This window comes from Marinobacter adhaerens HP15 (genome assembly GCF_000166295.1).
GTDB classification, from domain to species: Bacteria; Pseudomonadota; Gammaproteobacteria; order Pseudomonadales; family Oleiphilaceae; genus Marinobacter; species Marinobacter adhaerens.
Genome location: NC_017506.1, coordinates 3200708 through 3316050 on the forward strand (window position 1 = coordinate 3200708; position 115343 = coordinate 3316050).

Sequence of the window (115343 nt, forward strand, 5' to 3'; positions counted from 1 at the left end):
TTTGGGATCCTGCTCCAGCGCCATTTCGAGATCCTTGATCGGTGGCAGCTCGGCAGACTGCCGGAGAAACTTCAGGCGGGCCGCCAACTGCTTTGCCTGGTGCTGCATCTTCTCCTCCGGCGGAAGGCTTTCCAGTACCTGTTCAGCCGTCTCAAGATCACCCATCTCCGCTTTCAGCTGGGCAAGATCAATCAGTACCTTCAGGTTCTCGGGATCCTCCTGGTTCATCTGCGACAGGATGGCCAGCGCTCCCTCAACATCGCCCTCTTCCCAGATCCGATGGGCCTTGTCATACGGATCCTCCTTTGGCGCTTCAACATGCTTGTCCAGAACCTTGCGGATTTCGTTTTCCGGCAGCGCACCGTTAAACCCATCCACCGCCTGGCCATTCTTGACCAGAATGACCGTTGGCAGACTGCGCACACCAAGGCTGGAGGTAAGCTGCTCCTGCTCGTCGGCGTTCACCTTGGCAAGCATGAACGCGCCCTGGTAATCCTCAGCGAGTTTTTCCAGCAAGGGCATCAACTGCTTGCACGGAGCGCACCACTCAGCCCAGACATCGACCAGAACGGGTGTGCTGGCAGAGGCTTCCATCACCTTCTGCTGAAAGTTTTCCATGGTGGCGTCAAAAATATACGGAGAGTTGCTCATGCAAGGCACCTGAAAAGTCGTATGAATCATCGGAAACTGCCAGAGACATGGGGCCAACTCCCGGAAATTCAAGCGCCAACAGCGCCAACCCAACTCCTTGAAATCACCGTATCTGCCGTTACATAGCTAATAAGCAACGCCCCGGGGCAATGACGCAGCAGCCCGTCCCGGGCAGATTCACAACCTTTCCGGATGGATACTCGCGGCATGAATGATGAGACGCAAAACGATTCACTAGAGGAATTCGAAGAGGACGTGACCGAATATATCGGCAAGGACGAGCACAGCAAGAGCCTTGCCCTGCCCCAGCAGATGATGCCCCGGCGCATGTACGTGCTGCCGGTTTCGAACCGTCCGTTTTTCCCGGCCCAGGTGCAGCCTGTGGTGGTCAACCAGAATCCGTGGCAGGAAACCCTGAAGCGGGTCGGCGAAACCGACCACAAGGTCATGGGTATCTGTTTTGTGGAAGAAGAGGATGCGGAGGCAGGCGTACCTTCCAGCGAACAGCTGGAGACCGTCGGCTGCGCCGTGCGCGTACATCATGCCCAGAATGAAAGCGGCAAGGTTCAGTTCATCGCCCAGGGGCTTCAACGCTTTAGGATTGTCCAATGGTTGCGCCGCAAACCGCCGTACCTGGTTGAAGTGGAATATCCGGCAGAACCGGAAGAAGAGGCAGACGAACTCAAGGCCTACACCCTCGCCATTATCAGCGCGATCAAGGAACTGCTGCGCACCAATCCGCTGTACGGCGAGGAGGTAAAACAGTACCTGTCCCGGTTCGGACCGGATGACAGTTCTCCGCTTGCCGACTTTGGCGCCTCGATGACCAGCGCTCCGGGTAACGAATTGCAGGATGTGCTGGACACCGTTCCCCTGCTCCGCCGCATGGAAAAAGTCCTGCTCCTGATGCGCAAGGAACAGGAAGTCGCTCGGCTGCAGTCGGAAATCAGCGAAGAGGTTAACGCCAAGGTACAGAAGCACCAGCGCGAGTTCTTCCTGAAGGAACAGCTCAAGGTCATCCAGCGTGAGCTGGGCATGGCCAAGGACGACAAGACCGCAGACGTGGAGCGTTTCGAGCAGCGCATGGCAGAGCTGCAACCGCCCGAGGCTGTGCAGGAGCGTTTCCGGGATGAACTCGAAAAACTGCAGGTGCTGGAACAGGGCTCCCCGGAATATGGCGTTACCCGTAACTATCTGGACTGGCTGACCCAGGTTCCCTGGGGCATTCACTCGGAAGACCACTTCGATCTGGCCGAAGCACGGCGGATACTCGACCGCGATCACGACGGCCTCGACGATGTGAAAGACCGAATCATCGAATTTCTGGCGGAAGGAACGTTCAAGGGCGAGGTCAGCGGTTCGATCCTCTTGCTGGTAGGCCCACCTGGCGTTGGCAAAACGTCCATAGGCCATTCCGTGGCGGACGCACTGGGCCGGAAATTCTACCGCTTCAGCGTGGGCGGCATGCGTGATGAAGCCGAAATCAAGGGCCACCGTCGGACCTACATCGGCGCCATGCCGGGCAAGTTTGTTCAGGCGCTGAAGGATTCCAAGGTTGCGAACCCGGTGATCATGCTGGACGAGATCGACAAGATCGGCGCTTCCTTCCAGGGTGACCCGGCATCCGCCCTGCTGGAAACGCTGGACCCGGAACAGAACCGGGATTTTCTTGATCACTATCTCGATGTTCGTATGGACCTCTCCAAGGTTCTGTTCATCTGCACGGCCAACCAGCTGGACACGATTCCGCGGCCGTTGCTGGACCGCATGGATGTCATTCGTCTGTCCGGCTACATCGCGGAAGAAAAGCTGGCCATCGCCAAGCACTTCCTGCTTCCCAGGCTGCTGAAGCGGGCGGGGCTGCTGAAAAAGCAGCTCAACATCACGGACGCAGCGATCAAGCAGGTTATTGAGGGCTATGCGCGAGAGGCGGGCGTGCGGAGCCTGGAAAAACTCCTGCACAAGATACTCCGCAAGGGGATCGTGAAGCTGCTGGAAAATCCGGACCAGCCGGTCAAGGTGGGCGTGTCGGATCTGCAGAGTTATCTGGGGCAGCCTTCGTTCAAGAAAGAGAAATCCCTGAAAGGTACCGGCGTTGTCACTGGCCTGGCCTGGACCGCCATGGGCGGGGCCACCCTGAGCATCGAGGCCTCCAGGATTCACAGCTCGCAACGCGGCTTCAAACTGACGGGCCAGCTGGGTGATGTCATGAAGGAGTCCGCAGAAATCGCCTACAGCTATGTGTCCTCAAACCTCAAGCGCTTCAAAGGCGACCCGACTTTCTTCGACAAGTCCTTCGTGCACTTGCACGTGCCCGAAGGCGCCACGCCGAAGGATGGCCCCAGTGCCGGCGTCACCATGGCAACCGCCCTGCTGTCGATCGCACGACGGGAAGCACCGCAGCAGAACATCGCCATGACCGGGGAGCTGACCCTGACCGGACAGGTGCTGCCGGTGGGCGGTATTCGCGAGAAAGTGATTGCGGCGCGGCGACAGAAAATCAGCAATCTGATCCTGCCGGAAGCAAATCGGGGCGATTACGAGGAGCTGCCGGAGTACCTGAAGGAAGGCCTGGTGGTGAACTTTGCCAAGCATTACAGCGATGTTTTCCAGGTGTGCTTCGGCAATAAGCCGAGGAAAGGGTCTTCGGTGCACTAATAGCAGGAGAAAGCCTGGCTCATTGAGGTCAGGCTTTTTCCTTCCATCCGTCATCCTTGAGAACTGACCCAACGGTCAGCACCGGTGATGCATCAATATCATCGGCATCCATCATGTTGGCCACCCGCTGAAGCGAGGCCAGAATCATGGTTTGCTCCCATTCCGCCAGGCTCTGGAATTTCTGAATGAAATCCTCCTGCAACGGATTGGGCGCCCGGGCCAGAAGATCTGCGCCTTCCTCGGTCAGGTGCGCGTGAACCTTACGTTTGTCCTGGGTGCTGCGTACCCGATAAACCAGTTTCCGATGCTCCAGGCGATCCAGGATGGTGGTAACCGTCGCCTGGCTGAGGCTGACCTTTTCCGCAATGGTGCCGATAGTCACCTCGCCCAGATCCCGAATCGTTCTCATGATCAGCAGCTGGGGCCCCGTGAGCCCGGCATGCTTGCTGAGGCGCTTCGAATGAAGGTCCGTCGCCCGGATAACCCGCCTGAGAGCCACCAGTACATCTTCATAACTGTTCACAGCAATACTCCGATTCGGTCATGGGAATTTCTTTATACCCCTAACTATTAGAGGTCTTTGCACCCGTGATTGCAAGTCAGGGAGATTCCCGGCATTTTTTCAGCCGTCCACTATGCTAAGGTTTCCCACTTGTTCCACTTACGACAGACGGACGGAATGCGCCCGATGATCAAGTATTTCCTGCCTTTTCTTTTGATGACAACATTTACTGGCACCCTCCTCGCCCAGGAAAAACTGGGGCCAGAGAAAGAGCTCACTGCAGAGGATCTGGAAGAGAGCATCAAAACGCTGGACGAACCCATGTATACGCCCTTTGTGGAGCTGTACCTGCTGGAAGAAAGCAAAGCGTTGCGCAAGGAAATGCAGAATACCCGGGCAGAGCTGATCGAAAAGGTGGTCGACAAGGAGCTGTCGGTAGCGGATAAAACCATGTCCTATGCCACAGACACCGTCACCTATTTTTTCTACCTGATCGCTGGCGCCACCTCTATTCTCGTTGTTATCGGCTGGAACTCCATCCGGGATATGCGCAATCAGCTGACCAGCCTGGCCGAAAAACGGGTCAACGAGCTGGTGATCGAGTATGAGCAGCGGCTTGAGTTCATCGAGGACCAGCTCAAGCAGAAATCCGACATCATTCACCAGAACCAGGCCGAGATCGAGCGCACCAACGAAGTGCATTCCCTGTGGCTGAAAGCCAGCCAGGAAACCTCACAGCAGAACAAGATTTCCGCCTACGACCAGATTCTGGATCTTCGCCCGGATGATGTGGAAGCTCTGAGCTACAAGGCCGACGCTGTCCTGGAAATGCAGGAACCGTTGTGGGCAATCAGTCTCTGCCAACGCGCGCTGAAGCTTGCACCGGATAATGGCCACGCGCACTATCAGCTGGCATGCGCCTATGCGGAAATCGGCCGCTGGGAAGACGCAGTCAGTACGTTGAAGAAAGCTATTGAAATTTCCGAGGCATACCGCGACGATGCTTCCGTAGACGTGAGTTTTGACCAGCTCCGCGAACATGAGAGCTTCCGGGCGCTGGTCTCAGAGGATGAAGAAGACGGCAGGGACGCGTGACAACGTTCAGAGCGGCACGGGTTTTGCCTTTGCAGACAGGCCCGTGTTCCGGAGCAAACTCCAGAGCCATCTGCTTGACAAGCAGTGAGGTGTGGTGTTTGTTTAACTCTCTGAGAACACAAGAATAACCCTGAAATAAAACAGGACAGACTCAATGAGAACTTCAGTAAAAAAACTCGTAACCGCTGTTAGTACTTCCGTCGCCCTGATGGGTGCCGGCCACGCCGCCGCAGAAATCCAGATCGGTATCGCCGGCCCCATGACTGGCCCCGTTGCCCAGTATGGTGACATGCAATTCTCTGGCGCCCGCATGGCGATCGAGCAGATCAACGCCAATGGCGGTGTCATGGGCGAAGAGCTCGTTGCCGTTGAATACGACGACGTGTGTGACCCGAAGCAGGCCGTAACGGTTGCCAACAGCCTGGTCAACGATGGCGTTCGTTTCGTAATTGGCCACCTGTGCTCCAGCTCTACCCAGCCCGCATCTGACATCTACGAAGATGAAGGCATCCTGATGGTGACGCCGGCTTCCACCAGCCCGGAAATTACCGAGCGTGGCTATGAGCTGGTATTCCGTACCATCGGCCTGGACAGCATGCAGGGCCCGGTCGCGGCTCGTTACATTGCTTCCCAGAACCCGGAACGCGTTGCTATTGTTCACGACAAGCAGCAGTACGGTGAAGGTATTGCCACCGCTGTTCGTGACACCCTGAAGGACGCTGGCGTTGAAATCGCCATGTTTGAAGGCATCACCGCCGGTGACAAGGACTTCTCATCACTGGTCACCAAGCTCAAGCAGGCCGATGTGGATTACGTCTACTACGGCGGTTACCACCCGGAACTGGGCCTGATCCTGCGCCAGGCAAACTCTGCTGACCTGGATGCCCGTTTCATGGGCCCCGAAGGCGTGGGTAACAAGGACATCAACACCATCGCCGGCGAAGCCGCCGAAGGTCTACTGGTAACCCTGCCACCGGCGTTCGACCAGAAAGCCGAAAACCAGGCGCTGGTGAAGGCGTTCGAAGACAAGGGTGAAGATCCTTCCGGTCCGTTCGTTCTGACCTCCTACACCGCTGTCCAGTTGGTCGCCGAAGGCATTGAAGCCGCTGGCTCTACCGATCCGTTCGATGTTGCCGCTGCGCTGCGCGAAGGCACCTTCCAGACTCCGATCGGCACCGTTGAATACGACAAGGCCGGCGACATGAAGTCATTCGAGTTTGTTGTGTACGAATGGCATTCAGATGGAAGCAAAACTCCGGTAAACTAAGCCAAATCGTTAACAAACGGTAATCATGAGAACACCTTCTCACCGCGATCCGGGAGAAGGTGTTTTTCTAGGCTCCTGTTGATCCTCCCCCACTTCCTGCCCGGATATCCCGGACACGGGGTGTGGTAGCGGAGGGAGCAGGCTTTCGGAGTCCCATAACAATGCAAGACCTCCTTTATTTCTCACAGCAGCTCATTAACGGGCTGACGATCGGGAGCACTTACGCCCTGATCGCCATCGGCTACACGATGGTTTACGGCATCATCGGCATGATCAACTTTGCCCATGGTGAAATCTATATGATCGGTGCCTACACGGCGCTGATTGCCATTACCGGCCTCGCCGCTCTTGGCATTGCCTGGTTGCCACTGATCCTGATCGTCGCACTGCTGTGTGCCATGATCGTCTCCAGCTCCATGGGCTGGGCAGTGGAACGGGTGGCCTACCGGCCCGTGCGGGGGCGTCACCGCCTGATCCCGCTGATCTCTGCCATCGGCATGTCCATCTTCCTGCAGAACTACGTTCACCTGGCACAGGGATCCCGCAACATTGGTTTCCCGGCCCTGATCGACGGTGGTTTCAACTTCGGTTCCGGTGACGGTTTCCAGATGTCCCTGTCCTATATGCAGATCACCATCTTCATCACCACACTGATCTGTATGACAGCCCTGTCCCTGTTTATATCCCGTTCGCGGACTGGCCGCGCCTGCCGGGCGGTGTCACAGGACCTGGGTATGGCCAACCTGCTGGGCATCGACACCAACCGGATCATCTCGGCAACCTTTGTGATCGGTGCGGCACTGGCAGCCGTTGCCGGCCTGCTTCTGGGCATGTACTACGGTTCGGTTGATCCTCTGTTCGGCTTCATTGCCGGCTTGAAAGCCTTTACCGCAGCGGTACTTGGCGGCATTGGCAGCATACCCGGCGCGATGCTGGGCGGACTGATACTGGGCGTGGCAGAGAGCATGACCTCCGGCTACCTCAGCGGTGAGTACAAGGATGTGATCTCGTTCAGCCTGCTGATTCTGATTCTGCTGTTCAAACCCACCGGCCTGCTCGGCAAACCGGAGGTTGAGAAGATCTGATGGCTGCTAACAATTTCAGACACGCGCTCTTTTGCGCGTTCATTACACTGATCATTTCCTACCCGATCATTGGCTTCAATCTTGAGGCCCAGGGCATCAACGTGACCCTGACCGGCGCCGATGCCAGCACCATCGTGATGGTATTGTTCGCGGCGGTGATCGTATTCCTGTTCCAGATGTTCCGGGAACAGATCATGGGGGGCCTGAAGAGCATTCCCCATCCTCTGCCTCAATCCAACAAGGAGCCGATGGCGGAAAACCGCCGCGCAAAGATCGAATCCTGGGTACTGACCGGCATCGTGGTTCTCGCCCTGTTCTGGCCGTTCTTCGTGTCACGCGGTGCGGTGGATCTCGCGACCCTGGTGCTGATCTACATCATGCTGGCCCTTGGCCTGAACGTGGTGGTTGGCCTGGCCGGGCTGCTGGACCTTGGCTATGTGGCGTTCTACGCCGTGGGCGCCTACACCTTTGCCCTGCTCTCCCAGTACACCGGCATTTCGTTCTGGCTGGCGCTGCCTATTGGTGCTCTGCTTGCCGCATTGTTCGGTCTGGTGTTGGGCTTTCCGGTACTCCGGTTGCGGGGGGATTATCTGGCCATCGTAACCCTCGGGTTTGGCGAGATCATCCGGATACTTCTGAACAACTGGACGACGCTGACTGGTGGCCCCAACGGCATTGGTGGCATCCCCGATCCAACCCTGTTCGGCATGGAATTCGGGCGCCGGGTGAAGGAAGAGGGCAACACCTCGTTCCACGAAACCTTCGGCATCGCCTACAGCGGTGAACACAAGGTTATCTTCCTGTACCTCATTGCCCTGGTTCTGGCGGTATTCACCGCGCTCGTAATCCGTCGATTCATGCGGATGCCCGTGGGCCGGGCCTGGGAAGCACTGCGGGAAGACGAGATCGCTGCCCGCTCCCTGGGTCTCAGCCGCACCGCAGTGAAGCTGTCCGCCTTTACCATTGGCGCCTTCTTTGCCGGTTTCGCCGGCACTGTGTTCGCCTCCAAGCAGGGCTTCATCAGCCCGGAATCGTTTGTCTTCCTGGAGTCTGCCATCATCCTGGCGATCGTGGTTCTCGGCGGCATGGGTTCCCAGATCGGCGTGGTACTGGCAGCAATCGCTGTCACCATCCTGCCGGAACTGGCCCGTGAGTTCTCCGAATACCGCATGCTGATCTTCGGTGCCGCCATGGTGCTGATGATGGTCTGGCGTCCGCAGGGCCTGATGCCCATGCGCCGCATTCATATTGAACTGAAAAGGCAGGAGTGACAGACGATGCTTGAAGTACAGAATCTGTCCATGCGCTTTGGCGGCCTGCTGGCGGTAGACGAAGTGTCTCTGGACGTTCAGGAACACGAGATTGTGTCCATCATCGGCCCCAACGGGGCTGGAAAAACCACTGTATTCAACTGCATGAGCGGTTTTTACAAGCCCACGGGCGGGAAGATCCTATTCGAGGGCAAGGAAGTACAGGGCAAGCCTGACTACAAGATCTCCCGTCTGGGGATGGTTCGCACCTTCCAGCATGTCCGGCTGTTCAGCCAGATGACGGTGGTGGAAAACCTGCTCGTGGCACAACATCGCCACCTGAACACCAACCTGATTTCCGGCCTCATCCAGACACCCAGTTACCGGAAGAAAGAGCAGAAATCCCTGGACCGGGCCGCCTACTGGCTGGATCGGGTAGGCCTGCTCGACATGGCCAACCGGGAGGCTGGCAACCTGGCCTATGGCCAGCAACGGCGCCTGGAGATTGCCCGCTGCATGGTCACCGAGCCCAAGCTGTTAATGCTCGACGAGCCGGCAGCCGGCCTCAACCCGGCGGAAACCAAGGAACTCAACCAGCTGATTATCAGCCTGAAAGAGGACTACAACGTTTCCGTAGTGCTGATTGAGCACGACATGAGCCTGGTAATGGATATTTCCGACCGCATCAACGTCATCAACCAGGGCCGCCCCCTGGCCAGTGGCACACCGGAAGAAATCCGCCAGAACGACGACGTGATCAAAGCATATCTGGGCGAGGCCTGAGGTAAACACATGCTAGTACTAGAAGATGTCCATACCCACTACGGCAAGATCGAGGCCTTGCACGGGGTGTCTGTCGAAGTCAAAAAGGGTGAGATCGTCTCGCTGATCGGCGCCAACGGCGCCGGCAAGACCACGCTGCTGATGACCGTCTGCGGTAACCCCCGGGCCAGTTCAGGACGCATTTTCCTGGAGGGCCGGGAAATCACCAACGAATCCACGGCGCAGATCATGCGCTCCGGCATCGCCATTGTTCCGGAGGGGCGTCGGGTGTTCTCGGGCCTGACCGTGGAGGAAAACCTCCATATGGGTGGTTTCTTCAACACCAAGGCCGAAATCCGCAAGAGCCAGGAGCACGTCTACGAGCTCTTCCCGCGCCTCAAGGAACGTGAACATCAGCGTGCCGGCACCATGTCTGGCGGCGAGCAGCAAATGCTGGCTATCGGGCGGGCACTGATGAGCAGGCCAGAGATGATCATCCTTGATGAACCATCACTGGGCCTGGCGCCGCTGATCATCAAGCAGATCTTTGAGATCATCGGCCAGCTTCGCGAGGAAGGCATTACGGTTTTCCTCGTCGAGCAGAATGCCCACCAGGCCCTCAACCTGGCAGACCGGGGTTACGTGCTGGAAACCGGAAAGATTCGCCTGCACGACACGGGTAAGAATCTGCTCAACAACCCGGATGTCCAGAACGCCTATCTGGGCGGCTGATCCTGGATCCTTGCCTCGAAGCATAAAACCGGAGCATGCACGCTGCTCCGGTTTTTTTGGGCTAAATCAAATACTCACCAATCTTTAAACTTGCGTTGGCTGGATTTCAACTATACTCAGATCAACGGTCAACCTGTCTCCACAAGACCAGTCAGGGCCGTTTTCGCAATGCTGCTCCACGTCAGGGGCAGCATTGTGTATTGCGACGACAGCTTTAAACCACAGGAAGGAGTGGATAATGAAAAAACTGATCGCAGGTGCAATTCTTCTTGGTGCCTCTTCTATGGCCTTTGCCCAACCGGGCTGTGGCGTCGGTGCCATGATCTGGAAAGGACAATCCGGCATTGCCCCCCACGTACTCGCTGCAACCACCAACGGTACCTTTGGTAACCAGACGTTTGGTATGACCACAGGCACCCTTGGCTGCCAGACCAACCAGTCTGTTCAGTCCATGGCCATGTACATGGACAGCAACATCGACAAGGTGGCCCGGGACATGTCCCGCGGTTCCGGTGAGAACCTGGACACCCTGGCAGTGCTTCTGGGCGTCGACGAAGCTGACCGGGACACCTTCCGCAAGGTGCTGCAGGACAACTTTGCCACCATTTTCCCGAACTCTGACACCACCTCCGGTGAAGCCGTGGACGCCATCGTCGCGCTCCTGGAGCAAAACGAGTCACTCAGCAAATACGTAGCAGCCTGATCCAGGCTCCTTGAAGGGACTCTCATGCGCCAGGGACGGCGCATCGTTCCATTCTCTACCCTGTTCAACCCCGGATGCAGCACCAACCCATGGGCAACATGCTTCGCATTGGGCCAGCCCTGATCTGGCTTGCAGTCAGCCTGCCGACCCAGGCCAATTCGCCTGAACACGCAACCGAGCTCCATCTCGACCCTGCCTGGCTTACACTCATTCATTATCAACCCGACAGGTTTGGTAGCGGATATACCAGCCAGGCCGACGATCCGGCCTTTTTCCTGAGCGAAAATGGCAAGCACTCCCCCCGGGCAGAGCTCAAGGCCACCCTGGATGCTATCCAGAAAGACGGGGAAGGCGACGACCACGCCCTCTGCCGCTTCCCGGCACGGGCAACCTGGCTCAGTCAGCAACTTGATCTGTCGCTACCGGAGATCGAGTGTCCCGGCTTCCAGGAATGGTCGGAAACATTGAACACCGAGACGGTGACCCTGGTGTTTGCCGCCTCTTATCTCAACAGCCCGTCTTCCATGTTCGGGCACACGTTTCTGCGCCTGGACCCACCCCAGGATGACGACGAAACCAACCTGCTGCTGGCCAACACGATCTCCTATGCCGCTGATGCCGCCGCCCACGACAGTGAACTGCTGTTCGCGTACAAGGGCATTTTCGGCGGCTATCCCGGCATCACTACGGTCCAGCCGTACTACGAGAAAATTCGGCTTTACTCCGACATCGAACATCGTGACCTGTGGGAGTACAAACTGAATCTCACCCAGGATGAAGTGGACCTGATGATCGCCCATGCCTGGGAGATCAGGGACCGGAATTTCGATTACTACTTCTTCGACGAGAACTGTGCCTATCGCCTTTTGGCGCTGATAGACATTGCCCGCCCGGGCACGGACCTTTTGGGGGAAGTAAGCACTCACGCCATTCCGTCGGACACGGTTCGCTGGGTGGTCGACAAGGATCTGGTCAGCGAAGTCTACTACCGGCCTTCTGCTGCCACATCGGTGGCCTACAGTCTCTCAACCCTGCCTGACGATCAACAGACCCTTGCGGCAGCGGTCGCCAACGGATATGTAGCCGCTGATGGTAGCGAAGTGAAGTCACTGCCAGCCGAGCAACGAGCACATGTTCTGGACGCCACTTACGATTATGTTCGATACAAGAGCGAGGCCGACGGTTGGCCCCGTGAAATCGCCGCACCACTCTCCCATGACCTGTTGAGAGAGCGCAGCCAGATCAGCGACGTCGCACCGCCCGAGGAACCACCAGAACCGGTAGTTCGGGATGATCAGGGCCACGACACCTTCCGCCTGAGCCTCGGAGCAGGCCAGCAGGCACACAGGGAATTCACCCAGTTGACCCTGCGCCCGGCCTACCACGATGTGCTGGACCCGCCGGCCGGCTACCGTACCGGTGCCCAGCTGCAGTTCCTCCGACTCGACGCGCGCCTGTATACCGACAACGACGAACTTCAACTGGAACAGCTTACCGGCGTGGAAATCCGCTCCCTGAGCCCGCGGAACGCCTTTTTCTCTCCACTGTCCTGGCAGGTAGGTTTTGGTGGCCGCCGCACGGATACTGGCAACGATCGGGTCCTGACGCCCTACCTTGAGGGCGGAGCTGGCGGCAGCTGGCGCCTTGGCAACCAGACCCAGGCCTTTGCCATCGCCACCGCCGACCTGGAGATCGACGACGACCTGCGCCGAGGCTACGATGCTGCCCCGGGCGCCGACATCGGCCTGCTCCATCAGAACAACCAGTTCAGCCTGCTCGCCGGTGCCAAAACCAAGGCCTGGATCGTCAGCAGCCAACACCGCCAGGATCAGCTTTACGCCAAAGCCAACTGGCATATCGGCCGCGAGTTCAGTCTGTTTGCCGAGTTCACCCGGGAAGACCACTACGACAGGTATCAAAGCCTATGGCACGCCGGAATCCACGCGTATTTCTGACCACCACCACGGCCCGGCTAAGCGGGCTTCTGGTTGCGCTTCTGCTGCTATCCGGTTGCAGCAGCGTCTTCTTCTACCCGGATCGGGTGACTTACATCACCCCGGACCGACTGAACCTCGAATACGAAGACATCTACCTCGACACGGCCGACGGCGAAACCCTCCATGGCTGGTGGCTGCCCGCAGAAGCCCCTGAGAACAACGCCAGGGGCACAGTCTATTTCCTGCATGGCAACGCCCAGAACGTCAGCAGCCACATCCTCAACGTAGCGTGGCTGCCCGAGAAAGGCTACAACGTCTTTACCATCGACTACCGGGGCTACGGCAAATCCACCGGTGACCCGGACATCGAAGGCGCGCTGCACGACGTGGAAACCGGCCTGCGTTGGCTGGCCCAAAAACCTGACGTGACCGACCGCCCCCTATACATCCTCGGCCAGAGCCTCGGCGGCGGTCTCGGAATCGCCCTGGCCAGTGAATGGATTCAGAGGGAGGAACAGCCCCGGCTGGACGGTGTAATCCTGGATGGTACCTTCTCCGGCTTTCGCAAGATCGCCCGGGAGAAATTAGGTGGGTTCTGGCTTACCTGGCCGTTGCAGATTCCGCTAAGCTGGACGATTCCTGATGACTACGAGGGCCTGGACCATATTCCCAGAATCAGCCCGGTGCCGGTCATGGTGATCCACAGCGTTCGGGACGGGATTATTCCCTTTCATCATGGAGAGGCGCTGTTTGAGGCAGCACAGGAGCCCAAAGAGTTCTTGCAGACGGATACGCCTCACGGGGCGACGTTTGTTATTCCCGGGTACCGGAGAGAGGTGCTTCGCTTCATGAATGCTGGGCGATAGAGTGTGGGCGGCTGTTGGGTTTCCCTTTTCAAAAGTGTTGAGGGCCAAGGACGGCCCGAAACAAGCGCACATGGATGTGCTCGTAGCGTCTTTTGAAAAGGGAAACCCAACAGCCGCTTGCAACCAAGCCAAGCGCAATAAAAAACCCGCCAATCCAAAAGAAAGGCGGGTTTTTATCAAGCCCGAAAACGATCAGGCAGAGAAATCGGTCGGCTGATCGCCTTCCTTGATTTCCTTCATGGACAGCTTCACACGACCACGGTTGTCCACATCCAGCACCTTCACCAGAACTTCCTGACCTTCGCTCAGCTCGTCAGTCACGTTCTCGATGCGGCGATCAGAGATCTGGGAAATGTGCACCAGACCATCCTTGCCAGGCAGGATGTTAACGAAGGCACCGAAGTCCACAATGCGCTCTACGCGGCCCTTGTAGATGGCACCCACTTCAATCTCGGCCGTGATTTCCTTGACCCGGTTAACCGCCGCCTGGGCAGCTTCCTGGTTGTCGGCGTAGATCTTCACGTTGCCATCATCATCCAGATCGATGGAGGCGCCGGTCTCGTCACAGATCGCGCGGATAACAGAACCGCCCTTACCGATAACGTCGCGGATTTTCTCCGGATTGATCTTGATGGTGGTGATGCTCGGCGCACGGGCAGACAGCTCGGCACGGGGCTCGGAGATCACCTTGTTCATCTCGCCCAGGATATGCAGACGCGCAGCGTGAGCCTGCTCGAGAGCGATTTCCATGATCTCGTCGGTGATGCCGTTGATCTTGATATCCATCTGCAGGGCGGTCACGCCCTCCTGGGTACCGGCCACCTTGAAGTCCATGTCGCCCAGGTGATCTTCGTCACCCAGGATATCAGTCAGAACCGCGAACTTGTCGCCTTCCTTGACCAGACCCATGGCAATACCGGCAACCGGTGCCTTGATGGGTACACCCGCGTCCATCAGCGCCAGACTGGAACCACAGACAGAGGCCATGGAGCTGGAACCGTTGGACTCGGTGATCTCGGAAACCGCGCGGATGGCGTACGGGAATTCTTCGAGGGTCGGCATAACAGCCAGAACACCACGCTTGGCCAGACGACCGTGACCAACTTCGCGGCGGCCCGGGGTGCCTACACGGCCAGCTTCACCTACGGAGTACGGAGGGAAGTTGTAGTGGAACAGGAACGGATCCTTGCGCTCGCCTTCCAGTGCATCAATGATCTGCACATCACGGGACGTACCCAGAGTAGTGGTCACGATGGCCTGGGTTTCGCCACGGGTAAACAGGGCGGAACCGTGTACGCTGGGCAGAACACCGACTTCAATTTCGATCGGACGGACAGTCTTGTTGTCACGACCATCGATCCGCGGCTTGCCATCAATGACCTGCTGGCGAACCACACTCTTCTCGATCTTGCCGAAGTACTTTTTGACTTCGTCTTCGGAAGGCTGGCCTTCCTCTTCACCGGCCAGTTTCTCAACGGCAGCGGCTTTTACTTCGCCCAGACGCTCGTAGCGGGCCATTTTGTCACGGATGCCGTAGGCTTCCTCGATAGCACCGGCAAAGTCGGCCTTGATGGCATTCAGCAGCTCGGTGTTCTCGGCGGCCGGCTGCCAGTCCCAACGGGGCTTGCCGATTTCAGCAGCAAATTCCTTGATGGCGGTAACCGCTGTCTGCATTTCCTGATGACCATAAAGCACGCCGCCCAGCATCTGGTCTTCGGTCAGGCCTTTGGCTTCGGATTCAACCATCAGAACCGCATCTTCAGTACCGGCAACGACCATATCCAGCAGGGAGGTCTGCAGTTCTTCAAACGTCGGGTTCAGGAAGTAACCGCGCTCGTTGGTGTAACCGACGCGGGACGCACCGATGGGGCCATCGAACGGAATACCGGAGATGGACAGAGCGGCAGACGCCGCCAGCATCGCCGCAATATCCGGGTCCTGGTTCTTGCTGGAGGACATGACCGTGGTGATGACCTGAACTTCGTTCATGAAGCCGTTCGGGAACAGCGGACGAATCGGACGGTCGATCAGGCGTGAGGTCAGCGTTTCCTTTTCGGAAGGACGACCTTCGCGCTTGAAGAAGCCACCGGGGATTTTGCCCACGGCGTATGTCTTCTCGAAGTAGTTCACGGTCAGCGGGAAGAACGGCTGGCCGGGCTTGGCTTCTTTGGCGCCAACAACGGTGCCGAGAACGGAAATATCATCCACGGTTACCAGTACGGAACCGGTTGCCTGACGGGCAATACGGCCGGTCTCCAGAGTGACGGTTTTGCCGCCAAGCTCAAATGATTTCTTGAAAGGTTTCAGATCCACAAAAAACTCCTGGTCTATCTGTTCCAGATTGATTCGTTCCGGGCGCCCCTGCGCTCGAACCATAGTTCTGCAGATGATGTGCTGTGGTCTGAAGAGCAACCCGTCTGAAAGCTAACAGGCTGTTGCAAAACCCCGGTCTGGGAGGCGGCAGTTCCGGAGGCCGCCAGGCCCGGGCTTTTCAACAACCTGCTATCAATTTCGGCTTTCCATTACGACAGGGAATCCTTCGAACACACAGACAATCCAACTGCAGTGGGAAAAAACACAACCAGCAGTCCCCGCGAGGAGGACTGCTGGTTGACGACTGCCGCCGGACGTACCGGCACAGCCCTCAGGTCGTAAAGACCCGGATTAGCGACGCAGACCCAGACGCTGGATGAGCTCCAGGTAACGATCGGCGTTCTTGCGCTTGAGGTAGTCCAGCAGCTTACGACGCTGGTTTACCATCCGGATCAGGCCGCGGCGGGAATGGTGATCCTGCTTGTTGGCCTTGAAGTGATCCTGCAGCTTGTTGATGTTCGCGCTCAGCAGTGCCACCTGAACTTCAGGGGAACCGGTATCGCCATCACCTTGCTGAAAATCCTTAACGATCTGTGCTTTCTCGTTGGCAGAAAGTGCCATAACTCACCTCATTGTTTGCGATGCTTTCGAATACGGCCGAACCGCGCATCTCTACAGCCCGGCTAGACAGCGACGCGCCTAACGCTTTCCGCTGCTTTTCACCAGTCGGCGTGGGACCAGATTGGTCTGCTCGCCTTCCGGGAATGCTTCTGCAAGCCCGACGAAGCTTTCGTTAGCGCTCTCATTCGCATAGAGACGCACGAACCCGTCGTAAGCCTGACCCGGTATTCTAACCGGTTGTCCGTTCAAGATCGATACCAGCGCCTGCCCCGCCAGACGGTGCTCGGGGAACATGGACAGCGCGGCATCCGGTGCCACGAGGAGACCATCAAGGCTTTCACCCCGCTCACGCATCGCCTCCAGATCACTCACAGCATGGGCATCGGCCAGGGTGAACCCGGACGCCATGGTACGGCGCAGCGCCGTCACATGGGCTCCGCAGCCCAGGGCTTCACCGATATCCTCAACCAGTGAGCGAATGTACGTACCCTTGGTGCAGCTGACCGCGATATCCAGTTCATTCTCGCGAATATCCAGGAGCGTCAGTTCGTAAATGGTCACCGGCCTTGCCGGACGTTCCACCTCGATACCTTCGCGAGCATATTCGTAAAGCGGACGCCCTTTGTGCTTGAGCGCCGAGTACATGGAGGGAACCTGTTGGATATCACCCCGGAAACCGTCAAGTAACGGCTCCAACACCTCGGCGGTGAGACCGGCCGGTACCGGTTTCTCGGCAACGACGGCGCCCTCACTGTCACCGGTTTCGGTTCGGACTCCGAGCCGGGCGGTGGCAATGTAGGCCTTGTCGCTGTCGAGCATCATCTGGGAGAACTTGGTGGCCTCACCGAAGCAAAGCGGCAGCACGCCCGTCGCCAGGGGATCAAGAGCACCGGTGTGGCCCGCCTTGGCGGCCCCGAACAGGCGCTTCACCTGCTGCAGGATGCCGTTGGAGGTAACACCTGCCGGCTTGTCGATAACGAGGATACCGTTAACGTCACGGCCTTTGCGTCTGCGGCTCAAGCGTTACGCTCCGGGTCATCCTGATCATCGTCGGTGCGGTCAACGGCCGGCTTGTCGCCGACCGCTTCCCGAATGAGGCTATCCATCTTGCGGCTGTATCCCTGCAGCGTATCGAAGTGGAAACGCAACTGTGGCACAACCCGCAGCTTCATTGCGCGACCTACCTGGCCCCGCAGAAAGCCCGAGGCTTTGTTGAGCACCGCAATCGATTCCCGGACCTCCGGAGACTCTTCCGTCAGTTCTTCGGTGGAAAGCAGGGAAACATAGATATCGGCGTAGCCAAGATCACGACTGACCTTGACTGCGTTGACCGTGACCATACCCACCCGCGGGTCTTTGACTTCCCGCTGGATGAGCTGGGCCAGTTCCCGTTGCATCTGATCGCCGATGCGATCAATACGACTGAACTCTCTTGGCATCAGGCCCCCGTGGACTCAAGCTTGCGCTCGACCCGGACGCGATCGAAGACCTCGATCTGGTCGCCGACTTTCACGTCGTAACCCTTAACACCAATACCGCATTCCATGCCGTTACGGACTTCAGGTACGTCGTCCTTGAAGCGACGCAGGGATTCCAGCTCGCCTTCAAAGATAACCACGTTGTCCCGCAGAACCCGGATCGGCTTGTTACGGTAAACCGTGCCTTCAGTAACCATGCAACCGGCCACCTGACCAAACTTCGGCGAACGGAACACATCACGCACGTCGGCGATGCCAACAATATCTTCGCGGAATTCCGGTGCGAGCATGCCAGTCAGGGCTGCTTTCACATCATCAATCAGGTTATAGATGATGCTGTAGTAGCGCAGATCCAGACCTTCCTGCTCAACCAGGCGCTTGGACGCTGTGTCGGCACGGACGTTGAAACCGAAGATAACCGCATTGGTTGCCATGGCCAGACTGACGTCGGTCTCGGCAATACCGCCAACACCGGACGACACGATCTTGACCTGGACCTCATCGTTACCCAGGTCCTGCAAGGCCTTGGTGATGGCTTCCAGCGAACCCCGAACGTCGGTCTTGAGCACAACATTGAGGGTTTTGACCTCGTCCTTGCCCATGTTCTCGAACAGGTTCTCAAGCTTGGCGGCCTGCTGACGCTGGAGACGCTGCTCCCGCTCGCGGCTCTGACGGAACTCGGCCAGCTCTTTGGCCTTCTTCTCGTCAGCAACGGCGAAGAACTCGTCACCGGCATCCGGTGTTCCGTTCAGACCGAGGATCTCGACCGGAATAGACGGGCCTGCTTCCTTGACCTGCTTGCCGGCTTCATCGGTCATCGCCCGGACCTTACCGAAGTAGGAACCGGCCACAACCATGTCGCCCTGACGCAGGGTACCGTTCTGTACCAGGACAGTCGCAACGGAACCGCGGCCACGCTCAAGGCTGGATTCTACGACCACGCCCTTGGCAGGCGCATCGGTTGCCGCCTCAAGCTCGAGCACTTCTGCCTGAAGCAACAACGCCTCCAGCAGATCTTCAATGCCCTCACCGGTGTGTGCTGAAACAGGCACGAACTGAACGTCACCGCCCCAGTCTTCCGGGATGACTTCCATACCCGCCAACTCGGTCTTGACGCGATCGGGATCGGCCTCTTCCTTGTCCATCTTGTTGATGGCAACAACGATCGGCACCCCGGCGGAGCGCGCGTGCTGGACGGCTTCCTTGGTCTGTGGCATCACGCCGTCATCTGCGGCAACCACCAGGACAACGATATCCGTGCACTGGGCACCGCGGGCACGCATGGCGGTAAAGGCCGCGTGGCCCGGGGTATCCAGGAAGGACACCATGCCGTGATCCGTTTCTACGTGATAAGCACCAATGTGCTGGGTAATACCACCAGACTCACCGGAGGCCACCTTGGTACGACGGATGTAGTCCAGCAGGGAGGTCTTACCGTGGTCAACGTGACCCATCACGCTCACAACCGGAGCCCGCTTGGTCTTTTCGCCGCCCTCGAAGGAGAATTCGCTCAGAACCTCTTCCTCGAACGCATCGTCGCTGACTGTCTTGGCTTTATGACCCAATTCCTCGGTCACCAGAACGGCAGTTTCCTGGTCCAGTGCCTGGTTGATGGTGGCCATGACGCCCATGCCCATCAGGGTCTTGATAACATCAGCCGATTTGACTGCCATACGCTGGGCAAGGTCACCGACAGATATCGTTTCCGGAATCTCTACTTCTCTGACCATTGGTTTGGTCGGCCTCTCGAAAGCATGACGCTTCTCTTTGGGTTTCTTTTTCGCACGCAGCGGCTTGCGCAGCGTGGTCTCTTCCTCATCCTCGGAGATAACCAGCGGCTCTTCCACCGGACGACTGCGAGGACCACGATGGCCTGCCTGCTTCTTCTTCGGCTTGCCCTCTTCAATCTCGTCGCCGCGCTCGCGAACTTTTTCTTTCTTTTTCTTGGGCTTGCGGTCCTTGCCATCGCCCTCGGGCGGCGGCATCGGCATATCTTCCGGAGCGGGAACCGGCTCGGGCTCAGGCTCCGGCTCTTTCTTCGGCTCGGCCTTCTCTGCCTGCTCCGGCTGCTCTGCAGTCGCTGCCTCTGCGGGCTTCTCTGCTTCCGGCTGCTGGGCCTGCTCGGCCGCTACCTTTGGCGCCTCTTCCACCGGTGCCTGCTCCGGCTGCTGCTCAGCTAACGACTCTTCCGGTTTCGGCGCTTCAGCCTCAGGCTGCAATTCAGCCCGTTTGATGTAGGTACGGCGCTTGCGAACCTCAACATTGACGGTCTTTGCCTTGCCAGCCTTGAGCGTCGTAGTGGTCTTGCGCTTCAGGGTAATCTTGCGCGGTTCGGCGTCGGCCTCACCGTGAGTCTTTCTCAAATAGGCCAGCAACTGCTGCTTCTCATCGCTGGAGACAGAATCATTCTCGGAGCGGGCTTTCAGGCCAGCCTCCACAATCTGCTTCAGCAAACGATCCACGGGAGCGCCTACATCTTCGGCCAGTTGTTTTACCGTTACTTCAGCCATACTGGTCCTCCTCCCGAATTAAGCCTGGTCTTCAAACCAGGGGGCACGTGCAGTCATGATAAGCTGACCGGCACGCTCTTCATCCATACCTTCAATCTCGAGCAGATCGCCAACCGACTGCTCTGCCAGATCTTCCATGGTGCGCACACCCATGCCGGCCAGCTTGAAGGCCAGGCTACGGTCCATGCCATCCATTCCCAGAAGATCCTCTGCCGGCTCAGCGCCTTCGAGCGCTTCCTCGCTTGCCAGGGCCTGGTTCAGCAGGACGTCCTTGGCGCGACGGCGCAGCTCGGTGACGGTTTCCTCGTCAAAACCTTCGATCGCCAGCATCTCTTCCATTGGCACATAGGCCACCTCTTCAATGGAGGTAAACCCTTCCTCGATCAGTACACCGGCAAATTCTTCATCAACGTCCAGATTGCCAGTGAAATGCTCGACAAGCCGGCTGTATTCCTGCTCCTGACGCTCACCGGCTTCTTCCTCCGTCATCACGTTCAGGGTCCAGCCGGTCAGATCGGTGGCCAGGCGAACGTTCTGACCGTTACGGCCGATTGCCTGGGCCAGGTTGTCTTCCGCCACAGCCACTTCCATGGTGTGCCGGTCTTCATCCATAACGATGGACGCCACTTCTGCAGGCGCCATGGCATTGATCACCAGCTGGGCCGGGTTGTCGTCCCACAACACGATATCAACGCGCTCACCGCCCAGCTCATTGGACACGGCCTGAACCCGGGAGCCACGCATACCAACACAGGCGCCAACGGGATCAATACGGCGATCGTTCGTCTTCACCGCAATCTTGGCCCGGGAACCGGGATCACGGGCAGCGCCGCGGATTTCGATCAGATCTTCAGCAATCTCGGGCACTTCGATGCGGAACAGCTCGATCAGCATCTGCGGAGAGGTGCGGCTGAGAATCAACTGGGGACCGCGGTGATCCGTACGGATCTCCAGCAGCAGCGAACGCACCCTGTCACCCATCCGGAACGTCTCGCGGGGGATCAGGAATTCGCGGGGCAGCAGCGCCTCGGCATTGGCACCCAGATCGACAATCACGTTGTCGCGAGTAACCTTCTTGACGGTACCCGACACCAGCTCACCTACGCGGTCGCGGTAGCTGTCCACAATCTTGGTGCGTTCAGCTTCACGAACCTTCTGGAAGATAATCTGCTTGGCAGCCTGGGCGCCAATGCGGCCAAAGGCTTCGGATTCGATTTTCTCCTCGTGGATATCGCCGGGCTTCAGGGCCGGGTCGATTTCTTCGGCTTCCTGCAGGGTGAGCTCGGTGCCCAGTGCAGGAACGGCATCGTTGTCCACCACCAGCCAGCGGCGGAAGGTTTCGTATTCGCCGGTTTTCCGGTCGATTGATACGCGGATATCCGCCTCTTCGTCTTCAAAGCGTTTTTTGGCAGCGGTGGCCAGTGCCAGCTCGATCGCTTCAAAAATCACATCCTTCTCGACACCTTTCTCGTTCGAGACGGATTCAACCACCAGCAAGATCTCTTTACTCATGGGATTGCCCTGCCCTTAAAATCAACTGTGCGTCCACGGACTTTATTCAAATCGTTCACTCAAACACCGGCACGATGTGGGCTTTTTCAATGCTGTCGAATGGCAGCAGATACTCGTGATCATCAACGACCACAACCACATCATCACCTTCCACGCCTTTGATCAGCCCCTGAAACTTCCGGCGACCTTCAAATGCCATCCGGAGACGAATCTGAACCTGGTGACCAACAAAGGCCTCGTATTGCTCTAGACGAAACAGCGGGCGATCCATCCCCGGGGATGAGACCTCCAGTGTGTATTCGGTCTGGATGGGATCTTCCACATCCATCACACCGCTGATCTGGCGACTGACTTTCTCACAGTCGTCGACTCCGATGCCGTTTTCGGCATCGTCAATAAACACCCGTAACAGGGAATGATGGCCCTGCGAGCGGAATTCAATGCCCCAGAACTCATACCCCAGACCTTCCACCACGGGCTGAAGAATGTCTTCCAGTTGCTTAAGCTTGGCTGACAAGTTGTGCCTTCTCCGTTATCAATTTACCGGCCCCAAAAACAAAAAAAGGGCTGTTTTATCAGCCCTTTTTATGCACCAGGGCCCTTTGCGCCAGGCCCCTTAATCAAAAAGCCCCTGACAATGGGGCCTTTTGTTGCAAGAACTCGCAGGAAACAAACCGGTGTACCGCTTCCTGCTGACAGACACCTGGCCTGCCAGAAACCCGCCAGCACCACGCGGCAGGTCCCAATATCCGCCGGAGTATAGAGACGCCGGACAGACTGGTCAAGGACTGACCAAAAAAAACGGCCTGGAAACTCCAAGCCGTTTTTCTTCTAATATGGTGCCCGGGGCCGGACTCGAACCGGCACGGCTTTCGCCACTACCCCCTCAAGATAGCGTGTCTACCAGTTTCACCACCCGGGCAACATTCTTACTCGAGTTCAGGGAGATCAGACTCCCCACCCTCGGCTTCGCTGGCTGCGGCTTCGCCATTGTCAGCAGCGGTATCAGCAGGGGCGGCGCTGCTGGATTCCTGAACAACAGGAATACCGGCTTCGCCTGCCACTTCGGCACGCTGCTTGGCAAAAATCGCCAGCGAGAAACTTGTTACAAAAAATACAACTGCGAGCAGAGTCGTGAAGCGGGTGAGAAAGCTACCGCTACCCTGACTACCAAACACAGTCTGCGATGCACCACCACCAAAGGCAGCGCCGGCATCTGCGCCTTTGCCTTGCTGGATCAGCACCAGACCCACCAGCGCCACCGCGATCACCACGTGCACAACGACTACCAGCGTTTCTACCCAATCCATAACGACTCTCGCGAACCTTTAAATTCAGGTACCCGCCGGAACACTCCGGCAAATACTTACAAAATCTTCTGCTTTGAGCGACGCTCCGCCGATCAAACCGCCGTCAATATCCGGCTCGGCAAAAAGAGCGGCTGCATTATCCGCTTTTACACTGCCCCCGTAAAGGAGGGAAATCTCATTGGCCGGCGCGCCCATCTCTGAAAGCACCTGCCGAATCGACGCATGCATTGCCTGCGCGTCCTGTGCCGTAGCGGTTTTACCTGTTCCGATCGCCCAGACAGGCTCATAGGCAACCACTACACGCTGCCACTGCTCGCTTGCGACCGTCGCAAGGCCGGCCTTTACCTGGGCGGCAACAACGGTCTCGGCCTTACCAGCCTCACGCTCTTCCAGGGTTTCACCAACACAAACCATGGCCTGGAGCCCGGAAGCGAGAATGCGACCGACTTTTTCGGCCACTGCAGCGTCTGTCTCAGCGAAGAGCTGGCGACGTTCGGAATGACCCACCAAGGCGTATTGACAGCCCTGATCCAACGCCATGTCCGCGGAAATCTCACCGGTGTAGGCTCCGGACGCCCATTGCGCCACGTTCTGAACACCGACCGACAGCACATCGCCTGCGCTGGCAACCACGTCCGGGACGTAAATAGCGGGAGGAATAATAACAACCTCAACGCCATTATCAAGAGAAGCCGCCTGGGATCGCACATCGCTTACCAGCGTTTGTGCCAGGTCTTTCGACCCGTTCATTTTCCAGTTTCCGGCTACAATCTTCCGACGCATAACAGTTCCCGAACGTTAGGGAGGGCGAACTATACAGCACTCCCTCCCGGCAGACAACCGCCTGAAAACACAAAATTAAGCGGTGGATTTCTCCACAACTTTTGCCAGTTCCTCGACTACCCGAAGAATCTCGCTGGCGTCCTGCCCCTCCGCCATCACACGGATCAGCGGCTCTGTGCCAGAGGCCCTCAACAGAATCCTGCCGGAACTGCCCAGCTCGGTTTCGGCCTTGCGCACCGCAGCTACGATATCATCACGACTGAACGGATCGAAACGCTGCGCCACCCGAACGTTGATCATTTTCTGGGGGAGCTTGCTCATCCCCTTCCGCAGATCCGCAAGGGTTTTCCCGGACTTCCACACTGAAAGGAGGACCTGCAGCGCCGAAACAATACCATCACCGGTACTGGTGCAGTCGCGGATAACCATGTGACCGGAGCCTTCGCCACCCAGAACCCAGTTGTTGGCGAGCAGCCGCTCCATCACGTATCGGTCGCCGACTTTTGCACGCTCGAACTCGATTCCGATTTCATTCAAAGCAAGCTCGACACCCAGATTGGTCATCAGCGTGCCGACCACCCCGCCTTTCAGGCGATCCTCGGCAAAGCGTTGGGAGGCGATGACGTAGAGCAGCTCATCGCCGTCCACCTCGGATCCGTCCCGATCCACCATCAGAACCCGATCACCATCCCCATCGAAGGCGATCCCCAGATCAGCGTTTTTTTCGATCACTGCTGCCTTGAGAGCCTGCAGATGAGTGGAGCCAACGTTAAGGTTGATATTGAGTCCATCGGGATCGCCACCGATAACCGAAACCTTGGCCCCAAGCTCCCGAAATACCTTGGGCGCCACGTGATAGGTGGCGCCATGGGCACAGTCCAATACGATATTCATGCCGTCGAGCGTAAACTCATTGGGCACAGTGCTCTTGCAGAATTCCACGTACCGGCCCGGTGCGTCGTCAACGCGGGACGCCTTGCCAAGCTCGGTCGGGCCACAAACCTCAATGGGCTTGTCCAGCCAGCGCTCGATCTCGGCTTCAAGAGCATCGTCCAGCTTGGTGCCGGCCGCCGAGAAGAACTTGATGCCGTTGTCGTGGTGGGGATTGTGGGAGGCGCTGATCACAATGCCGGCCGAAGCGCGGAAAGTGCGAGTCAGGTAAGCGATTGCCGGCGTTGGCATCGGACCGAGCAGCTTTACATCCACACCCGCCGCCGCAAGGCCAGCCTCGAGGGCCGACTCAAACATATAACCGGACAGGCGGGTATCCTTGCCGATCAGTACGCTGTTGCGCTGACCATCGCGCTTGAAGGCCTGGCCCGCAGCCCAGCCAAGTTTCAGCATGAACTCCGGCGTTATCGGAAATTCACCCACGTGCCCGCGAATACCGTCCGTACCAAAGTACTTTCTCTCGGACATTAACCTGCCTCCTTCACTGCCGCCACCACGCGGATAGCGTCCACTGTTTCCCTGACATCGTGCACACGAATAATACTGGCACCCTTCATGGCCGCTATTGTCGCGGCCGCAAGGCTCGCAGGCAACCTTTCATTCACCTCACGGCCAGTGATATGGCCCAACATGGACTTCCTGGAAACACCAACAAGCAGGGGATGCCCCAGGATATGCATCTGCTCAAGGGAGGCCAGCAACTGCAGGTTATGTTCGAGGCTTTTCCCGAAACCGAAGCCGGGATCAAGCAGGATGTTTTCAGGGCGAATCCCGGCGTGCTCTGCAACGCGGATGCGCTCGGTCAGAAAAGCACTGACTTCCCGACGCACATTCCGGTACTCGGGGCGATCCTGCATGGTATCCGGCTCCCCCTGGATGTGCATGATGCAAACCGGTATGCCCGCTTTTGCAGCCACTTCCGGAGCACCGTCACGTTGCAGTGCCCGCACATCATTGATCAGGCCGGCCCCGAGTTTTGCCGTCTCAGCCATCACTTCCGGCGCACTGGTGTCTACCGAGATAACCGCATCGAGCTCCCGGGCTGCCGCCTCAACCACCGGGCAGACCCGGTCCAGCTCTTCCTGCAACGACACGGGCGTGGCGCCCGGGCGCGTAGATTCGCCACCGATGTCGATAAACGTGGCGCCATCGGCAACCATCTGCCTGGCCCGGACGAGAGCCGCATCCGGCCGGTTGAATTGGCCACCATCGGAAAACGAATCCGGTGTTACATTCAGAACGCCCATCACGTGGCAGCGGGACATATCCAGTTCCCGCCCGGCAAAATTCATTTTCATGGCAAACCTTTTTTCACAATGACAAAAACAAACGCCGCCCGGAATCCGGGCGGCGCAGGGAACTACACTCTTTTTATAACCAAAAGCTGCTAGCCGTCAGTGTTCTCCGGCCGGCCGGCCAACGCCGGGATGACGACCGTCATCGGAAGCCTTTGGCTCCGGCGCCGTCTCAGGCTCGTCGGCCTTGACGCCACCAGCGGGACCACTGTCTCCCCAACCTTTCGGCGGGCGAGGTGTGCGCCCTTCCATGATGTCATCAATCTGGTGACGGTCGATGGTTTCGTACTTCATCAACGCGTCGGCCATCATGTCGAGCTTGTCCCGGTTATCGACCAGAATCTGCTTGGCTTTTTCGTAGCAGCTGTCGATGATGTTGCGAACTTCCTCATCGATGCGCTGGGCCGTTTCCGGTGAGTACACCGTCTGGGACTGACCCGCAGACCTGCCGAGGAACGGCTCTTCGCTGTCGGTATCATACTGCAGCGGGCCCAGCTTCTCGGACAGCCCCCAACGGGTCACCATGTTGCGGGCCAGACTGGTCGCGCGCTCGATGTCGTTCGACGCACCGGTCGTCACACCATCAAAGCCCAGCGTCAGTTCTTCCGCGATGCGACCACCGAACAGACTGCAGATCGAGCTGATCAGGAAGCGCTTGCTATGGCTGTACTTGTCTTCCTCGGGGAGGAACATGGTGACACCCAGGGCGCGGCCGCGCGGAATGATGCTCACCTTGTACACCGGATCATGCTCCGGCATCAGACGACCCACAATAGCGTGGCCAGACTCATGGTAAGCCGTATTCCGCTTTTCTTTCTCGCTCATCACCATGGACTTGCGCTCGGCGCCCATCATGATCTTGTCTTTGGCAAGCTCGAACTCTTCCATGGACACTAGACGCTGGTTGCGACGGGCCGCGAAGAGCGCCGCCTCGTTGACCAGGTTTGCGAGGTCCGCACCGGAGAATCCGGGCGTGCCACGAGCAATCAGAACCGGCTCTACGCCATCCGCCAGGGGCACTTTCTTCATGTGCACCTTGAGGATCTGCTCACGACCAATGATGTCTGGCAGGCCAACAACAACCTGACGGTCGAAACGGCCCGGGCGCAACAGTGCCGGGTCGAGAACGTCGGGACGGTTGGTAGCGGCAATTACGATAACGCCTTCATTACCCTCAAAACCGTCCATCTCAACGAGCAGCTGGTTGAGAGTCTGTTCACGCTCGTCATGACCGCCACCCATGCCCGCGCCACGGTGGCGACCAACAGCATCGATCTCGTCGATGAAGATAATGCAGGGGCTTTGCTTCTTGGCCTGTTCGAACATGTCACGAACCCGGGAAGCACCCACGCCCACGAACATTTCGACAAAGTCAGAACCGGAGATGGAGAAGAACGGCACCTTGGCTTCGCCGGCAATAGCCTTGGCGAGAAGGGTCTTACCGGTACCCGGCTGACCAACCATCAGGACACCCTTGGGGATGCTGCCGCCAAGACGCTGGAATTTGCTGGGATCCCGCAGGAAATCCACCAGTTCCTTAACATCTTCCTTGGCTTCATCAACACCGGCCACGTCCGCGAAAGTGGTCTTGATCTGATCTTCGCTCATCAGACGCGCTTTGCTCTTACCGAACGACATGGGGCCTTTGCCGCCACCGCCGCCCTGCATCTGGCGCATGAAGAACACAAACAGTGCGATGATGATCAGTATCGGGAACGCGGCTACCAGAAGCTGTGTCCACAGGCTCTGGCGCTCAGGCTCCTTACCGATGACCTCAACGTTGTTCGCGAGCAGATCGTCCATCAGCTTGTTGTCAGACACCTGAGGACGGATTGTCTGGAACTGGGAGCCGTCACCACGGGTACCCTGAACCTGCAACCCATCGATTGTGACCTGACGGACCTGGCCTTCCTGGACCATCTCCACAAACTGGGAATAGTTGACTTGTTGGCCGGTGGTGGTGGGAGAAAAGTTCTGAAACACCATCAGCAGCACGGCGGCTATAATTAGCCAGAGAACCAGATTTTTTGCCATATCGTTCAAGGATCATCACCTGTGAATTGTAGGGTTAACCTTTCGCAAAGCACCCTTTTCTGACACCTTACACCAATTGTACGCCCGTCCACCAGAAACGGCCCATCCGTATCGGCCACACACAGCGCACAGTTTTTTAATGAAAAGTCGCCTTAACCTTCATATTGGGCGCCATATCTGAAATTACAACAGCAACCCTCAATACGCCCCCATTTCCGCGAACCTTTTGACCCTTGCCACCCGGGTTGGTTCCTTCTGGTTGCCGACCCCACGTCGATACGTGTTAACGGCCATTCTTACAGCGGAACGATCTGTTACAATTCGACGATTATACGTTCAAGTCAGCCTTTCCGCCGCTGACCTTTTGTTAATTGCACCAATAAAGAGATTACATCATGAGTCTTTCACCGGAACAGCGCCGGGAATACCGGGCGATTGCCCACAACCTCAAGCCCGTCATCATTGTTGGCGACAAAGGCCTTTCCGAGGGACTGCAGGAAGAACTCGAGCGCGCACTGAATGATCATGAGCTGATCAAGATCAAGGTGGCGAGCCAGGACCGGGAAACCCGGCACGAGGCGATCACCGCGCTGTGCGAATCCTCTGGCGCAGAGCTCGTCCAGACCATCGGCAAGATCGCCGTCATACTGCGCCGGGCCAAAAAGCCGAACCCCAAGCTCTCCAACCTGTTGCGCCACAAACACTGATCCGCCCGGACCCCAAAAACAGAAAAGCCGGCTCGGGAAACCCCAGCCGGCTTTTTTCGTTCAGCACAGACGAAATCAGATGTACTCGACCTGCTCAATCTCGTATTCCACGGTACCGGAAGGCACGCGAATGGCGACCACATCACCCTCGCTCTTGCCTACCAGCGCCCGCGCAATCGGTGAGGAAATCGACAGCTTGCCTGCCTTGATATCCGCCTCATCCTCACCAACGATCTTGTAGATCACCTGTTCGTCCGTATCCATGTTAAGCAGGTGTACCGTGGTGCCGAAGATCACCTTGCCGGTATTCTCGATGGTGGTCACATCGATTACCTGAGCGGCTGAAAGCTTGCCCTCGATTTCCTGGATACGGCCTTCAATAAAGCTCTGCTGCTCGCGGGCAGCATGATATTCAGCGTTCTCTTTCAGGTCGCCGTGCTCCCGGGCATCGGCAATCGCCGCAATAACCCGGGGACGATCCTCGGACTTCAGCTTCTGAAGCTCCTCGCGGAGGCGGGTCTCGCCCGCCTTTGTCATCGGTACTCTGTCAGCCATAGTCTCACTTTCCTGCGTGAAGATCCTGGAGGCGGCGTACAGTGCGCTCCGGGCCGAACTTGATGGCCCGGCAGAAGGCTTCGCCGCCCGCCAGTGTTGTTGTGTAGGTTACCTTGGTCTGCAACGCCGACTGGCGAATCTGGGCCGAGTCGGAAATGGCCTTGCGACCTTCAGTGGTATTGATGATCAGCTGAACCTGTCCGTTCTTGATGGCGTCCACAATATGCGGACGGCCTTCACGGACCTTGTTCACCCGATCAACCTCGATTCCAGCCTCTTTCAGGGCCTTGGCGGTGCCGGTGGTAGCCACAAGCTTGAAGCCGGCGTCGACCAGATCTCGGGCCACTTTTGCGGCGCCGGGCTTGTCAACATCCCGCACAGACATGAACGCAGTGCCCTTGGCCGGCAGACGCTCACCAACAGCCAACGCGGCTTTGGCGAAGGCTTCATCGAAGCTGTCGCCGAGGCCCATGACCTCACCGGTCGATTTCATTTCCGGCCCAAGGATCGGATCCACCGCCGGGAATTTGTTGAACGGGAACACCGACTCTTTCACCGCATAATAGCTGGGGATGATTTCCTGGGTGAACTCCAGCTCTTTGAGGGTCTTGCCAGCCATCACCCGGGCCGCCACCTTGGCCAGGGACACACCAATGGCCTTGGACACGAACGGCACGGTACGCGAGGCCCGAGGGTTGACTTCGATCACGTAGATCTCGCCGTCCTGCCAGGCCAGCTGCACGTTCATCAGGCCGACCACATCCAGCTCAATGGCCATCTTCTTGACGGCATCGCGCATTTCGTCCTGAACCTGCTGGGACAGGGTGTACGGCGGCAGTGAACAGGCGGAGTCACCGGAGTGAACGCCGGCCTGCTCAATGTGCTGCATGATGCCACCAATCACTACGTCTTTACCGTCGGAGATGGCGTCGATGTCCACCTCGATGGCGGCGTTCAGGAAGTGGTCCAGCAGCACCGGGCTGTCGTTCGAGACCAGCACTGCGTTGCGCATGTAGCGAACCAGCTCTTCCTCGTCGTAGACGATTTCCATGGCACGACCGCCCAGCACGTAAGACGGACGCACCACCAGCGGGTAGCCAATTTCCCGGGCCGCCAGGATGCCTTCCTCATGGCTGCGCACGGTGGCGTTTTCCGGCTGTTTCAGGCCCAGGCGGGTAATCATCTGCTGGAACCGTTCCCGGTCCTCGGCACGGTCAATGGCGTCCGGGCTGGTGCCGATGATGGGTACGCCAGCCGCTTCCAGGCCGCGGGCCAGTTTCAGCGGGGTCTGGCCACCGTACTGGACAATCACGCCCTTGGGCTTCTCGACGTGAATGATTTCCAGCACGTCTTCCAGCGTAATCGGCTCGAAGTACAACCGGTCGGAGGTGTCGTAGTCGGTGGACACGGTCTCCGGGTTGCAGTTGATCATAATGGTTTCGTAGCCGTCTTCACGCATGGCCAGGGCCGCGTGCACACAGCAGTAATCGAACTCGATGCCCTGACCGATCCGGTTGGGGCCGCCACCGATCACCACGATCTTCTCGCGGTCGCTGGCGTCCGACTCGCACTCTTCCTCATAGGTGGAGTACATGTAGGCGGTGTCGGAAGCAAATTCGGCGGCGCAGGTATCCACGCGCTTGTACACCGGGCGGATATCCAGATCGTGGCGCAGCTTGCGCAGGCTCACCTCGGAGATGCCCAGCAGTTTCGCCAGGCGGGCATCGGAGAAGCCCTTGCGCTTGAGACGGAACAGGGTGGCCTGGTCAATGTCGGCCTTGCCGGCACTCTTCAGCGCCTGCTCTTCCCTGATCAGGTCCTCGATCTGCACCAGGTACCAGGGATCCACGTGGGTATGCTCGTGCAGGTCCTCAACCGTCATTCCCGCCCGGAAAGCGTCGCCGATGTACCAGATGCGGTCGGCACCGGGCACGTTCAGTTCGCGGGTCAGGGTTTCCCGGGAATTCTCGGAATCCAGGTCTTCGAGTTTCTCGTCAAAACCTTCGGAGCCCACTTCCAGACCGCGCAGGGCTTTCTGCAGGGATTCCTGGAAGGTGCGGCCTATGGCCATGACCTCACCCACGGATTTCATCTGGGTGGTCAGGCGGGCGTCGGCCTGGGGGAATTTCTCGAAGGTGAACCGGGGGATCTTGGTGACCACGTAGTCGATGGACGGCTCGAACGAGGCCGGGGTGACGCCACCGGTAATTTCGTTGCGCAGTTCGTCCAGGGTGTAGCCCACCGCCAGTTTCGCGGCGACCTTGGCGATCGGGAAGCCGGTGGCCTTGGAGGCCAGCGCCGAGGAGCGGGACACCCGGGGGTTCATCTCGATGACGACCATGCGGCCGGTGTCCGGATTCATGCCGAACTGCACGTTGGAGCCGCCGGTTTCCACACCGATTTCACGCAGGACCGCCAACGAGGCGTTCCGCATGATCTGGTATTCCTTGTCGGTGAGGGTCTGGGCCGGGGCCACGGTGATGGAGTCACCGGTGTGCACACCCATGGCGTCGAAGTTCTCGATGGCGCAGACAATGATGCAGTTGTCGTTTTTGTCCCGGACAACTTCCATCTCGTACTCTTTCCAGCCGATCAGGGATTCGTCGATCAGCAGTTCGTTGGTCGGGGACAGGTCCAGACCACGGGTACAGATTTCCTCGAACTCGTCGCGGTTGTAGGCGATACCGCCGCCGGAGCCGCCCATGGTGAAGGAGGGGCGGATGATGCACGGGAAGCCGATGTCGTCAGCCACTTTCCAGGCTTCTTCCATGGAGTGGGCGATGGTGGCCCGCGGACACTCGAGGCCGATCTTCTTCATGGCCTTGTCGAAGCGGTCCCGGTCTTCGGCTTTATCAATGGTGTCGGCGTTGGCGCCGATCATTTCCACTCCGTGCTTTTCCAGAATGCCGTGGCGCTCGAGGTCGAGGGCGCAGTTCAGCGCGGTCTGGCCGCCCATGGTGGGCAAGAGCGCATCCGGCTGCTCTTTCTCGATGATCTTCTCGACGGTCTTCCAGGTGATCGGCTCGATGTAGGTGGCATCGGCCATGACCGGGTCGGTCATGATGGTTGCCGGGTTGGAGTTAACCAGAATAACCCGGTAACCCTCTTCGCGCAGCGCCTTGCAGGCCTGGGCTCCGGAGTAATCAAACTCGCACGCCTGCCCGATCACGATGGGGCCGGCGCCCAGGATCAGGATGCTTTGGATGTCGGTACGTTTTGGCATGTCTTGGTAAACCTGTCAGCAACTTTTGAATTCTGGCAGCGCAACACGCGGCGCCCGTGAGTTTTCCGTGGCGATCGGTCTCAGGCCGATCGCGCCTCCATCAGGCGGATAAACTCGTCAAACAGCGGGGCCACATCATGGGGGCCGGGGCTGGCTTCCGGGTGGCCCTGGAAGCTGTAGGCCGGCTTGTCGGTCCGGCGAATGCCCTGCAGGGTGCCGTCAAACAGGGACTTGTGAGTCGCCTCGACATTGGCCGGCAGAGTTGCCTCATCCACGGCAAACCCGTGGTTCTGGCTGGTGATCATCACCGTGCCGGTGGCGATTTCCTGAACCGGATGGTTGGCTCCGTGGTGGCCATGCCCCATCTTCATGGTCTTGGCACCGCTGGCCAGGGCCAGCAACTGGTGCCCCAGGCAGATACCAAACACCGGAATCTCGGTTTCCAGCACTTCCTTGATGGCGGTGATGGCGTAATCACAGGGCTCGGGGTCCCCGGGGCCATTGGACAGGAACACACCGTCCGGGTTCATCGCCAGAACCTCGGAGGCCGGAGTCTGCGCCGGCACCACGGTGATGTCGCAGCCGCGGGACGCGAGCATGCGAAGGATGTTCAGCTTGACGCCATAATCCCAGGCAACCACCTTGAACCGTGATTCCTCACGCTCACCGTAACCCTCTTCGAGGGTCCACTCGGTCTCTTTCCAGGACCAGGTCTTGTCGGAGGTAACCTCTTTTGCCAGATCCATACCCTTGAGGCCCGGGAAGGCTTTTGCCAGTTCCAGAGCCCGCTCGGCAGTGGCGTTTTCACCGGCAACGATGGCACCGTTCTGGGAGCCCTTGTCCCGGAGGATGCGGGTCAGACGGCGGGTATCAATGTCGGCGATCCCAACAATGTTGTTGCTTCGCAGGTAATCGTCCAGAGTTCCCTTGCTACGCCAGCTGCTGGCCAGCAGAGGCAGATCGCGGATGATCAGGCCGGCGGCCTGGATGCGGTCTGACTCGACGTCTTCTTCGTTCACACCGGTGTTACCGATATGCGGGTAAGTCAGGGTCACGATCTGGCGGGAGTAGGACGGGTCGGTCAGGATTTCCTGGTAGCCGGTCATGGCGGTGTTGAACACCACTTCGCCGCTGGTTTCTCCGTCAGCGCCGATGGCTGTGCCGTAGAACAGGCTTCCGTCTGCGAGTGCAAGGATTGCTGGTGTGCTCAAGGCTTGTATCCTCATCGAGTGGCGTATCGGTTCGTCACGAACAGGAACGCAAGCGCAAATTCAGGTTGCAAAAAAGCGAGACGGAGTCTTAACTCGGTCCCGCTTTTTCAGAATCTTTGTGCAAAGGTACGCTTGGTGCAGTCAAACCGCCTTATTGTAAAAAATATGGCGCTTTGTGTCCACGAGAAATGGCCTCACTTGAGGTCCAGCACGTCCTGCATATCATAAAGCCCGGCCGGCTTATCCTTCAGCCATAAAGCGGCCCGCATGGCACCCTTGGCAAAGGTCATCCGGCTGCTGGCCTTATGTGTCACCTCGATACGCTCACCCTCGGTGGCGAACAAGACGGTGTGATCACCGACCACATCACCCGCCCGAATCGTTTCGAAACCGATTTCCTTGCGGGTTCGCTCGCCGGTGAAGCCCTCACGACCATAGACGGCACACTCTTTCAGGTCACGACCGAGGGCATCGGCAACAACTTCACCCATGCGCAGGGCCGTTCCCGAGGGCGCGTCTTTCTTGTGGCGGTGATGGGCCTCGATAATTTCCACGTCGTAGTCGTCACCCAGGGTTGCGGCGGCGGTGCGCAGCAGGTTGAGGACGACGTTAACGCCCACGCTCATGTTGGGCGCAAACACTACGGCCGTGGACTCGGCGGCCAGAGCCAGTTGCTGCTTTTCGGCGTCGGACATGCCGGTAGTGCCGATCACGAGCATCTTGCCGTTGGCCTTGCAGAACTCGGCGTTTTCCAGAGTCAGGTCCGGGAAGGTAAAGTCGACAAGCACATCGAAATCATCCTTCACATCGGCCAGGCTGCCGGCCATTTTGACGCCGGTTTTGCCGATCCCGGTCATTTCGCCGGCATCGGCGCCAATCAGGCTACTGCCGGGCTCGACCACGGCGGCACCCAGCTCGAGACCCTCAGTGCCGTCAACGGCTTCAATCAGGACTTTTCCCATGCGCCCGGCGGCGCCGATGATTGCTACCCTCATGCTCGCGTTCCTTCTTGTCGCGCCGATCAGAATTTCATTTCGTCGAAGAAGCTTTTCACACCTTCAAACCAGGAGGTCTTCTTCGGGCCGTGCTCTGTGCCGTTACTGGCATCCAGAGTTTTCTGGAACTCTTCCAGCAGCTCTTTCTGGCGCTTGGTCAGATTCACCGGCGTTTCCACGATCACACGGCACAGCAAGTCACCAGCAGGACCGCCACGAACCGGGCTGACACCCTTGTTACGCAGGCGGAACAGCTTGCCGGTCTGGGTTTCCGGTGGAATCTTCAGTTTCACCCGGCCATCCAATGTCGGCACCTCGAGCTCTCCACCCAGGGAGGCATCAACAATGCTGATGGGAACTTCGCAATAGAGGTTGCGGCCATCGCGGGTAAAGATGGAATGCTCCCGCACGGCTATCTGCACATACAGATCTCCGGGAGGACCACCATCGACGCCCATCTCGCCTTCACCAGAAAGGCGAATACGGTCGCCGGTGTCAACGCCGGGCGGCACCTTGACCGAGAGTGTTTTCTCTTCCTGAACCCTGCCCTGACCGTGACAGGCCTTACAGGGGTTCTTGATGATCTGGCCGGAGCCCCGACAGGTCGGACAGGCCTGCTGTACGGTAAAGAAGCCCTGCTGCATGCGCACCTGCCCCATACCCTTACAGGTACTGCAGGTTTCCGGGCGGGAACCTTTCTCGGCGCCGCTGCCGTCGCATACTTCACATTCGCGATGCCCCGGGATCTTGATCTGGACCGTCTTGCCTTTCACGGCCTCTTCCAGATCCAGCTCCAGGGTGTAGCGCAGGTCCGCACCCCGGGTGTTGCGGCCACGACCGCCGCCACCAAAGATGTCGCCGAATACATCGCCGAAGATATCCGAGAAGCTGGCACCGCCGCCTCCGAATCCGCCGCCACCGGCCTGACCGTCAACGCCGGCGTGGCCGAACTGGTCGTAGGCAGCCCGCTTGGACGGCTCTGCCAGTACTTCGTAGGCTTCGCTGGCCTCCTTGAATTTGTTCTCGGCTTCGGTGTCGTCCGGGTTACGGTCGGGGTGGTACTTCATGGCGAGCTTTCGGTAGGCTCGCTTGATTTCCTTCTCGTCCGCGTCCCGGGAAATCCCGAGAATCTCGTAATAATCGCGCTTGGCCATGCTTTTAAAACCCTGTTTTTAAACGCGGAAAACGCGGGGATCTCCCCGCGTTTTCCAACTACCTGATGTACGTCAGATTTATCGCTTGTCGTCGTCTTTGACTTCTTCGAACTCAGCGTCGACAGCATCGTCAGACTTCTGGCCCTGGGCTTCTTCCTGCCCACCGGCTTGCTGGGTCTGATCCGCCTGATCTGCATACATCTTCTGGGCCAGCTCGGAAGAGACCTCGGTCAGCTTCTGAGTCTTGGCTTCGATGTCTTCCTTGTCGGAACCTTCCAGAGCGGTTTCGAGCTCCTTGATGGACGCTTCGATGGACTCTTTCTCGCTGTCGCTGACCTTGTCACCGGCTTCGTTCAATGTCTTGCGAACGGCGTGAACCATCGCGTCGCCCTGGTTGCGAACCTGGACAAGCTCTTCGAACTTGCGATCTTCCTCGGCGTTGGCCTCGGCGTCCTGCACCATCTTCTCGATTTCGTCATCGTTCAGACCGGAAGAGGCCTTGATCACGATTGACTGCTCTTTACCGGTCGCCTTGTCTTTGGCAGACACGTTCAGGATACCGTTAGCGTCGATATCGAAGGTGACTTCAATCTGCGGCACACCACGCGCTGCCGGCGGAATATCAGCCAGATCGAAACGGCCCAGCGATTTGTTCTGGGCAGCCTGCTTACGCTCACCCTGAACCACGTGAATGGTTACCGCGGTCTGGTTGTCGTCCGCTGTGGAGAACGTCTGCGACTTCTTGGTCGGAATCGTGGTGTTCTTGTCGATCAGCGGAGTTGCCACACCGCCCATGGTTTCGATACCCAGGGTCAGCGGGGTTACGTCCAGCAGCAGAACGTCTTTCACATCACCGGAGAGAACGGCCGCCTGGATGGCAGCACCCATCGCCACAGCTTCGTCCGGGTTAACGTCCTTGCGAGCTTCTTTGCCGAAGAACTCTTTCACTTTTTCCTGCACCAGCGGCATGCGGGTCTGACCGCCGACCAGGATGACCTCGTCGACTTCGCCTGCCTTCATGCCTGCGTCCTGCAGCGCCACTTTACACGGCTCGAGGCTGCGCTGAACCAGGTCTTCTACCAGAGATTCCAGCTTGGCACGGGTCAGCTTCACGTTCATGTGCTTGGGACCAGACGCGTCTGCGGTGATGTACGGCAGGTTAACGTCGGTCTGCTGGCTGCTGGAAAGCTCGATCTTGGCTTTCTCGCCCGCTTCTTTCAGACGCTGCATCGCCAGGGAATCGCCGCGCAGGTCGATACCGCTGTCTTTCTTGAACTGGTCTGCCAGGTACTCGATGATCTTCAGGTCGAAGTCTTCACCACCGAGGAAGGTGTCACCGTTGGTGGCCAGAACCTCGAACTGGTGCTCACCGTCAACATCGGCAATTTCGATGATGGACAGGTCAAAGGTACCACCGCCAAGGTCATATACCGCCACGGTACGATCGCCGCTCTTCTTGTCCAGGCCATAAGCCAGGGCTGCTGCGGTCGGCTCGTTGATGATCCGCTTCACTTCCAGACCGGCGATCTTGCCTGCATCTTTGGTAGCCTGACGCTGGCTGTCGTTGAAGTAGGCCGGAACAGTGATGACGGCTTCGGTCACTTTTTCGCCCAGGTAGTCTTCTGCAGTCTTCTTCATCTTCTTGAGAACTTCTGCAGACACCTGCGGCGGCGCCATTTTCTCGCCCTTCACTTCAACCCAGGCATCACCGTTGTCTGCCTTGGCAATCTTGTAGGGCACCATCTTGATGTCTTTCTGGACCACATCGTCTTCAAAACGACGACCGATCAGACGCTTGATGGCGTACAGGGTGTTGTTCGGGTTGGTAACCGCCTGGCGCTTGGCTGACTGGCCAACCAGGGTCTCACCATCGTCGGTGTAGGCGATGATGGACGGGGTGGTGCGATCACCCTCGGCGTTCTCGATTACCTTCACCTTGTCGCCATCCATGATGGCTACACAAGAGTTGGTCGTTCCCAGGTCGATACCGATAATCTTGCTCATTGAGTCACTCCAATTCTTCTGAATGCTTTCCAGGAGGCCATTTGCCTCCGCTTTCGCTATTTACTGGCTATATTGGCGCTTTAACCGGCTTTTCAAGCCTGCTCATCAATTTTTGGTGCATCTTCCGCTTTCGCGACCACCACCATGGCCGGCCGCACAACACGACCATTCAGCAGATACCCTTTCTGCACCACGGCTACCACGCTGTTCGGCTCGGCATCCGGCGCAGGCACCATGGACATGGCCTCGTGATGCTGGGGATCGAACGGTTCACCCACCGGGTTGATCTGCTCAACGTTGAATTTCTTCAGGCTGGACATGAAAAGACTCAGGGTCATTTCCACGCCTTCACGAATTGAGGCAACCAGTTCGCCGGACTCATCGTGACCCTCGGTGCTCTCGACCGCCTTCTCAAGGCTGTCAGCTACCGGCAGCAGCTCCTTGACGAACTTTTCCAGGGCAAACTTGTGCGCCTTCTCAACGTCGATCTCGGCCCGACGGCGCACGTTCTGCATTTCCGCCAGGGAGCGCAGCATCTGCTCCTGGAATTCCTGAACCTGAGCCTGGAGCGCTTCCACTTCGGAGGTTTCGTTGTCGCCGGCTTCGCCTTCAGCGGCCTGGGCCTCCTCTTTCGCAGCCTCGAGGGCTTCGTTCAGTTCCTCGTGCTCGTTGCGGTTCTCGTCAGTGCTCATGGCTACTCCTGCTTCATCTAAAGCGGCCCGCTGTCAGTGGCCGGTTAAACATGGGCTCCGGCCGCCTCGAGCCGGAAAATGTCGTTGCGAACGGATATGGGGCCCGCTCTCCAGGTTTCAACCACCAAAGCCTGCAATCCTGAAGAAAATACCTCCCTCAGGTTTGCAAACCACAAAAACCCTGTATATATTCACAGTCACTGTATACATCCACAGTGTTTTGCCGGTTTCAGGAACAACGCGGAGGTTATCTGCATGCTGACTCAACTTACGGTTTCCAATTACGCCATCGCTGAACGGGTGGAACTCCAGTTCAGCAAGGGCATGACCGCATTGACCGGCGAGACCGGCGCCGGAAAATCCATCGTTCTGGACGCCCTCGGCCTGGCCATGGGCGGCAGAGCCGATGCCGGCGCCGTCCGGCATGGTGCCAAACGCGCCGACATCACAGCGACCTTCGACGTATCCGGCATTCCCGAGGCAACCGAATGGTTGGCAGAACACGAGCTGGATGACGACAACGATTGCATCCTGCGCCGGGTCATCAGCAAGGATGGCCGCTCCCGCGCCTACATCAATGGCCAACCCTGCCCCCTGAACCACCTCAAGGAACTGGGCGGTGTGCTAATGGATATTCACAGCCAGCATCAGCACCAGTCTCTTTTGCGCAAGGAAACCCACCGCAAGCTGGTGGATGAGTTCGCCGGCGTTGAGACCCTGGCCGCTGAAACACGGGAAGCCTGGAAATCCTGGAACCAGATCCGCCAGCGGCTGACCGAACGCCAGCAGAATGCCGATGAAGCAGAGGCCAAACTCCAGCTTTTGCGGTATCAGGTGGAAGAACTGGATCGTCTGGCCCTGGAAGCGGGCGAGCAGGAAAACCTGGAACAGGAGCAGGCCCAGCTCAGCCAGGCAGATACGGTTCTGCACAACAGCCATCAGGCCGCCCTGCTTTGCACCGAGGATGAAACCAGCGCAGTGGATCTGGTGCGCCAGGCGTTACAGCAGCTGGAGCAGCTTCCGGTGGATGTTCCCGCACTGGCAGACACGATCCAGATGCTGAACGAAGCCCAGATCCAGATCAGTGAGGCCGGCGACAACCTTCGCCATTTCGTCGAGGACTACGAGGCCGACCCGGCTCGACTGGCGGAAGTGGAAGAACGGCTGAGCGCCATCTACCAGATGGCCCGCAAACACCGGATCACACCGGAAGAATTACCGGAACTGCATCAGCGCCTGAGTGCCGAGCTGGCCGAGCTGGACGGTGGCGAGGGCAGCCTGGAGCAGCTGGCCGCAGAGCTGGACAGCCAGCGCGGACGCTTCGATGAGCTGGCCGCGGAGCTGTCAGAGGCCCGTGCCAGGGCCGCCGCCGAACTGGATCAGCGGGTCGCAGCGGAGCTCACCCAGTTAAGCATGCCCAACATGCAGTTCATTACACACCTGAACCGCAGCAACGGTGGGGAGCCGGCGCCCCACGGACTGGAAGAGATTGAATTCCTGGTCAGCGCCAACCCGGGGCAACCTGCGCGGCCACTGGCCAAAGTAGCCTCCGGCGGCGAACTGTCGCGGATCAGCCTTGCCATCCAGGTGGTGGTTGCCCAGACATCAACCACACCCACACTGGTCTTCGATGAAGTGGATGTCGGCATTGGCGGCGGCACGGCCGAGGTGGTTGGCCGACTGTTACGGACTCTTGGTGGCAACGGGCAGGTGCTCTGCGTCACCCACCTGCCGCAAGTGGCGGCCCAGTGTCATCAGCACCTGTTTGTCAGCAAGTTTACCGAGCAGGATGCCACCTTCTCGAAAATCGAGACGCTGGACGATCAGGGCAGAATCAGTGAAGTGGCGAGAATGCTGGGAGGCGTGGACATGACTGAACATACGATCGCTCATGCCAGGGAAATGTTTTCAAAGGGGCAGGCAACCCATCACTGAGCCGCGAACAACGATCCACTACCCCTCTCGATCCTGAGAGCTGTTGGGGCGGGCCATAAACCCGCCCCTTTTTTCGTTCCTTCAGCCAACGGCCCGAGCCAGGCTCAGGACTTGATCGGCTTTACGTACAGAATCAGGCTGTGGTCGACGATTTCGTAACCGTGCTCTTCGGCAATCTTCTTCTGTCGCTCTTCAATGACCTCGTCGACAAACTCGACTACCTCACCCGTCTGGGTGCACACCATATGGTCGTGGTGGTCGTCGCCAGCCATTTCGAACACGGCATGGCCGCCCTCAAAATTATGGCGCAGTACCAGCCCTGCTGCTTCAAACTGCGTCAGCACCCGGTAGACTGTTGCCAGCCCCACGTCATCGCCTTGCTCCAGAAGCTTCTTGTATACATCTTCGGCACTGAGGTGATGCTCCTCCGCGGTCTCCAGAATGTTGAAGATTTTGACCCGCGGCAGAGTCACTTTCAGACCGACTTTTCGTAATTCGGCGTTTTCGGATGACATGTTACTATTCACTCTTTGGTGTGCCTCACGGCTTCCGGTATGATGAAGCCGCCATTGAACGGTTAACCCGTGTCACACCTGCCTCTGGCAGGCGATTTCAAGATAGAGGATTTCCCCCGGCGATGCAAAAGCTCACAGCTCTCATTCTCACTTTCGTTCTATCCGGTTGCGTTTTCCCGGGCGTCTACAAAATCAACGTCCAGCAGGGGAACATCGTTACCGATGAGGAGCTGACGCAACTGACCGAGGGCATGCCACGCAGCCAGGTGCACGCCGTGATGGGAACACCGCTCATGCTCAACCCGGTTGACCCCTCCCGCGAATACTACGTGTATACCTTCCAGAGAGAAGGCGGGGACATCCAGGAACAGCGAATCATCGTGTACTACGAAGAAGACCAGTACGCCTATTACGAGGCTCAACTGCTGGAAGAAACGCCGGCCTACTGAGCCTGATCTTTCTTTTTCGCCCGATTCAGTCGCGCCTGCTTCGGATCGATCTTCAGCGGGCGATACAGCTCCACCCGGTCACCTTCACGCAGTTCGTGGGCGGCCGGGTCCTTGATCACCTTCCCGAACACGCCCATATCAATCGTATCCGGATCGATCTCCGGAAAAATATCGCTGATCCCGGACAGCTTGGCCGCCTCCAGGGCGGTCGTACCCTCGGGCACATTTACCGGCACAATCTCCTGCCGGTCAGGCCGGGCATAGGCCACTTCCACCTGCATCATGCACCCTCCTTCCGGTAAAGCTCATCAGCGCGCCGGCAAAAGGCATCCACCATCGTATTGGCCGCCTGACTGAATACCGGCCCGAAGGTCATCCTTGAAAGCGATCCGGAGAATTCGAACTCCAGGGTCAGGATCACCTTGCAGGCGTTCTCATCCAGGGATTTGAAATTCCAGCGACCAGTCAGGTTGCGAAAAGGGCCATCCACCAGGTTCATCTCGATCGCCTCCGGCATCAGAAGCTGATTCCGGGTCGTGAGCGTATGCCGCACCCCACCCTTGGCGATTTCAAGCGACGCTGTCACCTGCTCGGGCTGGCGCTCATGAATCTCCGCGCCGGCGCACCAGGGGAGAAACTCCGGGTAACGGGCGATGTCATTCACCAGGTGAAACATGCGCTCGGCGGAGTGCATAACCAAAGCTGTTTTATCAATCTGATGGGGCATTGGAACCGGTTGTCCTGCTTGCAAACACGCTGTGAAAAGGTTGCAGACTTCTGGAAAGGAAGACAGCCTCAATCACACGCTATCATAAAGGATATCGTCCTGTTTTGGGGCTTTTTCGCCTGACTTACCACCACTTTCCTCCACCCCCGGCGGCTTCTGGTCTGACGCGGGCGCTGTCTTCTCGGCCTCGGCGGCTTTCTCCTCCGGCTCGGCCGGCGTAGCGGCAAAAGGCCGATCTCCCGCTGGCACTTCCCCGCCTTCCGAGACCATGGCAGCGGGCTGATCGCACCAGGCTGCAACATTGCCGTTGCTGCACAGGTTAGCCAGTGAAAAGGCCGTGTACTGGATCCCTATCCAGGCAACCACGAGGGGCAGCACCAGGCGCATCACCCAGAACCAGATACCGGCGAACAGTCTTGGCGTTGCGCCGAGCATGGTACCCGAAAGGTGTCGGGTCAGGCACCAGCCGGTAAACAGCGCAATCAAGATGGCCACAAGCGGAATCAGCAGGCCACCGGTGATCAGCTCCAGCCAGCGGAACATGGTAGCGCCGCCCATCCGCTCCTCGGCCCAGACATTAAACGACAGCAGAGACGCGAGCCCCGCCAGCCACACCGACAGACCGATCAGCAGCACCGACAGTGCCCTGGGCGCCCCGGTCCACTCACGGAACCAGCCCACGATGGGCTCCAGCAGATTCAGGGATGTGGTCCAGACAATCAGCACCACCAGCAGAAAAACAGCGGCGATCACGAACTGGCTCGCGGGCAACTGGGCCAGCGTGACCGGCATGGAAACAAAGAGCAGGCTGAAGCCCCGTTCACCGTCAAAGCTGTTGCCGTCTGTTGCGATCGCGAAGATCATCAGGCCAGCCAGAATCGCCACCAGGGTATCCATCAGCACCACGGCCAGAATCGAACGCTTCAGACGGGTTTGAGGCGTGGTGTACGAGCCCAGTATCGCCCAGACACCCATACCGAGCCCGAGCGTAAAAAAGGCATGAAACAATGCGGCTTTCAGGCTTTCCCAGGAAAGGTCCTCCGGATGCATGGCCAGAATGTGGTTGATGGCCCCGTCGATCCGACCATGCCAGGCAGCCAGGGCGAACAGCACGAGCATCAGCACCAGGGCGCCCGGCACAACCACCCTCAGGGCCCTTTCCAGCCCCCTCACTACGCCCTGCGCCGAGACCCAGAGTACCAGTAGCAGAAAGAAGATATGCCAGCCCATGAATACCCGGTACTGCCTGGGGTCGGACACCAGCCCCGCCAGAATCCCGGTTGCCTCTACCTCACCGGCGCCGGAGAAACGGCCAAGTGCGCCGAAGAACACGTAAGCCAGAGCAATGGATCCGAAGACTGCCGTAAAAGAGAGCACCAGAAAGGCGGCCAGTATGCTGAGCCGGCCAACCGCCATCCAGGCCCGAGACTGCCTGGCACTTCGAATGAGCCCGTCCATGGCCAATACAATGCCGTGGCGGGAATACCGACCAACAGCCGCTTCAGTCACCATCAGAGGCAGAGTCACCAGCAGCAGACAGGCGAGGTAAAGCAGGATGAACAGGCCACCACCATGCAGACTGGCCAGATAAGGGAACTGCCACAGGTTGGCAAGACCCACGGTAGCGCCCACCGCGGCCCAGAAGAAGGTTGATTTTCGGGTAAAGGACCCGATATGAGTCTGATACGGCGTAGGCATTCGCTTCCCTGAGGCCACCTAACAGGTCGGGGAGAAAGTCTGGGCCCGTATTGTAGCTGAAGGATCCCGTCGCGCACGAACCAGACACCGCCACAACGTCGAATTCGTGACCGGTCCGCCACTGTTGGGCTACAATGCGCCTTTTTCCGGCTGCAGCAACGCCGGCCCGTTCATTCGTCCGACCCCGGATTCATTGATTCATGAGCAAGAAAAAACCCGGAACGCCGAGCAATACCATTGCGCTGAACAAAAAGGCGAAGCACGAGTATCACATTGAGGAACGCTTTGAAGCGGGTCTCTCCCTGCTGGGCTGGGAAGTGAAGTCCCTGCGTGCGGGCAAGGCCCAGCTGGTGGACGCCTATGTGCTGCTCAAGGACGGCGAAGCCTGGTTGCTCGGCTCTCACATTACCCCGTTGATTGCGGCGTCCACCCACGTGATCGCAGACCCCACGCGCACCCGCAAGCTGCTGCTGCACGCCAAGGAAATTGCCAAGATCGTGGGCAAGGTCAACCAGGCCGGCTACACCTGCATTCCGCTGGCGTTGTACTGGAAAAACAACAAGGTGAAATGCGAAATCGCCCTGGTAAAAGGCAAGAAGCTGTTCGACAAGCGCGCCACCGAGAAAGAACGCGACTGGAACCGCCAGAAGCAACGCATCCTGCGCGAAACCAACGTTTGATCCTGCCCGCCACCAATTAACAAATACCTGACGCCGGTCATGGCCGGCGTGAACGGGTATGTCGCATACTCACTCTCTTTGTTCAGAATTCCATCGGGCCTATACTCGGGAACTCTGGTGCATGGCAAAGGGAGCCGCTTATGTCACCCAAACAGATACCAATGTCCGCCGTAGACCGCGCCTGGCTACGCATGGACTCGCCCCAGAACCCCATGATGATCTGCGGGGTATGGACACTGGAACGCCCCGTATCGATGAACCGCCTCAGGCACACGCTCGAGGAGAGGTTTCTCTGCTTCAACCGGTTCCGGCAACGGGTGATCGACACTGGCGACCGGGCGTACTGGCAGGACGATCCCCTGTTCGACCTGGACAACCATCTGCACCGCATCGCCCTGCCGGGCAAGGCCGATAAGGCAGAGCTCCAAAAGCTGGTCAGTGACATGAACAGCACGTCGCTGGATTTCCGGCAACCGCTCTGGCAAATGCACTACATCGACAATTATGGGGACGGCGGCGCGCTACTCATCCGCATTCACCACTGCATTGCCGATGGCATCTCGCTGGTTCGTGTAATGCTGTCACTCACCGATAAAACGCCGGAACCCCGACTGGGCAAAGTCGCCCGCAAGCGTCGCTCCAAACCCGGCAGGAAATCGGCCATCCAGAACTTCCTGCACCGTGCCGTGGACAGCGCGCAGACCGCCACCAACCAGGCCAAACTGTTTATCCAGTCCGTCCGTGAAGAGCCCAACTACCCGTTAAAACTGGCCACCACCGCCAGCGGTGTCGCCCTTGACCTCCTGAAACTTGGCCTGGCGCCCGGCGAACCCAAAACCGGCCTGAAAGAACCGTTATCCGGGCGCAAACAAGTGGCCTGGGCCGATCCCCTCGACCTTGCCGAAGTAAAGGCCTGCGCCAAGGCTCTGGGGGGCACCATCAACGATGCCCTCCTTTGCACGGTCACGGGCGCCTTACAGAGACATTTTGCCGCCCACAAGGAAACCATCCCCGAGTGCGGCATTAGGGTCGCCGTACCGTTCAATCTGCGCCCTCTTGATCAGCCCATCGAAACGCTCGGCAACAAGTTCGGGCTCGTACTGGTTACCCTGCCGGTGGAAGTGAGAGACCCGCTCATGTGCTTCCGCCAGGTGCAGGAGAACATGAACCGGCTCAAGCGGTCCTATCAGGCCCAGGTTACCTACAGCCTGCTTGATATCTTCGGGCGCGGCCCCGATGTTATTGAACGAAGGGCCCTGGATCTGCTCAGCAACAAGGCCTCGGCGGTACTGACCAACGTGCCCGGCCCGAAAGAGCCCCTGTATCTGGCGGGCAGCAAGCTGACCCAGCCCATGTTCTGGGTTCCCCAGAGCGGCAGCATCGGTATCGGCATGAGTATTCTCAGTTATGCCGGCACCGTGCAATTCGGCATCACGGTGGACAAGGCGATTCACGCGGATCCGGACGCCGTGATGGGCTACTTCCGGGAAAGCTTCGAGGCCCTGAGCCATGCGGCCCTGGCAGGCCGACATGACGCCATTGAGCGCAAGGCCAGCTAGGGTTCTAGGTACATCTACAGCCCCAAAAGCACAAAACTGCAACAAACAAACCTTGAAGTCCGGCAAACCGGACACATATACTGAAGTTAAGGGGACGACATGGCTTCGACGCCGGTGGCGAACCCTTGAGTGCATGTCGAGATGGCAGCCAATCTCGTTAATCCAAAGCTGCAACGCAATAGTCGCAAACGACGAAAACTACGCACTAGCAGCGTAAGCTGCTAGTCGTCCTGACCGGGTCGCCCGTAGCCCGGAAGCAACATCTCAGGACGTCATCGCTTACGGGATGCTCCGTTACCCAGAGTTCACTGGTTAACGGCTAAGATTTAAAGAACTCGGTTCTTGCACCCTGGCTCTCGGGTCGCTTGAACTTAAATCAATAGAGAGACGCTAAACATGTAGACCTCAAGGCTGAGTACTGGCGGACGCGGGTTCAATTCCCGCCGTCTCCACCAAACAACCAAGAGAAAGCCCCTGATTTCAGGGGCTTTTTTTATGCCTATTCAAGAAATGGCGACCGAGATGTCCACAAATCGTCCTCGCAGAAAATTATTTAAGCGCACTCTGTGGAAACGAATGGAAGCAAACACAACGCTTCTAGAGTCCTCTGCCTTTCGCTGGACAATCCGTGTATTCGGTTATACATCGCTGCTTTACGCTGCAATCGTTGTTTTAAACCTTGAGGCGCACAATACGGAACCACTTTCACCAGAACATCTAAATAACGTCGTAGTGGCGTTAAAAAACCCGGCCTTGATTGCCGGAGTATCACTTCCCCTCCTGGGTTTGATTGCAAGCCATCTGCGTTCTATCCAGACAAAAAAGCAAATCGAAACACAGCAAGATCAGAACATTTTCTCTAACTATCTTGCTCACCGAAGCCAGTTCAATGAATTCATGGAGGAAGAAGCTCCACTGGTTAACGTATCCCGAATATCAAAGTGGACTATGTATGGCAGGCTTTTTCCGAAAGCGGAAGAAGGCGATTTCGAAATCAACTCGACGTTGGCGAGCTTCTTTGAAACCCTGCCCAAGCGACTCACTAAGTTGACGAAAATCCTCGAATCGACGACGTACAATCGAAAGGAAAACTGGAACGATTTGGAGACAATCTTCGACGACCTTGAGTCGGATTTCAGAGAATTTAGCCAGGCCGTTTTCACCGATGACCTAGATAAAGAACTATTCCTTTCAAAGCTCGAACGACGCATAGATAAACACCTTATTTGCGTCCATGCTCTCCACGAATGCTCCAACTTCCACAGGGCATTACTGGATGAGAACAGTGTTTGGGAGATTCAAGAAAAATACGTTCAGTGTAAATCGATACTAAAACCTCAATCGCTGCGAGAGCGCATCCTGCACGAACTCCGAGCTGCCGCTTTGTCGCCACGAACCTCTCTTACCGAAGACCGAGAGAGAGAACAAGCGCTCAAGGGCAAGCTGTTCTTCGAAAACCTATGCATGGGAGGCGATGACAGTGACATAGTTATCGCGAAGGAAATTTCAGAAGTAATAGATCAAAATTTCAACTCAGAAGAAAAGCTTGAGGTGGAAAGGGTGCTTCCCGCTGCAATAAACATTCATCTCACCGTACTCAATAACGAGGGCCAAGAGTCGCAGCCTTAGACAAATGCTCGGGCGCTAAATGCGAATACCTGAGAGTCATTGAAATATGTGAATGACCAAGAATCTTTTGAAGCGTGACTATGTCCCCACCATTCATCAAAAAGTGGCTGGCAAAGGTGTGTCTCAGAACGTGGGCAGCTTGACCAGGTGGCAGTGTAATACCGGATTTATCGAGAGCACGGCGGAAAGCAGATAGTGAAAAGCTGAAACATCCATGCTCTTTCAAGTGCTTTCGGATTTCCTCAAACAGCTCTTTGCTGACAGGCACCGATCTAGACTTGCCACTTTTGGTGTTCACGAACGTAAGCTTTCCTTCCTGGACGTGGCGTAACTGCAGATTCTCAGCCTCTCCCCACCTGGCGCCGGTTGCTAAGCAGATCCTCGTTAAAAGGTGAACATGAGGGTTCTGACTAAAATCCTCGATGGTTTTGAGAAGGTGGCGGATCTGTTCGACCGTAAGCCAGGATAGCTCCCGTTCATCCAGGCGGATCATCTCAACGTTCCTGATCGGGTTGTCGAAGTCGATTTCGTTCAGCCGGTTTAGCTGGTTATAGACCGCATTGAGGTAGCCCAGGTGGTTGTTGAGCGTTTTCTTGCTCGCACCCTTCTGGATCTTATGGGCACGGTACGCCAGGAAGGATGTCGGTTTTACGGTCCTGGCAATTGGGTTGCCCAAGAATTCGGCCATCGTATCGAGACACCGCTTTCTTCGTTCACCGTCTTTCAGGTGTACCCCTTTGGCATTGAACCATAGCTTGATCAACTGCTTCAGAGTTCGATTGTCGGCCTTCGATGGGTTCCACTCTCGACCTTCTGCCCTTTTTGCCATCACGAACGTTTCAAAGCGTTTTGCTTCTGCCTTTGAATCGAAGCTTTTGCGGATGCGCTTTGAGCCCCGACCATCCGTGCGCAGATCTACCTGCCATCTTCCTGATGGGAGCTTCCTGATCATGCCGCCACCTTTGTCAGTAGTCGCCGCTTTATCAGTCCATCCTGGACGAGCTGGAACAGCTCGTTTTCATAGATCTCCCGTCGCCGGTAATAAGCGCACAGATCCTCCCAAAGACCGGATTTCTTGAGGCAGTCCCAGGCCTGGCGTGGGTTAAAACGGTTGCGTGCATAAATGGACAAGAGATTGCCAAAGGCCAGGGAGACGTTCTTTTCGTTGCCGCAACCGGGTTCCTTTTTTGCGCGTTTGTAGAGCAGATCCGGAGCTGAATAACCGAAGCCGATGTCTTCACGGAGTTTGGTCCAAATGGGGTGCACCCACTCCCGTTTCACCTCGTAGCGGTTGCTTTGCAGGGCGTATTGCCAGAGGCCGGTCAGGTGAGGAACCGCATCCATGTAGGTATAGATGGGTTTCATGTTGGGTGTGCCCTGGGAGATCTCGTTGACGATCCGGTGATGGAAGCGGATTTCCAGGCGCCAGACGGGCATGTCTGGGTCATAGCAAGTGTCCGGGAAGCACTCTTCGTTGCTGGCGCATTCCCAGATGGATTCCATGAAGGCACGTTTGTCGGAGACGTCGACCTCTTTGGATTTGTCGTAGAGGCAGACCTGGAGGCTGTTGGCTTTGCCGAAGGTGTAGGTTTCGCCTCTGCCGTTGACCGTTGAGCCTTCCAGGCCCTGGAAATGAAAGTCGCTCATGCCGTTGTGGACGCTGATGGTTCTCGCCCGAGTCACAAAGTGCTGGGCGAAGTCCTGTGGAGGTTCCCAGCCCTGGAAGTCGACCGCCAGGTGCAACGCGATGCCAACGGGTTTGATGTTAGTGAGGAAGTACATACCCCACTCCGCAAGCTCGTCGTGGATTTCCTGACTGGAGCGTTCATAGAGCCATCTGGGGGAGGTTTCGATTTTAACGTGCGTTCCCAGGGTATCGGCTTCCGCGTAGAAGTTCTGGATCAGGATAGTCAGGCCGTATTCTCGGTTTTGCAGGATGTACTTAAAGCCCCCTCGCCTGCCGGACTGGAGCCGGAAGGGCATCTTTTTAATGGTGAGGGTGGCGTCGTAGCCGGATTCGTATTCGGTGGCGATCTCCGCGAGGATTTCCGGCTTCAGGCGTCCCTGGAAGAGCTGGCGCACGGTATCCGTGCCGGTCCAGAGAACGTTGACGTTGTTCAGGTTCACTTGTTGGCCTTCAGGACCAATAAAGAGGTCCCCTTTGCCGATTTCCCCGGTGTTTATATCCAGTCGTTCGAAGTCTTTGATTTTCATCTGTGGCTCACTGTGGTTCTAAGTGGTTAAAAATCGACTACCGTCGTTTTCTATGAGACGTGTTACAGGGACGTCTCCAAGCCGCTGCGCGGCGCGTGGCGGTCGCTCCGCTCGCGCTCACGCGCCGTCGCCTTCCTTCTCGGGGAGTGCTGTTTGCAGGTAAGAAGACCGGGACTGTTTGTCCTCTTCTGTCCTCTCCGGCTCCCGATAGCTGTAGTAGGTGACTAGCTTGCCCTGGATGACGCAGAACGGTTCTCCGGTCTTGAGGAACTTGGCGCAGTTCCTGGAATGGATTTTCCGGGTGCCGGTTTCGCCCCAGATCCAGTAGATGTTGTTGACCTCGCCGACGATCCGCCACTTGTTGGAGAGCGGGAGCCAGCCGGGTTCGATTTCGTGTTTGACCTGGTGCGGTGCCCTGCCCTCTAGGCTGGCTCTGACCGCTCGGGTTTCTCGTGCGGTTCTGGCGCTCTGGGTGGCGGTGACGGGTTGCTGGTAGTTACCTGGTGTTGATTGTTCAGTGGCTGGCGTTAGTTCGTCTGTGTGCTCTTCGGGGCTGAAGTAGGCCACCGCTTTCCAGACACCGGCGACCATGATCAGGATCGCTACGGGGATTCCGAACTTGATGAGCGGGTGCTTCAGGACGTTGGCGCGGTCGTCGGCCTTTTCTTCCATGCCGGCGGCGAAGTCCGTTTTGTTCCGGGTGTGGCTCTTGTAGTACTGGTAGATCTCGGGCTTGTAGGAACCGTAGAGCTGGCGCATCGGTTTGCCAGGCTTCTGACCGGTGGCGGCGCCCATGAAGACATCGACACGGTACTTGTTCTTCTGGCCGATGGCGGTGAGCTTTACGGCCCGGTAGGTTTCCTCCACCAGGCCTCTGACGAACGCACAGAGCTGGGCCAGATCCTGGGTGACGAGAACGATTTCGTTAGTTCTTCCGTCCGGTCCGACGTTGTGGCGGTGCTCGGTGAAGAATTCCTTTTGGCATTGAGGAATGTTCGTTGCCTTCATGCCGCTTTTCCAGAAACGCCAGGCTTCGTCGATGATCCAGATGACGCCGGCTGGATGGCGTTCCAGGTCGAAGAACGTGTGATCGTTTTCGGCCTCTTTGTTGTCGAAAATCGTGACCTTGCCCTGGGGGTAATCGTCGCTCAGTCGTCCGAGCTTCAGGGGAATATTGGTGATGATGTGCCTGCCGGCTTCCAGGGCGGGGATGACGACGTTTTCGACGACGCCGTAACTCTTCCCCGATCCTGGAAGGCCTGAGTAACCGACGATGGACATAGGTTCCTCTTTGGTTTCTTAGCCAATGAACGGAATTCGGCGAAGGATGAAGCGGGCGATCAGGGCGGTCATCATGGCGGTTAGGCCGTAGTCGAATTCGAAGACGGTTAGGAAGTACAGCAGCTCTCCACCGATACCATCGAAGATCCCTTGAATGTCGACAATGTCGATTTCGGGAAGCCAGCCGAGCATGAGTTCCACGGCATCGACCAGCAGGCCGAAGAGCTGGCGCGGTATCCAAAGAACGATGTCGATCAGTGCGTCTAGCAGTTTCTGGATCATGGTTAAGCCCTCAGGAAGACGAAGACGGCGGCCAGGGTCCAGACGGCAACAAAGAGTATGGACAGCAGGCCGCGATGGTCAGAGAGAATCTGGCAGTGGCTGTCGATCGGCATGGCTTTCCAGAAGTCGGTGGCCGGGATGGTCCAGACCGGGCAGGTGTTGTTGCTGCTGATCGACGGGATGGTGGTCACCGCCTCGATGGTCGGGTTGGTGCTGATAAGCTGAAACAGGCGTTCGCTGCTATCCGCGAAGGTTGGCGCGTCGCCGAGGTTGTCAGTGCTGTAGCCGTCGTCGGGGCCGTCCTTGATTTCTTCCAGGCGATCGGCGGTGTCTTTGGTGTTCTGTTTGATGTCGGCCAGGTCGCCCAGGTAATCCTCGCCCTGGTCGTTGACGAGTCCGGTTCCGTCACCCCCTCCGGAGCCTCCACCACCCCCGGCGAGTTCGCCGTTTTCACCCATGGTTTTCAGCGAGGACAGGTCGGAGCCGATGCCCTCCAGGTGGCTTTCGATCTTGGCCAAGTGCTGGTTGGATTTGTCGGTGGCTTCATTGCCTTCACCGATGGCGTCGGCGACTTTGTCTAGGCCCTTATCAACGGACTCGGGATCGTTCTCACGCTGGTATTCATCCGGTTCCCCATCACCGTCTGTGTCGGTGTTCGGGGCTTCGGCGACTTCGTCTGGGTCAGGCTGGTTTTGCAGGGTTTCGCAGACGAAGCCGTGTTCGTCGATCACGCTGATGGTGCCGCCTTTGCACTTGGGGGCACCGTAATCGTCGGCCAGGCAGCGGATTTCTCCGTTGACCACGCCAACGGTTCCTCCGGTGCCATCGCCAGAGCACTGGTCGTAATCACCGCACATGGAGGCAGGCTCTGTTCCGTAACCTAAAACCAGTTCGCCGCGGTAATCGGGGGACTCGGGTGTGCATTCTTCGTCTTCTGGTTCCGGTGCGGACAGGCAGGTGCCATTGAAGGACCCATGCTGGCAGTGTTTGGTGCACTCCATTCCTTCATCGGCGTAAGGATTGAAGTTCTCACCTTTCTCCCGGCAGTATTCGGGCGTGTTCGGACCGGCGTAGAAGTAGACCGATTCGTAGTAGCCACCGGTGACCTGGGGGCGCCCGAGATAGAAGCCGGATTGATGGGGCTGCAGATCCATCCAGGGCAGGATTTTGCAGCGGTCGTTCTCGTTCTGGCAGCGAGGAAGCCAGTAGGAAGTCAGGGTTTCTTCATCGCGAGCTGCACAGCCGTGTGCTTCATCGTAATCGTCCTGGACCGTTGGATTTCGGCCATCGACCCAGGACATGCCACACTTTCGGTTGGCGTATTGGGTCCAGCCATCACGTCCTTCGCCATAACCAGAGCCGTAATCAATGGCGAAAGAGGGGGCTGATAAAAAGCAGAGCCCCAGGATCAGACATCCTTGAATAAGTAGACGCACAGCGCGACCCCCATCATGAAGAATGTCCAGTCCCAGAGCTCTGCCACGGGTTAATCTCCTACTTGATCATGCTCAGCAGGAGACGGGCACCCTTGCGGACGACGTAGAAGCCGGCCAGGACGCCCACTACAGCGATGACGCCGGTGATTTCACCGGAGAAATCGAGGCCGCCGGTGACGGTGGACCAATCAGCAGCGTTAGCCGCAGTGGCACCCAGGAAGGTGAGCGGAACAGCTGCGAATTGAGCAGCCGGCTTCATGTACTTGCGGGCTTGTGCCGCCTGGAACTTGATTGCATTCATAGCGATTACCTCAGCATTTTCAGAAGTTGACGGCCGCCCCATGCGACCGCCATGAGTGGCAAGGTCACGGTGAAGCCCTGGAAGATGGCTTCGGTGATCATTGCCGCGGTGTACTCGACGGGGGCCGTGTACACCACCTGGGTGATGGCGCCGGTGCAGTTCCAGCCAGAAGCTGTAATTGTCCAGTCGCCGTCACACAGGATTGCTTTGCTCACGGGTCCGTCTCCTTTCCCCGTTAAGCGGTTTTCTTGATGGGTTCCTGGGGCTTGAGCTCCAGGGCCTTGAAGGTGATCTTGCCGCCCTGCCCGGCTTTCATTTGGGCCTTAACAGTGAACATGCTGGGCAGGTTGCCGGCGTGGTTGCGCAGTTGGTCGATGTGTTTCCAGTCGCAGGCGATTTTCATGACTTCGTTGCCGACTCGGTTGTCATCATCTGCTTCGGCTGGGGAGTAGGCCCACAGGGAGCCACCCCGGTTGCCGTCAATGTCGTAGCGGGTGGCGCCGATGATCATGAGGTTCAGGTAGTTTTCCATTGCGTGTGTCCTCTGGTTTTGATTTCGGGTGTTGCTGTTGCTTGGTTGATGAATCCGGTCTTGCCGGGGTTTAACTCGTTTTCAGTGCCTTTCCTGGTGGTGATGGTGGAAAGGGTTTGAGTTGGGTTTTGCGACCCCTTCGGGGCGGGCTCTACTCGCTCTGCTCCTGGCCACTAAGGTGGCCACCCTTACGGGTAACGATCCCTGTCGCCTGCCGCACTCCGTTTGCCGCCTGTGCTCATGGTTCAGAATCAAGGGGCGGGCGTCCTCCCCCGACATCCTCACCACTCCGGATGCGCACTGTGGACCAGCCAGAGCCCGCCACAAGGCCAAGGGGCCTGCGGCCCTGGCGCTGCGCGCCAGCCTTGTAACGGTCACTGTCCGGCCCCCTGGTCGTGCGCGAGTGGTGACGATGACGGGGGCGGACTCGAAGGCTTTTCAGGGTGTTGGTCCTGGGCGCCAAAGGTCGGGCAGCCAGCCTCCAGCCATGCAGTCAAAACGGAACCTCCGAGGGTCCACAGATCTGTTCCGCGTTGGATGGCTTCCTGTTGCAGCTGGAGGTAGATGGAGGACGGGGTGCAGACGTAGAAACGGCGGTCTTTGTCTTCCACCTGGTCTTTTCTGGGTGGGATATGGCTCATGGTTGCGTCTCCGTGACGGTGGGAAGATCCAGGTGGCCGCAGTCCCAGGCGTCCCGCAGTTGTATGAGGCGGTCAAAGGCCGGGCTGTGATGGCCGTTGGCTTCCAGTTCGTGGATCAGGGCGTCGGTGAAGCCGGCTTTGCAGCGGGCCATGTAGTCGCACGGGTAGTCGGTGCGGACTTCCTGCAGGTGGCTTAAGTGGTGCAGGAGATTGTTAAAAAGGCCTTCCAGGGCCTGGGCAGTGAGCGCAGAGGACGGACGAGGGCCCTGGAAGGCAAAAGCGCTGTTCCGAATTTCTTTGGCCAGAATCCGGTTTGTGAGCTGGCCATGAAGCCTCTGGGCGGCCGCGTGATGATGGAGGTTGCCCAATACGAACAGCTGGGCAGCGGCTTTGATAGCGGCGTCTACGTCGTCGTTATTCAGGGCCTTCAAGCCGGTTTGGAACACATTTACAGGCTCGGATTTCGGGCGCTGAAAAGCGAGGCTGTTTAGCTTGCGGGCGACGTTTAGGCGTGAGGACTTCATGCGGCGGCCCTCAGTGCGGTACAGGCTTGCCCTACCGCCCAGGCATTGAAGTCGCGGGTTTCGTCCTGGAGGAAGAATTCGGCCCAGGTGATGGTGAGGTTGAGGCCGTACCAGTAGAGGTCAGAATCAACGCCCATATTAGAGGACACCATCTGATGGATCTGGCTGATGCGTTGGGCGGCTTCTTCGTAATTGCCTTCCTGGTGGGCTTCACAGGCTTGCTGGAAGCGCAGGCGCATGATGGTTTTCTTTTGGTTGCGAACGTCCGGAGTCATTGCCAGTCCTCCTGGTCAAGGGCCTGCTGAGAGAGCGCAGCAATATTGACCATGCGCACCCGGCCGATTTTGAGTGAAGGCAGATGTCCCTTTTCGATCTGGCCCCTGACCTGCCCTTCCGTTAAGCCCGTAAGTTGGGCGTAGCGGTCCTGAGTCATGACGGGGGTTGCGATCAGAATGATTTGCTTTTGCTCGTCCACTGTTTTGCACTCTGCTACACTAAATTTCACATTTAGCTGCTCACGAATGAGCAGTTTACTGATCATAAGCAGAATATAGGCCTAAAAAAGCTTACAGTCAACAGTAAACTGTTAAGTTTTTAAGCCTTTAACTGGTGACAACCAAAAATGCGTGAAGAAATAAAGTCAGAAGAGCAGCAAACTGTTGACGACAGCGGCTTCACCGAACGTTTAAAGGGCCTCGTTGGTAGCGGATCGGCAAGGTCGTTCGCACATAAGGCAGGTATGGGGGACAGCACTTTTAGAAATATTCTAAACGGCGCCCTGCCCCGGCTGGACAGTTTACTGCGCATTGCAAAAGCGGCCGGAGTATCGGTGGAATGGCTAGCAACAGGGAAAGAACCAGCAAAGTCTGATTCACAATTTGAGGAAGAGTTTGCTCTTATCCCTGGATACAATGTGCAGGTGGCAGCCGGCCATGGATCAATTGCCGGGGATGAAGCACCAACCCGAGAACTGGCGTTTAGAAGGAAGTGGCTGAGGTTTCGGGGACTGCAGGAAAACGAATTGGCGCTGGTTTTTGCCAAAGGCGACTCAATGGAGCCGACCATTTCTGACAATGAGACTGTGATGGTAGACACTAGCGAAAAGAAGCTAAGAGACGGACACATCTATGTGATCCGGAACGGGGATCACTTGTTGGTTAAACGGATTCAAACGCTTTGGAATGACGGAGTCCAATTACTCAGTGACAACAAAGAATATCCGCCGCAAGAGATATCTAAATCAGACTTGGAAAATCTCGATGTAATAGGCAAAGTGGTTTGGGTTGGCAAGGATCTCTGAAGTGACTGAGAAAACAAGCAACACGGTACTGAACGCAACAATATTCTTTCTATTTGGCTTCTTAGTTGGCGTTGCGGTATTAGGAACTAGCATAAGTGGATCTGACATTTCTTCATTTTTTATTGCTGTGGCTGCGGTTTATGGTGTTGTAAAGTGGCGAGCTCAGCATGATTATCAACGAGAGAAAGAAGATCAAAGACAAATAATAAAACTAGTTAAAAAATGCTCCTCATACTGCTTTGAATGGCACATAGCTCAAAAGCTTATTTCAGACAATTTAACGTCATATATCAACAAGAAAAACGATGACCTAGCAACTGAAATAAACAAGTGGATAGTCAAAAAAGGCCTAGAACGAATAGAAGACTGCAAGGATAGACTAAGAGACTCCTGCTCTGAATTAGAGTCAGAAGCGGCGACAAACTCAATTGTTAACAATAGTCGAGACTTATTTTTCCACATACACTGCATGCTACATCGAGCAAGTGATTGCATTTCTACTGCAAACTCAACTATATCTGTATTCCAAAGCTTTGAGTCACTACCTTACAACAAAGAATCCGACTTTAAAGATATCAAGGAGATGGCAATTCTCGAATATAAAAAATTTATGCTTGAAGCAAAGAATGTAGAGAACATGCTAGGCATAAGAAATAGCACTAGAACAAAAGCCAGAAGTTATCAAGCACTAAAGGATCTTGACGAAGCTGAGTAAAAAATCCAGTATCAGCTGCGATGATGTCGACACCACTCTACCGCTGTATGCGTTTTCTCTGAAGTCACACGATCTAGTCAATGGAAACTCTTAACAATACATATCTATAATTTCGCCCAGCATATTAAATACTCCTAACAACATAGGCGCAGTGATTAGAGCAAAGGGAAGGAGACATATCTTAGTCGCACCTGCATTTTACAACACCCAATTTGTGACAATTGACATACTACAAATAATTATTGCGCTTACTGCAAACATGACTAGCCGTCGTTAGAGGGCGGAGAAAAGATATCATAAATAGCCACTAATCTAAAAATTGCAATTACCGCTGCTACGGAGAGCGTCAGCGCATAAATAGTGAAAAATGAACCTATATAAGAGAAAATAAATTTTATGTCCGGATAAGGCTCACAGATAGAGAAGCAAAGAGTTATTGAAGAGTTTAGAAGCTCTGGCGTAGACTCATACAATACCGAATATAACAGAGCTAGCACTTGACAAAAAATAAAGTGTGCAAAACTTGCACTTATCTCAACCAAGGGCGAGGCCTCATCTTTGGTAGACCCAGAGATAACGGAAAGGAATTTTTTATCACCGAAGGCAACGAAAATCGCAAACCCCCCAAGTGTGAAGCCTAAAAGGTCTGGGAAAATTCCTTGAGAGTACTCAATCCACTTCTCTTCACGCCAAAGCGGAAAGAAAACAAATGAAAGAAATACCGAGGACCATAAGTAGGGACTGGTAAACAGAGCTTTCCAACCTCCGTAAGCCTCCCAATAACCTTTCGGTCTTTCAGGGTTAGGCATTGCTCACCCACTCAGCAAATTTATCTTTAATTTTTTTTGCGAAATTAGAAAACGCTTGGGTTTCAAGCTCGACCTCCTCATCGTAGAAAACACTATCATTAAGAGGATGATCATCGGTTTTATACTCTTGCTTGTGCCCTTCTTCGTCTTTCCCTTTGATGTAAACGCGGCCATTGCGAGCTGCGACGTCCGCCTCACTTCTTAGCTCATCATCAGGCGTCATTCCTTCACCTTTTACAGATCTATAAGAAGTGTCAACTCCACTAGCATTCACACTATTGAGCCTACCGAGTATTTTCTGCTCTGTTTTCGCGAAACCATCTGGATTTGGCCTGAAGATGGTTAACCTCAGCGTTTCCAACATGTGGATCCTGAACGCTGAATCGAGTTCATCTCGATCAGGAACAAGCGTGACTTCCACGTTTCCATACTTCTCTATAACCCTGGAATTACTTAGCAGTCCATCTATCATCCTCAGACAACTCGAGGGTCCCATCCTCTTCTTGCCTGCGTAAGTTTGGAAAACAAAAAGATGGCTTTCCGGAAAGAACAAGAAAGAAAGCCTCTGTCCATTGGGGCGTAGATTTGGTGGAATTGACACACTGCGGACTTCGTTCTTAGCTACTTGCTCCTGGGTATCCATATCGAACCAACCGTCGATGGTGGTAAACCTCAGAATGTCGCCATAATAACACCAGTCGTCAACGTAGCTTGACTCCTCATGGAACTGAATTATCTGTCCCCACTCCCGACTAGCTATTTTTGCACTAAGGTTCCAACGCAGAATGTCCTTGAACAAGGAAATATAATCTTCTGGCCTATGACCTTCAGTAGTCAGCCTGATGTTAAGAGCAGAAGCTTGTATTTTCTTTTCGCGAGCCATAATGAATCCTTTCTTGTTCTACGGTGTGTACGGCGATGGTATTTCTAACCATATAATTTTTGCAAATTAGATTTTCACCTACGTCAATACTGATGACAAACGAGGTGTAATCAGTCCAAGGGTTTGCCAAACATCTCAATGATCGAGCATTCAGATCTTTTCCTATCTAAAAGGTAGGCGAGCGTCCTTTTCAATGCGATTCAATGATATAAAAGACCACCAGCCACATTGATTTGTCCCGAGTGTATGCCATATCGGCGCTTTATAATGCTGTGATTTTAACTCTGCTGGTTTAAGACCGCGATCTCACCGGCGGCTTTGTGAAGCATTTTTTTCAGCTCTTCGGGATCTGTCTCTGGGGATTCCATTTCAGTGCCGGAATCCCACTGTTTGATGCGACGCCTCATCTTCCAACGATGAAAAGCGCTGCTTTTCCTGGCAAGCTCCAGTAAAACCTCATCGACGGCAGCAAGAAGCTCGCGTGACGACTGAATTTGCTGTTTCTCGAGCAACGCATTGCAAACCAGTCGAGTATTCTTTCTTACCTGCTCAGGAAGCGTCTGGTCTACCTCGCTTTCGAGTAGATCTTTAACCTCTACCAGATAATCTTTCTGGGCTTCCAAAGCTGCAGGCAGCTTCGCAATAAAGGCGATCCTATTGGCCATAAACGGATCATCCTTTGATAAATCTGTTGTTGCTGCGCTCACTGCTTCCGAAAAGCTCGCTCCGTCCAACGCGAAGAACCTTTCTTCCAGCGCAGAACCGAACTGTGAAGCTTTTTCCTTATTCACTCTAACGGTTTTCTCGTCAACGTCGCCAATCTCTTCTGAAAGAGCCGACACCGTTGAGGAGACCGTGGAGCCTACTGTCTTTTCTACATCTTGGATAAGCGCGAAGAGGGAAACTCGCACCTGCATGACAAGAAAGAGAGCATGTCGGACGGACTTTTTGATCTCAAGCCTTGTTTTATACCCATAGGCAACTGCAGCGACCAAGGCTGAAAAAACGACACCGTTCTGTTCAATGAAATGGGTAATCCAGCTCCATAACCATTGCATAGCGTCGATCATGCTTTGAGTTCCTTCTGCTTGATGAGCTGCATCACTTGCTCAACCGTAAGCGTTCGATCACGTCTCCGGTGAACAATCGTGTGACAGTTTGCGCAGAGAGGTATTAAATCCGTTTTGGGGTCGACTTCCTGCGCCTCGCCATTTTCGAAAAGTGGTTTAGTGTGGTGAATGTGAATGAGTCCCTTTCCGTAATCGCCATATGTCTCGCCGAAATGAAAGTCGCAGGCTTTGCACCTCAACCCATGTATATCGATCGCACGTTTCCGTAGCTTGGGATCCCGCTCATATACCGTGGTATAAACAACCCTTTTTTTACCCTCAATACCGGTAGACGAAAGATCACGTTGACCTTTGGTTTTAAAGGTTCCAGGAGGAACAGGGAGAGGGCTGGAGGCATCTAGAATACGTTCAAACACGTCCGGACTGATGCCTCGAACGGATCGCCGCCAATAATTGGATTTCTGTGATTCGGGAATGTCCTCAAAGGTCTCCCCGTCCACTTTGTGTGGCACGGCTTCCAAAAACTCCTGATAATTTATTAGGCGGGCCATCCAGCCACCGCCCTCCTCTTTGCTGAGCGCATCAATACTGGCAATTTCGGCCACTCCGAAATAGTGAGGTTGATTTGAGAGGCGGGCAGATTCGTACTTTTTATCTTTTCCTATTCGTCCCTTGTAGTAGACAACTTTTGTTCCAGGCTCCAAATACTTCTGGTACATGACGGGATAGTGGTACTGAACACCCGTCTCGTCATCCCATTTCGACTCATCGTTTTCTGTAATGACTGCAAAGCCTGTGGACACAACATCCCTCCTTAGAATCTAACTTTTCGTCAGAGTATCAGGATCAGAAAGGTAGTCTAAGCTGGTAGACATAAAGTTTGACTATGAATTGCAATCGGGGGAATGATGCTTGTTAGGAACACTCGAACGGGAGAACAACTCGACCTGGAAGGAAGTGTTGCGGAAAGGTGGCACCACTCATGCTCACCATGGACTTATGGATGGAAGTCGAAGATCAACCCGACTGGATACAACTTCTCCGAGATCGAGCCTGAGTCGATGCACCAATTTTGGAATAACAACATGGCGTTCGTAAGGTCTGCTCTTATAGCTAGACAACTGTCAGCATCTATCAAGGAGCTCGGAGTAACCAACATTATATGGACTCAGCTGATCAACAGCAGCTACACGACCGCCGTTATTGAGTGGTGCAAGGCATACGGGACCAACAACGAGGAATTCCATTGGAAAAAGGTTTTCGGGGAAAACTCGAGTTTTATAACTGATCTTTCTTGGGAGCTAAATCTTACCAAGGACGATTTAGAGCGCTATCGCGTCGCGATGACAGAAGCACGGTCAAAAAGAATTGCGCACTCGAACATGGATGGAGAGGCTGAAATAAAGCTTCCCCAATTCGATACCGCTATCAATATGGCACGTGCAACCCATGCCTTAGTGATCGAGTTAATTCCGAGAATCCCCACAGAACCTAATGAGATATACAGGCTGAATCCACCGAACTTCGAGTCTTGGATAACTCACCTCCAAGATTCCATTAGCTCGACGATCCCCGATGCACTAGCTGCTACCAAAAACGTCGTATTCGAAAGATAGAAACCCCAGGTGTCAACAAAGTGTCCACGCCTTTGCGCTTTTCTGTGGTCATGAGTGGTTTTCTAACTTTGGAAGTGACTGTTTTAACGGTGATAGTGGTTTGCTGTGTTGCTTCGAGAGCGTGCGACATCGGGTTCAATTCCCGCCGTCTCCACCAAACAACCAAAAGGCCTCGTCCCACGACGAGGCCTTTTTTTGTGCCCGGCCAGAGTGGTCTAAACTGGTTCCCTCAACGAAGATTACCCCCACACCCAAACATTCATTCTGTTTACAAGACGGAAGAGGGATTACGTATGCCTACCATGCTGACTCGCATTACCGGCCTGACCGCCGGTGTTCTGTTTGCGGCCGCCGCCCAGGCGGAGGCTCCGATGGTAAAAGAGCAGGCTCCGGGCTATTACCGCACCATGCTCGGCAACTTCGAAATAACCGCCCTGTCCGATGGCACCGTCAAGCTGCCGGTGGACAAACTGTTGCTGAACACCACCGAAGAACACGTGCATAACACCCTGGCGGATAACTTCCTCTCTGCCCCGCTCGACACGTCCGTTAACGGCTATCTGATCAACACCGGCAACCATCTGGTGCTGGTGGATACCGGTGCAGGCAGCCTGTTTGGCCCGACTCTCGGAAAACTGGTTGAACATCTGAAAGCGTCCGGTTACGAGCCCGCAGATGTCGACGAGATCTACATCACGCACATGCATCCGGACCATGTTGGCGGGTTGGTGTCAGACGGTGAAATTGTGTTCCCGAATGCCATTGTCCGCGCCAGCGTGGAAGACCAGAATTTTTGGCTGAACGAAGACAACCTGAAGGCCGCTGACGAAGGTTCCAAGGGCTTTTTCAAAGGCGCGATGGCCTCTTTGAATCCGTATGTCGAGTCCGGCCAGTTCAAGCCTTTCGACAAAGACCAGGAGCTTGTGCCGGGTATTTCTGCAGTGTCCGCCAGCGGGCACACCCCGGGCCACAGCCTTTACAAGGTGGAAAGCGGGGACAACACGCTGATGCTTTGGGGCGACCTGATTCACGTGGCAGCGGTTCAGTTCCCGCAGCCGGACATTGCCATCCAGTTCGATGTGAACAGTGAACAGGCAGTGGAGTCTCGTGCACAGGCCTTTGCCGACGCTCAGGAAACCGGGTACTGGGTAGGCTCCGCCCACCTGTCTTTTCCCGGCCTGGGGCACCTGAAAAGCGCAGACCAGGGTTATGAATTCATTCCTGCCAACTATCAGGGTGGTGTCGGCGCCACTGAAACTGGCGAGTGATGAACCAATCCTGAAGACGAAAAAGCCGGAGCAACCCTCCGGCTTTTTTCATTCGCTTTTGGCAGATTTGCTACCGCCTAAAGGCCTGCCAAAGAACAATCCTCTGGGTCATCTTCAGTTTCTGACAGCCCAGCACATGCAGCCACGCAAACATACCGATTCACGATCGATGCAAAGGTGCCATCATCCAGCATCGACTGCAGCGCGCGATCAAAATCTGCCACAAATCCGGCTGTAACCGTGGCTTTGGAGAAAACAAAGTACGCGGGCTTGTTGGACACGACCAGGGAGCTGGGAATAAGAGTTCCGGTCAGCCCCAGTTCCTGAATCTCGTAGAGCCCGGTTAACTGACTCGCCACCACACCATCGACCCGATCCCGGGCCAGCATGAGCCATAGCGGCTCCCTGCGGGAGAGGTACTCGATGTTTTTGTCGTAGTCTGGATTCTGGATGAGGGCGCTGTATTCATCGCTGTAGGACACATGAATCTGGGCACCAAGCCTGAAACCCGATTCCAGCAGCTGCCGCAAGCCATTCAGCTCGAACCTGGACTCGTCAGATCGCCGAATAAACAGGATATTGGGCGATACCAGACCGACCACTTCGGAGTAATGGGCATACTCCTCTCGCTCCGGAGTCCGGTAAGCGCCGGAAAGCATATCCACATGCCCGTCACGCAACTCCCGAAGCGCCCTGGCCCATGGCATCTTCTGAAAGGAAATCCCGCAATCCAGGCGTCCCATGGCCTCACGGACCAGGTCGGCATCAATGCCGACCACCTTACCCTCCTGAACCATGAAATACGGCGGATCATCGTCCCAGCGCAGGGTGATGTCGCAGTCGCCATAGCTTGGGGCGGAAAAACAGAGAATGAACGCGAGCACCAAAGCAGGTCTGCACAGGGCGGGCGTCAAAAAACGCGGGTGCAACAACTTTGAGAACGGCAACCCGTTGCTCTGGCCTGGATACATCTTTGATGCCGTCGACGAAGGAAGGTCTAATTAATATAGACTAATTGATCAGGCACTCAATATTCTGAGTAGCAACGCCCGGGCTAACTCCCTGTCATCTTGTGTTCATGCACTCGTTGCGCAATCAAGGTAGTGTCTGCAAAACCTGTTCAATAGGAGACCACGAGCACCACCATGAACCAGCCAGACGATCCGGCCAGCCTGACAGAACTTCTGGAACGCCTTCGCGCAAACACCGAGGGTCAGGTTCAGGTGTCTGTGGGCGATGTACTGGCAGCTGTTGGTGAACGTTCCTTCGGGCCGATGGTTTTGATCGCCGGCGTAATCACCCTGGCCCCGCTGATAGGTGATATTCCGGGAGTACCGACGCTGCTTGGTCTTATGGTGCTACTCACCCTGGGGCAACTGATTTTCCAGCGCCACTCGATCTGGATTCCCTCAAAGCTGGCGCGCCGGAACATCGAAAGAGAAAAGCTTGCCAGGGGGCTGGACTGGATGAACAAGCCCGCCCGGTTTGTGGATCGATGGACAAAACAAAGGCTGCTCTGGCTGGTTCGCGGGCCGGGGCAATACGTTATCGCCATCATCTGTATGATTGTGGCCGCTGCCATGCCACTGATGGAGGTGATTCCATTCAGCGCCAACGGTGCCGGAATCGCCCTGATGGCGTTTGGCCTGGCTATCGTGGCGCGGGACGGTCTGCTTGCCCTGGTGGCAATCCTGGCGACCGGCGGCACCGCCTGGTTCATCCTGAATAACCTCCCCTGGTAGGCAGCACTTCCGGCAGGGATCGCCAGAGACCTGTGCTAATGTTGAGCCTCAGCCACAAGGAATACAAACATGACCATTCTTATCACGGGCGCCAATCGCGGCATCGGCAAGGGCCTGGCCGATGAGTGGAGAGAGGCGGGCGAGCATGTCATCGGTACGGCCCGCAGCGAACCGGGCATGGAGGTGCTGGATGTCGCCGACCCCGCCAGCGTGACCGCGCTGGGCGAGCGCCTCGAAAATCAACCGATCTCAACCCTGGTCTGTAACGCCGGCATTCTGCTTGATCGCCATGAACAGCTGGAAGGCGGCTATCCGCCAGAACTCTGGGCGGAGCACTTCCAGGTCAATGTGACCGGCGTATTCCTCACCATACAGGCGCTGCTACCCAATCTCAGACTGGCATTGGCCGGGGTCGGCACCCCGAAAATCGCCATCATATCCAGCAAGCTTGGATCCCAGGCTTCTGCCGGTGGCGGCCGGTACATTTATCGTGCTTCGAAAGCGGCGGCGCTCAATCTCGGACGAAATCTGGCCGTGGACCTGCGTGAGCAGGGCATAGCCGTGGGCATCTACCACCCGGGCTGGGTGGCCACGGACATGGGCGGTAGCGACGCCGAGGTATCGGTTGAACAATCCGTTGATGGCCTCAGGCGGCAGATTGATAGCCTCACTCTCGCCGAAACCGGCTGCTTCAAGGCCTGGGACGGCAAGGACATGGCGTTCTGAGGGCACACTGATATGGCAACACAAGTCCTCGCGCGGAGTGTTTCTGTCACCATTTGAAACAATCCTTCTGAATCCCGATTCGCGGTAAAGCTGCTACTATTGCTACATACCTCAGGCTTATGGGCTTGGCAGCGCCCGCCAGACAGCCTGCTGAATCCAATTCTTGAAAAGCTCCTGCGTCAGGGGCTTTTGCGTTTGAAAGGACCCGGTTGTATGTCCAGCAAAGCGAAGCAGACCCAGAAACTTCTGCTGTTCCGGCTTTCCGGCGAGCGTCTGTTCGGGATCGGAACCCTGAAGATCCGGGAAATCCTGCCTTTCATGCGGCTGACGAAACTGCCCCACAGCCATCACGCCGTCATCGGCACGGCCACCTTCCGGGGTTCCGCCGTTCCGGTGATTGATATGGCTGCCGCGGTCGGCTATCCGCCGCTGACACAGGAAGAACGGGAAAAAGCCTCGATTATTGTCACGGATATCCAGCGCCAGGAGATCGGTTTTCTGGTGCGCAGCGTGCAACAGATCATCGAGACTGACTGGAAATCGGTGATGCCGCCACCCAAAGCCCTGGGCAGCAAGGCGTTTATCACAGGGCTGCTGGACGTGGATGGCGATATCATCCAGCTGCTGGATGTGGAATTGCTGTTGGCAAAGGTGTATCCGGAATCACTGGACACCCAGGAGGTCGTTCTCACGGATGTGCAGAGTGAGACGCTCAAGTCCCTGAACATTCTGATGGTCGACGATTCCCAGGTGGCCCGTAAGCAACTCTCGGACGTGCTGGACAGCAAGGACATCCCCTACCAGGTGACGTCGAACGGTGATGACGCGCTGCAGATTCTGCTGCGCGACCATGAACTGGGCCGGCCCACGGACATTCTGGTCAGCGATATCGAGATGCCGGGGCTCGATGGGTACGAGCTGGCGTTCAATGTGCGGGACAATTCAGCGCTGAAGCAGCCTTACATCATCCTGCATACGTCACTGAACAGTGAGATGAGCCTGAGCTATGCCAATCAGGTGGGCGCCAACGAAGCGCTGACGAAATTCGATGCCGAGGAGCTGCTTCAGGCCATGCTGCGAGGCGCCGAGCAAGCCCGCTAAAGTCTGAGCTGCTCGATGAATTCGTCCGCGTCGGCGCGCATCTCAGCCAGGCTCTGCTGCCACTCTTCCCGGTGACGATTCAGCGTTTCCTCACTCAGGCGCGTGAAGCGTTCGCCGGTTTCGGCCACGGTGCGGCTGGCATTGGCGATCGATTCCATGGTGGGATCGTTCAGCTCATCGGCCTGGCGATCCAGATCCCGGGCGGCCTGCTCCAGAATCACCCGGTCCTCTTCCGGTGTCGGCTCACTGTCTTTCAGGGCGTCTTCCACCGAGCGCTCAAGCTCCCGCATGGCTTCCTGCAACTTCTTGCCGAACGCCTCCATGGCGCCCTCTGCCTCGCGGCCGATTTTCTCGGAGTAGGCTTCCAGATCCCGCGCCAGCTGCTCCATCTGCTGCTCAAAGTCATCCGAAGACGATGAGAAACGGGCGCTGAGCTCGTCACCGAGCCGGCTGAGCTCGCCCATGATGCTGCTGAACGGGGAAGGATTAAGGATGGCCTCGCCAGTACGGTCGTAATCCACCAGCCACTGATCCTGGAACCGTACGAGATAGGTGACCAGCTCCAGCCGCTCACCTTCGGTTCCGGCTTCGGCCGGCAGGCGGGTCACGATAGTGGCTTCGCGATCTTCAATGACGACCCGGCCGAAGGATGGCACGGCGTCGGTCCAGCTGCGCTTGTAACCGTCGAACGCGGCGGATTCCGCCAGGGTGGAGTATTCCATCACGTCACCGGCGTCGTTCTCGGCCATGGCCTGCCAGAAGGCCGCCGCCACTTCCTGGGGTGTCTCGGGGTTGCTACAACCGGCGAGCAACGTCAGTGTCGCGACGGCCACCAGGCCGCGAAAAAAGGGACGGATCATTGCAGTGCTACCTCGGGCTCATCATCCATGGACGCATAATACACCCCTCAGAGCTTGCAGGTCAGTTCCGCCAGCTCCTCATCAAACACCCGGCGGTTTTCACTGTAATCCACGGGCACGTCCACCACATGAACACCGCCTTCAGCCAGGGCACCTTCCAGGGTCGGTCGCAGGTCCTCCGTGCGGGTCAAGCGGTGACCCTTGGCGCCGTAGGATTGGGCATAGGTGACAAAATCCGGGTTGCGATAATCCAGGCCGAAATCGCTGTAGCCTTCCTGGCCCTGCTTCCACTTGATCATGCCGTAGGCACTGTCGTTGATAATCAGCACCACCAGGTTGAGGTTCAGTCGAACCGCCGTTTCCAGCTCCTGGCTGTTCATCATGAAGCCGCCATCGCCACAGATCGCCATCACTTTCAGGTCCGGATACAGCATGGAGGCCATCATGCCGCTGGGCAAGCCGGCGCCCATGGAGGCCAGGGCGTTGTCGAGCAGTACCGTATTGTTGTCGTAGGCGCGGTAATTGCGGGCAAACCAGAGTTTGTACATGCCGTTGTCGAGCGTGATGATCCCGTCATCGGGCATTACCTGGCGCACATCGTGAACAATGCGTTGGGGGATCACCGGGAAGCGATCGTCTTCGGCCCGCTCCTGCAGGTGCGCATCCACCGCCTCCTTCACCTCCATCAGACGGGTGAAGTCGTGGTTGGCGCACTGGCCGCAGTTCTCGGCCATGTATTCCACGCTGTTGGCGATATCCCCGACAACCTCGTGCTGGGGGAAGTACACCGGGTCCACGTCGGCCGCACTGAAGTTCACATGAATGACCTTCTTGCCGCCGGGGGTCATGAAGAAAGGCGGCTTTTCCACCACATCATGGCCCACGTTGATCACCAGGTCGGCGCGGTCGATTGCACAGTGAACGAAGTCCCCGGCCGACAGGGCAGCGTTGCCCAGGTAGCGCGGATGTCGCTCATCCACCACGCCCTTGCCCATCTGGGTGGTGAAGAACGGGATGCCGGTGACATTCACGAGATGCAGCAACGCCTGGGAAACCCGTTTCCGGTTGGCGCCGGCACCGATCATGATCAGCGGATGCCGGGCCTCGCGCAGCATTTCGCACGCCATCTCCAGGCTTTTCGGGCTGGCCGAGGGCCGCCGGGCGTCACTGGGTTTGAAGATGTGGGTATCGGATTCGGGCGCCTCATCGGCGATGTCCTCTGGAAGCTCCAGATGCACGGCACCCGGGCGCTCTTCAGAGGCCAGGCGGAAAGCTTCCCGAACCTTGGCAGGGATGGTGTTGGCATTGCTGATTTGCCGGGTGTACTTGGTGAGCGGACGCATCAGGTCCACCACATCCAGAATCTGGAATAGCCCCTGCTTGGAGGACTTGATGGGTTTCTGGCCCGAGATCATCATCATGGGCATACCGCCCAGCTGAGCGTAGGCGGCGGCAGTCACGAAGTTGGTGGCGCCGGGCCCGAGCGTGGAAAGGCAGACTCCCACGCGCCCCGTCAGTCGGCCGTAGGTGGCGGCCATGAACCCGGCAGCCTGCTCATGGCGGTTGAGGACCAGCTGAATACTGGAGGTCCTCAAAGCCTCAAGGAAGGCAAGATTCTCCTCACCGGGCACCGCGAAAATGTATTCAACGCCTTCGTTTTCCAGCGCCCGGATAAACAACTCGGCCCCATTACGGGCCGGGGTCTGTTCGTTGGCCATGGCCTTCCTCTTGATCTGTGGATTCCGGGTGATCGGCAGGTTCCGGGATCAATCGGTTATGGGCGGCTCCGCCTGCAAAGCATCCGCCGGCACGCGATCCAGACCCCAACTGCGATACACACCCTCTGTTACGCGCCGAAGGGCATCCTCGTTCACTTCCGCAGGTTCCCCCCGCTCCAGGGGATCGTAATGGAAGATGTACAGTCGCGATGTGAACTGTTCGAAAGGCAGCGACGACTCGCCAAAACGCTCTCCGTTGCCCGAGGTACTGACTTTGACTCCATCGCCCCAGTTCTGGCCGCTGTCGTTATTGGGATTGAAGAAATAAATCCGCATCTCACCTTCCGGGTCAAGCGCGGCCCGGAGAATGGTAATGGCGTGCCAGCCGATAAACCGGGCGGCACTGTCGGTCACTGCAATACCCGCGGGCTGCGGGTGGATCAGCGGCTGATTGCCATTGTAGTAGGGGTGATAGCTGGCATAGAAATGCCGGATAAAGCCTTCCAGATCATGCAGCTTGCCAGTGGCCACATCCACGTTGATGGCAAATCCGCGCCCGGCAGACCAGCCGTGGAACTCCGGGTTCACCCATTTGTGGGGATCGCCCTGGCGGCCGACGCACAACCGGCCCATCTCCACATAAATGCGGTCCAGATGCGGCACTACAACCAGGGAGACAGGATCCAGATCGAGGGTAACCTCGGACGCGACACCGCCGACACTGCGGGCCGACGACACCGGCTGGCCTTCAAAGTGAATGACGATTTCATTGTCTCGGGCAGCCCAGGCCACCATCTGCAAGAGATAATCCGGATCGTTATAGGCCCACATCGAAAGAGCACGGGCCGACTGGCAGGTAGGATTGTTGCCCTGCCCCACGCCCAAAGGCTGGCCCAACATATTCAATACGCCCTGAATCAGCCAGGCATTGGGTTGCGGTTGGTAGCCATAGGCCAGTTCAAGTCGCTCCCGCGCATGGGGGCACAAAGACAACCGTGCCTGGCGCCACAGACCCGGCGCAACAGGAGGTTGATAAAGAATACCCCGCTCCAGCAGTAGCGCCAGGCCGTAGATGCCCTGTGCCGTTTCCGGATAGATACCTTCTTTAATGAGGGTGTGGACCAGCTCCCGATAGCACATCAGGCAATCCCGGCCGGTACTGGACAGCCCCAGCGCCTCGCTCAGCAAGGTGTCCTGGTCCAACAGGATGAAACGTATGAACGAGGCATGGTAAGGCGAGACCAGGCCGGTATCGTGCATGGAACGCGCAAACCCGGTGGCCTCGTTCTGCAGGGCCTGGGCGTCCATGGTTTCCAGCCGCTGCTCGTAGACCACAGTTCCGGGGTCTTCACTGCAGGCCCGGGTGGGGCCATAGAGGCTGGAGATCAATCGGTCGGCACCGCGCCCGGCACTGCCCAGATCGGCCTGCGGATCAGCCCGACAAAGGGCAATCTGGGTAATCATCTTGCGTACGTCCGATACCTGGATCGGTCGCTGTTCAAGGATCCGCCAGATCTCCTCGATCAGGCTATCAATGACATGTTCGTAGCCGATGTGGTGGGCCACGTACTGCACAAGGTTCTGGCTGATCAGCGCGAGCTTGCCCTGCTCCCGCTCAGCCTCGCCGGTCATGCCAAACAGCAGGCCGAGGTTGATGGCAAGAACCTGGGTCAGATAGTGGTGGGCCTGTTCAGCCGACACCGAAGGGTGCAGATAGCTGCCCCGGGCGACGGCAAGCAGCCGCAATTCGCTGAAGGCCTCAATGACGACGGTATCGGCATTCTGGCTCTGCAGCGAATAGGTTGTCAGCGTGGGAAGGAGAATACCGGGTTCGGCCCAGTCGGTGCCGGCAAAGACACCCGCCAGCTCAAGGCGCTCAGCGCGCTCCTCGATGATCCGGCAGCCATCCGGCTGCAGCAGGACCCGGCGGGCAATATCCAGCACACGCGGCAGTTTGCCGGCCTTGGTAAAAGACCGGCTTTCTTCCAAAGCCTGAATGGCGTCATCCAGGCGTTGAGCCAGCTTGTCAATGTTTACAGCTGGCGCTGCGCTGCCCGATTGGTGATCGTTCAAACGATAATCCTCAGGGCCTGGCACCAAACCCGGTTGTTGTTAATGCTTCTCCTGATTATACATAGAAATCGAGGTCTTCCTGATGTTTCAGGAGGTCCCGCATGACATAGGGGTCTTCACCGAAGAAATACACCAGCCCCCAGTGGGTACCGAAAGCGGTACGCTTGGTGACCGTTTCTTCAAGCGGCGCAGTCAGCTCGTGAGACTCGAAATACTCGTGATTTTCGGTCTCCTCCGGAATTTCCAGCTTGCTGACAACCCGGCGGCGCGGATACACACCGAAACAACCGGCGTAACCCTTCGCATCCACCACTTCCTTCGGGAAGAAGGCCTTGATTTCCTCTTCCGTGGTCTTCGGGTCAAAGGCCAGGATCATGCCCTGATACGCGTTGAAACCATAGGCACGCTCAAGCAGCTCGAATACCTTGAAGCCCGGTGGACGATAGGCCACCTCGCCAAAGTACATGGTCCGGTCGCTGGTCACGAAGTACTCCGGGTGGATAAACCCGAATTCGATATCGAAGGTCTTGATCAGCTTCTCGATTTCGCCGCGAATCTGGTCGCGATACTTCTCCAGGTCCGGTGTTGCGGGCACAAATACCGAATAGCCCAGCGTCACGTACTCGGAAATGTTCAGGAAAGCGATCTTGCCGTTGTGAATCCAGGCCTCGACCGCAAACTCCCAGCCATCCAGGTGCGACTCCATCAAAACCGGGAATTCTTCTTCCGGGATGGTATCGACTTCATCCGGCGTACGGATCACCCGGTGGCCAAGGCAGCCGGCCTTATCAAAGGCCTTGAGGTGAATCGGATCGTTGGGGTCACCATCCAGTTTCAGCAGAGTCTGATTAACCCGCTTGAGGAACCGGATAACATCACCCTTGTCGTGCGCTTCCTCGAAGATACCCACCCGGATACCACCGAGCTGGGCACGGCGTTTCATCAGGGCCTTGTCACGCAGCAGCATGGCCTGACCGAACAGACGAGGCTTGTCCATCAACACTGAGTTAATGGCACCTGCCCACTCCACAGTCTCCTCAAACAACGGGATGGCAACGTCTACGCCCATCTCCTTGAGGGTCTGCGCAATTTCTACCGAACGGTCATTCAGGCGCTCAAAATTCCAGGGCACGTAGGGAATGTCATGCTCTTCGCAATAGGCTTCGGCCCAGTCCGGTGCCACGACAACATACCGACGATCAAATTTGTCGGCCGCTTCAACCGCATTCAGGCTCCAGCCCAGTAATGCAATATACCCTTTCTCAGGATTGTACTTTTGCTCACTCACAGGCTCTCTCCTTTCATAAGGGTTGACTTATAACCCTACGCATTAGCTGTGAAATCGCAAATTTCACCCCCATTTGAAACGCAAAAAGCACTACAACAGCCGGGAGTGAATCCAGCAATCGCAGTGCCTTAGGCTTTCTTAGATCGATTGGGAATATCAGCCCAGTTTCAGGGTCGACAGGGTCCTCTCGCGAACTTTGGTAAGCAGTGCTTCGTCCTCTACCAGGGACTGGCCATAGGACGGAACAAGCTCTTTCATCCGTTCCTGCCACTCCGGCGTCTTGATCTTCTCCGGGAAACAACGCTCGATCACGTTGATCATGGCATTGGCTGCGGTGGAGGCTCCGGGCGAAGCACCCAGCAGCGCCGCCAGCGTTCCATCTTTTGCCGCCACAATTTCGGTGCCGAACTCAAGCTTGCCACCGCCACCATCGACCTGCTTGATGATCTGAACGCGCTGGCCGGCCATGCGCAGTTGCCAATCATCCTCCATGGCGTCCGGGAAGAAGTTGCGCAACGATGCCACCCGGTCACCGTGGGACTGGAACACTTCACCGATCAGGTAGCGTGTCAGGTCCATGTTGCTCTTGCTCACCGAGAGCATGGGCTTCAGGTTGGTGGGCTTCACCGAACCAATCAGATCAAAGATAGAGCCCTGCTTCAGGAAGCGGGTGGTGAAACCGGCGAAGGGGCCGAACAGAAGGGCCGGCTCGCCATTAATGATGCGGGTATCGAGGTGCGGTACCGACATGGGCGGTGCCCCGATCGGCGCCTTGCCGTATACCTTGGAGTTATGCTGCTTGACGATGTCGGGCTTGCCACACACCAGCCACTGACCGCTCACCGGGAAGCCACCGTAGCCACGTGCTTCGTCGATACCGGATTTCTGCAGCAGCGGCAACGCGCCACCGCCGGCGCCGAGGAACACGAAGCCGGTCTCGAGCTTGGTCAGCTCGCCGGTCTTCTGGTTCTTGACGCGGATCTTCCAACGGCCGTTGTCCCGCTGGTCGATGTAGTGCACCGGTGAGCTGAGCATCAGCTCGAAATTCGGCTGGGTTTCCAGCCAGCTCACCATGCTGCGGGTAAGCGAGCCGAAATCCACATCGGAACCGTGCTTGATCCGGGTCGCGGCAACCCGCTGCATGGGGTCCCGGTTATTGACGATCAGCGGCATCCATTCCTCGAGATCCTTCGGGGACTCGGTGTATTCCATGTCGCGGAACAGGTGATGGGCACTCAGGCGTTCATAACGACGCTTGAGGAAGGCCACATCCTTCTCGCCCCAGACAAAGCTCTGATGCGGTGTGCGGTTAATAAAGCTGGAGGGTTCGGGCAGGATGCCCTGCTCCACAAGGTAGGACCACAGCTGCAGTGACACCTCGAACTGGGCGTTGATCTGCAGGGCCCGATCGATGGTGACATCGCCATCACCGGTCTCGGGAGTGTAGTTAAGCTCACAGTACCCGGCATGCCCGGTACCTGCGTTGTTCCATCCGTCTGTGCTCTCATGGGCAACGTGGTCGAGACGCTCCACCATGACGATGTCCAGGGACGGATCAAGCTGCCTGAGCATCATGCCGAGAGTGGCGCTCATGACGCCACCGCCGACCAGCACTACGTCTGCCTGTCTAACGGCCATTGGTTTTCACCCTAGCTAGTGTTGAGCCTTTTTGCCCTCTCACGATCAGCAAGAGAGCCTGTCGGAAGCCGGTCGGGCGCGAGGTAAACGGCGCCGCCGTCTGCTTCCGGTCTGAATGTGCGCGCAATTATCCCGATTTTTGCCGGGAGAATAAATTGCGATTGTCAATCGTTGCGTCTTTCTTCGGCATCTATTTGCTTCAGGGGCCGATACGTGCACTTACGAACAGTGGTTTGCTACGGGTCAAAGGTCTAAAATCCGCCCGCGTGATCTGTCTGGCCGGCTCAGGCCTCCACTTTGACAAACCAGGACGGGATTTCCCCAATGTCTGCCCTTGATGCGTTTCTGATTATTCTCGCGGTTCTGGCGCTGCTAGGCGTCATATTTGAAGAGGTCATCCACATCAACAAGGCCAAGGTAACGCTGTTCTTTGGCACCATGAGCTGGATGCTGCTGTTCCTGTTCAGTGATAACGCTGGTGAAACGTCTGCCATTTCCGATGGTCTGTCCGAGAGCATCGCCGAAATCGCCGGGCTGTGGCTGTTTCTGGTCGCAGCCATGACGTTTGTCGCCTACCTGAACAAGAAGGGTATGATCGAAAACGTGATTTACCTGATCATGCCGAAGCAGGTAAGCGAGCGACGGCTACTGTTCCTGACCGGTCTTTTTTGTTTCATTTTCTCCTCTTTAGCAGACAATATCACCGCCACTTTAGTCTCATGCTCGCTGATTCTGTCTCTGGATCTGGAGCTGAAAAAACGTATCCAGTTCGTCACGCTGGTTGTGTTTGCGGTCAACTCGGGAGGCGTTTCCCTGATCACCGGCGACGTCACTACGTTGATGATTTTCCTGGCGGAAAAGGTTGAAATACTGACCCTTCTGACCCTGGCCATTCCGGCCTCGATCACCGTTTTCATCCTTGCGGTTTTCCTGTCTCGAGGGCTCACAGGAACCGTGACCCTGCGCTCCAACAATACCCCTGTGCGACGGGTGGACGCGATCATCAGCGGGCTGTTTTTGTTAACAATCCTGAGCACCATTGCCGGGAATGCCCTGTTCGGGATTCCACCGGTACTGACCTTTCTGTTCGGCCTGTCCATCATGTTCCTGGTGTCTCGATTCATGAGTGACGACTCCGATCTGGACCCGATTCTCGAGTACATCCGCATCATCGAGTTTGAAACGCTGCTGTTCTTTCTCGGCATCCTTCTGCTGGTGGGCATGCTCAAGGAGATCCATGCGCTGGATTCGCTGGTGGCGATTTACGACATCCTGCCGCCGCTGTACGCCAATTACCTGATGGGCATCTTCTCGGCCGTTATCGATAACGTGCCTCTGACGGCGGCCCTGCTGAAGGCCGGCATCGACATGAGCCCCGGCGAGTGGATGGGCCTGACCTATGCCGTGGGTGTGGGTGGATCGCTCCTGGTGATTGGCTCAGCCGCCGGTATAGTGGCAATGAGCAAGATTCCGGGGCTGACCTTTGCCGCCTATATGCGGTATCTTGCACACCTTCTGGCGGCCTATACCCTGGGCTACGCCGGTGTCTACATGCTCGGGCGTTTCATCAACTGAGGTCTATCTATGCTAATGGCATTTGGCGCAATCATCGCCGGCCTGATCCTGCTGGTCTGGAGTGCCGATAAATTTGTGGAGGGCGCCGCGGCGACCGCCAAACATCTTGGCATGCCCACCCTGCTGATCGGCATGGTGATTATCGGTTTCGGCACCTCGGCACCGGAACTCGCCGTCTCAGCCATGGCTGCGTCTGATGGCAACCCTGGCCTGGCCCTGGGTAACGGCTATGGCTCCAACATTACCAACATTGCGCTTATTGTCGGCCTGACAGCCATCATCGCGCCCATCGCAGTGCACTCCCAGGTGATCCGCAAGGAGCTGCCACTGCTGATCGTACTCACCCTCATTGCCGGCGCCCAGCTGATCGACGGGCAACTCTCACGCATGGATGGCTGGGTGTTGCTGGCGGTATTTGCTGTGGTTATGGGATGGTCAATCTACCAGGGCCTGAAAGGCAAGGCGGACCCTCTGGCCGGTGATGCCGACGCCGAGATCATTGCGCACCCCATGCCCCTGAAAACCGCCGTGATCTGGCTGGTAATTGGCCTGGTACTGCTGATCGTCAGCTCCCGGATGCTGGTCTGGGGTGCCGTCACGATTGCCCAGAGCCTTGGAGTCAGCGATCTGGTGATCGGTCTCACCATCGTTGCCATCGGCACTTCCCTGCCCGAACTCGCCTCGGCTCTGGCCGCGGTCAAAAAGAACGAACACGACCTGATCCTGGGCAATATTCTGGGGTCGGGCATTTTCAACACCCTCGCCGTGGTGGGTCTCGCGGCTGTTATCGAACCCCTCGCGGTGGACCCGGAAGTGCTCTACCGTGACTGGACGCTGATGCTGGCGCTCACGGTGGGTCTGTTCCTGATGGGTTACGGGCTTACCGGATGGCGAAAACTGGTGAGCCGTGTGGATGGTGGCATCCTGGTGCTGGTGTACGTGGCCTATACCGGCTATCTGCTCTCCACGGTGGTGGCTGCCGGTACGGCCTGATCTGCGTGCCGATGTGAGGCCGGTGCTAACCGGCTTCACCGTCTCCCAACAGCTCCGTCAGCCTTCCGCGCACCTCGGTCATGACTTCGTCCAGGTCGGCTTTGGTCTTACCGGCCGTATCCAGCGGTTCTCCTACCCTCACATCCACCGGCTGCCCGAGGTTGATCTGCCAGGTGCGGGCCGGTAAAACACGGTGAATACCCCGCACGGCCACCGGCACGATCACCGCCTCAGTATCCAGCGCCAGGTGAAAACAGCCTTTCTTGAAAGGCAGAAGTTTTCCGTCCGGCGAGCGGGTTCCCTCGGGCGCGGCCCAGAGCACGATTCCACTTTCCATCATCGCCCGCGCCTTCTCCAGATCCCTGACTGCACGTTGCCGATTGGAGCGGTCTACTGAGGGGAATTCCGCTGCACGCATGGCCTGCCCCAGCAGCGGGATACTGAACAGCTCCTTTTTTGCCAGCATGCGGATCGATCCCGGCAACGATACGAAGGTGACCGGAATATCATAGTGGCTGGCATGGGTGCACATGATGATGTACCGGCGCCCGTCGCCGAAATCAGGCACTTGCCCGCGCACGGTGAGGCTGGCACGAACCAGTCGTAACAGCGAGGCCGACCACTCGCGGCAGTATTTGTCGACGATGGGCCGGTTCAACCTCCCGAACAGCGCCCTTAGCAAAACCAACAGGGAAAAGAGTGCTGTCAATCCGACACTGCCCAGAACCACACCCGCCCGCCGAAGAAGCGTTGCTGACTCCGTTAGCGGATTCATCTTCAATCGAATCATCTCAGCTACCCTTCTCTGTTTCCCGGGTTCGTTCGCGGCCTCGTTGCTGCGCGTTCAATAGGGGGCGAATTATAGCGACTGAAAAACCCGTTGAATAACACACAAAAGTATTGATTAATTTTTAACCATTACCTATAAGGTATAAGGATATAACCTCGAAGAATTGGAAGAGCAGTCCCACCGTCCGACGACAACCCTAAGAAGGAGACGGATAATGAAGCAGGAACCAGCGCTGATGCGCGGCCCGAATGACCCGGGCCTTCAGAACCCCTCCCGCCGCACCCTGCTACTTGGCAGTGCCGGCGCCATGGCCGCGGTAAGCGTGCTGGGATTTACGCCCCTTGCCAAAGCCGATGAACCAAAATCACTCCCGGATTACGCCGCCTGGAAAGAACGCAACGCCCTGATTGTTCACAGCGCAAACACGATGGAAACCCAACGGGGGGCCATCGGCAATGGCGTTATTACCTCAAGTGACCGCTTGTTCGTTCGTAATAACCTGCCCGCGCCACCAGCCTCGGTAACCGATAACCCGGATGCCTGGGAGGTGCGGATTGAGGGCGTGAAAAATCCCCGAACCCTGACGGTCGGCGACCTGAAACAGATGGGGGTTACCACCGTTGCCTCCGTATTACAGTGTTCCGGTAACGGTCGCGCCTTCTTCCCCCATGGCGCGAGTGGTACCCAATGGTCTGTTGGCGCTGCGGGCTGCATCATGTGGACCGGTGTACCGCTGAAAGATGTTGTGGAGGCTCTTGGCGGCCCTGTTGACGGTACCCGGTACATCACCAGCACCGGCGGCGAGACACTTCCCGACGGCCTGGACCCGAAAACGATTATCGTGGAACGTTCCGTTCCCACCCGTGCCATGGAAACCGCATTGCTGGCCTGGGAAATGAATGACGAGCCTCTGACCCACACTCACGGTGGCCCGCTAAGAATGGTTGTGCCGGGTTACTACGGCGTGAACAACGTGAAGTACGTCAAGAACGTTGCCTTCACCGAAAACCAGACGGACGCCAAGATCCAGGCTTCAGGCTACCGGGTTCGTGATGTCGGCGTGAAAGGCGCCCCGGATCAGCCTTCCATGTGGGAAATGAACGTCAAATCCTGGGTAACATCGCCTCTGGAAAGCGGTCAGAGCGGTCGCAATATGATCTATGGCGTCGCTTTCGGTGGCACTGTTCCGCTCGAAAAAGTCGACGTTTCAGTGGATGGTGGTAAAACCTGGAAACAGGCTCGTTTCCTGGGACCGGACCTTGGTCCCTATGCCTGGAGGCCGTTTGTCCTGGCAGCGGATCTAGCGGCCGGAGAGCACCGGATTGTCAGCCGGGCGACCGACGTGCAGGGCAACACCCAGCCTGAGGGTCGGATCGAGAACGAACGTGGCTACGGTCACAATGGCTGGAGCGACCACGGAGTCACGGTTGCCATCAGTTGATCATTGGCGGAGCCGACCCGGGAGTACGGCGGCTCCGACCTATCCGGAAAGCAATGATATGAGAAAAACTGCAGTACTGGGCGCCATAGCCCTGATAGGACTGTCGCCCCTGACGATCGCCAGCGACTTTGACAAAGGGAAACAGGTATTCACTCAGGAGGCACAACCTTCCTGCACCATATGCCATACCCTGGCGGACGCCGGTTCGGCTGGTGCCATCGGCCCGGATCTCGATGAACTCAAACCCACGATGGAACAGGTGGTCAATGCCGTAACCAGCGGGGTGGGTGTCATGCCGGCGTTCAACGAGTCGCTGTCTGAGGAACAGATAAATGCTGTGGCCCACTACGTGGCGACTGTGACAGGCGGCAATAAATAGAATCGGGGGCCCTGCGGCCCCCTTTTTTTCGTCTCAGGCGTTTTCCTGAAACACCATGGCAACCGAGTTCAGGCAGTAGCGCTGCCCGGTTGGCGGCGGGCCGTCAGGAAAGACATGGCCGAGATGGCTGTCGCAACGGGGACAGCGGATTTCGGTGCGAGTCATGCCAAGACTCGTGTCCTCAATGTAGCGGATATGCTCCGGATCAAAGGGCTGAAAGAAACTCGGCCAGCCGGTTCCCGAGTCAAACTTCGAGTCCGAGCTGAACAAAGGCAGATCGCAAAGCCGGCAGTGGTAAACACCAGCTTTTTTGTTATCCAGCAAGGTTCCGCAAAACGGATGCTCGGTGCCATGGTCGAGCAGTACGCGCCGCTCTTCCGATGTCAGATCCGCAGCTTTCTCCTCAACCTGTGCTTCGTTTAGTGGTGTCAGGTCATAACCTGCAGCGGAAACTCCCATAGTCTGCCTCCTCAGGCGGTGCTGCCTGCGTCGTTGTCTGTAAATTCCGGCTTCAGGCGATCAGGATAACTGTCTACAAGCTTTTCCATTTTCGGGGCGGCCACGGCCATGATGTATGGCTGGTAGGGATTACGGGCAGCAAAATTCTGGTGGTACTCTTCTGCCGGGTAAAATGCCTCCAGCGGCTCCAGCGTGGTCACTATCGGATCCGGGTACACTTCGGCCTGATTGAGCTGGTGGATGTAGGCCTCGGCTACCCGCCGCTGTTCGGCAGTCTCGTAGAACACAGCCGAGCGGTACTGGGTGCCCCGGTCGTTGCCCTGACGGTTCAACTGGGTGGGATCGTGAGCAACCGAGAAGAACACCTTTAGCAGTTCGCCAAAACTGACCCTGGCAGGGTCATAGTGAACATCCACCACTTCTGCGTGGCCGGTAGTACCTGAGCAGACGGCCTCATAATTGGCAGAGCTGGCGTGACCGCCAGCGTAACCGGACTCAACACTGGTTACGCCATCGATGGCCAGGAAAACGGCTTCCACACACCAGAAGCAGCCGCCAGCCAGCACGACACGCTGTTCGCCCTCGGCTGCCGGCAGGTCCTGTTCAGGATCGGGAAAACGGCTACGTGGTACGTTGAGACCCGGGATACTGCAGGATGTCGTCATGGTAACCTCTGCGTTCGAATTATCTGCGTTTAACCGCTCGATTGTGGCTGGAAACCTGCTGATTTGCCAACCCGTGTGCCGGCTCAGGAAGAAAGGATTATATGTACGTTGATCAGGACAGCAGGATCACTCCAGCCAGCGCACTCAGCGGCGCCAGTAGCCAGACCGGAACCCGCCAGACAGCGAGACAGACCCAAATGGCGAGCACGAGTGCCAGATCATGCGCACCATGGACGGCGGAGACCCAGACCGGATCGTAGAGAGCCGCCAGCAACAACCCCACCACGCCTGCATTCACGCCGGCCAGCGCTGACCGGGCGCGACGATGCTCCCGAAGCCAGCTCCATAGGGGAAGACCGGCGAATACAAGCAGGGTTCCAGGGAGGAACACAGCCAGTACCGCAATCACACCACCGAGAACACCGGCCTGTGAACCACCCAGAAATCCTGAAAAGGAAAACAGCGGTCCCGGCATAGCCTGGGCAACGCCATACCCCGCCAGGAAAGTGTCCGCCGGCATGGCACCGGAGGCCACGAAGCCCTCCTGTAGCCAGGGCAGCACTACATGTCCGCCGCCAAACACCAGTGCACCGGCCCGGTACATTTCAGCGCCTATCCAACCAAGACTGCCGGTGGTCTGAGGCAGGAAGGAAACCAACAACAGAATCAAAAAGGCCCCTGCAAAAAGCGCAGGTTTCCGGGATTGTAGCGGCACATGCAGCGGCTCAGATGCCTCTCCGCTCCCCAACCCCAGAAAGGAACCCACAGCCCCGGCAATGACCAGCGCCAGTATCTGCATCCAGGTTTCGCCCATCACCAGAAGGCTCACCGCTACCAGCAACGCCATGGCGATTCGGGGACGGTCCGGGCAAAGGGTTGTTCCCATCTGCCAGACCGCCTGGGCCACCACCGCCACCACAAACAACTTGAGACCCTGTATCCAGCCGCCACTGCTGGCCTCTGGCCAGGCGCTCAATCCCAGCGCAAGACCAATCATGATCACCGCCGATGGCAGGGTGAACCCCAGCCACGCTGCGAGTGCGCCTCGGTAATGGCCGCGCAGGAACCCTATAGTCAGACCGACCTGGCTGGAAGCCGGTCCCGGCAGCAACTGGCAGAGGACCACAACTTCTGCGTAGGCACTGTCTGAGAGCCACCGCCGACGTTTGACAAATTCATCGTGAAAGAATCCGAGATGCGCTGCCGGACCACCAAACGACGTCAGCCCCAGCCGAAGGAACAGCAGAAAAATCTGGCTAAACGACAGCCTGTCATCACTCGATGGTTCCGTCATAAATCTCCTGAGTCTGTTGCTCCGCTGGTTTCACCGCCAGTTTGTGATCAAACATGAACATTGTGTCGTTTTGGTTGCATACCTTCGAGGGCCATCCATAATGACAGACAGGGTTTGCCACTTAGTACATCGGCCATGCCCGGCTCGGCATATAAGGGAAGAAAAATGACGGCAAGGGCTCGTACACCGGAGAACCAGGATGAACTCCTGGAATACCGCCTGAGCCTGAGGCTCGGCCCTGTTCACGCCCGCCAGAGGCTCGGCATTGAACGGGAAGCTGAAGCGAAGGTATTCGGGCAGGATCACAGCTCATTCCATCTGGAAAACTGGGCCACGGCACCCGGCTTTATCCGTACCTGTTTGCGCATGGTTGGCCTTTGGGGCCGGGGCCAGAGCAACAGCCGGCGTCTGAACACCGTGCACAATCATTTCCAGCTTCCCGGCCTGCCGGAAGCCTTCGAGGGCTTTCGCATTCTGCATCTGACCGACCTGCACGTAGACATGGACGAAGCCAACCTGCAGGCAGTCCTGCGCCAGATCGAACCGTTAGACTACGATCTGTGCGTGTTGACCGGCGACTACCGGAAACTCACGTGGGGCCCGATTGAGGGCGCCCTGGACGGCATGGCGCGGCTGAGGGACGGTATAAAAAGCAAGCCCTATGCGGTTCTGGGTAACCACGACAGCGTTCGCATGGTACCGGCATTGGAAGACATGGGTTACCAACTGCTGATGAACGAAATGGCGCCCATTGAACGGGAGGGCCAGACCCTGTACCTCGCGGGTGTGGACGACGCCCACTTCTTCAAGGTCCACAACCTGCATCAGGCGGGGGACAATATCCCTGCGGGAGGCACCAGCATCCTGCTCAGCCATACGCCGGAGATCTGGCGCGAGGCTGCCCACGCCGGCTACGACGTCTTTCTCTGCGGCCACACACACGGCGGCCAGATCTGCCTGCCCGGCGGTATTCCGGTGACTCTCGACTCTGACTGCCCGCGCACACTCGGTCGAGGTTACTGGCGGATGAACGGGATGCAGGGCTACACCTCACCGGGTTCCGGAACGTCCGTGGTAAACGTTCGCCTGAACTGCCCGCCGGAAGTAACCCTTCACACCCTGACTCGCGGCCCGGTTTAGTGGGGCTGCCGGCGTATACCGAGACGGTAGAGCAGCGGTGAGCCATAGATGTTGGACAGGGTAAAAACCACCACGACAACCAACACTACCCACAGGCTCACCGGCAGCCACCACATCGCCAGCAGCATGGGCAGGAGGGCTTCCGGGATCTGATCCAGCCCGACAGCCCGGGCACTCGATTCCAAACCCATTCGGCGCTTGATGAAGCTGCTCAGAAGATCTCCTCCCAGCCCCAGCAGGCCGAACAGAAGCCCGAACACGAATCCCAGCCCGGTAAACTGGGCGAAAAGCCCGCAGGCCAGTGCACCGGATACAACACCCCGCCAGGTTTTGCTTTCACCAAATACGGGGCGGCCATCGGACAGCAGTCGACCGCCGTCCACCGGGGCCGACCAGCGGTTTTTCAGCAGCCCGGCGGCAACCACCGGCGTGCCGTTGGCCAGCACCAGCATCACAAACAGCTCCAGGATGATCAGCAAGCGTTTGCGCCCCTCTGAAACGACCGATCAGGCGATACCGCCCCGAGTCAGCTTGAGCGGATCCATCAACTCCTCAAGCCGCTCCCGGCTCAGGCCGCTGCGTTCCTCCGCTACATCGATGACTGGCCGGCCCGTTTTATACGCTTCCTTGGCGATGTCTGCCGCCAGGCTGTAGCCGATCTCGGGATTAAGCGCTGTCACCAGTACAGGATTCTTGCCCACGCCCGCGTTCAGATTGTCGGCATTGACCGTGAAATCCTTGATCGCCTTGTCCGCCAGCATGATGGCCGCATTGGCGAGCAAATCGGTCATGTCCAGCAGGTTGCCGCCCACCAGCGGGAGCATCACGTTGAGCTGGAAATTACCGGACTGACCGGCAATGGCCACGGCGCTGTCCAGCCCCATCACCTGGGCGCCGACCATGGCCACGGACTCCGGGATGACCGGATTGACCTTGCCCGGCATGATACTGCTGCCCGGTTGCAATGCCGGAAGACTGATTTCAGCCAGGCCGTGAATAGGGCCGCTGTTCATCCAGCGCAGATCGTTGGCGATCTTGGTCAGCACGATGGCTGCTCCGCGCAATTGTGCGGAGAGGGCCACCGGGGCATCCACCGCGCTCTGGCCGGTGAATTTGTGATCGAGCGACGTAAAAGGATAGCCGGTGTTGGCCCGCAGGAACTTGACGAACTGGCCCGGAAATTCCGGTAGCGCATTGATTCCGGTACCCACCGCCGTGCCGCCCTGGGGAACGGCCAACAGCTCATCAGCTGCGGCTTCTACCCGCTTTTCCACGGCCAGAAGCTGTTCGCGCCAGGTTTTCAACTCCTGGCCGAGGGTCACCGGCATGGCATCCATCAGGTGGGTGCGGCCGGTTTTTACCTGGCTGGAAAACGCCGCTTCCTGCTCGTAGATCACACCGCAAAGATGTGACAGCGCCGGCAGCAGCTTCTCCTTGGCTGCAATCACGGCACTCACGTGGATCGCCGTTGGAATCACGTCGTTGGAGCTCTGGCTCATGTTCACGTGATCGTTCGGGTGCACCTCGAAGCCTGCGTTGCGGGCGATACTGGCGATCACCTCGTTGACATTCATATTGGTGCTGGTGCCGGAGCCGGTCTGGTAGCGGTCTACCGGAAACTGATCCGCGTACTCGCCCTTGACCAGATCTTCGCAAGCCTGAGAGATCGCATCCCGCAGATCGTTGTCCAGCAGGCCCAGGCTGGTATTGGCCTCGGCGGCTGCGCGCTTGATCTGGGCAACGGCGGCAATAAACGGCTGAGGCATTGGCTGGCCACTGACCGGGAAGTTTTCCACCGCCCGCTGGGTTTGAGCGCCCCAGAGCGCATCAGCAGGTACCTGGACGTCCCCGAGGCTGTCGGTTTCCGTTCTGAATTCGCTCATATTCCCTCCTGTCCGTGCATTTGCACTGTGGGCTTCTTGGCGTGTACGCCAGGGGCCCGGCCATGGCTCAGCCGCCGCCCTGGGATCTGAGCCGGACATGGTCGCAGATGCCCGTAACCTGTTCAAAATTGAGGATCAGGGTATGAACGGTGTTGGTGTAGGTGTCGTGCAGGTGAAACTTGTAACGGTGCTGCTTTTCACCCTGCAGAAACGCATCGTACTCGCGGACCAGCTCACGCACATCCCCACCGGAATCCTTGCTCCAGGTCGCATTGAACGGACCCAGCACGGCACCGCCAGCCAGGCAGATGGTGACTTCGTGATTCGTCAGACCATTCTCAGGAACTGTCATGGTTATCTCCCTTTCGATGAGCCTCTGGTAAGTGTAGTACTGCCTGGCAATTCATGTCTGAGGTATGGAGAAGGGAGATATATTTCAGGCCGAGGCAGAAGTCAGCAAGCTGGTCATCAGAGCCCTGAGCCGGTTCGGCTTCACAGGCTTGTTCAGGATGGGCAGTTCCTGGGCCCGAAGGAGTTTGCGGGTGTCGTCGCTACGATCTGCAGTGATAATGGCGGCGGGAATATTCTTGCCAAGGTAACGGCGAACCCCGTGAACTGCATCGTAACCGGTTCGCTCATTGTTCAGGTGATAGTCCGCAAGGATAAGGGCCGGTATCTGGCCGGTTTGCTCGAGAGCCTCCACGGCCTCTGCCTTGCTGGCGGCTGTGAGCACATCACAGCCCCAACGCTCCAGCAGCAACTGCATGCTCTCCAGAACCGCCGGCTCGTTGTCGATCACCAGCACCGGCACACCGTCAAAGCCATCGGCGAAATTCTGGAGCGAATCTGTACGGGCCATATCCGGTCTGGCCTGAGCGGGTTCAAGCGGCAGGGTCAGCACGAAGCGGGAGCCACGACCGGGCCGTGATGACACATCAATGTCGTACCCCAGCACCCGGACCATCCGTTCCACGATGGCCAGCCCCAGGCCCACGCCCTGCCGGCCGCCGGTGCCCTGGGGCAACAGCTGGTGAAACTCGGTGAAAATGTCCCGGAGCTTGTCTTCCTCGATGCCAACACCGGTGTCCCAGACTTCAATCCGCAGACGGTCGCCGCGGGATCTCAACGCCATGACAACACCGCCCTTGCGGGTGTACCGGAAGGCATTGCTGAGAAGATTTCGGAGGATACGGGTCAGCATGCGCTGATCTGTTCGTACCATCGCCGGAATGGTGCGTACCCGGAACCCGAGGCCGGCATTGCTGGCAACGGCCTCGAACTCCTCCCCGAGGGATCTGGCCAGGGCGGCTACATCGGTATAAACCAGATCAGGCTTCATTGCCTGCTGGTCGAGCTTGGAGATATCCAGCAGGTCCGCCAGCAGGTCTTCGGCGCCCTCCAGTGCCCGATGTACCTGGTGCACCATGCGGGTTTCCTGTTCCGGCAGCGTGCTGTCCTGGAGCGCGGATATCATCAGCCGGGCTGCATTCAGGGGCTGGAGCAGGTCATGGCTGGCCGCCGCGAGATATTTATCCTTGCTGCGGTTGGCCTCTTTGGCGGCTTCCATGGCAACAAAGAGCTCGCGCTCAACCTTCTCGCGCTCCTCAATCTGGTAGCGCAGGCCCACATTGGCATTCTGCAATGCTTCGGTCCGCTCTTCCACGCGCCGCTCAAGGGTGGCGTTCAACTGCTCCAGTTTCTGCCGGGCCAACACTCGCTCGGTTATGTCGGCAACGAAGGCTTCCACCACTTCCGGTCCGAGGTCCGGGCGTCGCAGCAGGGTGACAGCAACGTGGACCGGCGTGCGATCAGCACGCTGGAAACGGGTTTCCCGGGCACTCAGACTGCCCTCGTCGAGAAGCTCCTGACGTATGGCATCGAATTCACTGGAACTGCAGAACAACTGTTCACGGAGCCGGATGACCTTTTCCGTGAGCGCCTCGGGGCTGTCATAACCGCAGATTCTCGCCATCGCCGGGTTGCAGGCCAGAAAGCCGCCCCGCAGGTTGGCCTGGAAGATACCGTGCAGCGCGTTCTCGAACAGCCATTTGTAGCGGTTGCGTTCCTGCTCCAGCTCGTCAATGCGTTCCTGCAGAGCCGGGTAATAGTTCTTGCGGACGGACTGGCTGCCCAGCCCGAGAAGATCGCCAATTCCGTAGCTACTGTCCTGTTCGCCATCCTTGCTGTCAGAGGGCTTCTTCATAGACAACCTGGACATCCCGCAGCGACGACTTCCGGGGGTTGGTGAGAATGCACGGGTCCTGCAACGCAAAGCCGGACAGGTGGGGAATGTCGGACACCGAAACACCCAGCTGGGCGAGACGCGCCTCCAGCCCAACCCGACGCTTGAGCTCTACAATGCGGTTCATCAGCCGTTTTTTGATTTCCGGCTTGGCCATTCCACGGGTATCGATATCCATGGCTTCGGCAACGCGGCGGAAACGGTCTTCGGCAGACTGGAAGTTGTAAGCCACCACGTGCTCCAGCAACAGCGCATTACACAGACCATGAGGCAAATCCAGGAAACCACCCAAGCTATGGGACATGGCGTGTACTGCCCCGAGAATGGCATTGGAGAAGGCCAGCCCCGCCTGCATGGAGGCCAGCATGATCTGCTCGCGGAGATAGGGATCTGCCGTGTTGTCCACCAGCGGCTCAAGATTCCGGTTGATTAACCGGATTGCCTCCAGCGCATGGGTATCGGTCAGCGGGCCGCTGCCAGTCGACACGTAAGCCTCAATGGCATGCACCAGGGCATCCACCCCGGTGCAGGCGGTGAGGTAGGCATCCATGGTCTCGGTAACTTCCGGATCGATCAGGGACACATCCGGCACTACGGCCTTGCTGATGATCGAGAATTTGAACCGGCGGTTGGGATCGGAAATGATCGCAAACTGGGACACATCCGCCGAGGTACCTGCCGTGGTGGGAATCAGGATCAGAGGCGGTGACGGGTTGGTGATGGTATCGACGCCCTCGAATTCCAGGATGCTACGACCGTGAGTGGCCACGATACCGATGCCCTTGGCGCAGTCCATGGGGCTGCCACCGCCGATGGCAACGATGACATCACACTCATTGGATTTGTAGAGTTCGGCCCCGGTCATCACCTCATCCACCTTGGGATTGGGCGATACGCCGGTGTACACGGTCGAGCGGATACCCGCATCGGTCAGCAGCGTCACGATTTCATCCACCCAGCCGGCGGCGGCTACCCCCGGGTCCGACACCAGGAAGACATGACGGGCACCGAAATTACTGGCGAAGTTGGCCACGGACTTCCGGGAGCCGGCACCAAACACGATTTCCGGTGAGACAAACTTTCGCAAGCTGGATATATCGTGACTCATCAGACTGCACTCGACCGCTTGTTGTTATAGGAATAGCCGAGAGTTTAACTCAAGTTCTCCGCGTGATCATTGGCCTTTTGGCTATGCTTTCGGTAGAAGCTGAACATCCATTCGAGCATACCTGCCTGGTTGGCCTGGCGCCGGAAACCGTGACCCTCGTCTTCAAACCAGTGGAGCTCTGGCGCCCTGCCAGCCGCTTTCATGGCCTCTGCCATGGCACGGGTCTGCTCGGGCACCACAACCTTATCCTGCCCGCCCTGGAAAAAGATCATGGGCGCGGTAATGCGATCAGCGTGAAACAGAGGCGTTCTGTCCCGCCACCGCTTCGGGTGCTTTTCTGGCGAGCCCAGCAACCAATCCAGATAACCGGACTCAAAGCGATGGGTCATGGCCCGTAAGCGCATGGGATCCGTCACGCCGAACATGCTGGCACCGGCGGTAAAGCGCTGGCTTCGGATCATCGCCATCAGGGCCGTGTAGCCCCCGGAGCTGCGACCCTGGATAAACACCCTGCTGCCATCAGCCAGGCCGAAAGAGGCCAGGTGATCTGCCGCCCGTTCCATATCCGCGACATCCACTTCACCCCACCGCCCTTCCAGGGCCAGGCGGAACTCACGACCAAAGCCGGTGCTGCCTCGATAGTTGATTTCAGCGACGGCAAATCCCCGCTGACACCAGTACTGAACCTGGGGATTGAATACCGGATAGGCCGCCGACGTCGGCCCTCCGTGAGCAATCAGAATCAGTGGAGGGACGTCTGGCGTGGCCAGCTTGGGCGTGTAGAAAAACCCATGGATAGAAGCTTCGCCCGGGTTCAGGGCTGGAATCTCGATATCCAGCGGCAATGCCGCCCTCGCCTCTGGCATGGCCTCCTCGCCCCCGGCAATGGTGCGGGCCTGTCCGGTCTCGAGATCAATCTCGAGGACGGCGTCGAGGCGACTGGATGCTCGGCCGATGCAGTAGAGATGCTCGCCAGCCGACTGCAGACAACGGAAGTCGCCAAAATCCCGGGCAGCCCGGATTGCGTCACCGGTTTGACCGGAGCTGAGCCAAAGTTCACCCGTGCCATTACAATAACGAACCCTTGCCCAACCGCCCCGGCCTGTTGGGCAGTGGTGGGACTCGCCCAGCTGCCAGGGGGCATTGGCATGATCCCGGGCGGGTGAATCGCTGGCGTGCCAGCTGCCCTCGCCCGACGTATCAATACGCCAGGGTTGCCACCAACCCTCGTGGTCGGACAAAACCCAGAGTTGGTTGCCATCGAACACCGGCTGCTGTACCGAAGCCTCAGAAGGTGTTGGCCATTCCCGGCCTTGATCCAGCAATCCATCTTCAGAGCAATTTGCGGTCCACAGCCGTGAACGCAGCCAGGGCATATCGGGCAGCTGCCAGCTGGTCCAGGCAACCTGACTGCCATCGGCCGAGACCGCCGGCGCGCTGTAAAAATCCAGGCCGGAATGAAGCACCGAACGCTCGCCCTGCATGGAGACGGCAACCAGCTGCTGCTTGCCCTCTGCTTCCCGTACCGCGAGCACCCGTTGACGGTACTGGTCAGCGACCAACCCACCATAGGCCGCCCCGGGGTCATCGGTCAGGCTGTGGCACTGGCCGTCGGCCAGACTGACAAACCGTATCTGTTGATCCTCGCCAACCACGAACACACCGCTGTCGGCAGCCGCCAGGGCACCACCACCGTAGCCATTTACCCGGCTGCGAATGCCAAGATCATCAGGTCCAAGGCGAACAGGCCCCTGATTGGAAAGGTGCCAGAGCGTATTGCAGCCGCGGGCCGGATCCGTCTCCAGCCAGAACACACCCGCCGGGGACACCGCAAGTTCCCCACGCTGGACATGCGCCGAGCAGGCCTCGTAGGCACTCAGTACCGTTTTGTCGTGGTGATGGCCGACCAGTGCAGGATTGATGGCGGAGTTGTTAACCCCGGAAGAAAAGCCGTGAATTGTCCGCATTTCGATATACCAGTTCAGTCAGGCCGGCCGTGGCATGATCGGCAGCTTTCCTCGCTGCCAGTATTCGATCATGATACGACGATTTGCTGCATACTGGATCTGCGTTATCGGCGTTGCCGGTCAATAGATAGGCCTGACAGCGGCAACCACCAAAGTCTTTTTCCTTCTCATCGCAGGAACGGCAGGGCTCCGGCATCCAGCTGTCGCCCCGGTAATGGTTGAATCCAGGGCTGTCGTACCAGATGCTTTGAAGATCCATGTCTCGAACATTGGGGAAATCGATGGGCAATAATCGCGCGCTGTGACACGGCAGCGCCGTGCCGTCCGGCGCGACCGTCAGGAACAGATTGCCCCAGCCATTCATACAGGCTTTCGGGCGCTCTTCGTAATAGTCCGGTGTGACAAAGATCAGCTTCATGGCCGAGCCGGATTGCTGCAGCCGTTCCCGGTACCGGTTCACTTCCTGCTCTGCCTTCACCAGCTGCGCTTTGGAAGGCATCAACCCTTCCCGGTTTTCGAAGGCCCAGCCGTAATACTGGCATGTGGCCAACTCGACGTAGTCCGCCCCCAGGCGCTCGCACAAATCCATGATGTCGTTCATCTGGTGGATGTTGTGGCGGTGGATCACGAAGTTGAGCACCATGGGATAGCCGGCTTCCTTCACCGCCCGGGCCATGGCCAGCTTCTGGTCAAAGGCCTTTCGGGAGCCGGCCACGGCGTTGTTCAGTTCCGGATCGGACGCCTGAAAGCTCACCTGGATATGATCCAGCCCCGCCTCGGCAAAGGCATCCACCTTGGCCTCCGTCAGGCCCAGCCCTGAAGTAATCAGGTTGGTGTAATACCCCAGGTGCCGCGCCTCGGCGATCAGCTCCGCGAGGTCCTGGCGGACCAGGGGCTCGCCGCCGGAAAAACCCAGTTGCGCCGCCCCCATCGTGCGGCCCTGTCGAAGCACACTCACCCACTCCTCGGTGGTCAGCTCCTGTTGGGTTTGCGCAAAGTCCAGCGGATTGGAGCAATAGGGGCATTGCAGCGGGCAGCGATAGGTCAGCTCTGCCAGCAGCCACAGGGGCGGCCCGGCGTTGTGGGGGTTGGTCGTGCTCATGACAGTTCAATCCAGTGTTGGTGCCGGGCGTCCTGCAAAAATTCGCTGACGTCCTTGCCAAGCGGGCCGGCGTCGGGGAACTGCTGCTCCAGACTGGCGACGATGTCGGCCACGGTACGCTGACCGTCCACCTCGTTGAGAATGGCGCCGGCACTGCCGTTGAGCTTCACCATACCTTCCGGATAAAGCAGCACATAACTTTCCTGTGCCGGCTCCCACTGGAACCGGAATCCTCGCCGAAAACGCGGTACTTCATACATACCCACCTCCATTACAGTCCCCGGTGCCAGACCTGTTCGTCGGTCACGGTGTGGTACGGCGGGGTGCGGTGGCTGTAGGCCATGGTCATGGCATCCAGCATGGTCCAGAGGATGTCCAGCTTGAACTGAAGAATCTCCAGGGCCCGGGCCTGCTGTGCCTCTGTGGTGAAGTGGTCGAGGGTAATGGTCAGGCCATGTTCCACGTCTCTTCTGGCTTCGGACAGACGCTTGCGGAAGTAGCTGTAGCCGCTCTCTTCAATCCACGGATAGTGGGCGGGCCAGCTGTCCAGTCGGGACTGGTGGATTTCCGGGGCAAACAGCTCGGTCAGTGACGAACAGGCCGCCTCCTGCCAGGTCGCCCGGCGGGCGAAGTTCAGGTAGGCGTCCACGGCAAAGCGTACCCCGGGCAGCACGTGGCGTTGATCAATCACCTCTTCCCGGCTCAGGCCCACCGCCTCGGCCAGGGACAACCAGGCTTCGATGCCGCCGACATCCCCGTCGTGGCCATCGTGGTCCAGAATCCGCTGCAGCCAGAGCCTGCGCACACCAGCGTCCGGGCAGTTGGCCATGATGGCGGAGTCTTTCTGGGGAATCTTGATCTGGTAGTAGTACCGGTTGGCCACCCAGCCGCGGATCTGTTCGGGCGTGCACTGCCCGCCGTACATGGCTTTATGGTACGGGTGGTGGATGTGGTAGTACTGGCCCTTGGCGCGCAGGGTCTGCTCGAAATCCGTCCGGTTCATGGCGGTGTTGGCTTTGGCGTTCATGGCTGCCCCGACAGGTCGATGTGCATTCCATCCCAGGACACCTCGATGCCGTGGCGGGTCAGCTCCGCCCGCTCCGCGGAGTCCTCGTTCAGGATCGGGTTGGTGTTGTTGATGTGTATCAGGATCTTGCGCTGGGCCGGCATGGCGTCGAGCACCTCGATCATGCCACCCGGGCCGCTCTGGGCCAGATGGCCCATGGCCTGGCCGGTCTTGGTGCCTACTTCCTGGCGGATCATCTCGTCGTCGTGCCAGACGGTCCCGTCCACCATCAGCACGTCGGCCTGGCGCATCCAGCCGAGAATACGGTCGTCCGGCTCGCCGAGGCCCGGGGCATAAAGGACTGTCTGACCGGTGCGGGTGTCTTTCAGGAACAGGCCAATGTTATCGCCCGGGTGCGGGTTGTCCCGGCGCGGTGAATACGGGGGTGCGTTGCTCAGCAGCGGAATGGCGGTCAGCTCGATGGACGGTGCGCAGGGAATGGTAAAAGGCGTCTGCTCGGATGCCTCGATGCGCTGCCAGTTCAGGCCACCGTTCCAGTGCTTGAGCATGGTGAACAGCGGAAAACCACCGCTGAGGTCTTCATGCACCTGTTCGGTACACCAGACATCCATCGGAAGACCCTCGCGCAGGGACAGCAGGCCGGTGGTGTGGTCCACCTGGCTGTCCATCAGCACAATGGCATCAATACCCGTGTCTCTCAGTGCTCTGGCAGGCTGCATGGCGTCGAACGAGGCCAGCTGGGCGCGAATGTCGGGGGACGCGTTAAACAGGATCCAGTGCTCGCCGTCTTCACTGATGGCAATGGAAGACTGGGTACGGGCCCGGGCGTTCAGGGTGCCCTTCCGGAAGCCGTCGCAGTTGGCGCAGTTACAGTTCCACTGGGGAAAGCCACCGCCTGCAGCGGAGCCCAGAACGTGAATCAACATGGTGGGTTACTCCACAAGCAAAACGGCCAGCTCGAGGCTGGCCGCTTCAGCACTCAGCGATTGGCGAAGTACATAGTGACTTCGAAACCGATGCGGAGATCTTCGTAGGCTGGTTTGGTCCACATAATGCTCACCTCTATTGTCATGATTGTTAGCGCATTGAGGGTGAATCAACGACATTGCCGATAACCCAGTTCCCATCCTATCGGCCGGGGCAAGGGGCCAATATGGTACTTTGGAACTGTTTTTGGCCACCACAAAGTAGCATCGCTCCCACTTGGGAGAGCGAATCCCATTCCGCCCTGGCTGCACCCCATAGCAACTTCACTTGATTTTATTAGACGACCAGTCTAGTTTATTCCGATAATTAAATAGACGATCGGTCTAAATTGAGTCAAGACGATGAACCAGACAGCAGACATCAAGCGAAAACGGGGCCGCCCCCCGAAGACTGAAAATGCCGATTTCAGGGATACCCGGGAAACGCTCATCACCGTGGGCCTGTCAGTGCTGACGGAGAAGGGTTACTCCTCCACCGGCATCGACGAAATACTTCGCAAAGCCGGCGTACCGAAAGGCTCCTTCTACCACTACTTCGACAATAAAGAAGCCTTCGGCCGGATCCTGATCGAAGCCTACGGCCGCTATTTTGCGCGCAAACTTGATCGCTGGTTTGAAGATCGCGCCCTCACTCCTCTGCAGCGGCTCGAAGCGTTTGTTGAGGATGCCAAAACGGGCATGGCCAGGTTCGAGTATCGCCGCGGCTGCCTGATCGGCAATCTGGGACAGGAAATGACCGCCCTGCCCGAGGGTTTCCGTGTTCTGTTACAGGACGTTTTCACGGACTGGGAGTGCCGCACCGCTGGGGTATTGAGAGAGGCCCAGCAGGCCGGTGAGATTTCCAAGGATCTAAAGTGCGATCAGATGGCGCACTTCTTCTGGATTGGTTGGGAGGGCGCGGTGTTGCGCGCAAAGCTGGATCAATCCCCAGAACCACTGGATCGGTTCGCCCAGGGATTTTTGTCGCTACTTCGCGGCTCATGACACGGGACGAAAAACCATCCTCATTACCCAAACACGGAGGCAACATGTTTAAAGGCATACTCATTGAAGGATCACGCGGCGACCAAAAAGTGTCACTGACATCCATAGAAGAATCGGAACTGCCGGAAGGCGACGTTACCGTGGATATAGCCTTCTCAACCTTGAACTACAAGGATGCTCTGGCCATCACCGGAAAGTCACCGATCGTGAAACAGTACCCGATGATTCCAGGCATCGACTTTGCCGGCACCGTATCAAGCTCCACGCATGCAGATTTCAAGGCAGGCGACCCGGTTGTCTTGAACGGGTGGGGCGTTGGCGAGAAACACTGGGGCGGCCTGGCCGAGAAGGCCCGTGTTTCCGGTGACTGGCTGATTCCTCTGCCCAAGGCGTTTTCTCCTCGACAGGCCATGGCCATTGGCACCGCCGGCTATACCGCCATGCTTTGTGTCATGGCACTGGAAAAGAATGGCGTAACACCTGATTCCGGCGACATCCTGGTGACCGGGGCAACCGGCGGCGTTGGAAGCATCGCGGTGGCGCTGCTGGCCAAGCGGGGTTATTCCGTGACCGCGGTGACCGGCCGATCCGAAGAAGCAGACTATCTGAAGTCGTTGGGGGCCGGAAACATCCTCGATCGCGCTGAGCTGAGTGAACCAGGCAAACCCCTGGTGCGCGAGACCTGGGCCGGCGCCATTGATGTGGCCGGTGGACAGGTGCTGGCCAATGTCTGTGCCGGCATGAAATACCGTGGCGTCGTCGCAGCCTGTGGTCTCGCGGCCGGCATGGACTTCCCGTCCACCGTTGCCCCGTTCATTCTTCGGGGTGTGACCTTGTGTGGCGTGGACAGCGTGATGGCGCCCAAAGCTGAGCGACTCGAAGCCTGGAAGCGCCTGTCGGAGGATCTCGACATCGATCTGCTCGAGCGCATGATCACGGAAATACCCTTTGAAGACGCCATCGAAGGTGCGAGCCAACTGCTGGACGGCAAGGTTCGTGGGCGTATCGTCGTACCGGTCGCAGGCTGAACCGAAACTTCTTGAATCATAAAACCGCCGTAAAAGGAATTGTTATGAGCTCATCCACCGAACAACCAATAAGCCGATTCCAGGTTCCGTCGCTTGAATCACTTCCTGAGGACATTCGGGAGAAGATTCTCGCCGTTCAGGAAAAGTCCGGGTTCATCCCCAATGTCTTTCTGGTACTGGCACATCGCCCCGCCGAGTTTCGTGCCTTCTTCGATTACCACGATGCCCTGATGGAAAAAGACAGCAACCTCACCAAAGGCGAACGCGAGATGATCGTGGTCGCTACCAGCAACCTGAACCAGTGCCAGTACTGCGTGGTGGCCCATGGCGCTATTCTGCGCATCCGTGAAAAGAACCCGGAGATCGCAGACCAGATCGCCGTGAACTACCGAAAGGCCGACATCACTGATCGCCAGAAAGCCATGCTTGATTTCGCCATAAAGGTTTCCCAACAAGCCCAAGAGGTGTGTGACGCGGACTTTGAGGAACTCAAACGCCATGGTTTCAACGACGAGGATATCTGGGACATCTCCGGCATCGCCGCGTTCTTCGGGCTTTCCAATCGGATGGCAAACGTGACAAACATGCGGCCTAACGCAGAGTTCTACTCACTGGGGCGATAAAGCGCTTTGACACCACAATCCGCCCCAATAAAAAAAGGCCCTGGGAAGGGCCAAAAGAGAGTGACAGAAAAACCCGAACTCTCGTCAGAGAGCCGCCCCGGCCAGACACCGGGGAATGAAGGTGCACATCCGCTGTGCTGACTCACAGGCGGGCCCGTGTGGGAGGCCCGCTTACCGCTCATTGATTCAGAAGAAACCCAGCGGGTTGGTGTCGTAGCTGGTCAGCATGCACTTGGTCTGCTGATAGTGCTCGAGCGCCATCTTGTGGGTTTCACGGCCAACGCCAGACTTCTTGTAACCACCGAAGGCTGCGTGAGCCGGGTAGGCGTGGTAACAGTTCATCCACACCCGACCGGCCTGGATGTTGCGGCCCATCCGGTAGGCGAGATTGGTGTCGCGGGTCCATACGCCGGCACCCAGACCAAACTCGGTGTCGTTGGCGATGGCCAGGGCTTCTTCCTCGGTCTTGAAGGTGGTAACACCCACAACCGGCCCGAAGATTTCTTCCTGGAACACGCGCATCTTGTTGTCACCCTTGAACAGGGTGGGCTGGATGTAGAAGCCATTGTTGAACTCTTCATCCAGATGCTCGCGGTCGCCGCCAGTCAGCACCACAGCGCCCTCTTCCTTACCAATGGCCAGGTAGGACATGATCTTGTCGAACTGTTCTTTCGACGCCTGGGCACCTACCTGAACATCGGTGTCCAGCGGGTTGCCACGCTTGATCGACTTGGTGCGCTGAACCACCTTCTGCATGAACTCTTCGAACATGTCTTCCTGAACCAGCGCCCGTGACGGACAGGTGCAGACTTCGCCCTGGTTGAAGAACGCCAGCACCAGACCTTCCACGCACTTGTCGATGAATTCCGGCTCGGCCTTCATCACGTCGGAGAAGTAGATGTTCGGGGATTTGCCACCCAGCTCCACTGTGGACGGGATGATGTTTTCAGCCGCGCACTTGAGGATGTGGGAGCCAACCGGGGTGGAGCCGGTGAAGGCAATCTTGGCAATACGCTTGCTGGTGGCCAGGGCCTGGCCGGCCTCGATGCCGTAGCCGTTAACAATGTTCAGCACGCCCGGCGGCAGCAGGTCACCAATGATTTCCATCAGTACCAGGATGCTGGCAGGCGTCTGCTCGGCAGGCTTCAGCACGGTGCAGTTACCCGCAGCCAGACAGGGGCCCAGTTTCCAGGCCGCCATCAGAATCGGGAAGTTCCATGGAATGATCTGGCCAACGACACCCAGCGGCTCATGGAAATGGTACGCCACGGTGTTGTGGTCGATCTCGCCCATATGGCCTTCCTGGGCACGCAGACAACCCGCAAAGTAGCGGAAGTGATCAGCCGCGAGAGGAATGTCGGCGTTCAGGGTTTCGCGCACGGCCTTGCCGTTGTCCCAGGTTTCTGCAACTGCGAGCTTCTCGAGGTTGGCCTCGATACGATCCGCAATTTTCAGAAGGATGTTGGAACGCTCGGTGGGCGACGTCTTGCCCCACGCGGGTGCCGCCTTGTGCGCTGCATCCAGAGCCAGATCAATATCTTCTGCACTGGAGCGCGGAATTTCACAGATCACATTGCCAGTGACCGGTGTGATGTTCTCGAAATACTGGCCTTTTACCGGGGCAACCCACTCGCCACCGATGTAGTTCTCGTAACGGGATTTGAAAGAAACGACGGAGCCATCCTTTCCTGGTTGTGCGTAGATCATGATCTCGACCTCTTGTTGTGTTTGTCGCAGGGCAACGCGGCCTTTCGCGTTTACCCATTCAATGTAGACCCCAATTCCCAAGGTTTGAATGATGCGATGGAGGCGAAAAACTCCTCCCTTGGTAGTAGATGGCTTGAAGGCCATGCCATCATTGGTCTGGCTCTGGAATCAGTCTCCGAAAATAAATGCACTGGAAGCGCACTGACCGATGCACAAAAACGGTGCGCCCGCCCAGGCAGGAAGCAACACTGCCCCACCACGGAACTTCCACCTTAATAAAATCAGTGACTTGCCGATTGGCATGGACTCTGCAGTACATTCAGCACGCAGCGAGACGTCGGTTACTGAAACCACAATCAAAGCGCCACAATCTGACCAATGGTCAACTAGGGTTCCGGTCTGCAACCACAAACGCAGGCGACTGGTCCGAGAGTTGACGACCTTTTCCAAGGTTACACGGCGGGACAAAAGCCCGGGAGGATCGCTCAGTTACTGACGCCTCTCGCTTTTTTGGATGCCCTAACCAGGAGGAAAAGGCCATGTTGCAAACCGCAGCCCCCCTCTACGACGATCTGATTCCCGGCGGATCCCACTGGTCCTTTATCGTGCGCCGTGGCCATGTGCTGCGCCTGATTGACGAAACCGGCGGGACCAACGTCGGCATGTTGATGTACAACCCCGAGAACCCGCTCGAGCGGTACAACATGCCGGACACCCTGAAGAACCAGCACACCTTCCTGCTCACCAAAGGCCACGTGCTGCTCTCGGACATGGGCCGGGTGTTTGCCTCCATCATCCGCGATGATCTTGGCTGGCACGATACCGTCGCTGGCACCTGCAACGCCGATCTGGTGGAAAAGCGCTGGGGCAAAAAGACCTATCAGGAAGCCCATAATCACTACCACCGGAACGGGTTCAACAGCTTCCTGAACGAGCTGGCCAAGTACGGCCTCGGCAAGAAAGACCTGACCGCCAACCTGAACTGGTTCAGCAAAGTAAAAACAGATGACGACGGCAACATGGTCTTCTCCGAGGGCCACTCCCACGCCGGCGCCACCGTCGACCTGCGCTTTGAAATGGACACCATCGTGGTGCTGCACACCTGCCCGCATCCGATGAACCCGGCCAGCGAGTATCCCAGCCATCCGCTGCGGTACCAGTTGTTCAAGGCGGCCCCGGTAACCGATGCCGATCCCTGCAAGACGTCGTCCCCCGAGGCCACCCGGGCCTTCGCCAATAACGCCCTGTACCACCTGTTCCAGTAACGGAGGCCGGACATGATCAAGCAAAGCGTATTGAAGCCTGAAAACGCCGCCTTCCGTGAAACCGTACCGGCGGGCGAGTATTTCCTGAAAGTGGTAAAAGCCGGCGAGACCGTCCGGATCCTGGATCTGGAAGGCAACCAGGCCGCCGACACCCTGTTTTACAACGCCCACAATCCGACCGAACGCTACAGCGCCATCGACACCATCCGCGAGCAGGGCAATGTCTACCTGACGGCTGGTTCTAAACTGATGTCTTCTGAAAACAACGTGATGCTGGAAATCACCGCCGACACCTGCGGCCGTCACGACACCCTGGGCGGTGCCTGCGCGGCGGAGAGCAACACAACCCGTTATGCCCTCGAGAAAAAGTGCATGCACGCCTGCCGGGACAGCTGGCTGGTGGCCGTCACCGAACATGAAGAACTGGGCATGAGCAAACGGGACATCACCCACAACATCAACTTCTTCATGAATGTCCCGGTCACGGCCGACGGCGGACTCACCTTCGCCGACGGGATTTCCGATGCCGGCAAATACGTGGAACTGGAAGCGAAGATGGACGTTCTGGTGATGATTTCCAACTGCCCGCAGCTCAACAATCCGTGCAACGGCTGGAACCCGACACCGATCGAGGTGCTGGTATGGAGCTGAGCGGCAGATTCTCAAAGGTCCTGATCGCCAACCGCGGCGCCATCGCCTGCCGGGTTATTCGCACGCTGCGTGACATGGGGCTGACCTCGGTTGCCGTCTACGCCAAAGCGGATTCCGATTCGCTTCACGTACGGCAGGCGGACGAGGCGTATTCCCTGGGAGACGGCCCGGCAGCGACCACTTACCTGGATCAGGACAAACTGTTCGAGGTAATCCGCAAGAGCGGTGCCGGCGCCATCCACCCCGGCTACGGCTTCCTGAGCGAAAACGCCGATTTTGCCCGACGCTGTGACGCCGAAGGCGTGGTCTTCCTGGGCCCGACACCCGAGCAGATGGAGCAATTCGGTCTCAAGCATACGGCACGGTCACTGGCTGAAAGCGCCGGCGTACCACTGCTACCAGGCACCGGCTTGCTGACTAATCTGGAGGAAGCGATAAAAGCCGCCGACACCATCGGCTACCCGGTGATGCTGAAAAGCACCGCCGGCGGTGGCGGCATTGGCATGTCCCGCTGCTACGGCCCGGACGATCTGGGCAAGAGCTTCGAGTCGGTCCAGCGCCTGAGCCAGAACAACTTCAGCAACAGCGGCGTGTTCCTGGAGAAATTCGTGGAACACGCCCGCCATGTCGAAGTACAGCTTTTCGGCGACGGCCAGGGCCAGGTGCTGGCCCTGGGCGAGCGTGACTGCTCGGCCCAGCGTCGCAACCAAAAAGTGATCGAGGAAGCTCCGGCGCCGGGGCTGTCCGACGACGTCCGCTCCCGCATGCACGCTACAGCCCGTCAGCTGGGTAAAAGCATTGGCTACCGCAGCGCCGGCACCGTGGAGTTTATCTACGACCCGGACACCACCGAGTTCTACTTCCTGGAAGTGAATACCCGCTTACAGGTGGAGCACGGTGTGACCGAGCAGGTTTATGGCGTGGATTTGGTCCGATGGATGGTGGAACTGGGCGCAGGCACCCTGCCCGACCTGGCAAAACTGGGCAGCAACCTCGCGCCTTCCGGCCACGCCATCCAGGCCCGGATCTATGCGGAAGACCCCAACAAGGATTTCCAGCCCGGCGCCGGCCTGCTCACCAACGTGGCCTGGCCCGAGGACGAGGCCCTGCGAATCGATACCTGGATTCAGCCGGGCACAGAGGTGTCGCCGCTTTATGATCCCATGCTCGCCAAGGTGATTGTGCATGAGGCCGATCGCGAATCGGCCCGCCAGCGGTTGATGCAGGCACTCGACGACAGCCAGCTCTATGGCATCGAGACCAACCTGAAATACGTGCGCCAGGTGCTGGACGACCCGCGCTTTGCAGAGGGCAGACTGTTTACTCGAACCCTCAACGAATTCGATTACCAGCCGGCGACGGTGGATGTGCTCAGTGGCGGCACCCTGACCACCATCCAGGACTACCCCGGTCGCATCGGCTATTGGGAAATCGGCGTACCACCGTCGGGTCCTTTCGACAGTTATTCGTTCCGGCTTGGCAATCGACTGCTGGGCAATCCGGAAGGGGCTCCAGGCCTGGAAATCACCCTTAAGGGGCCGGTGCTCACTTTCAACCGCGCCACCCAGATTGCGCTGACGGGCGCCCAGCTGGACGCCACACTGGATGATCAGCCCGTGGCTTCCTGGCAGGTGATCAACGTGCCCGCCGGCGCTACCCTGAAGCTGGGCGCCACCACGGCGGACGGCGCCCGGGCCTACGTGCTGTTCCGCGGTGGGCTGGACTGCCCCGAGTATCTGACCTCCTGCAGCACCTTTACCCTTGGCCAGTTTGGCGGCCACTGTGGTCGCGCCTTGCGGGCCGGCGATGTGCTGGCGCTGGCAGATTCGGAATCTGCCCCCCTGATCACGCTGCCTGCAGAACTTAAACCGACCATCGGCAAGACCTGGAAACTGCACGTCACCTATGGGCCCCATGGCGCGCCGGATTACTTTACCGAGGAGGACATCAACACCTTCTTCGCCAGCGACTGGGAGATCCACTACAACTCCAGCCGCACCGGCGTGCGCCTGATTGGTCCGAAGCCGCAGTGGGCGCGCAGTGACGGCGGAGAGGCCGGCATGCATCCGTCCAACATTCACGACAACGCTTACGCCGTGGGCACCGTGGATTTCACCGGCGATATGCCGGTGATTCTCGGTCCCGATGGCCCAAGCCTGGGCGGCTTTGTCTGCCCGGTGACGGTCATCAGCGCTGACCTGTGGAAACTGGGCCAGCTGAAAGCCGGTGACAAGGTCCAATTTGTTCCGGTCAGTCAGGACCAGGCCGTGGCCCTGCGGGAAGCCCTCGACGAGTCCATCGCCACCCTGACCGCCGCGACCGCCCATATCAAACCGATCACACCAACCTCCCCGGTTCTGGCGGCACTCAGTGACGATGAACACGAAACCGGCGTGGTTTATCGGGCCGCCGGCGACAACTACGTGCTGGTGGAATACGGCCCAATGGAGCTGGATATCCGCCTGCGCTTCCGCGCCCACGCGCTGATGCTGTGGCTGCGTGAGCAGAATCACGATGCCATTCTGGAGCTGACCCCCGGCATCCGCTCCCTGCAGGTGCATTACGACAGCCAGAAACTGAACCAGCGCACGCTGCTGGACCTGCTGATCGGCGCCGAAAAGGAACTGGAAAAACAGCCCGAGTGGGATGTGCCCGCGCGCATCGTTCATTTGCCCCTGTCCTGGGATGACGAAGCCTGCCAGACCGCCATCGCGAAATACATGCAGTCGGTGCGCAAGGATGCCCCCTGGTGCCCGAGCAACCTGGAGTTCATCCGCCGCATCAACGGACTGGACAGCATCGATGAGGTAAAAAAGACGCTTTTCGAGGCAACCTATCTGGTGATGGGCCTGGGCGACGTCTATCTGGGCGCGCCGGTCGCTACCCCGCTGGATCCCCGGCACCGGCTGGTGACCACCAAATACAACCCGGCCCGTACCTGGACCGCGGAGAACTCCGTTGGCATCGGCGGCGCCTACCTGTGCATCTACGGCATGGAAGGCCCGGGCGGCTACCAGTTTGTTGGTCGCACCCTGCAGATGTGGAACCGCTACCGCACGACCGACCTGTTCGAGGCTGGCAAGCCCTGGCTGCTCCGGTTCTTTGACCAGGTGCGCTTCTACGAGGTCAGTGCCGAAGAACTGCAACAAATCCGGCGGGACTTTCCCAATGGCGACTACCCGATAAAGGTCGAGGAAACCCGCTTCAATCTGAAGGACTACGAGCAGTTTCTGGCGAACAACGACGACGAAATTCAGACCTTCACAGCCAAGCGCAAACAGGCCTTCGATGAGGAGCTGCAGCGCTGGATCGAGTCGGGCCAGATTAACTTCAGTTCCGAAGCACCGATCGAGGACACCGGCGAAGACGACATTGCCAACCTGCCAGCAGGCCAGCACGCGGTGGAAAGCCACGTAGCCGGTAACCTCTGGGAGTGCCTGGTCAAGCCAGGCGACACCATCGATGCCCAGCGGCCGGTGGCGGTTATTGAATCCATGAAAATGGAAATCGAATTACTGAGCCCCGTAACCGGACGCGTGGTAGACGTGCGCCGGGAAGCGGGACAGGCGGTCTCGCCCGGAACGCCGGTCGTGATCGTTGAAGAGATTACCGAGTAATGCCAGCAACCCCAAAAAACTGAAGAAAGACCAAACCTGCAAACACGGGCAAGGCCCGAGGAGAGACACCATGAATACACGCGACATCACCAAACGTCTGGCGGCCGGTCTGTTCACGGCCTCCCTGTCCATGGGTGCAATGGCCCAGGAAAAGGACTCCTTCAGCATCGCATGGACCATCTATGCCGGCTGGGTGCCCTGGCAGTATGCCGAGGACTACGGAATCATGAAAAAGTGGGCGGACAAGTATGATATCGAGGTGGATATCGTGCAGGTGAACGACTACATCGAGTCCATCAACCAGTACACCGCCGGCCAGTTTGACGGTGTGGTAGCCACCAGTATGGATGGCCTGTCGATTCCGGCCGCCTCCGGCGTGGACACAACTGCGCTTATCGTGGGCGACTACTCCAATGGTAACGACGGCCTCGTATCCAAGGATGCCAAGACCATCGAAGAGCTGGAAGGTGAAACCGTTCACCTGGTTGAGCTCTCCGTATCGCACTATCTTCTGGCACGGGCACTGGCAAGCGTCGGTCTCGAAGAGCGTGATCTGAGCGTGGTGAACATTTCCGATGCCGATCTGGTTTCCGCGTTCCAGACCGACGATGTCCGCCATGTGGCTACCTGGAACCCGCTGCTGGCGGAAGTGGAAGCCTACCCGGGTGCGACCAAACTGTTCGATTCCAGCCAGATTCCGGGTCACATCAAGGATCTGACGCTGGTGAACACGGAAACCCTGGCCGACAACCCGAAGCTGGGCAAGGCGCTTGTGGGTGCCTGGTACGAAACCATGAGCATCCTCGCCTCCGATAGTGAAGAAGGTCAGGAAGCGCGAGCATTTCTCGGCGAGCTCTCCGGTACCGACCAGGCCGGTTATGAGGCTCAACTGGCCGGCATGAAGATGTTCTGGGAACCGCAGATGTCAGTGGATTTCATTAACAGCAATGAAGCCCTGGACGCCATGGACAGCGTTCGCCAGTTCTCGTTCGAGAAGGGCCTGCTGGGCCAGGGCGCCATGAGCCCGGACTTTGTGGGCATCGAGTTCCCGGATGGCTCGATCATGGGTGACACCGGAAATGTGAAGCTTCGGTTTAACGACAGCTACATGCAGATGGCGGCAGACGGGGAGATCTGAGCGATCGTCTTCTAAAACTCTGCTAGGATCGGGCACGATTAGTCGTGCCCTTTTTTGTGGGCTTCGGAGGTGGATTGGATTTATGCGCCGTACCAAGGAAGATGCCGAGAAAACCCGCCAGACCGTGCTTGAGGCCGCGCTCAAGTTGTTTAGTCGTGACGGTTACTCACTGACGACCTTGAGCCGTATCGCCAAAGAAGCGGGCTGCAGCCGTGGGCCGATTTACTGGCACTTCGAGAACAAGGATGATCTATACGAAGCCGTTCTTGCCTACTCCCAAGAACCCCTGGAAGCCCTAGTTGCGGAGTGTTCGGGCATGCGGGAAACGCCCATTGAGGCCATGGATCATTTCATCGAGCGCTGGCTGGGCCTGCTGGCCAATGATCGTAAATATCGCCAGTCGTTCGAGATTCTGCTGAACAAGACCGAACTGACCGATGCCATGAGCCGGACGCTGAAACGGGAGCGGGCGTTGACCAAGTCGATTATTACGATGTTCCGGGATCTGGTGGGCCAGGCCGCTGAGCGGGGTCTGATCAGTACGCAGGAAGATCCTAAGGATCTGGGGCTGCTGAGTTACACCTATCTGATGGGGATTACCCAGACCTGGCTGTTTGCGCCGAAGCTGTTTTCATTGAAACGAGAGACCGCGTTTTTCCAGCGACAGTTCTGGGTGTTACTCGGCCGAGGCTGAGCGTTCCTGTTCCAGCAAATGCTGCTTTCGGTCGAGCCCCCAGCGGTAACCGCCCAGAGAGCCGTCACTGCGCAGCACCCGATGGCAGGGAATCAGCACGGCGATGCGGTTTCGCCCGCAAGCGGAGGCCACCGCCCGAACGGCTCTGGGCTCACCCAGTCGCTTTGCCAACTCTGTGTAACTCACCACCTCACCTTCGCGGACGCTCAGCAGGAGTTTCCAGACGCGTGTCTGGAAAGCGGTGCCGCGGATATCCAGAGGTACATCCGGGCGAGGCGTGTTCTGGCTGAGGTGTTCGTCCAGAGCGGCAATCCAGGCATCCAGCTCCGGCGATGCCTTTGCCTCAGAGGGAACCAGTCGTGCCTTCGGAAACTCTCTCTGCAATCGATCCTGAAGCGCCGCTTCGTCATCCCCGAATTCGGCAAAACACACGCCCTGATCGGTGGCGGCCATCATCAACAGGCCGAGTGAGGTTTGCCGGCAGGCATGGGTGATGGTTTCACCTTCCCCACCCTTGCCGTAACGGGACGGCGACATGCCGACCTGTCGGTCCGCCTTTCCGTAAACGCGACTGACCGACCCAAAGCCGGCATCGTATATGGCGTCGGTCACCGTTTGACCATGCTTGAGGGCCTGTTTGAATGTCTTCAGGCGCAATGCATCCTGATAGGCCTTTGGCGAAACTCCGAAGGTTTTCTTGAACGCCCTTTGGACGTGGGATGCCGAGAGCCCTATGAATGCCGCCATGTCTTCGAGTGTCAGACGCTCATCCGGCCGGCTTTCAATAAATCGCGCCAGCTCGACCATTCTATCGGGCGCACTGGCAGACAGTTCCGGTTCGCGGTCCACCGCCGAGCGTTCATTGCAGGCCATGTGATGACTCCTTTATCTGCATCCGACCATTCGTTGAAAGGATGCGCGTTTGCGGCCGGCGCTGCCATCCGTTTCTTGCGGTGATCACACATCATTAATCAAGCGATTGGATATACGCCTGCAAGGCCCGGGGACTGCAAAGGGTAATCTGTCCGTAGCCCAAGGCGAGCAAGCTCCGGCTTTCGAGGGCCTTGATACGACTGTGCACCCCTTGCCTCGTCATGCCCATCATGTTGGCCAACTGTTCGCGAGTGAGTTTCAGGGCGACTGGTTCCACCGATGAAGTGCGCACGCCCTGGATTTCCGCCAGGAACAGCAAGCGCCGCCCAATCCGCGCGGTCACGCCTCGCAGGGCGTCATCCTCAATAATCGACATGGCTGACCAGAGTCGCCGGCTGACAAGGTCCAGAGCAATCGGATAGCTCTCAGGGTAGCTTGCCATGAGTTGCCGGAAACTTTCGCCAGGCAACTCAACGATGACAGCTTCCTCGTGGGCTGTCGCTCCATAAACTCTGGGCATACCCGGCGAGAAGACGGTATCTCCGAACCAGGATCCGGCATCAAAGATGATCAGGGTCGCCTCGCGGCCCGCTGCATTCACAGAGGTGATCCGCACGGTTCCGCTGGCAATCACGCAGAGTGTTGACTGCATTGATCCCCGATCATAAATGGGATCGTCGGCGCCAAACCGTCGCGTTCTGGCCATGGCCGCCACTTCCCGAAAAGCCGTATCCGGGAAGCCCGCCAATAAAGGGCAGGAACGCATCACCGCTTCCACGTCTGGCACCGCCATCAACAATCTCCAAAACTGGCAAGACAACCCCATCAAATGTAAACCATTTGACAGTTTGTTGACCATAAATAGGCCTAGACTCGGAGCTGATCCATTCCAACAACAACCGGACACCCCAGAGGTCACCCGAATGTCTGAACCCTTATCAATTCCGTCCAAGAAAGAACAGGTGAGTGCTGAAGAATGGCAACTGCGCGTTGATCTTGCCGCCGCCTACCGCCTGATTGCCCTCTACGGCTGGGACGATCTGATCTTCACGCATATTTCCCTGCGGATCCCCGGTGACGAGCACCATTTCCTGATCAATCCTTACGGCATGATGTTCGAGGAAATCACGGCCTCCAGCTTGGTGCGCATTGACCAGGAAGGGAACAAGGTCAACCCTGACGATTTCGACATCAACCCGGCCGGGTTCACCATTCACAGTGCCATCCATGCGATTCGTGAGGATGCCGCCTGCGTAATGCACACCCACACCACTGCCGGCGTGGCTGTCTCAGCGCAGAAGGAAGGATTGCTGCCGTTGTCCCAGCAGAGCCTGTTCCCGCTCTCGGGTCTTGCCTACCACGACTACGAAGGCGTGGCTCTGAGGGAAGACGAAAAAGCGCGCCTGCAGGCGGATCTGGGCAACGCCCGTTTCATGATCCTGCGCAACCACGGCCTGCTGACCACCGGGCCCAGCGTAGCCGAAGCCTTCCTGGGCATGTACATCCTCCAGCGTGCCTGCGAAGTCCAGATCCAGGCCATGTCCGGGGGCCAGCCGCTGGTGCAGATTCCGGACAGCATTCTCAGTTCGATCCGAGAACAGGCCAAGCAGGTCACCAAGGGTATGGGCGGCAACCTCGCCTGGCCGGGACTGCTGCGCAAGCTGGATCGCATTGATCCCGGTTTCAGAGATTAATTTCGGAGGAAATACAGCATGAGTGACGTCAATGCGCCCCAGGCGCAGTTCACCCATATGAAAGACGGCACGGCAGAGGACTGGCAGACCATCGCAAAGTCATTCGGACAGTTTGCCAAAGGGCTTCCGGACAGGATCCTGGAGCACCTCAAACTGCTGGAGGGCGATTTTGGCGGTTTTCCGGTCGACCGGCTGTCCCATTGCCTGCAGACGGCTACCCTGGCCTACCGGGATGGCAAGGATGACGAATACGTGGTCTGTGCGCTGCTACACGACATCGGCGACACCCTGGGCACCTACAACCACGCCGATGTGGCAGCCGTATTGCTGGAGCCCTTTGTCAGTGAAGCCAATCACTGGATGATAAAGCATCACGCCATCTTCCAGGGCTACTACTTCTTCCATTACCTGGGCATGGACCGGGACATGCGTAACGAATATCGGGATCACCCCCACTTCGAGCGCACCATCGAATTTGTCAGCAAATACGATTCCCCGGCCTTTGATCCCGAGGGCGAGACCCTGCCCCTCGAGTTCTTCGAACCCATGGTGCGCAAGGTCTTTGCCCAGCCGGTAAAGTCGCTTTACAAGGACGCCGAAACCGCCACGGAATAAGCCCCGGACGGGCTATCAGAACATCTTCAGGTAACGATCCACTTCCCAGGAAGAGACGTGGTTCTGATAGCTCTCCCACTCGCCTTTCTTGAAGTCGATGAAGCTGTTGAACATGGCTTCACCGAAGACTTCTTTCGCCAGCGGATCGGCCTCAAAGGCCTCCACCGCCTCGCCCAGGTTCCTCGGCAGATACTCGATGCCCTGCTCGGCGATTTCAGCATCGCTGTAGTTGTACATGTTCTCGTGGTGGGGTGCGCCCGCGTCCAGACCTTCACGGATGCCTTCCAGGCCCGCAGCCAGTATCAGTGCACTGCCAAGGTACGGATTGCAGGCAATGTCTGCGGCACGGCATTCGATGCGCCCGCCCATGCCGGGGATCCGGATCATATTGGTGCGGTTGTTGGAGCCATAACACATGAACACCGGTGCCCAGGTGGAACCGGACATGCTGCCCTGGCGAACGAGCCGTTTGTAGCTGTTCACTGTCGGCGCAATCACGGCACTGATGGCCGCGCCGTGTTTCAGCACACCTGCGGTGAAGTGATAGGCGATCTTGCTGATGCCGCAGTTGTGCAGATCGTCGCCCCTGGGTTCGAACAGGTTTTCGCCGGTTTTCAGATCCGCCAGCGACATGTTGTAGTGGGCGCCACTGCCGGTGCGGTCGGCAAAGGGCTTGGGCATGAAGCTCGCGAAAGCGCCATGTTTGCGGGCAATCTCATTGGCCATCATCCGGAAGAACACCAGGCGGTCGGACATGGTCAGTGCGTCGGCATATTTGAAGTCGGTTTCGAACTGGCCGTTGGCGTCTTCGTGATCAAACGAGTACACATCCCAGCCCAGCTCGTTCATGGCGTCTACCAGCTCATCCATGATGGGCAGGTTATCCATGAGCGTGCGGGGGTCGTAACAGGGCTTGCCCAGGTTGTCGCGATCACTCAGCGGGGCAAAGCCACCATCCTCGGTATCCCGGAACAGGAAGAACTCGGTTTCAATACCGAGATTGAAGCGATACCCCATATCGGCCGCCGCACTCAGCTGACGACGTAGAATATTCCGGGAACAGGCTTCGAAAGGCGTGCCGTTCAGGAACAGATTGCCCGGGAACCAGGCCAGCTGGCGATTCCAGGGGCAGATGGCCAGCCCATCGGCATCCGGCATGGAGGCGACCTCGTCGTCGGAGATATCCTGGGGCACGCCATCCAGGGCGGCGCCTGTGTAAAGCTCCGAGCCTTCCATCATTTGCCCCAGGTGAGCCACGGGCACGAACTTGCCTTTGGTCACACCGTGGATGTCCACGTAGCTGGCAATGGCGTATTTCACACCTTCCTCTGTGAGCTTCTCTTTCAGGGCCTGGGTGTTGGTCAATTCCGTCATCCTGTTTTTCTCCGGCCCGTCATGCGGGCAATCAGTTTGGGTTCTGGCACGTTTCTTTCTTTGTTTTTGCCATTCAACATACATGCCAGCGTGTATATATAAGAGCGAAGGCGACAGACTTCAGGCAAACAGTCAGCCTGAAAGAGAGGGGAAAATGGCGTCGAAGCAATGGCTTGTAGAAGATTACGAAGCAGGTGACCTGCCTCTGACTTCCGGCGAAACGTTGCACTCCGCGAGATTGCGGTACCACCGCATCGGCGAGCTGAATGCACCAAAAGACAACCTTATTATGCTGCCCACGTACTACGGTGGTGCAGCCGCGGGTAATCACCCGTGGGTTAGAGGCAACAGCCCCCTCGATCCGGATCGTTACTGCATCGTTATTCCCGCTTTGTTGGGCGCAGGCGAATCATCCTCACCCTCGAACACCGCCGGAGCACAGGGCGGCCCGGGCTTTCCTTCCGTGTCCCTGTATGACAACGTGATGCTACAAAAGCGGTTGGTGGAGGACATCTTCGGAGACGCCCGGATCGCGCTGGTGATGGGCTGGTCCATGGGCGGGATGCAGGCGCTGCAGTGGGGCTGTTTGTTTCCGACGCAGGTGCGCGCAGTGCTGGCCACCTGCTGCACCGCGCGGTGCTATCCCCACAACCGGGTATTTCTTGAGGGCGTAAAGGCGGCACTGACCTGTGACCACGCCTTCGAGAATGGCCGCTACCGGACTCCACCCGAACTCGGACTCCGGGCCTTCGGCCGGGTTTATGCGGGCTGGGCTTATTCCCAGGCGTTTTTCCGTCACGAGCTCTGGCGCGAACAGGGTTTTGGCTCCATTGAAGAGCTGCTGCGATTCTGGGAGCAGGATCATCTGGGCCAGGACGCCAATGATCTGCTCACCGTACTGAACACCTGGCAGAACGGCGATATCAGCGACAACCCCGTATTTGGCATGGATTACGAAGCGGCGCTCTCTGCCATTGCCATGCCTACCCGAATGATGCCCTGCACCACCGATCTCTACTTTACCGAGGAGGACGCCAGTGAGGATGGCCGCCGGATGCCCGGCGCAACCGTGGAATCGCTGGAATCGGACTGGGGCCACGTTGCCGGTGGTGCGGGCCGGGAGGCTCAAAGCCACAATCGCATCCTTGCGGCCGCCCGGGCCTTGCTCTCGGGAAAGGCGTCATGATCGAGCATCCGAACCTATGCCGCACCAACCCGGTGCATATTTTTGCCGATGCTTTTGCCGGGATGACCCGTTTTCGCCCGCTCTTCGGATCTGGCATGCCATCTGCACTGTTTCCGACTGACGGTTTTCAAAAACCCGATCCGTTCAAAGCACTGTTCACAACACCGCAGACAGAGCGACGGACAAAATGGGTGACTAGGGTTCCGGTCCGGGCAGTCAAGGTTCCCGGATGGCTGGTCCGAGAGTTACCGACCTCTGGGGAGGTTACACGGCGGGACAAAAGCCCGGGAGACTGAATCGCAAGGGACGTTGTTACCCGCGATGACCTTGCCGTGTTGTGTAACCAGAGGAGACGATTCATGCGAATGATCAACCATCACCCCGGGCGTGTTTCCGCTACCCTCTTGGGCCTGCTGCCCTTTCTGTTGATCATGCTCATCTACAGCTTGGCCTCCCAGGAGCGCCTGGCAGACAACCCCAACGACAAACTCCTTCCCGGCCTGGAGCAGATGACCGCGGCCGTGGATCGCATGGCTTTTCAGGAGGACCGTCGCAGCGGCGACTACCTGATGTGGCAGGACACGACCGCCAGTCTGGCGCGCCTTGGAATGGGCGTCGGTATCGCCGCCTCGCTGGCGCTGGTGGTCGGTATTCTCAATGGAGTGCTGCCACTGGTCAGGGCCAACCTTGCTCCTCTGGTTTCTGCCCTTTCCATGGTGCCGCCGCTGGCCATACTACCGATTCTCTTCATTGTGTTCGGGCTGGGCGAGCTTTCCAAAGTCATGCTGATCGTGATCGGCACTGCGCCCATCATGATGCGAGATGTGGCCCAGCGGGTCCGCGAACTTCCCGGCGAGCAACTGATCAAGATCCAGACTCTGGGCGCGAATTCCTGGCAAGTAATCACCCGCATGGCCCTGCCCCAGGTGCTGCCCCGCCTGATCGACGCCGTGCGCCTGAGCCTTGGCCCCGCCTGGCTGTTCCTGATTGCCGCCGAGGCGATTGCCTCCACCGAAGGCCTTGGCTACCGGATCTTCCTGGTGCGGCGCTACCTGGCCATGGACGTGATCCTGCCCTATGTCATCTGGATCACCATTCTCGCCATTGTTATCGACCAGTGCCTGCGTCTGGCAAACCGCAGGCTGTTCCCCTGGTACAACGCAGGAGGCCACTGATGAGCTTCATTACTGTCAACAATCTCTGGAAGGAATACGGCGATCAGGTGATCCTGGAGAACCTGAACCTGAGCGTGAAACAGGGCGAATTCTGCACCCTCGTGGGCGCCTCCGGGTGTGGCAAATCCACCTTCCTGAAAATGCTTCTGGGCCAGGAGACCCAGACCCGCGGCGAACTGCTACTGGAGGGCGAGGCCTTCCCCGGCGAGCCGGACCGGAACCGGGGTATCGTATTCCAGCGCTACTCGGTGTTCCCACACCTGACGGTGCGCCAGAACGTGCTAATGGGTCTGGAGCTGGAACAGAAACCCTGGCTGGGCAAGCTGTTCGGCGGCGCCCGCAAGGTAGCCCTCGAAAAAGTGGACGCCATGCTGGAGTCGGTGGGCCTGAGCCCATCGGCCAACAAATGGCCCCACGAACTCTCCGGCGGCATGCAGCAGCGGCTCGCGATAGCCCAGTCGCTGATCATGCGGCCACGGGTTCTGCTGCTGGATGAGCCTTTCGGCGCATTGGACCCCGGTATTCGCGGTGACATGCATGATCTTCTGTTGAAATTATGGCAGGAGACCGGTACCACCATCTTCATGGTGACCCACGATCTGAAGGAAGGTTTTTACCTGGGCACCCGACTGCTAGTGTTCGACAAGGTGCGCAACGATCCCCATGACCCACAGGCATTCGGTGCCACCATCACCTACGACTTGCCGATCGGGCAGACGGATCGAAAACTGTTCGAAGACATTCACCAGTCGGTCAGCGAGACAGCCCGTAATCAGGCCGCCTGATCTAACGGACAGCTCAATAAAAAAGGTCGCCCCAGGGCGACCTTTTTTGCACTTTGGCTTGGATCAGTTGCTGGCAACCCGATCCTTCGGCAGTTTGAAGGTCCAGACCATACCGCCCTGGTTGAAGTCCTTCACCACCTTGGCCACTTCGCCACCCCAGAGCGGAACCGCGCCGCCCCAGCCGGACGCCACAGAGACGTACTGCTCGCCGTCCATGGTCCAGGTGATGGGCGTGCCCACGACACCGGAACCGGTGTTGAAGCGGTAGAGCTCTTCGCCGGTCTTGGCATCAAACGCCTTCAGATGGCCCTCGGGCGTACCGGTGAACACCAGACCACCGGCCGTTGTCATCACGCCACCCCACAGCGGTGCGGTGTTCTCGTAACGCCAGACTTCCTCACCGGTTTTCGGATCCATGGCCCGAAGTACGCCGATGTAGTCATCGTTGGCCGGCTTGATGGTGAACCCTGCACCCAGGAACGCAGCGCCCTTCTTGTAGGAAACAGGCTCGTTCCAGATATCCATGGACCACTCGTTCGAGGGCACATAGAACAGACCGGTCTGCTGGCTGAAGGCCATTGGCATCCAGTTCTTGCCGCCCAGGAAGGCAGGCTGAGCCAGAACCATTTCACCCTTGCCACCTTCCATATCGGCAGGGTTGCCCGGGCGCCCGCCTTCGGCGTAAATCGGACGGCCGGTCTTCGGATCCAGGCCCTCTGCCCAGGTGATCTTGTCCACGAACGGGAAGCCACGAATAAAGTCGCCGTTCTCGCGGTTCAGTACGTAGAAGAACCCGTTACGGTCGGCGGTGGCCGCTGCTTTCACGGTCTTACCGTTCTCTTCGTAGTCGAAGGAGATCAGTTCGTTGACACCATCATAGTCCCAGCCATCGTTCGGGGTGGTCTGGAAGTGCCACTTGATGCTGCCGTCGTCCGGATCAATCGCCAGGCGGCTTGAGGAGAACAGGTTGTCGCCGGGACGCAGGTGCGAGTTCCAGGGCGCCGGGTTACCGGTACCAAAGAACAGAGAATCGGTGTCCGGATCGTAGGTGCCGCCCAGCCAGGTAGCCGCGCCGCCGTTCTTCCACATTTCGCCGGGCCAGGTCACGCCGGCCTTGCCACCGGAAATGCCGTTTTCGATCTTTTTGCCATCCTTGTAGACATAGCCCATATGGCCTTCTACCGTCGGACGGGTCCATACCAGATCACCAGTATTGGCATCGTAGGCTTCCACCTTGCCGACAATACCGAATTCACCACCGGAAACGCCGGTAATGACCTTGCCCTTGATGACCATGGGCGCGGCGGTGATTGCATAACCGGCCTGGTAATCGGCCACCTTCTTGATCCACATCGGCTTACCGGTGTCCTTGTTCAGGGCAACCAGTTTGGCGTCCAGGGTACCGAAGATCACCTTGTCGCCGTAGATGGCGGCACCGCGGTTAACCACGTCACAGCAGGGCATGATGCCATCGGGCAGGCGGGCATCGTACTGCCAGATTTCTTCGCCGGTTCTGGCATCGATGGCATAGATTCGGGAGTAGGAGGCGGTCACGTACATGACGCCGTCCTTGATCAGCGGCTGGGATTCCTGGCCGCGCATTTTTTCGCTGCCGAAGGAGAAAGCCCAGGCCGGCTGCAGATACTGAACGTTGCTGGTGTTCAGATCTTCCAGAATGCTATAGCGCTGTCCCTGGGTACCCATGCCATAGCTGACAATGTCTTCAGGGGTCTTGTGATCGTTGATGATGTCTTCGTCGGTTACCGCATGGGCCCCGTAGGAAACTGCCATGGCCAGGGCGCTGGCCGCAATGCGAATCCCGAACTTGTTGGTTCTCATGGTTGCGCTCTCCAAGTCTCTTGTTTTCAGTTCTCTTGAGTTCGTTTCAGGCCGAACCGGGAACTTTTCCCGCCTCTGATACGATTCTTCGCCTCGGGGGCAAAACCAACAATTGCTCGCCGGAACAGGTTTCCTCATCACTTGGTAGTACTACTCCCAAACTCCACGCCCCCTTCCGCCCGGGCGATGGCCTGTTCATCAAGGAACGCCCGGTAATAGCCCGGCACGCTGTAGCGAAGATTCTGGGCGGCCATCAGCTCGTTCATCTCGCCGGTTTTCACCAGCCTGTCGACGATGGCTTCGAGGGCATAACCCAGTTGCCGATGGGTATGCTTGATGGCCATACCGACATCCCACACCTGTTTGCCGATGCCCGGAAAACCGTTACTGGCCGCTTTGAACCCCTCGTTCTCGGGCTTTGCCAGTTCGTGATCAATCTCCGAACGCATGGCCATGACGGCACTCACCTCGCCCTTGCGCAGTGCCTCGAAGGCTTCAGCAACTTTGTGGTAGTGACGCACCTTGTCCCGCATGCGGCCGCCAAACGCGGAAGTCAGGTAAAAGTCGGGAAGGGTGTCGATCTCAACGCCGATCGGGTTGTACTGGAACACCGCCACGGTTTCGACGCTATCGAGCTTTTCGGGGTTGTAGGCAATCTGCCAGGTTTCCTGCTGATATGGGCCGAACAGAACGACCTGTTCGTTGATGTACTCGCCGGTGGAATCCTGCATGTAGGCGTAGGTCTTGTCGTACGGCACCCGGAGCATCACATCGGCGAGCCGCTGCTTGGCCAGGTAGTGCCCTTTCCAGACGTTGTTGCGCAGGTCGTCTCCGAGATTTTCATCGGGGATGATCCAGTGCACCTTGAATTCCACGCCCATTTCCTCGGCAATCCGTCGCCCGAGTTCAATGTCGATGCCCATGGGCTCACCATCGACCTCATAGGAATAAGGCGGGAAATTCTCGTAGACGCCGACT

The 115343-nt window shown here is 57.7% G+C and carries 110 protein-coding genes, 1 tRNA gene, 1 other RNA gene and 2 riboswitches (2 of these 114 running past the window's edge); of the genes, 43 read left to right on the forward strand and 69 right to left on the reverse strand.

Features of this window, described 5'->3' with window-relative positions; genetic code table 11:
* Positions 1–651, reverse strand: partial view of a thioredoxin gene (gene trxA, locus HP15_RS15135; protein ID WP_014578279.1) — the 5' portion only. It extends 213 nt beyond the left edge of the window; only the first 651 of its 864 coding nucleotides appear in the window; its start codon is at positions 649–651; its stop codon lies off the left edge, out of view.
* A 207-nt stretch (positions 652–858) separates the two neighbouring features.
* On the opposite strand from trxA, the gene lon reads away from it, so the two are divergent.
* Positions 859–3309 carry an endopeptidase La gene (lon, locus tag HP15_RS15140; protein ID WP_041645590.1) on the forward strand — a complete coding sequence of 817 codons (2451 nt, stop codon included), beginning with the start codon at positions 859–861 and terminating at the stop codon, positions 3307–3309.
* Positions 3310–3337: 28 nt separating this feature from the next.
* On the opposite strand, the gene HP15_RS15145 is transcribed toward lon, so the two are convergent.
* Positions 3338–3832 carry a MarR family winged helix-turn-helix transcriptional regulator gene (locus HP15_RS15145; RefSeq protein WP_008171562.1) on the reverse strand — a complete coding sequence of 165 codons (495 nt, stop codon included), beginning with the start codon at positions 3830–3832 and terminating at the stop codon, positions 3338–3340.
* Between the two features lie 165 nt (positions 3833–3997).
* On the opposite strand from HP15_RS15145, the gene HP15_RS15150 reads away from it, so the two are divergent.
* From HP15_RS15150 to HP15_RS15195, 10 genes are all read left to right on the forward strand, one after another.
* Complete coding sequence (locus tag HP15_RS15150; protein WP_041645593.1) at positions 3998–4906, forward strand: TPR end-of-group domain-containing protein; 909 nt, start codon at positions 3998–4000, stop codon at positions 4904–4906.
* Between the two features lie 154 nt (positions 4907–5060).
* Positions 5061–6173 carry a branched-chain amino acid ABC transporter substrate-binding protein gene (locus HP15_RS15155; RefSeq protein ID WP_014578283.1) on the forward strand — a complete coding sequence of 371 codons (1113 nt, stop codon included), beginning with the start codon at positions 5061–5063 and terminating at the stop codon, positions 6171–6173.
* Between the two features lie 161 nt (positions 6174–6334).
* Positions 6335–7258 (forward strand): high-affinity branched-chain amino acid ABC transporter permease LivH, encoded by a 924-nt coding sequence (gene livH / locus HP15_RS15160; RefSeq protein WP_014578284.1) that lies wholly within the window; start codon positions 6335–6337, stop codon positions 7256–7258.
* Entirely contained in the window at positions 7258–8529 is a 1272-nt protein-coding gene (locus tag HP15_RS15165) for a high-affinity branched-chain amino acid ABC transporter permease LivM (RefSeq protein WP_014578285.1), read from the forward strand. Before livH ends, HP15_RS15165 begins: the two co-directional genes overlap by 1 nt.
* 6 nt (positions 8530–8535) lie before the next feature.
* Complete coding sequence (gene livG, locus HP15_RS15170) at positions 8536–9291, forward strand: high-affinity branched-chain amino acid ABC transporter ATP-binding protein LivG (protein WP_014578286.1); 756 nt, start codon at positions 8536–8538, stop codon at positions 9289–9291.
* Between the two features lie 9 nt (positions 9292–9300).
* Entirely contained in the window at positions 9301–10002 is a 702-nt protein-coding gene (locus HP15_RS15175; protein ID WP_008171549.1) for an ABC transporter ATP-binding protein, read from the forward strand.
* A 238-nt stretch (positions 10003–10240) separates the two neighbouring features.
* Positions 10241–10705: a DUF3015 domain-containing protein gene (locus tag HP15_RS15180; protein ID WP_014578287.1), complete on the forward strand. Its 465-nt coding sequence runs from the start codon at positions 10241–10243 to the stop codon at positions 10703–10705.
* Between the two features lie 89 nt (positions 10706–10794).
* Complete coding sequence (locus tag HP15_RS15185) at positions 10795–12660, forward strand: Lnb N-terminal periplasmic domain-containing protein (protein WP_041645595.1); 1866 nt, start codon at positions 10795–10797, stop codon at positions 12658–12660.
* Positions 12630–13508 carry an alpha/beta hydrolase gene (locus HP15_RS15190; protein WP_041645598.1) on the forward strand — a complete coding sequence of 293 codons (879 nt, stop codon included), beginning with the start codon at positions 12630–12632 and terminating at the stop codon, positions 13506–13508. Before HP15_RS15185 ends, HP15_RS15190 begins: the two co-directional genes overlap by 31 nt.
* Positions 13495–13725 (forward strand): hypothetical protein, encoded by a 231-nt coding sequence (locus HP15_RS15195; protein WP_041645600.1) that lies wholly within the window; start codon positions 13495–13497, stop codon positions 13723–13725. The genes HP15_RS15190 and HP15_RS15195 overlap by 14 nt, the downstream gene beginning before the upstream one ends.
* Here HP15_RS15195 and pnp read toward each other — a convergent pair.
* From pnp to ftsH, 13 genes are all read right to left on the reverse strand, one after another.
* Positions 13701–15884, reverse strand: a complete 2184-nt coding sequence (gene pnp, locus HP15_RS15200) for a polyribonucleotide nucleotidyltransferase (protein ID WP_014578290.1) — start codon at positions 15882–15884, stop codon at positions 13701–13703. The genes HP15_RS15195 and pnp overlap by 25 nt on opposite strands.
* A gap of 288 nt (positions 15885–16172) precedes the next feature.
* The gene (gene rpsO / locus HP15_RS15205) at positions 16173–16442 is read right to left on the reverse strand and encodes a 30S ribosomal protein S15 (protein ID WP_008171539.1); all 270 of its coding nucleotides are present in this window, start codon (positions 16440–16442) and stop codon (positions 16173–16175) included.
* 78 nt (positions 16443–16520) lie between these two features.
* Positions 16521–17462 (reverse strand): tRNA pseudouridine(55) synthase TruB, encoded by a 942-nt coding sequence (gene truB / locus HP15_RS15210; protein WP_014578291.1) that lies wholly within the window; start codon positions 17460–17462, stop codon positions 16521–16523.
* Positions 17459–17881 carry a 30S ribosome-binding factor RbfA gene (gene rbfA / locus HP15_RS15215; protein ID WP_008171536.1) on the reverse strand — a complete coding sequence of 141 codons (423 nt, stop codon included), beginning with the start codon at positions 17879–17881 and terminating at the stop codon, positions 17459–17461. The genes truB and rbfA overlap by 4 nt, the downstream gene beginning before the upstream one ends.
* The gene (infB, locus tag HP15_RS15220) at positions 17881–20430 is read right to left on the reverse strand and encodes a translation initiation factor IF-2 (protein WP_014578292.1); all 2550 of its coding nucleotides are present in this window, start codon (positions 20428–20430) and stop codon (positions 17881–17883) included. Before infB ends, rbfA begins: the two co-directional genes overlap by 1 nt.
* 18 nt (positions 20431–20448) lie before the next feature.
* Entirely contained in the window at positions 20449–21942 is a 1494-nt protein-coding gene (gene nusA, locus HP15_RS15225; RefSeq protein ID WP_014578293.1) for a transcription termination factor NusA, read from the reverse strand.
* Between the two features lie 55 nt (positions 21943–21997).
* Positions 21998–22459: a ribosome maturation factor RimP gene (gene rimP, locus HP15_RS15230; protein WP_008171533.1), complete on the reverse strand. Its 462-nt coding sequence runs from the start codon at positions 22457–22459 to the stop codon at positions 21998–22000.
* Between the two features lie 320 nt (positions 22460–22779).
* Positions 22780–22864, reverse strand: a tRNA-Leu gene (locus HP15_RS15235).
* A 7-nt stretch (positions 22865–22871) separates the two neighbouring features.
* Positions 22872–23252 (reverse strand): preprotein translocase subunit SecG, encoded by a 381-nt coding sequence (secG, locus tag HP15_RS15240; RefSeq protein ID WP_008171532.1) that lies wholly within the window; start codon positions 23250–23252, stop codon positions 22872–22874.
* Positions 23253–23276: 24 nt separating this feature from the next.
* Positions 23277–24035, reverse strand: coding sequence for a triose-phosphate isomerase (tpiA, locus tag HP15_RS15245; RefSeq protein ID WP_014578294.1), 759 nt, complete (start codon positions 24033–24035; stop codon positions 23277–23279).
* A gap of 75 nt (positions 24036–24110) precedes the next feature.
* Positions 24111–25454, reverse strand: coding sequence for a phosphoglucosamine mutase (gene glmM, locus HP15_RS15250; protein ID WP_008171529.1), 1344 nt, complete (start codon positions 25452–25454; stop codon positions 24111–24113).
* Positions 25454–26284 (reverse strand): dihydropteroate synthase, encoded by an 831-nt coding sequence (gene folP / locus HP15_RS15255; RefSeq protein WP_014578295.1) that lies wholly within the window; start codon positions 26282–26284, stop codon positions 25454–25456. The genes glmM and folP overlap by 1 nt, the downstream gene beginning before the upstream one ends.
* Positions 26285–26380: 96 nt before the next feature.
* Complete coding sequence (gene ftsH / locus HP15_RS15260; protein ID WP_169702170.1) at positions 26381–28324, reverse strand: ATP-dependent zinc metalloprotease FtsH; 1944 nt, start codon at positions 28322–28324, stop codon at positions 26381–26383.
* Positions 28325–28710: 386 nt separating this feature from the next.
* Here ftsH and yhbY point away from each other — a divergent pair, with 386 nt between their 5' ends.
* Positions 28711–29022 carry a ribosome assembly RNA-binding protein YhbY gene (gene yhbY / locus HP15_RS15265; protein WP_008171523.1) on the forward strand — a complete coding sequence of 104 codons (312 nt, stop codon included), beginning with the start codon at positions 28711–28713 and terminating at the stop codon, positions 29020–29022.
* Between the two features lie 75 nt (positions 29023–29097).
* Here yhbY and greA read toward each other — a convergent pair whose 3' ends face one another.
* The 7 genes from greA to grpE all read right to left on the reverse strand — a co-directional run bounded on the left by greA (position 29098) and on the right by grpE (position 38856).
* On the reverse strand, positions 29098–29577 hold the full coding sequence (gene greA / locus HP15_RS15270; RefSeq protein ID WP_075267597.1) for a transcription elongation factor GreA: 480 nt from the start codon (positions 29575–29577) through the stop codon (positions 29098–29100).
* A 4-nt stretch (positions 29578–29581) separates the two neighbouring features.
* A complete protein-coding gene (carB, locus tag HP15_RS15275) occupies positions 29582–32800 on the reverse strand; it encodes a carbamoyl-phosphate synthase large subunit (RefSeq protein WP_014578297.1) in 3219 nt (1072 codons plus the stop codon).
* An 80-nt stretch (positions 32801–32880) separates the two neighbouring features.
* Positions 32881–34011 (reverse strand): glutamine-hydrolyzing carbamoyl-phosphate synthase small subunit, encoded by a 1131-nt coding sequence (gene carA, locus HP15_RS15280; RefSeq protein WP_014578298.1) that lies wholly within the window; start codon positions 34009–34011, stop codon positions 32881–32883.
* Between the two features lie 194 nt (positions 34012–34205).
* Positions 34206–35006: a 4-hydroxy-tetrahydrodipicolinate reductase gene (gene dapB, locus HP15_RS15285; RefSeq protein WP_014578299.1), complete on the reverse strand. Its 801-nt coding sequence runs from the start codon at positions 35004–35006 to the stop codon at positions 34206–34208.
* Between the two features lie 26 nt (positions 35007–35032).
* On the reverse strand, positions 35033–36160 hold the full coding sequence (gene dnaJ / locus HP15_RS15290; RefSeq protein WP_014578300.1) for a molecular chaperone DnaJ: 1128 nt from the start codon (positions 36158–36160) through the stop codon (positions 35033–35035).
* Between the two features lie 78 nt (positions 36161–36238).
* Positions 36239–38164 carry a molecular chaperone DnaK gene (dnaK, locus tag HP15_RS15295; RefSeq protein ID WP_014578301.1) on the reverse strand — a complete coding sequence of 642 codons (1926 nt, stop codon included), beginning with the start codon at positions 38162–38164 and terminating at the stop codon, positions 36239–36241.
* A 92-nt stretch (positions 38165–38256) separates the two neighbouring features.
* Positions 38257–38856, reverse strand: coding sequence for a nucleotide exchange factor GrpE (gene grpE / locus HP15_RS15300; protein WP_014578302.1), 600 nt, complete (start codon positions 38854–38856; stop codon positions 38257–38259).
* 255 nt (positions 38857–39111) lie between these two features.
* Here grpE and recN point away from each other — a divergent pair, with 255 nt between their 5' ends.
* Entirely contained in the window at positions 39112–40791 is a 1680-nt protein-coding gene (gene recN / locus HP15_RS15305) for a DNA repair protein RecN (RefSeq protein ID WP_014578304.1), read from the forward strand.
* Between the two features lie 104 nt (positions 40792–40895).
* On the opposite strand, the gene fur is transcribed toward recN, so the two are convergent.
* Positions 40896–41306, reverse strand: a complete 411-nt coding sequence (gene fur / locus HP15_RS15310) for a ferric iron uptake transcriptional regulator (protein WP_008171512.1) — start codon at positions 41304–41306, stop codon at positions 40896–40898.
* Positions 41307–41428: 122 nt separating this feature from the next.
* Here fur and HP15_RS15315 point away from each other — a divergent pair, with 122 nt between their 5' ends.
* Positions 41429–41755, forward strand: a complete 327-nt coding sequence (locus tag HP15_RS15315) for an outer membrane protein assembly factor BamE (protein WP_008171511.1) — start codon at positions 41429–41431, stop codon at positions 41753–41755.
* Here HP15_RS15315 and HP15_RS15320 read toward each other — a convergent pair.
* The 3 genes from HP15_RS15320 to HP15_RS15330 all read right to left on the reverse strand — a co-directional run bounded on the left by HP15_RS15320 (position 41749) and on the right by HP15_RS15330 (position 44180).
* The gene (locus HP15_RS15320; RefSeq protein ID WP_041646354.1) at positions 41749–42036 is read right to left on the reverse strand and encodes an RnfH family protein; all 288 of its coding nucleotides are present in this window, start codon (positions 42034–42036) and stop codon (positions 41749–41751) included. The two genes, HP15_RS15315 and HP15_RS15320, sit on opposite strands and share 7 nt — an antisense overlap.
* A complete protein-coding gene (locus tag HP15_RS15325; protein ID WP_014578306.1) occupies positions 42036–42482 on the reverse strand; it encodes a type II toxin-antitoxin system RatA family toxin in 447 nt (148 codons plus the stop codon). The genes HP15_RS15320 and HP15_RS15325 overlap by 1 nt, the downstream gene beginning before the upstream one ends.
* Before the next feature lie 72 nt (positions 42483–42554).
* A complete protein-coding gene (locus HP15_RS15330) occupies positions 42555–44180 on the reverse strand; it encodes a sodium-dependent transporter (protein WP_041645606.1) in 1626 nt (541 codons plus the stop codon).
* Positions 44181–44380: 200 nt separating this feature from the next.
* Between HP15_RS15330 and smpB the strand changes: the two genes are divergently transcribed.
* From smpB to HP15_RS15345, 4 genes are all read left to right on the forward strand, one after another.
* Positions 44381–44860: an SsrA-binding protein SmpB gene (smpB, locus tag HP15_RS15335; protein ID WP_008171507.1), complete on the forward strand. Its 480-nt coding sequence runs from the start codon at positions 44381–44383 to the stop codon at positions 44858–44860.
* A gap of 140 nt (positions 44861–45000) precedes the next feature.
* Complete coding sequence (locus HP15_RS15340) at positions 45001–46419, forward strand: WS/DGAT/MGAT family O-acyltransferase (RefSeq protein WP_041645611.1); 1419 nt, start codon at positions 45001–45003, stop codon at positions 46417–46419.
* A 90-nt stretch (positions 46420–46509) separates the two neighbouring features.
* Positions 46510–46874: a transfer-messenger RNA gene (ssrA, locus tag HP15_RS21990) on the forward strand.
* A 40-nt stretch (positions 46875–46914) separates the two neighbouring features.
* Positions 46915–48048, forward strand: coding sequence for a hypothetical protein (locus tag HP15_RS15345; RefSeq protein ID WP_014578309.1), 1134 nt, complete (start codon positions 46915–46917; stop codon positions 48046–48048).
* Here the strand turns inward: HP15_RS15345 and HP15_RS15350 are convergent.
* The 12 genes from HP15_RS15350 to HP15_RS15405 all read right to left on the reverse strand — a co-directional run bounded on the left by HP15_RS15350 (position 48017) and on the right by HP15_RS15405 (position 55800).
* Entirely contained in the window at positions 48017–49000 is a 984-nt protein-coding gene (locus HP15_RS15350) for a phage integrase (protein ID WP_014578310.1), read from the reverse strand. The genes HP15_RS15345 and HP15_RS15350 overlap by 32 nt on opposite strands.
* Complete coding sequence (locus HP15_RS15355) at positions 48997–50262, reverse strand: hypothetical protein (RefSeq protein ID WP_014578311.1); 1266 nt, start codon at positions 50260–50262, stop codon at positions 48997–48999. The genes HP15_RS15350 and HP15_RS15355 overlap by 4 nt, the downstream gene beginning before the upstream one ends.
* Before the next feature lie 117 nt (positions 50263–50379).
* Positions 50380–51543 carry a zonular occludens toxin domain-containing protein gene (locus HP15_RS21725; RefSeq protein WP_014578312.1) on the reverse strand — a complete coding sequence of 388 codons (1164 nt, stop codon included), beginning with the start codon at positions 51541–51543 and terminating at the stop codon, positions 50380–50382.
* Positions 51544–51561: 18 nt separating this feature from the next.
* On the reverse strand, positions 51562–51825 hold the full coding sequence (locus HP15_RS21730) for a DUF2523 domain-containing protein (RefSeq protein WP_014578313.1): 264 nt from the start codon (positions 51823–51825) through the stop codon (positions 51562–51564).
* Positions 51826–51827: 2 nt separating this feature from the next.
* Positions 51828–53261 carry a hypothetical protein gene (locus tag HP15_RS15370; protein WP_169702171.1) on the reverse strand — a complete coding sequence of 478 codons (1434 nt, stop codon included), beginning with the start codon at positions 53259–53261 and terminating at the stop codon, positions 51828–51830.
* A gap of 58 nt (positions 53262–53319) precedes the next feature.
* The gene (locus tag HP15_RS15375) at positions 53320–53562 is read right to left on the reverse strand and encodes a hypothetical protein (protein WP_014578315.1); all 243 of its coding nucleotides are present in this window, start codon (positions 53560–53562) and stop codon (positions 53320–53322) included.
* Positions 53563–53567: 5 nt separating this feature from the next.
* Positions 53568–53777: a hypothetical protein gene (locus HP15_RS15380; RefSeq protein ID WP_014578316.1), complete on the reverse strand. Its 210-nt coding sequence runs from the start codon at positions 53775–53777 to the stop codon at positions 53568–53570.
* Positions 53778–53797: 20 nt separating this feature from the next.
* Entirely contained in the window at positions 53798–54094 is a 297-nt protein-coding gene (locus HP15_RS15385) for a hypothetical protein (RefSeq protein ID WP_014578317.1), read from the reverse strand.
* 374 nt (positions 54095–54468) lie between these two features.
* On the reverse strand, positions 54469–54735 hold the full coding sequence (locus HP15_RS15390; RefSeq protein WP_041645613.1) for a hypothetical protein: 267 nt from the start codon (positions 54733–54735) through the stop codon (positions 54469–54471).
* Positions 54732–55259 (reverse strand): hypothetical protein, encoded by a 528-nt coding sequence (locus HP15_RS15395; RefSeq protein ID WP_041645615.1) that lies wholly within the window; start codon positions 55257–55259, stop codon positions 54732–54734. The genes HP15_RS15390 and HP15_RS15395 overlap by 4 nt, the downstream gene beginning before the upstream one ends.
* Positions 55256–55534 (reverse strand): hypothetical protein, encoded by a 279-nt coding sequence (locus HP15_RS15400; RefSeq protein ID WP_014578321.1) that lies wholly within the window; start codon positions 55532–55534, stop codon positions 55256–55258. Before HP15_RS15400 ends, HP15_RS15395 begins: the two co-directional genes overlap by 4 nt.
* Positions 55531–55800, reverse strand: a complete 270-nt coding sequence (locus HP15_RS15405; protein WP_014578322.1) for a hypothetical protein — start codon at positions 55798–55800, stop codon at positions 55531–55533. The genes HP15_RS15400 and HP15_RS15405 overlap by 4 nt, the downstream gene beginning before the upstream one ends.
* A gap of 81 nt (positions 55801–55881) precedes the next feature.
* Here HP15_RS15405 and HP15_RS15410 point away from each other — a divergent pair, with 81 nt between their 5' ends.
* Together HP15_RS15410 and HP15_RS15415 are read left to right on the forward strand one after the other, a co-directional pair.
* Positions 55882–56559 (forward strand): XRE family transcriptional regulator, encoded by a 678-nt coding sequence (locus HP15_RS15410; protein WP_014578323.1) that lies wholly within the window; start codon positions 55882–55884, stop codon positions 56557–56559.
* Between the two features lies 1 nt (position 56560).
* Complete coding sequence (locus HP15_RS15415) at positions 56561–57274, forward strand: hypothetical protein (protein ID WP_041645618.1); 714 nt, start codon at positions 56561–56563, stop codon at positions 57272–57274.
* A gap of 263 nt (positions 57275–57537) precedes the next feature.
* On the opposite strand, the gene HP15_RS15420 is transcribed toward HP15_RS15415, so the two are convergent.
* From HP15_RS15420 to HP15_RS15435, 4 genes are all read right to left on the reverse strand, one after another.
* Positions 57538–58083 (reverse strand): hypothetical protein, encoded by a 546-nt coding sequence (locus tag HP15_RS15420; protein WP_049784495.1) that lies wholly within the window; start codon positions 58081–58083, stop codon positions 57538–57540.
* Positions 58076–58966: a DUF4747 family protein gene (locus tag HP15_RS15425; protein ID WP_041645620.1), complete on the reverse strand. Its 891-nt coding sequence runs from the start codon at positions 58964–58966 to the stop codon at positions 58076–58078. Before HP15_RS15425 ends, HP15_RS15420 begins: the two co-directional genes overlap by 8 nt.
* A 278-nt stretch (positions 58967–59244) precedes the next feature.
* Positions 59245–60036, reverse strand: coding sequence for a hypothetical protein (locus tag HP15_RS15430; protein ID WP_014578326.1), 792 nt, complete (start codon positions 60034–60036; stop codon positions 59245–59247).
* Positions 60033–60839, reverse strand: a complete 807-nt coding sequence (locus HP15_RS15435) for an HNH endonuclease (RefSeq protein WP_014578327.1) — start codon at positions 60837–60839, stop codon at positions 60033–60035. Before HP15_RS15435 ends, HP15_RS15430 begins: the two co-directional genes overlap by 4 nt.
* Before the next feature lie 102 nt (positions 60840–60941).
* Between HP15_RS15435 and HP15_RS15440 the strand changes: the two genes are divergently transcribed.
* Together HP15_RS15440 and HP15_RS15445 are read left to right on the forward strand one after the other, a co-directional pair.
* Entirely contained in the window at positions 60942–61652 is a 711-nt protein-coding gene (locus HP15_RS15440) for a hypothetical protein (RefSeq protein WP_169702172.1), read from the forward strand.
* Between the two features lie 293 nt (positions 61653–61945).
* The gene (locus HP15_RS15445; RefSeq protein WP_169702173.1) at positions 61946–62920 is read left to right on the forward strand and encodes an MBL fold metallo-hydrolase; all 975 of its coding nucleotides are present in this window, start codon (positions 61946–61948) and stop codon (positions 62918–62920) included.
* Between the two features lie 77 nt (positions 62921–62997).
* On the opposite strand, the gene HP15_RS15450 is transcribed toward HP15_RS15445, so the two are convergent.
* Positions 62998–63804 carry a substrate-binding periplasmic protein gene (locus HP15_RS15450; protein ID WP_014578330.1) on the reverse strand — a complete coding sequence of 269 codons (807 nt, stop codon included), beginning with the start codon at positions 63802–63804 and terminating at the stop codon, positions 62998–63000.
* A gap of 261 nt (positions 63805–64065) precedes the next feature.
* On the opposite strand from HP15_RS15450, the gene HP15_RS15455 reads away from it, so the two are divergent.
* From HP15_RS15455 to HP15_RS15465, 3 genes are all read left to right on the forward strand, one after another.
* Complete coding sequence (locus tag HP15_RS15455; RefSeq protein ID WP_014578331.1) at positions 64066–64662, forward strand: exopolysaccharide biosynthesis protein; 597 nt, start codon at positions 64066–64068, stop codon at positions 64660–64662.
* 69 nt (positions 64663–64731) lie between these two features.
* Positions 64732–65388 carry an SDR family oxidoreductase gene (locus HP15_RS15460; RefSeq protein WP_008171094.1) on the forward strand — a complete coding sequence of 219 codons (657 nt, stop codon included), beginning with the start codon at positions 64732–64734 and terminating at the stop codon, positions 65386–65388.
* Positions 65389–65601: 213 nt separating this feature from the next.
* Positions 65602–66489: a chemotaxis protein gene (locus HP15_RS15465; protein ID WP_014578332.1), complete on the forward strand. Its 888-nt coding sequence runs from the start codon at positions 65602–65604 to the stop codon at positions 66487–66489.
* On the opposite strand, the gene HP15_RS15470 is transcribed toward HP15_RS15465, so the two are convergent.
* The 5 genes from HP15_RS15470 to mqo form a co-directional block, all read right to left on the reverse strand.
* Positions 66486–67349, reverse strand: coding sequence for a hypothetical protein (locus HP15_RS15470; protein WP_014578333.1), 864 nt, complete (start codon positions 67347–67349; stop codon positions 66486–66488). The genes HP15_RS15465 and HP15_RS15470 overlap by 4 nt on opposite strands.
* Positions 67350–67396: 47 nt before the next feature.
* Positions 67397–69067: an acetolactate synthase large subunit gene (locus HP15_RS15475; RefSeq protein WP_014578334.1), complete on the reverse strand. Its 1671-nt coding sequence runs from the start codon at positions 69065–69067 to the stop codon at positions 67397–67399.
* A 48-nt stretch (positions 69068–69115) separates the two neighbouring features.
* Entirely contained in the window at positions 69116–71140 is a 2025-nt protein-coding gene (locus HP15_RS15480; protein ID WP_039881863.1) for a hypothetical protein, read from the reverse strand.
* 55 nt (positions 71141–71195) lie between these two features.
* Positions 71196–72428: an ATP-grasp domain-containing protein gene (locus HP15_RS15485; protein WP_008171084.1), complete on the reverse strand. Its 1233-nt coding sequence runs from the start codon at positions 72426–72428 to the stop codon at positions 71196–71198.
* A 156-nt stretch (positions 72429–72584) separates the two neighbouring features.
* The gene (gene mqo / locus HP15_RS15490; protein ID WP_014578336.1) at positions 72585–74066 is read right to left on the reverse strand and encodes a malate dehydrogenase (quinone); all 1482 of its coding nucleotides are present in this window, start codon (positions 74064–74066) and stop codon (positions 72585–72587) included.
* Between the two features lie 324 nt (positions 74067–74390).
* On the opposite strand from mqo, the gene nhaD reads away from it, so the two are divergent.
* Entirely contained in the window at positions 74391–75641 is a 1251-nt protein-coding gene (gene nhaD, locus HP15_RS15495; protein ID WP_014578337.1) for a sodium:proton antiporter NhaD, read from the forward strand.
* A 9-nt stretch (positions 75642–75650) separates the two neighbouring features.
* Complete coding sequence (locus tag HP15_RS15500) at positions 75651–76634, forward strand: calcium/sodium antiporter (RefSeq protein WP_169702174.1); 984 nt, start codon at positions 75651–75653, stop codon at positions 76632–76634.
* 25 nt (positions 76635–76659) lie between these two features.
* Here HP15_RS15500 and HP15_RS15505 read toward each other — a convergent pair whose 3' ends face one another.
* Complete coding sequence (locus HP15_RS15505; RefSeq protein WP_008171076.1) at positions 76660–77424, reverse strand: lysophospholipid acyltransferase family protein; 765 nt, start codon at positions 77422–77424, stop codon at positions 76660–76662.
* Positions 77425–77638: 214 nt separating this feature from the next.
* Between HP15_RS15505 and sorT the strand changes: the two genes are divergently transcribed.
* Positions 77639–78865: a SorT family sulfite dehydrogenase catalytic subunit gene (gene sorT, locus HP15_RS15510; RefSeq protein WP_014578338.1), complete on the forward strand. Its 1227-nt coding sequence runs from the start codon at positions 77639–77641 to the stop codon at positions 78863–78865.
* 58 nt (positions 78866–78923) lie between these two features.
* Entirely contained in the window at positions 78924–79244 is a 321-nt protein-coding gene (sorU, locus tag HP15_RS15515) for a SorU family sulfite dehydrogenase c-type cytochrome subunit (protein ID WP_014578339.1), read from the forward strand.
* A gap of 33 nt (positions 79245–79277) precedes the next feature.
* Here sorU and msrB read toward each other — a convergent pair whose 3' ends face one another.
* The 3 genes from msrB to chrA all read right to left on the reverse strand — a co-directional run bounded on the left by msrB (position 79278) and on the right by chrA (position 81662).
* Entirely contained in the window at positions 79278–79703 is a 426-nt protein-coding gene (msrB, locus tag HP15_RS15520) for a peptide-methionine (R)-S-oxide reductase MsrB (RefSeq protein ID WP_008171070.1), read from the reverse strand.
* An 11-nt stretch (positions 79704–79714) separates the two neighbouring features.
* Positions 79715–80368, reverse strand: a complete 654-nt coding sequence (gene msrA / locus HP15_RS15525; RefSeq protein ID WP_008171069.1) for a peptide-methionine (S)-S-oxide reductase MsrA — start codon at positions 80366–80368, stop codon at positions 79715–79717.
* 112 nt (positions 80369–80480) lie between these two features.
* Entirely contained in the window at positions 80481–81662 is a 1182-nt protein-coding gene (chrA, locus tag HP15_RS15530) for a chromate efflux transporter (RefSeq protein ID WP_014578340.1), read from the reverse strand.
* A 165-nt stretch (positions 81663–81827) separates the two neighbouring features.
* Here chrA and HP15_RS15535 point away from each other — a divergent pair, with 165 nt between their 5' ends.
* On the forward strand, positions 81828–82802 hold the full coding sequence (locus tag HP15_RS15535) for a metallophosphoesterase (RefSeq protein ID WP_041645624.1): 975 nt from the start codon (positions 81828–81830) through the stop codon (positions 82800–82802).
* Here the strand turns inward: HP15_RS15535 and HP15_RS15540 are convergent.
* From HP15_RS15540 to pqqA, 11 genes are all read right to left on the reverse strand, one after another.
* Positions 82799–83281: a CDP-archaeol synthase gene (locus tag HP15_RS15540; RefSeq protein ID WP_014578342.1), complete on the reverse strand. Its 483-nt coding sequence runs from the start codon at positions 83279–83281 to the stop codon at positions 82799–82801. The two genes, HP15_RS15535 and HP15_RS15540, sit on opposite strands and share 4 nt — an antisense overlap.
* A gap of 27 nt (positions 83282–83308) precedes the next feature.
* Complete coding sequence (locus HP15_RS15545; RefSeq protein WP_014578343.1) at positions 83309–84685, reverse strand: class II fumarate hydratase; 1377 nt, start codon at positions 84683–84685, stop codon at positions 83309–83311.
* A 67-nt stretch (positions 84686–84752) separates the two neighbouring features.
* The gene (locus HP15_RS15550; protein ID WP_008171059.1) at positions 84753–85037 is read right to left on the reverse strand and encodes a hypothetical protein; all 285 of its coding nucleotides are present in this window, start codon (positions 85035–85037) and stop codon (positions 84753–84755) included.
* A gap of 84 nt (positions 85038–85121) precedes the next feature.
* Positions 85122–86888: a PAS domain-containing hybrid sensor histidine kinase/response regulator gene (locus HP15_RS15555; protein ID WP_014578344.1), complete on the reverse strand. Its 1767-nt coding sequence runs from the start codon at positions 86886–86888 to the stop codon at positions 85122–85124.
* Positions 86872–88035: an alcohol dehydrogenase-like regulatory protein ErcA gene (ercA, locus tag HP15_RS15560; protein ID WP_014578345.1), complete on the reverse strand. Its 1164-nt coding sequence runs from the start codon at positions 88033–88035 to the stop codon at positions 86872–86874. The genes HP15_RS15555 and ercA overlap by 17 nt, the downstream gene beginning before the upstream one ends.
* Before the next feature lie 44 nt (positions 88036–88079).
* The gene (locus tag HP15_RS15565) at positions 88080–90002 is read right to left on the reverse strand and encodes a S9 family peptidase (protein ID WP_169702175.1); all 1923 of its coding nucleotides are present in this window, start codon (positions 90000–90002) and stop codon (positions 88080–88082) included.
* Positions 89968–91104 (reverse strand): pyrroloquinoline quinone biosynthesis protein PqqE, encoded by a 1137-nt coding sequence (pqqE, locus tag HP15_RS15570; RefSeq protein WP_014578347.1) that lies wholly within the window; start codon positions 91102–91104, stop codon positions 89968–89970. Before pqqE ends, HP15_RS15565 begins: the two co-directional genes overlap by 35 nt.
* Positions 91101–91376 (reverse strand): pyrroloquinoline quinone biosynthesis peptide chaperone PqqD, encoded by a 276-nt coding sequence (gene pqqD / locus HP15_RS15575; RefSeq protein WP_014578348.1) that lies wholly within the window; start codon positions 91374–91376, stop codon positions 91101–91103. Before pqqD ends, pqqE begins: the two co-directional genes overlap by 4 nt.
* Entirely contained in the window at positions 91376–92131 is a 756-nt protein-coding gene (pqqC, locus tag HP15_RS15580) for a pyrroloquinoline-quinone synthase PqqC (RefSeq protein WP_014578349.1), read from the reverse strand. The genes pqqD and pqqC overlap by 1 nt, the downstream gene beginning before the upstream one ends.
* Positions 92128–93057, reverse strand: a complete 930-nt coding sequence (gene pqqB, locus HP15_RS15585; protein WP_014578350.1) for a pyrroloquinoline quinone biosynthesis protein PqqB — start codon at positions 93055–93057, stop codon at positions 92128–92130. Before pqqB ends, pqqC begins: the two co-directional genes overlap by 4 nt.
* A gap of 53 nt (positions 93058–93110) precedes the next feature.
* Positions 93111–93182 carry a pyrroloquinoline quinone precursor peptide PqqA gene (gene pqqA / locus HP15_RS21995; protein WP_007153157.1) on the reverse strand — a complete coding sequence of 24 codons (72 nt, stop codon included), beginning with the start codon at positions 93180–93182 and terminating at the stop codon, positions 93111–93113.
* Positions 93183–93459: 277 nt separating this feature from the next.
* Between pqqA and acuR the strand changes: the two genes are divergently transcribed.
* The 3 genes from acuR to HP15_RS15600 are packed head-to-tail and all read left to right on the forward strand — an operon-like array spanning position 93460 to position 95752.
* Positions 93460–94101, forward strand: a complete 642-nt coding sequence (gene acuR, locus HP15_RS15590; RefSeq protein ID WP_014578351.1) for an acrylate utilization transcriptional regulator AcuR — start codon at positions 93460–93462, stop codon at positions 94099–94101.
* A 44-nt stretch (positions 94102–94145) separates the two neighbouring features.
* Complete coding sequence (acuI, locus tag HP15_RS15595; protein WP_041645626.1) at positions 94146–95129, forward strand: acrylyl-CoA reductase (NADPH); 984 nt, start codon at positions 94146–94148, stop codon at positions 95127–95129.
* A 44-nt stretch (positions 95130–95173) separates the two neighbouring features.
* Positions 95174–95752 carry a peroxidase-related enzyme gene (locus tag HP15_RS15600; protein ID WP_041645628.1) on the forward strand — a complete coding sequence of 193 codons (579 nt, stop codon included), beginning with the start codon at positions 95174–95176 and terminating at the stop codon, positions 95750–95752.
* Between the two features lie 186 nt (positions 95753–95938).
* On the opposite strand, the gene exaC is transcribed toward HP15_RS15600, so the two are convergent.
* Positions 95939–97459: an acetaldehyde dehydrogenase ExaC gene (exaC, locus tag HP15_RS15605; RefSeq protein ID WP_041646366.1), complete on the reverse strand. Its 1521-nt coding sequence runs from the start codon at positions 97457–97459 to the stop codon at positions 95939–95941.
* Positions 97460–97834: 375 nt separating this feature from the next.
* Positions 97835–97940: riboswitch (guanidine-I (ykkC/yxkD leader) on the forward strand.
* Positions 97941–97998: 58 nt separating this feature from the next.
* Between exaC and HP15_RS15610 the strand changes: the two genes are divergently transcribed.
* From HP15_RS15610 to HP15_RS15630, 5 genes are all read left to right on the forward strand, one after another.
* Positions 97999–98724: an urea amidolyase associated protein UAAP1 gene (locus HP15_RS15610; RefSeq protein ID WP_041645631.1), complete on the forward strand. Its 726-nt coding sequence runs from the start codon at positions 97999–98001 to the stop codon at positions 98722–98724.
* Between the two features lie 12 nt (positions 98725–98736).
* Positions 98737–99375: an urea amidolyase associated protein UAAP2 gene (locus HP15_RS15615; RefSeq protein ID WP_014578358.1), complete on the forward strand. Its 639-nt coding sequence runs from the start codon at positions 98737–98739 to the stop codon at positions 99373–99375.
* The gene (gene uca, locus HP15_RS15620) at positions 99366–102992 is read left to right on the forward strand and encodes an urea carboxylase (protein ID WP_014578359.1); all 3627 of its coding nucleotides are present in this window, start codon (positions 99366–99368) and stop codon (positions 102990–102992) included. Before HP15_RS15615 ends, uca begins: the two co-directional genes overlap by 10 nt.
* Before the next feature lie 70 nt (positions 102993–103062).
* Complete coding sequence (locus HP15_RS15625; protein WP_014578360.1) at positions 103063–104130, forward strand: putative urea ABC transporter substrate-binding protein; 1068 nt, start codon at positions 103063–103065, stop codon at positions 104128–104130.
* Between the two features lie 82 nt (positions 104131–104212).
* Positions 104213–104824, forward strand: coding sequence for a TetR family transcriptional regulator (locus tag HP15_RS15630; protein WP_014578361.1), 612 nt, complete (start codon positions 104213–104215; stop codon positions 104822–104824).
* On the opposite strand, the gene HP15_RS15635 is transcribed toward HP15_RS15630, so the two are convergent.
* Entirely contained in the window at positions 104807–105697 is an 891-nt protein-coding gene (locus tag HP15_RS15635; protein ID WP_014578362.1) for a bifunctional transcriptional activator/DNA repair enzyme AdaA, read from the reverse strand. The genes HP15_RS15630 and HP15_RS15635 overlap by 18 nt on opposite strands.
* Positions 105698–105791: 94 nt before the next feature.
* On the reverse strand, positions 105792–106490 hold the full coding sequence (locus HP15_RS15640; RefSeq protein WP_014578363.1) for a Crp/Fnr family transcriptional regulator: 699 nt from the start codon (positions 106488–106490) through the stop codon (positions 105792–105794).
* A gap of 130 nt (positions 106491–106620) precedes the next feature.
* Between HP15_RS15640 and HP15_RS15645 the strand changes: the two genes are divergently transcribed.
* A complete protein-coding gene (locus HP15_RS15645; protein WP_014578364.1) occupies positions 106621–107391 on the forward strand; it encodes a class II aldolase/adducin family protein in 771 nt (256 codons plus the stop codon).
* 18 nt (positions 107392–107409) lie between these two features.
* Positions 107410–108006 (forward strand): HD domain-containing protein, encoded by a 597-nt coding sequence (locus HP15_RS15650; RefSeq protein ID WP_014578365.1) that lies wholly within the window; start codon positions 107410–107412, stop codon positions 108004–108006.
* Positions 108007–108021: 15 nt separating this feature from the next.
* Here the strand turns inward: HP15_RS15650 and glnT are convergent, their stop codons facing one another.
* Positions 108022–109380, reverse strand: coding sequence for a type III glutamate--ammonia ligase (glnT, locus tag HP15_RS15655; protein ID WP_014578366.1), 1359 nt, complete (start codon positions 109378–109380; stop codon positions 108022–108024).
* A 154-nt stretch (positions 109381–109534) separates the two neighbouring features.
* Between glnT and HP15_RS15660 the strand changes: the two genes are divergently transcribed.
* The 3 genes from HP15_RS15660 to HP15_RS15675 all read left to right on the forward strand — a co-directional run bounded on the left by HP15_RS15660 (position 109535) and on the right by HP15_RS15675 (position 112526).
* Complete coding sequence (locus tag HP15_RS15660) at positions 109535–110566, forward strand: alpha/beta fold hydrolase (RefSeq protein ID WP_014578367.1); 1032 nt, start codon at positions 109535–109537, stop codon at positions 110564–110566.
* Positions 110567–110750: 184 nt separating this feature from the next.
* Positions 110751–110859: riboswitch (guanidine-I (ykkC/yxkD leader) on the forward strand.
* Positions 110860–110925: 66 nt separating this feature from the next.
* On the forward strand, positions 110926–111741 hold the full coding sequence (locus HP15_RS15670) for an ABC transporter permease (RefSeq protein ID WP_008171002.1): 816 nt from the start codon (positions 110926–110928) through the stop codon (positions 111739–111741).
* Positions 111741–112526, forward strand: coding sequence for an ABC transporter ATP-binding protein (locus tag HP15_RS15675; RefSeq protein WP_014578369.1), 786 nt, complete (start codon positions 111741–111743; stop codon positions 112524–112526). The genes HP15_RS15670 and HP15_RS15675 overlap by 1 nt, the downstream gene beginning before the upstream one ends.
* A 63-nt stretch (positions 112527–112589) precedes the next feature.
* On the opposite strand, the gene HP15_RS15680 is transcribed toward HP15_RS15675, so the two are convergent.
* Positions 112590–114365, reverse strand: a complete 1776-nt coding sequence (locus HP15_RS15680; RefSeq protein ID WP_014578370.1) for a PQQ-dependent methanol/ethanol family dehydrogenase — start codon at positions 114363–114365, stop codon at positions 112590–112592.
* A gap of 137 nt (positions 114366–114502) precedes the next feature.
* Positions 114503–115343, reverse strand: partial view of a substrate-binding periplasmic protein gene (locus HP15_RS15685; RefSeq protein WP_041645636.1) — the 3' portion only. It continues 140 nt past the right edge of the window; 841 of the gene's 981 nt are visible here — the last part of the coding sequence; its start codon lies beyond the right edge, outside the window — the gene reads right to left on this strand; the stop codon is at positions 114503–114505.

Excerpts from the sequence above, each read along its gene's own strand:
- sorT (WP_014578338.1), top strand. The coding sequence starts at position 77,639 with ATGAAGCAGGAACCAGCGCTGATGCGCGGCCCGAATGACCCGGGCCTT.
- pqqC (WP_014578349.1), bottom strand. The coding sequence starts at position 92,131 with ATGAACGCCAAAGCCAACACCGCCATGAACCGGACGGATTTCGAGCAG.
- HP15_RS15350 (WP_014578310.1), bottom strand. The coding sequence starts at position 49,000 with ATGATCAGGAAGCTCCCATCAGGAAGATGGCAGGTAGATCTGCGCACG.
- HP15_RS15195 (WP_041645600.1), top strand. The coding sequence starts at position 13,495 with ATGCTGGGCGATAGAGTGTGGGCGGCTGTTGGGTTTCCCTTTTCAAAA.
- HP15_RS15535 (WP_041645624.1), top strand. The coding sequence starts at position 81,828 with ATGACGGCAAGGGCTCGTACACCGGAGAACCAGGATGAACTCCTGGAA.
- HP15_RS15355 (WP_014578311.1), bottom strand. The coding sequence starts at position 50,262 with ATGAAAATCAAAGACTTCGAACGACTGGATATAAACACCGGGGAAATC.
- infB (WP_014578292.1), bottom strand. The coding sequence starts at position 20,430 with ATGGCTGAAGTAACGGTAAAACAACTGGCCGAAGATGTAGGCGCTCCC.
- carB (WP_014578297.1), bottom strand. The coding sequence starts at position 32,800 with ATGCCAAAACGTACCGACATCCAAAGCATCCTGATCCTGGGCGCCGGC.
- HP15_RS15615 (WP_014578358.1), top strand. The coding sequence starts at position 98,737 with ATGATCAAGCAAAGCGTATTGAAGCCTGAAAACGCCGCCTTCCGTGAA.
- HP15_RS15150 (WP_041645593.1), top strand. The coding sequence starts at position 3,998 with ATGATCAAGTATTTCCTGCCTTTTCTTTTGATGACAACATTTACTGGC.
- dnaK (WP_014578301.1), bottom strand. The coding sequence starts at position 38,164 with ATGAGCAAGATTATCGGTATCGACCTGGGAACGACCAACTCTTGTGTA.
- smpB (WP_008171507.1), top strand. The coding sequence starts at position 44,381 with ATGAGCAAGAAAAAACCCGGAACGCCGAGCAATACCATTGCGCTGAAC.
- HP15_RS15545 (WP_014578343.1), bottom strand. The coding sequence starts at position 84,685 with ATGAGCGAATTCAGAACGGAAACCGACAGCCTCGGGGACGTCCAGGTA.
- HP15_RS15680 (WP_014578370.1), bottom strand. The coding sequence starts at position 114,365 with ATGAGAACCAACAAGTTCGGGATTCGCATTGCGGCCAGCGCCCTGGCC.
- HP15_RS15640 (WP_014578363.1), bottom strand. The coding sequence starts at position 106,490 with ATGGCGGTGCCAGACGTGGAAGCGGTGATGCGTTCCTGCCCTTTATTG.
- HP15_RS15155 (WP_014578283.1), top strand. The coding sequence starts at position 5,061 with ATGAGAACTTCAGTAAAAAAACTCGTAACCGCTGTTAGTACTTCCGTC.
- greA (WP_075267597.1), bottom strand. The coding sequence starts at position 29,577 with ATGGCTGACAGAGTACCGATGACAAAGGCGGGCGAGACCCGCCTCCGC.
- nusA (WP_014578293.1), bottom strand. The coding sequence starts at position 21,942 with ATGAGTAAAGAGATCTTGCTGGTGGTTGAATCCGTCTCGAACGAGAAA.
- pqqB (WP_014578350.1), bottom strand. The coding sequence starts at position 93,057 with ATGTTGATTCACGTTCTGGGCTCCGCTGCAGGCGGTGGCTTTCCCCAG.
- HP15_RS15165 (WP_014578285.1), top strand. The coding sequence starts at position 7,258 with ATGGCTGCTAACAATTTCAGACACGCGCTCTTTTGCGCGTTCATTACA.
- HP15_RS15330 (WP_041645606.1), bottom strand. The coding sequence starts at position 44,180 with ATGCCTACGCCGTATCAGACTCATATCGGGTCCTTTACCCGAAAATCA.
- HP15_RS21730 (WP_014578313.1), bottom strand. The coding sequence starts at position 51,825 with ATGATCCAGAAACTGCTAGACGCACTGATCGACATCGTTCTTTGGATA.
- HP15_RS15390 (WP_041645613.1), bottom strand. The coding sequence starts at position 54,735 with ATGAGCCATATCCCACCCAGAAAAGACCAGGTGGAAGACAAAGACCGC.
- HP15_RS15375 (WP_014578315.1), bottom strand. The coding sequence starts at position 53,562 with ATGAATGCAATCAAGTTCCAGGCGGCACAAGCCCGCAAGTACATGAAG.
- HP15_RS15660 (WP_014578367.1), top strand. The coding sequence starts at position 109,535 with ATGGCGTCGAAGCAATGGCTTGTAGAAGATTACGAAGCAGGTGACCTG.
- HP15_RS15420 (WP_049784495.1), bottom strand. The coding sequence starts at position 58,083 with ATGCCTAACCCTGAAAGACCGAAAGGTTATTGGGAGGCTTACGGAGGT.
- HP15_RS15600 (WP_041645628.1), top strand. The coding sequence starts at position 95,174 with ATGAGCTCATCCACCGAACAACCAATAAGCCGATTCCAGGTTCCGTCG.
- HP15_RS15445 (WP_169702173.1), top strand. The coding sequence starts at position 61,946 with ATGCCTACCATGCTGACTCGCATTACCGGCCTGACCGCCGGTGTTCTG.
- acuI (WP_041645626.1), top strand. The coding sequence starts at position 94,146 with ATGTTTAAAGGCATACTCATTGAAGGATCACGCGGCGACCAAAAAGTG.
- rbfA (WP_008171536.1), bottom strand. The coding sequence starts at position 17,881 with ATGCCAAGAGAGTTCAGTCGTATTGATCGCATCGGCGATCAGATGCAA.
- tpiA (WP_014578294.1), bottom strand. The coding sequence starts at position 24,035 with ATGCGTCGGAAGATTGTAGCCGGAAACTGGAAAATGAACGGGTCGAAA.
- pqqD (WP_014578348.1), bottom strand. The coding sequence starts at position 91,376 with ATGGAGGTGGGTATGTATGAAGTACCGCGTTTTCGGCGAGGATTCCGG.
- HP15_RS15650 (WP_014578365.1), top strand. The coding sequence starts at position 107,410 with ATGAGTGACGTCAATGCGCCCCAGGCGCAGTTCACCCATATGAAAGAC.
- dnaJ (WP_014578300.1), bottom strand. The coding sequence starts at position 36,160 with ATGGCCAAGCGCGATTATTACGAGATTCTCGGGATTTCCCGGGACGCG.
- HP15_RS15315 (WP_008171511.1), top strand. The coding sequence starts at position 41,429 with ATGCAAAAGCTCACAGCTCTCATTCTCACTTTCGTTCTATCCGGTTGC.
- HP15_RS15325 (WP_014578306.1), bottom strand. The coding sequence starts at position 42,482 with ATGCCCCATCAGATTGATAAAACAGCTTTGGTTATGCACTCCGCCGAG.
- grpE (WP_014578302.1), bottom strand. The coding sequence starts at position 38,856 with ATGAGCACTGACGAGAACCGCAACGAGCACGAGGAACTGAACGAAGCC.
- pnp (WP_014578290.1), bottom strand. The coding sequence starts at position 15,884 with ATGGTTCGAGCGCAGGGGCGCCCGGAACGAATCAATCTGGAACAGATA.
- rpsO (WP_008171539.1), bottom strand. The coding sequence starts at position 16,442 with ATGGCACTTTCTGCCAACGAGAAAGCACAGATCGTTAAGGATTTTCAG.
- HP15_RS15430 (WP_014578326.1), bottom strand. The coding sequence starts at position 60,036 with ATGATCGACGCTATGCAATGGTTATGGAGCTGGATTACCCATTTCATT.
- HP15_RS15470 (WP_014578333.1), bottom strand. The coding sequence starts at position 67,349 with ATGATCCGTCCCTTTTTTCGCGGCCTGGTGGCCGTCGCGACACTGACG.
- ercA (WP_014578345.1), bottom strand. The coding sequence starts at position 88,035 with ATGAGTCACGATATATCCAGCTTGCGAAAGTTTGTCTCACCGGAAATC.
- HP15_RS15340 (WP_041645611.1), top strand. The coding sequence starts at position 45,001 with ATGTCACCCAAACAGATACCAATGTCCGCCGTAGACCGCGCCTGGCTA.
- HP15_RS21725 (WP_014578312.1), bottom strand. The coding sequence starts at position 51,543 with ATGTCCATCGTCGGTTACTCAGGCCTTCCAGGATCGGGGAAGAGTTAC.
- HP15_RS15425 (WP_041645620.1), bottom strand. The coding sequence starts at position 58,966 with ATGGCTCGCGAAAAGAAAATACAAGCTTCTGCTCTTAACATCAGGCTG.
- HP15_RS15555 (WP_014578344.1), bottom strand. The coding sequence starts at position 86,888 with ATGAAGAAGCCCTCTGACAGCAAGGATGGCGAACAGGACAGTAGCTAC.
- pqqE (WP_014578347.1), bottom strand. The coding sequence starts at position 91,104 with ATGAGCACGACCAACCCCCACAACGCCGGGCCGCCCCTGTGGCTGCTG.
- HP15_RS15565 (WP_169702175.1), bottom strand. The coding sequence starts at position 90,002 with ATGCGGACAATTCACGGCTTTTCTTCCGGGGTTAACAACTCCGCCATC.
- HP15_RS15630 (WP_014578361.1), top strand. The coding sequence starts at position 104,213 with ATGCGCCGTACCAAGGAAGATGCCGAGAAAACCCGCCAGACCGTGCTT.
- HP15_RS15175 (WP_008171549.1), top strand. The coding sequence starts at position 9,301 with ATGCTAGTACTAGAAGATGTCCATACCCACTACGGCAAGATCGAGGCC.
- folP (WP_014578295.1), bottom strand. The coding sequence starts at position 26,284 with ATGAAAATGAATTTTGCCGGGCGGGAACTGGATATGTCCCGCTGCCAC.
- chrA (WP_014578340.1), bottom strand. The coding sequence starts at position 81,662 with ATGACGGAACCATCGAGTGATGACAGGCTGTCGTTTAGCCAGATTTTT.
- livH (WP_014578284.1), top strand. The coding sequence starts at position 6,335 with ATGCAAGACCTCCTTTATTTCTCACAGCAGCTCATTAACGGGCTGACG.
- HP15_RS15500 (WP_169702174.1), top strand. The coding sequence starts at position 75,651 with ATGCTAATGGCATTTGGCGCAATCATCGCCGGCCTGATCCTGCTGGTC.
- HP15_RS15645 (WP_014578364.1), top strand. The coding sequence starts at position 106,621 with ATGTCTGAACCCTTATCAATTCCGTCCAAGAAAGAACAGGTGAGTGCT.
- HP15_RS15400 (WP_014578321.1), bottom strand. The coding sequence starts at position 55,534 with ATGACTCCGGACGTTCGCAACCAAAAGAAAACCATCATGCGCCTGCGC.
- HP15_RS15440 (WP_169702172.1), top strand. The coding sequence starts at position 60,942 with ATGATGCTTGTTAGGAACACTCGAACGGGAGAACAACTCGACCTGGAA.
- HP15_RS15505 (WP_008171076.1), bottom strand. The coding sequence starts at position 77,424 with ATGATTCGATTGAAGATGAATCCGCTAACGGAGTCAGCAACGCTTCTT.
- nhaD (WP_014578337.1), top strand. The coding sequence starts at position 74,391 with ATGTCTGCCCTTGATGCGTTTCTGATTATTCTCGCGGTTCTGGCGCTG.
- glnT (WP_014578366.1), bottom strand. The coding sequence starts at position 109,380 with ATGACGGAATTGACCAACACCCAGGCCCTGAAAGAGAAGCTCACAGAG.
- msrB (WP_008171070.1), bottom strand. The coding sequence starts at position 79,703 with ATGGGAGTTTCCGCTGCAGGTTATGACCTGACACCACTAAACGAAGCA.
- fur (WP_008171512.1), bottom strand. The coding sequence starts at position 41,306 with ATGTCATCCGAAAACGCCGAATTACGAAAAGTCGGTCTGAAAGTGACT.
- HP15_RS15395 (WP_041645615.1), bottom strand. The coding sequence starts at position 55,259 with ATGAAGTCCTCACGCCTAAACGTCGCCCGCAAGCTAAACAGCCTCGCT.
- uca (WP_014578359.1), top strand. The coding sequence starts at position 99,366 with ATGGAGCTGAGCGGCAGATTCTCAAAGGTCCTGATCGCCAACCGCGGC.
- HP15_RS15345 (WP_014578309.1), top strand. The coding sequence starts at position 46,915 with ATGCCTATTCAAGAAATGGCGACCGAGATGTCCACAAATCGTCCTCGC.
- HP15_RS15610 (WP_041645631.1), top strand. The coding sequence starts at position 97,999 with ATGTTGCAAACCGCAGCCCCCCTCTACGACGATCTGATTCCCGGCGGA.
- HP15_RS15180 (WP_014578287.1), top strand. The coding sequence starts at position 10,241 with ATGAAAAAACTGATCGCAGGTGCAATTCTTCTTGGTGCCTCTTCTATG.
- recN (WP_014578304.1), top strand. The coding sequence starts at position 39,112 with ATGCTGACTCAACTTACGGTTTCCAATTACGCCATCGCTGAACGGGTG.
- HP15_RS15405 (WP_014578322.1), bottom strand. The coding sequence starts at position 55,800 with ATGATCAGTAAACTGCTCATTCGTGAGCAGCTAAATGTGAAATTTAGT.
- HP15_RS15465 (WP_014578332.1), top strand. The coding sequence starts at position 65,602 with ATGTCCAGCAAAGCGAAGCAGACCCAGAAACTTCTGCTGTTCCGGCTT.
- HP15_RS15385 (WP_014578317.1), bottom strand. The coding sequence starts at position 54,094 with ATGGAAAACTACCTGAACCTCATGATCATCGGCGCCACCCGCTACGAC.
- HP15_RS15460 (WP_008171094.1), top strand. The coding sequence starts at position 64,732 with ATGACCATTCTTATCACGGGCGCCAATCGCGGCATCGGCAAGGGCCTG.
- mqo (WP_014578336.1), bottom strand. The coding sequence starts at position 74,066 with ATGGCCGTTAGACAGGCAGACGTAGTGCTGGTCGGCGGTGGCGTCATG.
- msrA (WP_008171069.1), bottom strand. The coding sequence starts at position 80,368 with ATGACGACATCCTGCAGTATCCCGGGTCTCAACGTACCACGTAGCCGT.
- HP15_RS15550 (WP_008171059.1), bottom strand. The coding sequence starts at position 85,037 with ATGACAGTTCCTGAGAATGGTCTGACGAATCACGAAGTCACCATCTGC.
- glmM (WP_008171529.1), bottom strand. The coding sequence starts at position 25,454 with ATGTCCGAGAGAAAGTACTTTGGTACGGACGGTATTCGCGGGCACGTG.
- HP15_RS15410 (WP_014578323.1), top strand. The coding sequence starts at position 55,882 with ATGCGTGAAGAAATAAAGTCAGAAGAGCAGCAAACTGTTGACGACAGC.
- HP15_RS15320 (WP_041646354.1), bottom strand. The coding sequence starts at position 42,036 with ATGCAGGTGGAAGTGGCCTATGCCCGGCCTGACCGGCAGGAGATTGTG.
- HP15_RS15625 (WP_014578360.1), top strand. The coding sequence starts at position 103,063 with ATGAATACACGCGACATCACCAAACGTCTGGCGGCCGGTCTGTTCACG.
- yhbY (WP_008171523.1), top strand. The coding sequence starts at position 28,711 with ATGAGTCTTTCACCGGAACAGCGCCGGGAATACCGGGCGATTGCCCAC.
- HP15_RS15635 (WP_014578362.1), bottom strand. The coding sequence starts at position 105,697 with ATGGCCTGCAATGAACGCTCGGCGGTGGACCGCGAACCGGAACTGTCT.
- HP15_RS15185 (WP_041645595.1), top strand. The coding sequence starts at position 10,795 with ATGGGCAACATGCTTCGCATTGGGCCAGCCCTGATCTGGCTTGCAGTC.
- HP15_RS15675 (WP_014578369.1), top strand. The coding sequence starts at position 111,741 with ATGAGCTTCATTACTGTCAACAATCTCTGGAAGGAATACGGCGATCAG.
- livG (WP_014578286.1), top strand. The coding sequence starts at position 8,536 with ATGCTTGAAGTACAGAATCTGTCCATGCGCTTTGGCGGCCTGCTGGCG.
- acuR (WP_014578351.1), top strand. The coding sequence starts at position 93,460 with ATGAACCAGACAGCAGACATCAAGCGAAAACGGGGCCGCCCCCCGAAG.
- HP15_RS15455 (WP_014578331.1), top strand. The coding sequence starts at position 64,066 with ATGAACCAGCCAGACGATCCGGCCAGCCTGACAGAACTTCTGGAACGC.
- exaC (WP_041646366.1), bottom strand. The coding sequence starts at position 97,459 with ATGATCTACGCACAACCAGGAAAGGATGGCTCCGTCGTTTCTTTCAAA.
- lon (WP_041645590.1), top strand. The coding sequence starts at position 859 with ATGAATGATGAGACGCAAAACGATTCACTAGAGGAATTCGAAGAGGAC.
- sorU (WP_014578339.1), top strand. The coding sequence starts at position 78,924 with ATGAGAAAAACTGCAGTACTGGGCGCCATAGCCCTGATAGGACTGTCG.
- HP15_RS15190 (WP_041645598.1), top strand. The coding sequence starts at position 12,630 with ATGGCACGCCGGAATCCACGCGTATTTCTGACCACCACCACGGCCCGG.
- dapB (WP_014578299.1), bottom strand. The coding sequence starts at position 35,006 with ATGAGGGTAGCAATCATCGGCGCCGCCGGGCGCATGGGAAAAGTCCTG.
- HP15_RS15475 (WP_014578334.1), bottom strand. The coding sequence starts at position 69,067 with ATGGCCAACGAACAGACCCCGGCCCGTAATGGGGCCGAGTTGTTTATC.
- HP15_RS15670 (WP_008171002.1), top strand. The coding sequence starts at position 110,926 with ATGCGAATGATCAACCATCACCCCGGGCGTGTTTCCGCTACCCTCTTG.
- secG (WP_008171532.1), bottom strand. The coding sequence starts at position 23,252 with ATGGATTGGGTAGAAACGCTGGTAGTCGTTGTGCACGTGGTGATCGCG.